Raw genomic sequence first — 115,085 nt, 5'->3', positions numbered from 1 at the left:
CCCGGCGCCCTCTACCGGCAGTCGGCCGTGCAAGCCACCAAGCGTCGCCTCGAAAGCATTGGCGTGTTCTCGTTCACCAACTTCACGCCGCAGTTTGACGCCGCTGTGGCCCCCGACAGCGCGACGCTCCCGGCGTTGCCCCTGCGCATCGACGCGCGCACGCTGGCACGGCATCAGCTGCGGGCCGAAATGTTTGCCCTGCAGCGCGAAACGGTCACCGACATTGAGAACGAGCTGGGCATTGGGCTGGGCGTAACCTACGAAAACCTGAACGCCCTGGGCGCCGGTGAGGCATTTCAGGTTGGCACCTCGGCCTCTATTGGGACGAGCGTCGAGTCGATCACGCGGCTGACCTCGGCGCAGCTCGAAGTGAACAGCTCCCTCACGCTGCCCTACCTCGTGCGTCCGTTTGGGGCGCTCGACAGCCTGTTCGCCCTGCAGACGGCGCGGACGCGCATTGCGCTGGGCTTCCTGCGCGCGCGGCGCGACGAGTTTCGGCTGCGCATTCGGGCACGGGCCAACGCGCGCCTCAGCTTAGAACTTAACCACAGTGCCACGCGCCAATCGTTCATCGATGTGGTCGACCTAAGCCTGAGCAATCCGGATACGCTGCGCGGGTTTGAGCGGACGTTCCTGCGCCGCGTCATTGGAACGGGCGACAGCGTGGCGGTTCTCGATCCGGTGCAGCGCCGGCAAATCATTGAGGATTACACCCAGCCGCAGATCAATAGCGCGCTGCGGTATACGCTGCGGTCCACCACCACCGACCTGCTTCGGCGCAGCAGCGGCCACATCTACGAGGGCACGGCCGAGGTGGGCAACCTGCTGCCGATGGCACTGGATCGTTTTCTGTTTACACCGGGGCGCGTTGAGTACAGCCTGCCGGGGCGCCGCCTAGCCCCCACCGATTACCCGGCGACGCGGCTCGCGTCGCTCGACACCACCGCAGCGCGCCCCCTCTCAGGCAATCAACTGATCTACCGGCCGTACGTGCGCTTCACCGCCGATGTGCGCCGCTACCTGCCGCTGTCCAGCGAAACCGTCTTGGCGCTTAAGGGCATCGCGGGCTGGGCCCATCCCATTGCCGGACCCGACGTGGTGCCGTTCGACCGGCGCTTCTTTAGCGGCGGCGCCACGAGCGTGCGCGGGTGGCGGCTGCACGAGCTGGGGCCGGGCGGCGCCAACCTGTTTCAGTCGTCTACCGGCGGCGGCAACGCCAACGTGCTGGGTGGCGACATCAAGCTGGAGGCGAGCGTGGAGCTGCGCACCGAGGTTTTCCAAAACTTCCTGACCTCTCGCTGGCTGGGCGTGGCCTTCGTGGATGCCGGCAACGTGTGGTTTGGCCCGCGCAACCCGGGCCTTCGCACGGCGGAGGGTGGACGGGCCGAGGGGCGCTTTCAGGTGCCCTCGTTCCTTACCGAAGTGGGCGTCGGGGGCGGCATCGGGGTTCGGCTGGCGTGGGAATACCTGATCGCGCGGTTCGACCTTGCCTACCGCCTGCACGATCCGTCGCAACGCAACAACGACGTGTTTGGCCGGGGGCTGGAGCGTCCCCTCCTCCACTTTGGCATCGGCCACACGTTTTGATCCTTCGCGGCGCGCGCCCTATCCTGTAGCGTGTCCTGTTTCCCAACCGCTTGCGTTTATGCCCTCCCTTGTAGGCCGGCTGCGTCGCCTGTACCGCCGCCTCACCGCTTCGTCATCCACCAACGAGTGGCAGCCCATCATGGATGCGCTGCACGCGGTGGGGCCTTTTCACGACTGTAGCCTGCGCACGCTTCGCCATGTGGCGCAGATGGGCCACCCGCGGCGGTACCGGCGCGGCGAGGCGCTCTACTACGAGGGCGATCCGGGCCTGGGCCTCTACGTGGTGCAAGAGGGCCGGGTGCGGCTCAGCGCCGAAGATGAACCCGGCCACGTGCAGGAGCTTGCGCAGGTGGGCCCCGCTACGCTGCTGGGCGGCGCGTCCCTCGTGGGCGACTTCCGCCGGATGGAAACGGCCGAGGCCGTGACGGAGGCCGTCGTCTTTGGCTTCTTTAAGCCCGACCTGAAGGGACTGATGCGGCGCCACCCCACCGCGGCGGCCGAGTTTTTGCGCGCCCTGGCGGCCTGGGGGACGGCGCAGCATGTGGCCCTCGTCGAGCAGTTTGCCGCCCAGGAGGGCGCGGGCGCCGCGCTGCGGGTCTACATCGACGCGATGCAGCGCGCCAGCACATCCAACGAGTAGAAGCGGGGTGGCAAGTCCTTGGGGCGGTGCGCGCGGCCGGTGCGCGCAGATTCCGGGCAATCTTGCCCTATTTTCACCGGGCGCGGCGCGCGGCGCGTTGCATCGCAGGCCGCGCATGGGTACGTTTGAGGCTGTCCATCCCTCTTCTTGTCGACTTTTTGACTCCCGATGAGCGACCTCTTTGACACGATCGTTTCGCTGTGCAAGCAGCGCGGCTTCATCTTTCAGTCGTCCGAGATTTACGGCGGCCTGGGCGCTACGTACGACTACGGTCCGCTGGGGGTGGAGCTGAAGCGCAACGTGAAAGAGCGCTGGTGGGCGCACATGGTGCACGGCCACGACGACATTGTGGGCCTCGATGCGGCCATTCTCATGCACCCCAAGACGTGGGACGCTTCGGGGCATACCGAGGCCTTCAACGATCCGCTCATCGACGACAAGGCCAGCGGCAACCGCTACCGCGCCGATGAGCTCATCGAGGATTACATCCGTGGGCTGCGTACGGCGGGCGAGGCCGCACAGGCCGATGCCGTGCACGAGCGGCTGGTGGCTGCGCTGAACGCGGGCGACGACATGCCCGAGGCGCTGCACGCCATCATCATGGACGAAGAGATTCATGCGCCCGACTCCGGCGCGTTCGACTGGACGGAGGTGCGCCAGTTTAACCTCATGTTTGACACCCACATGGGGCCGCTAAAAGATGAGGGCTCGCGCCTTTTCCTGCGCCCCGAGACTGCGCAGGGCATCTTCGTCAACTTCCACAACGTGCGCGAGCCGGCGCGGCAGCACGTGCCCTTTGGCATTGCGCAAATTGGCAAAGCCTTTCGAAATGAGATCGTCGCGCGTCAGTTCGTCTTCCGGATGCGCGAGTTTGAGCAGATGGAGATGCAGTACTTTGTGAAGCCCGGCACGCAGGGCGAGGCGTTTGAGGCGTGGAAGGACAAGCGCATGGCCTGGCATCAGGCGCTGGGCATCAGTCCCGCGAAGCTGCGATTTCACGAACACGAACAGCTCTCGCACTACGCCGACGCGGCAGTCGACATCCAGTACGAGTTCCCGATGGGATGGAAGGAGCTGGAGGGCGTCCACAGCCGCACCGACTATGACCTGAAGCGCCATCAGGAGTACTCGGGCAAGAAAATGACGTACTACGATCCGTTCGAGCAGGAGCGCTACATTCCCTACGTCGTGGAAACGTCCGTGGGCCTCGACCGCACCATCCTGATGCTGCTTACCGATGCGTACTACGAGGAGGAGGTGCGCGGCGATACGCGCTCGGTGTTGCAGCTGCACCCCGAGCTAGCGCCCATCCGCGCGGCGGTCTTTCCCCTGTCCAAAAAGAAGGAACTGCCCGATATTGCGCACCGCATCACCGATGATCTGCAGGCGCACTTTAACGTGATGTATGACGAGCGGGGCTCGATGGGCAAGCGCTACCGCCGCATGGACGAGGCCGGTACGCCGTTCTGCGTGACGGTCGACTTTGACACGCTCGACGATCAGCAGGTGACGGTGCGCGACCGCGACAGCATGACGCAAGACCGCATCGCCATCGACCGCGTGGCTGCGTACATCAAGGAGAAGAGCAGCGGGTGGACGCCTTCACATGCGTAGGGCGCGCCATGGCAGGCGGCACAGCGACTTGTAACGAAGTGCTTCACTTCGGCCCTCAACGGGAAAATCCGGCGCATGCGTAGGTTGTACCCTGATGCGTACGCCGTATTCCATAACCGCCGGTTGCATGCCCGCCCCAACGCTCGTCTGGTTTCGTCACGACCTTCGCCTTGCCGATCATGCCGCCCTTCATGCGGCGGCCGACGACGGCCCGGTGGTGCCGGTGTTTGTGTGGAATCCAGACGCGGAGGGCACCGCTGCGCCGGGCGGCGCGGCCCGCTGGTGGCTGCATCATGCCCTTGCGGCGCTCGATGCCTCGCTGCGTGATCGTGGCGGCGCGCTCGTGCTGCGCCAGGGCGATGCAGCAACGGCCCTTACCGACGCGGCCCGCGCGGTGGGCGCCACGCGCGTGGTGTGGAACCGCCGCTACGCCCCGCCGCTCGCGGCGCAGGCCAACCGCGTGGCCGATGCCCTGCGCGACGAGGGACTAACCGTTGACCACCACTTCACCGGACGCCTGATGCACGATCCCGAGGGCGTCGAAACCACCAGCGGCGGGCCCTACCACGTCTACACGCCGTTCTGGAAGAAGGTGACGGGCCACGACCTGCTCGACACGCGGCCCCCGCTGGACGCCCCGGCGCTCGCCTTCCCCGACGCCCTTCCGGCTTCGGAGCCGCTTGAGGCACTGCAGCTGCTCCCCGAGGCCCGCGATGGCGTCGACTGGGCCGGCGGCCTCCGCGAGGCCTGGACGCCCGGCGAAGACGCGGCCCACGAGCGGTTGCAGGAAACGCTGGATCGCATCGTGGCCGACTACGAAACGATGCGCAACCGCCCCGACAAAGACGGCACCTCGCGCCTCTCCCCACACCTGCACCACGGCGCGCTGAGTCCGCGGCAGGTGTGGCACGCGGTGACCGCCTGGGCAGAAACGCACGACGCACGCGCGGCCGCCGAGCCGTTTCTGCAAGAGCTGGTGTGGCGCGAGTTCTCGTACCACTGGCTCTACCACTACCCCAACACGCCCACCGAAACGTACCGCGACAAGTTCAAGGATTTTGCGTGGGTCGACGATGCCGACGCGCTCACGCGTTGGCAGAACGGCCGCACCGGCTTTCCCATCGTGGATGCGGGCATGCGCCAGTTGTACGAAACCGGCTGGATGCACAACCGCGTGCGCATGATCGTGGCCTCGTTCCTTACCAAAGATCTGCTGATTCACTGGCGGCACGGCGCCCGGTGGTTTTGGGACACGCTGGTGGATGGGGACTTGGCAAGCAACACCATGGGCTGGCAATGGTCGGCCGGGAGCGGCGTCGATGCGCAGCCGTTCTTTCGCATCTTCAACCCCGTGTCGCAAAGCGAGCGCTACGATCCCAATGGCGACTACATCCGCCGCTTCGTGCCCGAGCTGTCGGATGTGCCCACCGAGCACCTGCATGCCCCGTGGGAGGCGCCGTCCGATGTGCTGACCAATGCGGGCGTAACGCTGGGCGACACGTACCCCGATCCGATGGTGGATCACAGCGTGGCCCGCGAGAACGCCCTCGACGCGTACGACGACATCCGATAATGCACCCCCTGGCCTATGCCTTCGCTTACCTTCCGATCTTCGCTCGATGCCCCGGCCGACGCGGTATTCAACTGGCACGCCCGCCCCGGCGCCTTCCAGCGGCTCACGCCCCCTTGGGCGCCCGTACGGCTGGAGTCGTTGGAGGGCATTCGCGACGGCGACCGTGCCGTAATTCGCCTGGGCCCCGGCAAGCTGAGTCTGAAGTGGGTGGCGGAGCATTTTGGATACGAGGAGGGCCGGCAGTTTTGCGATGCGCAGGTGGAGGGGCCGTTTCGGTCGTGGGAGCACACCCACCGCATGACCCCGGACGGGCCCGAGCGCTGCACGCTCATCGATCACATCGACTACGAGTTGCCGCTGGGCGACATAGGCAGCGCCCTGAATGAGCACTTTGGCGCGCCCGAGCTGAAACGGCAGTTTGCGTACCGCCACCGCATAACGGCGCGCGACCTGGCGCTGCACCGGCGCTACAACCCCGAAGGCCGCGCGCTCTCCATCGCCGTAAGCGGCACAAGCGGCCTGGTGGGCACGCAGCTCGTGGCGTTTTTGCGCAGCGGCGGGCACACGGTGCACCCGCTGGTGCGGCACGCGCCCGCCGGGCCCGGCGAGATTCTGTGGGACCCCGCGGCCGGCGCGGTGGAGGCCGAGAAGCTCAACGGCGTGGATGCGGTGATTCACCTGGCCGGCGAAAACGTATTTGCGCTGCGGTGGACCGAAGACAAAAAGCGCCGCATCTACAACAGCCGGGCACAGGGCACGCGCCTGCTCGCGGAAGCCATTGCCGGGTGCGACGATCCGCCGCGCGTGCTGCTCTCCTCCTCGGCCATCGGCTACTACGGCGATCACGGCGCCGAGCCCATCACCGAGGAGACCCCGCCCCGCGATGCAGGATTTCTGGGCGAGGTGTGCGCTGCCTGGGAGGCCGCCACGCAGCCCGCCGCCGACGCCGGCGTGCGCACAGCGCAGCTACGCACCGGCGTGGTGCTATCGCCCGCGGGTGGGGCCTTGCAACTGATGCTTCCGGCCTTTCAGATCGGCCTCGGCGGCCGCATTGGGCCGCGCGACATGTACTTCTCCTGGATCACGCTCGATGACGTCATCGGCGGGTTCTACCATGCGCTGATGCGCGAGACGGTGCACGGGCCGGTCAACCTGACGGCGCCGCAGCCCGTGCGCATGCAAACCTATGCCGAGACGCTCGCGGGCGTGCTGGGCCGTCCGGCGCTCCTGAATGTGCCCGCGTTCGCGGTGCGGGCGGCGTTTGGAGAAATGGCCGACGAGTTCTTGTTGCAAAGCGCACGTGTGCTGCCCGAAAAGCTAGAAACAACCGGCTACGACTTTGGCTACGCAGGGTTGCGGGATGCGCTCCAGCACGTCCTGGGGCGCACCTTACGGCCGCACGCGCCGGCTTCTGCGGCTGCGTAGCGCCGCGCGCGCCGATCGCATGACATGAACAAGCAGCACCCCTTCATGGAAGGCCAAATTCCCCAGTGGGGATGGTACGTGTTTAGCGCTGCCGTCTTCGTTCTTTTTCTCATCGACATGTGGTCGCATCGCCACACGCACGGCGAGGGGCCCGAGGCGCGCCGCAACGCCATCTGGTGGAGCGTCATTTGGGTGAGCGCCGGGTTGGGCTTTGGCTTCTTCATTTGGGAGATGTTCAGCCACCAGGCGGCGCAGGAGTACCTGGCAGCGTACCTGATTGAGAAGAGCCTGAGCCTCGACAACCTGTTCGTCTTCCTCATCATCTTCAAGACGCTGGGCATCCCCAAAAAGCGGCAGCACCGCGTGCTCTTTTGGGGCATCTTTGGCGCGCTCGTCTTCCGCGGGCTGTTTATTTACCTCGGCGCGGCGGCCCTTCGCGAGTTTACCTGGATCTCGTACGTCTTCGGCGTCATATTGCTCTTTGCCGCGTGGCACACCTTCCGCGAGGATCCTTCAGAAAAAGAGGGCAGCGGATTGGCCGAGTGGCTGGAGACGCATCTACCGGTCACCAGTACGCTCCACGGGAAGAAGTTTTGGGTTGTGGAAAATGGCGCGCGCGTGCTGACGCCCCTGGCCGTGGCCCTCGTGGCCATCGAACTGAGCGACATCATGTTCGCCATCGACTCGGTGCCCGCGGCCCTTGCCATGACCAAGAATGTCTTCATCGTGTACAGCTCCAACGTGTTTGCCATCTTGGGCCTGCGCGCGCTGTATCTGGTGCTTGCCCACACCATCGCCGAGCTAAAGTACCTCCACTACGGGCTGGCCGCTGTGCTGGGCTTTGCCGGCATCAAAATCATCTTGAGCACGTCCAACACGCACTTTCCGCCGATGCTATCGGTGGGCATCATCGCGGTGTGCATTGGCGCCTCGGTGGTGGCAAGCCTGTGGGCGCGTGATGATGCGCCGCCTCCGGAGGAGCTCCTGCCAGAGGAAGAACGTGAACCTGTCAACACATAATCGCATCTGATATGGCTTCTTCGGTTGATGTTTTGGTCATTGGCGCCGGACTGGCCGGGCTGACGTGTGCCCGGCACGTGCACCAACAGGGCGCTACGGTGGAGGTCATTGAGGCGCGTGATGCGGTGGGCGGCCGCATGCGCACCGATGTGGTGGACGGCTTTCGGCTCGACCGCGGCTTTCAGGTGATGCTGACGGCCTATCCCGAGGCGCGCCGCGAGCTGGATTACGAGGCGCTCAACTTCCAGTCGTTTTACGACGGCGCGCTGGTGCGCACGCAGGGCCGCCTCCATCGCATCGCGGATCCCTTCCGGCAGCCGTGGGACGTGCCGCGTACGTTTTTTGCGCCCGTGGGTACGCTCACCGACAAATTGCGCGTGGCCCGCTTGCGGCAGGCCCTGGTGAACACGCCGGTGGGCCACCTGATGGCGCGTGAGGAATGCTCGACCGAGGAGGCGTTGCGCTCGCGCTGGGGGTTTTCGTCGCTCATGATCGAGCGGTTCTTCCGTCCGTTTTACGGCGGCATCTTCTTCGATCGCTCCCTGGCGACGTCCAGCCGGATGTTCGAGTTCTTGTTCAAGATGTTTGCCGAAGGCGCAGCCGCCGTGCCGGCAGAGGGCATGCAGGCCATCCCGGAACAAATCGCCGCGTCGTTGCCGGCCGATGCCGTGCGTTTGAACACACGCGCGACGGGCGTGCAAGGCCAAACGGTAACGCTGGCCTCGGGCGAGACGCGCACCGCCGAAGCTGTGGTGGTGGCCACGGACGCCCCGGCGGCCCAACAGCTCATTGGGGGCGTCGAGCGGGTAGATGGGCGCTCGACCCTGTGCTTCTACTACGCCGCCCACAAGCCGCCGGTCGACGAGCCGATTTTGGTGCTTAACGGCGACGGCACCGGCCTCATCAACAACATCGCGGTGATGTCGGAAGTGGCGCCGTCGTACAGCCCCGACGACCGCGCGCTGCTCTCGGTGGTCGTGGTAAACCCGCCGGACGAAGACGCTGCGGTGCTGGAGCGCGAGGTGCGACAGCAACTCATCGACTGGTTCGGTCTGCAAGCCGGCGGGTGGACGCACCTGCGCAGCTACCACATTCCGTACGCGCTGCCCGATCAGCGGCCGCCGGGTGTTGCATCGCCGGAGCGCTCGCCCCGCCGCCGCAAGGGCCTGTACTGCTGCGGCGATCACCTGCGCACCGGATCAATCAACGGGGCCATTGCGGCAGGCCGGGCGGCGGCGCACGCCGTCGTGGCCGATCAACGCGCCATTGCAGCATAAGCTTGTTTGTACCGATGGAGACGATCTACCTGGATTACAACGCCACCACGCCGGTCGACCCGCGCGTGATGGCACGCATGCAGCCGTACTTTACTGAGCACTTTGGCAATGCCTCTAGCGGGCACACCATGGGCTGGCGCGCGTCGGAGGCGGTTACGATGGCCCGCGAGCAGGTGGGCGCGCTCATGGGCGCGCCGCCGGATACGCTCACCTTTACCAGCGGGGCTACAGAGGCGCTAAACCATGCCCTGAAGGGCGTGATGCGTGCCTACCGCACGAAAGGCCGGCATCTTGTGACCGTAGCCACGGAGCATAAGGCCGTGCTGGATACCTGCAAGACGCTGGCGCGAGAGGGCGTTGAGGTGACGACGCTCCCGGTGGCCCGCGACGGACGGCTCGACCCGTCTGTTTTTGCGGATGCGCTGCGCGACGACACGGTGCTCGCGGTGGTGATGTGGGCAAACAACGAGACGGGCGTGCTGCAGGATATTCCGGCCCTCGCGGCGGCCGCGCATGACCGCGGCGTGCTGTTTTGCACCGACGCCACGCAGGCCCTGGGCAAGGTGCCGGTGGATGTAGACGCGGTGGATCTGCTGGCGGGCTCGGCACACAAGCTGTACGGCCCGAAGGGCGTGGGCGTGCTGTACGCGCAGCCACGCCTCCGCTTTCCGGCGCTCATCGATGGCGGCGGGCAGCAGGACGGGCACCGGGGCGGTACGCTCAACACGCCGGGCATCGTGGGGTTTGGGGCGGCGGCCGCGCTGGCCCGCGAGGCGCTCGACGAAGAGGCCCAGCGCCTGAAGGCTCTGCGCGACCGATTGGGCGCGGCCCTCGTCGAGGCGCTTCCCGGCGCGTTCATCAACGGCGCCGATGCGCCACGGCTGCCTAACACCGTTAGCTGCACGGTGCCGGGGCTGCGTGCCGATCAGATCGTGCGCGAGCTGCGCGGCGTGGCGTGCGCCACCGGCAGCGCCTGCTCGACGGCCGATCCCCGGCCCAGCCACGTGCTTACGGCCATGGGCCATGCCCCCGATGAAGCGCGGGCGACGGTTCGGTTGAGCCTCGGCCGCCCCACGACGGCAGACGCCATCGACCGCGCCATCGACTACCTGACCGAGCGCCTCCGCGCTGCGGCGTCCGCGCCTGCGACGTAGCCAGTCCCCGGTCCTGTCTGTCGCGTACCATCCCTAAAAAGCGCCGCCCGGCCATGTAGTGGCGGGGCGGCGCAGGCGTGTTCATTGAAGCGCAGCGCACCGTTCGCGTGCGCCGCCGCTCCGGGAGCACTTAAAGCAGCCCGGTATTGCGGAGAAGCTCAAGCGTGGCGTCGAGGTCGCTCAGCTTCTGGAAGTCGAACGTAGGGCTCAGCTCCAGGGCCTGGTCGACCGGCGTCATGTAGGCCGGCACCTGTACGCCAGACACCACGGGGTACTCATTCACAGACGTCGCGGCGAAGCGCTGGGCCTGCTCCGAGAGCAGAAAGCGGAGGAAGTCGGCAGCGGCAGCCGGCTGGTCGCTCGTTTGCAGCCGGGCCGCACCGGTTACAAGCGCGAGGTTGCCCACGTCGCCCGCGGCAAAGTGGTACGTACCGACCGGGGCGTTGGGGCGCGTGGTTTCTTCGGCCTCATGGCCTTCGCCTTCCTCGTGCCCTTCGTACTCGCCTTCGCCACCGCCGTGCTTAAGGCGCAGCACGTAGTAGTGGTTGGTGAGCGCGATGTCGATCTCGCCCGCCGCCAGCGCCTTAATCATGGGCGTGTTGGAGGTGTAGGCCTTCGGGTTGAGGTCTTGCATGGCGTTGAGCCACGTGCGCGTCGTGTCGGCGCCGTGCATCACGCGCATCGCCGTTACGAAGTCCTGGAAGCTGGAGTAGGCGGGGGTCCAGCCCACGCGGCCCTCAAACTGCGTGAGCGACGGGAGGTCGAGCACCGACGCCGGCAGGTTCTCGGGAGTAACCGTATCGGAGTTGTACGCCAGCACGCGGAAGCGGGTGGTAACGGGCAGCCACTGACCGCTGGAGGGCACAAACCGCGCCGGACGATTCAGCAGCGAGTCGGGCAGCTGCGTGAGGAGGGTGCTGGTTTGGGCCTGCGTGAGGGCGCCGGTGGTGTTCGCCCAAAAAACATCGGCCGGACTCTGGCTTCCCTCTTCGTTGAGGGCGGCCAAAAGCTGCGCGTCCGAGCCGTACTTCACGCTTACGGGCGTGCCGGTTTGCTGGCGATACACTTCCACCAGCGAATCTACAAGCGCCATGCTACGCCCCGAGTAGATCACGAGCTCTTTTTGATCGGACGACGACTGGCAGGCGCTGAGCACCAGGAGGCAAGCAAGCAGAGCAAATGCTCCGAGGGAGCGACGTATCATGGCGGTTTCGGCAGTTTGGGATGGATTAGTTTAGATGCATTCTAAAGAGTGACGATGAAAAGTGCAGGGGACGGGGGGCATCTTGCCCAAAATTGCATATGCAACCGGCATAAGCCTGCGGTTACAGCGCGATGCGCAGGCGGACCAGGGCCGGTGGTGGGGCGGCGGGCTGCCAGCGTGCGGGCGTTAGCGCCCCGCGCAGCAGGTGAACGGCGGTGGCCACGCCGACGCCGAGGACGAACCCCGAGAGAACATCGGACGGGTAGTGCACGCCGAGCCATATGCGGCTCAGGCCAACGCTAAGTGCCCAGAGTGCCACGGGCGCCGTTACGTACCAGCGCGGGTACGACCAGCTGATGGAGGTGGCCAGGGCGGCGGACATGGCCGCGTGTCCCGAGGGCCAGGCGGTGTAATCGGCGGCGTCGACGGGCCGTTGGTAGTCGGCACTGCGGGAGGTGAGCGCGGCAAGGCGTACGAAGGGGCGCGGGCGCCGGGTGAGGTGCTTGAGCGCGAGCACAAGGCCGTACGTGCCGGCGGCGGTAACCGTGAGGCGATACGCCGTTGCCGCCGCAGCGCGCGCGTCGGTTGCAAGGGCCGTGCCCCAGGCCACCGGCAGCGCGCTATAGAACACAGGGTAGGCCGAGGCATGCGCGCCCCGAAAGGTCGTCTGCAGCGCCTCCGAGGGCGTACAGTACACCGCACGAAGCCCGCGCACATCGAGCGTGCCGGTATGCGGGGCGTGGCAGAACGATTGCCCAAGCGCTACAGGCCCGCTCCACCATCCAAACAGCCCAATGAGCACTAGGGCAACAGCCGTACGCATGCGAGCAGCCGGTACAGGCATCTAAGCAGGGCGTCTAATCACTGAACTTGTAGCCGATGCCGTACACCGTTTCGATGTACGTAGGATCGGACGGGTCTTGCTCGATCTTTTTGCGGAGCGAAGCCACGTGGCGATCGATGGTTCGCGTCGTAATCTCTCCACTAATGCCCCACACGTCGCGCAGCAACTGCTTGCGGCTTACGGTGCGCCCGCGGTGCTCAATGAAGTACTCCAGAATGTCAAACTCCAGGGCCGTAAACTCCACCGTTTCCTGGTCGCGGTGCGCCGTCTGCGAGTCGAAGTCGACCACCACCTCGCCAAACCGGTACGAGTGGCCGGTATCCTCGGAGGCCTCCTCCGAGCGATTCAGGACCGCCCGCACGCGGGCCGCGAGCTCCTCGGCGTCAAAGGGCTTCGTCACGTAGTCGTCGGCGCCCAGCTCAAAGCCGCGCAGCTTGTGTTTGTCGTCGCCCTTCACCGTAAGCATGATGACGGGCGAGTCGACGCTGGCCTTGCGGGCCTCGCGCAGCACATCGAAGCCGTCGCGCTCGGGAAGCATCACGTCGAGCAAGATCACGTCGTACGGGGGCAGCTGCGTGATCTCGCGCAGGGCAGCGTTGCCGTCTGTTGCGCGGGTCACCGTGTACCCTTTGATCGAGAAAAAATCTTCAAGTCCTGCCCCAACCTCTGGGTCGTCTTCCACAATGAGGAGCCGAGGGGCTTGCGATGAGGACGGGTTGTGCATAAAAGAACAGGCGGCCTGAAACTAAAGCGATAAGGAACTAACAGGCGGTACGAAACGGCAGCCCCACACCCAAGCGCGCGCGGCGGCTACCGACCGCAGAAAAACGTAACGACCTAGATACATCAATGGATCCGCGCCGACATCGTGCTATGGAGCCTCCATCGTTTTCTAATGGGGAAGCAACCGGTGCGCCAAGGCTTGCTGCGCTGCGGGAACGTCGCTGTAGGTGATGCACCGCGGCGCACGCTCGGGGGCCCACTGCAGGGCATGCGGGGCGCCAAGGGCGGCGTACACCACGTGGGGCATGCGGGCGGTGCGCGTCCAGCGACGGAGTGCCGCTGTTTGGGCCTTCGAGAGCCCAAACCGGTGCCAGGCTGCAGGCCCCACGGCGCAGGCCACCAGCAGATGGGAAGCCGTCTGGGTGGCCCGGTCAAACGCCGCTTTGTCTTCGGCGGTCGGGGTTTCGGGGAGCGTGTAGCAGGAGACCGTGCCGCCGCCCCGCCGCAGGCCGCGCACCAGCGGATCGGGCGACGCTGCGCGCCCGGCGCCCGCGTAGAGCACGCACCAGTCGGTGCTTTGCGGAAGCGATGCCGGGGCCTGCAGGGCGCGTGCGGCCAGCTCATCGGCGGCTTCTTGATGGGCGGCGGTGCCAAACGCGTGATCGGGCGCGGGCCGCCACGCCGTGCGGGCTGCCACCTGGGCTTTCAGGCGCCAGACGCGCCGGCACGCGGCGTCGACCAACGACACGGGAAGGGCGCCGTCGCGTACGGCCTGCACGAGGCCCTCGACCACGGCCGCGGGATCGTCGGGGTCAAGGAGCACATCGACGCCGGCACGGATGAGACGGGCCGCGTGCGTGCCAACGTCGGCGGTCGCCCGGATGCCTTCCATCAGGAGGCTATCGGAGAACACGACGCCCGAGAAGCCCCAGCCGTCGCGCAGCAGGTCGCGCAGCAGAGCCGGAGAGGCCGTCGCCGGGCGCTGCGGTGCGTACGCGGGTTCGAGGGCGGGATAGGCCACGTGGGCCGTCATGAGCCCGGCCACGCCGGCGTCGCAGGCCGCACGAAAGGGCGGCGCCTCGTCGCGCATCCAGTCCGCGGTTGTGGCGTCCACCACAGGCAACGTGGCGTGCGAGTCGGTGGTGGTGCGCCCGTGGCCCGGAAAGTGCTTGGCCACCGTCAGCAGTCCGTGCTGCTGCGCGGTGCGCACATAGGCTTGCACGCACGGTGTTACGCGGGCGGGGGTGGTGCCAAACGCGCGGGTGTCGATGATGGGGTTCGCGTCCGTCAGGTTCACGTCGGCCACCGGAGCGAACGCGAGGTGGATGCCGCAGGCGCGCGCCTCGTGGGCCGTGATGCGGGCCAGGGTGGCGGCCCCGTCGGCGCCCGCGCGTGCTACGGCCCGTGCATGCGGAAAGTGCGTGCCGCCCTGCACCTGCTGACCGACGCCGCGCTCTACGTCGCTTGCGATGAGCAAGGGGAACGAGGCAGCGCGTTGGAGGCGCGTGAGCGTTGCGGGGAGCGCGGGCCACGCGCCGTTAAAGACCAGCAGCCCGCCGAGGGGCACCTCGTCCAGAAGCGCCGCGACGCGGTCGGCATCGTCGGGGGCGCTGCGTCCCGGCGGCAGGTTCGAGCCGAGGCGCGCCATAACCAGTTGACCGCAGCGCGCCCGCAGCGACGCCGGCAGCGGCCCCAGATCAGTCGCCGGCATATAAGTCGTGGCTGGTGATGTATTGCTGCACCGCATCGGGCACCAGAAAGCGAATCGAGCGTCCTGCCCGTCGCCGCGCGCGCACTTCCGTGCTGGAGAGCTCCAAGACGGGGGCCGCGGCGTAGCGTACCCGGTTGGCAAAGCGCCGCTCCGCCACCGCGTTCAGCCCGCCCGGACGCTTGTACACAATGAGCGGCACCCGCTCGACAATTTCATCCGGCGCCCGCCAGGACGCGAACGTGTCGAGGCTGTCGCTGCCAATGATGAGGTGAAAGTCGTGCTGCGGATGGCGCGCTTGCAGGCGCCGCAGCGTATCGACGGTGTACGAGGGCCCGTCGCGTTCCATCTCAACGGTACACAGCCGAAATGGCGCGTGCGCGTCGGTCACCCGCTGCACCATCGCCTTGCGATGCGCTGCAGACGCCAGGGTGCGGTCCGTTTTGTGCGGCGGCGTGCCGTTCGGGATCCACCAGATCTCATCCAGTTCAAACTGGTCGCGCACCACCTCGGCAATAATGCAATGCGCCACGTGCGGCGGATTGAACGAACCACCGAATAAGCCGATCGTCATGCCCGCCGCTATTTGCGCTGAGGGAGACCCGAGGTGTCGGCCAGCGATTGCTTCTTGGCCTCCTGTTGCTGTGCTTGCACCGCTTGCAGCTTGCGTTGCGCTTCCTGGTAGAGCGCTTCAGCCTCGTCAAGGAGCGGGCTGTCGGGAAAGAGCTGCGTGAGGCGGCGGTACTGGTCCAGGGCCGCCTGATACCGCTCGGCCTGCTTCTGCTGAATGCTGTTGTCGCTGTACTGAATGTACGCATTGATGGAGGCCAGCAGTGCGTCATCGGCCCAGGGCGTGTCCGGGTATTCGTCAAACACGCTTTTGTACGCGTGCACAGCGGCCGGCCACAGCTCGCGTTCTTCATACAGGGCGCCGGCAGCGTACTGCTTGTGGGCAAGCTTGGTGCGCAGCTCAAAGATTTTGTCTTCGGCCTTGGGCGCAAGCTCGTGGTTGGGATACCGCGAGAGGAATAGCTGGAAGTACGAAATGGCCTGGTAACTATCCGACTGGCCCAGGTGGAAATTGGGCGAGCGCTCGTAGTAGGCCAGCGCCCGCTGATACTCCGCATGCGGCGCCCGCTGGTTGGTGGGGTAGAGCTGCAAAAACCGCCCGTACTCGGTGGCCGCCATCAGGTAACGGCTTTGCTCGCGGTAGGAGCTGGCCAAGAAGTACTGGGCGTCGTCGGCCCACTCGTTGCCGCGGCCGTACTGAAAGACGGCCCGAAAGAAGCGGATGGCATCCTCGTAGTCGCCAGCCTGGTATTGCGCGTAGCCCTTTTGGTAGGCATCTTTCGCCGACGAGTACCGGAGCCTATTGCTTCCAGAGCAGGCGGTGCCCACCACGAGCAGGCCGAGGACGAGCAGGAGCGAGCGAAGACGCATGAAACAGCAAGCGTTGATCAGGAGATCGGAACGAAGTCCCGGGGCAGGGCCGAGTGTGCTGCGGGCGTAACATGGGGCCGGGAACATCTGTTCCGTAAACGGCACCAGCGCCCGTATTATTGCCGGGCGCTTGATAGGAGAACCCATCCGTCAATAGCCCGGCGTGCCCGAGGGGCGCAATGTATCATTGTCGTGTCGCGTGGACCTTGCCTGCGGGCTGTCGGATTATACGCCGTAGCTTTTTTGCTCACTCAACCAATTCCAGCGTTCTATGACCGATCTTACCGGAGCTACAGCTATCGTAACCGGCGCATCGAGCGGCATTGGCGAGGCCACGGCCCGCATGCTCGCCCGCGAGGGGGCCGCGGTGGTCTTGGCCGCACGCCGCGCCGAGCGCCTGGAGGCGTTGCAGCAAGAGATTACAGACGACGGCGGAGACGCCCTGGTGGTGCCAACCGACGTCACCGAGCGCAGCCAAGTGCAGGAGCTCGTGGACGCAGCCGTTGAGGCGTTTGGTCCGGTGGACGTGCTCATAAACAATGCGGGCATCATGCCGCTCTCGCTCATGGAAAACCTGCACGAGGACGAGTGGGAGCAGATGGTGGACGTGAACGTGAAGGGCGTCCTGTACGGCATTGGCGCGGTCTTGCCGTCGATGCTGGAGCGCGGCCAGGGGCACATCGTCAACGTCTCGTCGGTGGCCGGGCGGCGGGTGTTTCCGGGAAGCGCGGTGTACTCGGGCACCAAGTTTTTCGTGCGGGCGCTCTCCGAGGGCATGCGCAACGAGCTCGGACCGGCGCACAACATCCGCGTCACCAGCATTGAGCCCGGCGCGGTAGCCACGGAGCTGACGAACACCATCACCGACGAGGACATCCTGCAACAGATTTCGTCGGGCAACCAGGGCTGGAAGCTGATGGAGTCGGGCGACATTGCCGCTGCCATCCGCTACGCGCTCACCGCGCCGCCGCATGTGGACGTCGAGGAGCTGATGGTGATGCCCACCGAACAGCGTGAATAGCGAGCCGCCGGCTTAGCGGACCAGCTCAATCTGCCCGTTGCGGTAGCGGTGGATGAACATGGCGCCGTTCACGTTGCTGTCGGGCGCAAAGTCGATGCGCATGCCCAGCCCTTCGTAGCGCGCGGCGTTGCGGAGGGTCGCGGGCGCCGGCCGCGTGAGGCCGGGCGTTAACGTTTGCATCAGAAAGGTTGCCACGTCGTACCCGGTGTACGCCAGGCGGCGCTCGGCCACCGAGCCCGCACTCGGCGGCGCACCGGTGAGCAGGCGATAGCTGCGGATGAAGTCCTGCACCGCCGGCCGCGCGGGATCCACGTAAAAGTCGTTGGTGTAGGTGGCCAAAAATCGGCTCGCCATCTTCTCGATGGCCAGGTCGTGCCACTCGGCATTGCCCAGCACCCGCGGCTGCCCGCTCAGCCGATCGAGGCCAATGAGGGCTTCCTGAATGCGCCCGGTGGCGTTGCGGCCCGAAATGGGCAGGTAGACCACCTCAGCCGAGGCCCGCATGGAATCCGTTACGGTTGAGTCGGTGGCAAACGCCTCGGGCAGGCGCGACCAGCTGCGCGCATTGGGCAGGCGGAGCTCGTACGCCACATTGACGCCCGCCACACGGCTTTGCGCGATGAAGCCGCGCGCCATCTGCGCCCCCAACGTGTTGTCCGCTTCGTAGATGATGCCGGCCGTGTTGGTCATGAGGCCGTCGCGCACAAACTGCGCCATCACGCGCCCACGCATGGGCATGGTGGGGTTGGTTTGGAAGACGTGCTGCCGCCCGATAGAAACGCTGGCATCGGTGGCCAGGGGCGCCACGAGAATGACGCCGGCCGCCTCGGCCACCGCGCCCGCGGCCCGCGCGGTACGGCTGTACAGCGGGCCCACGATGAGGTCCACGCGGTCAATGCGGATGAGTGAATCCACCGCGGCCCGCGCCGATTGGGGCGTCGTGCCCGAGGCGCGAAAGTACAGCTTCGCCACCCAGGCGGGCGTGCGCACCTGCTCGGTCACCACCTGCATCGAATCGAGGCGTACCGTGTCGCGCCCCGCCACGAGGGTCAGACGGCCTTCGGCGGCGGCGAGGCTGTCGCTGTCTAGGGCGGCAGTGTCGTACACCCGCACGCTGTCGCGGGCGCGCTGCTGCAGGCCCGGGGGCAAGATGAAGCGCCGCCGTACGCCGTTGTGCTGCTCGGCCGCTAGCCGGAGGCCATTGAACAGCGCCTGCGACAGGCTCACCTGCTGATCGCCCATGGGCAGTGCCACGCCAATGCGCAGCGTGTCGGGGCGCGCGCCGTACTGCTGCAGCCCTTGGTCTACAAACCGCAGCACCCGCTCGGCCTCGTCGCGGTAGGACGTGGACGGGTATTGCCGCAGCAGGCGGTTGAGCCACGTCTGCGCCTGACGGTACTTCCCCTGACGGTACAGCGCCCGCCCGGCCATCAGCAGGGCAGCGGTGGTTCGTTGGTTCACGGGGTACTCCGCCACCAGCCGAAAGCGTTCAAACGCGTCCTGGTAGTTGCCCGCCTCAAAGGCCGCCACGCCCTGATCAAACATCAGTTCGGCATCGGCATTGCGCGTTACCGGTTGCTGCGCCTGTGCGTGCGGGGCCCAGCCGCTAAGGCCCGCCAAGCTGAGCAGTACGCAGAGGACCACACGACGTATCATAGGAAAAGCCAGTTAGCCGATAAAAAATAGGGACGGTGCGCAATGCAGCGTACCAAACGTTTGGCACAATCGCCACCGGTGCAGGCACAAGCCGCCATAAAAGCGCACGGCGTTACTCCCACTCGATGGTTGCCGGCGGCTTGGAGGTGATGTCGTACACGGCGCGGTTGATGCCGCGCACTTCGTTGACGATACGGTTGGCCACATGGCCCAGAAAGTCGTGCGGCAGCTGCGCCCAGTCGGCCGTCATGCCGTCAACGCTCGTCACCGCGCGCAGGGCCACGACGTGCTCGTAGGTTCGCTCGTCGCCCATCACGCCCACGGTTTGCACAGGGAGAAGCACCGCAAAGGCCTGCCAGGTTTCGTTGTATAGGTCGTTGGCGCGCAGCTCGTCGATGAAGATGGCATCCGCCGCCCGCAAGAGGGTGAGGCGCTCCGGCGTGACGGCGCCCAAGATGCGAATCGCGAGCCCCGGTCCGGGAAACGGATGGCGCGACACGATCGCTTCGGGCACGTTGAGCAGGCGTCCGATAGCGCGCACCTCGTCCTTAAACAGCTCGCGGAACGGCTCAATCAGCGCAAACCCGAGCTCCTCGGGCAGCCCGCCCACGTTGTGGTGCGTTTTGATCGTGACCGACGGGCCCTTGAAGGATACGCTCTCAATGACATCCGGGTAGAGCGTGCCTTGGGCCAGGAAGGTGGGCCGCTGGCCGAGGGCGTTAGCGATGCGTTCGGTTTCTTCCTCGAACACGTCGATGAACGTGTTGCCGATGATGTGGCGCTTCTCCTCCGGATCGGTAACGCCTGCAAGCGCCGCCAGGAAGGTGTCGGTCGCGTCCACAGCGTGCAGGTCCATGGCAAAGTGCCCGCGAAACGTTTCCTGCACCTGCGTCCACTCGCCCTTGCGCAGCACGCCGTTGTTTACAAAGATGCAGTGCAGCTGATCGCCAATGGCGCGGTGGAGCAAGGCCGCCGCGACGGAAGAATCTACGCCGCCAGACAGGCCCAAAATGACGTGGCGGTCGCCCACCTCATCGCGGATGGCATCCACCTTTTCCTCCACGAACGACGCGGGCGTCCAGTCGCCGGCGCAGCCGCAAATCTCATGCGCAAAGTTTTCCAGGATCTGCGTGCCGTAGGCGGTGTGCACCACCTCGGGATGAAACTGCACGCCGTAGTGGGGCGCCTCGGTATGGCGCACTGCAGCCACGGGCGCGTTGTCGGTGCGCGCGATCACCGTGTAGCCGTCGGGCAGTTCGGTGAGGTGGTCGCCGTGGCTCATCCACACCGTTGAGCCATCAGGCACGTGGGCAAACAGTCCGTCGGTCGGGGCATCGGCAGGAACGGAGATGTGGGCCCGGCCAAACTCGCGGCGTTCGGCGCGTTCCACCTGCCCGCCCTGTTGGTGGGCCATAACCTGCAGGCCGTAACAGATGCCCAGCACCGGCACGGCCGAACCGTCGGCGCGGGTCAGTTGCAGTAGGGCCGGATCGAGGCGTGGCGCATGATCGTCGTACACCGAGCAGGGCCCGCCCGACAGGATAAGGCCCTGGGGCTGCAGGGCCGCAATCTCGTCGGTGGGCGTGGTGCACGGATAGATCTCGGAGTAGACGCCGGCCTCGCGAACGCGCCGCGCGATGAGCTGCGTGTACTGCGAGCCAAAGTCGAGGATGATGATGCGGTCGTGCATGGACGGCGGGGCAAGCAGGCAAGGAGGCGGGCGCGACCTACGCGATTTGCTCGTAGGCCTCGGCGTTCATGAGGTCGTCGAGGTCATCCATGTTTTCCAGCTCAATCCGAACCATCCAGCCGTCGCCGTACGGATCGTCGTTCACCGTCTCGGGCGCATCTTCCAGCGCGGTATTTACATCTACGATGGTACCGCTGGCCGGCATGAACAGCTCAGAGACGGTTTTGACGGCCTCAATGGTGCCAAACACGTCGCCCTTTTGCAGGGACGTTCCTTCTGGGTCAAGCTCCACAAACACGATGTCGCCCAGCTCCTGCTGTGCAAAGTTGGTGACACCAATGGTGGCCGTGCCGTCGTCTTCCGTGCGCAGCCATTCGTGGTCGTCCGTGTAGTAAAGGTCTTCGGGGTAACTCATGAATCGGGGTATCGGGGTGAACGAAACGTGAGGGGCGGCCTGCGGTGGGGCATGCCGTTACGCGGTGGGAGAAACAATGTCGAAGTCGTCCAGGAAGCGCGTGTCGAAGTCGCCGGCCTGGAAGCGCTCGTTCTCCATTAGCTGCTGGTGAAAGGGGATGGTGGTATGGATGCCTTCGATGACGAACTCGTCGAGCGCGCGTTTCATCTTGCGGATGGCCTGGTCGCGGGTTTTGCCGCGCACGATGAGCTTCGCGATCATCGAGTCGTAGTGGGGCGGAATCATGTAGTCGGCGTAGGCGTGCGTGTCGACGCGAACGCCGTGGCCACCGGGCTGATGGAAGGCTTTGATGACGCCCGGCGAGGGCGCAAAGTTTTTGAACGGATTCTCGGCGTTGATGCGGCACTCAATGGCGTGGCCTTCGAGCGGAATGGAGCCCGTCTGGATGGTCTCGCCCATGGCCACGCGAATCTGCTGCTCGATGAGGTCCCAGTCGGTCACCTCTTCCGTCACGGGATGCTCCACCTGGATGCGGGTGTTCATCTCCATGAAGTAGAAGTTGTGCTCGGCGTCCACGAGAAACTCGACCGTGCCGGCGCCGCTGTAGTTCACGGCCTGTGCGCCGGAGATGGCTGCCTCGCCCATGCGCTCGCGCAGATCCTCCGAGACGATGGGGGAGGGGGCTTCTTCGAGCAGCTTTTGGTGGCGGCGCTGAATGGAGCATTCGCGTTCGCCAAAGTGCAAGACGTTGCCCTGGCCGTCGCCCAGCAGTTGAATTTCGACGTGGCGCGGCTTCTCGACGAACTTTTCGATGTACACATCGGGGTTGCCGAAGGCGTTTTGGGCCTCGGAGCGCGCGCCCTCAAAGAGGCGGGCAAAGTCGTCCGGGTCGCGCACGAGGCGCATGCCGCGCCCCCCGCCGCCCGCACTGGCCTTCACCATCACGGGAAAGCCGATGTCCTCGGCCACGGCGCGGCCCTCGGCCATGGAGCCTACAATGCCGTCGGAGCCGGGCACGGTGGGCACGCCCGCGTCGGCCATGGTCTCTTTGGCCAGCGACTTTTCGCCCATGAGGCGGATGGTCTCGGGCTTGGGGCCAATAAAAATGACGTTGTTGTCGCGGCAGATCTGGCTAAACTCGGCGTTTTCGGACAGAAAGCCGTAGCCGGGATGGATGGCGTCGGCGCCGGTGACCTCGGCCGCAGCGATGAGGCGGTCGGGGCGCAAGTAGCTCTGCGCCGAAGACGGCGGGCCGATGCACACGGCCTCGTCGGCAAAGCGCACGTGCAGGGCGTCGCGGTCGGCCGTGGAGTAGACGGCCACCGTTTGCAGGCCCATCTCGTGGCACGTCCGAATGATGCGGAGGGCGATCTCTCCACGGTTGGCAATCAGTACTTTGTTGATGTCAGGCACCGGAGACAGTTGGCGATGAGCAGGAGGCGAGCACAAAAAAGCGGCCGCCGGGGCCGCTGCGCGTTATTTTGCTTCGACAATGAAGAGCGGCTGATCGAACTCGACCGGCTCGGCATCCTCGACGAGGATCTCTTTCACGGTGCCGCTCACCGGCGACTCGATCTCGTTCATGATCTTCATGGCCTCGATGATGCACAGCACGTCGCCCGTCTCCACCGTGTCGCCCACCGAAACGAACGGATCGGCATCGGGGCTGGGCTGACGATAGAACGTGCCCACGAGCTCCGCGGTGACGGTCTGGTCGTTGGCGCTGGATGAAGAGGTGTCGTCGGTGTCGCCTGAAGATTCGGGCGCGCCGTTGGTGGCCGAAGCGGCGTTGGCCGTCGCGTTGGCGTCGGGCGCCGGGGGGGCGGCTTGCGGCTGCGGCTGTGGCTGTGCCGTGGGGGCCGCCTGCGGTGGGGCCGCGTACGGCTGCTGCATCGGGTACGACGGCGCCGCGGGTTGCATCATCACCGTAGGCGACTGCTGGCGGATCGTCAGCTTAAAGTCGTCGTCCTCGTACTCAATTTCGGCAACGCCACTGTCGGCAACAATTTTAAGCAGATCCTGAATCTTCGAGAGCTTCATGCGGGCAACGGAAACTAGGGAACTAGAATGAACAGGGCGGGCGCGCTTACGCCGTCGAGACGCGCGTCTCGTAGGCCCCGGTGTCGGTGTTTACGCGCACCACGTCGCCTTCGTTAATGAAGAGCGGGACGTCGACGGTGGCGCCGCTTTCGAGCGTGGCCGGCTTGGATCCGCCTTGGGCGGTGTCGCCGCGTAGCCCCGGGGTGGTATCGGCCACTTCAAGGTCTACCTTCTGCGGCAGGCGCGTTTTGAGTGGCTCTTCGGTGTCGGCGCGAAACAGAATATCCACAGTGGCGCCTTCTTTCAAGTATTCGCGGCCTTCCACCTGCTCCGGCGGCAGCGCAAACTGCGCGTAGGTGTCCATGTTCATGAAATGAAGGCCGTAGTCGTCTTCGTACAGAAACTGATGCTCTCGCTTCTCTACGCGAATCTCCTCGACCTTCTCGCCGGCCCGAAAGGTGTTGTCGAGCTCGCGCCCGTCGCGCACATTTTTAAGCGTCGTGCGCACGAAGGCACCGCCCTTGCCGGGCTTAACGTGGAGGAAGTCAACAATCTGCCAGAGATCATCCTTCCAGATGAACGTGAGTCCGTTGCGGAAGTCGCTGGTGCTTACGGTGGTGGCCATGCAGAAATAAAAGCGTGTCGGGCAAAGGAGGAAAACAAAGCGCCGCGCAGGGGCGGCGGGGCGTAGCAAAGAACGTTACCTCAACGGGTGTCAATCCTTCGAGACGCGGAATGTTGCGATCGGCTGACGGAAAAAGGCTGGAGCGTCATCAACAATTCACGCATCGGCGGGCGAGGCCTCGGGGTCGGGCGGGGCGGCAGGGGCCTCGGGCCGCGGCGCGTCAAGGATCCAGCGGTTGTAGGCCGTGGCGCCCGCAAAGAGCACCACGTTGAGCACCTTGCCTAGCACCGCAAACACCATGAGCATGCTCGCGATGTCCGCGGTGGCCAGCGCCATCTCTTGCCCCATCTGGATGCCCACGGCCATGAACACGAGGTCGCGGTTGGGCAAAAACGGGATGCGCGAAATCATGAGGTTGGCTGCGGCATACGTGAACCACACATCGAGCGATACGCCGGGCAGGGCGGCGTCCCACATGCCGATTTGCAAGAGCTGCCCCGCCGACAGGCGCACCCACTGAATGAGCAGGATGGTGCCGGCCGTCTTCCAGGCCATCGAGAAGAGGTGCCGCCGAAAGCGGACCAGGATGGGAATGAGCAACGCAGCAACCAGCCCGCCGCCCACGAGATACACGGTCTTTGGCGTTTCAAACAGGTCGTTGAGGCGAATCTCGCCGTACTGCAGAAAAACGAGCAGCAGCACAGCCGCCAAGGTGGTGGAGGCGACCGACGAGATGATGTTGTTGTCCCGGATGGTCTCGGCGATGGCCCGGTCGGGGAGGTCGACGTGGCTGCGCGCCCAGGCAAAAAAGTAGACCTCACCGGAGTAGCCCAGCACATCTTTGTTGTAGATGCGCTTCTTGAGGAAGGCCCACACGCTGCTCCACAGGTCGTACGTCCACGTAACCCGGTAGATGAAAATCTCGGTGAACGGCAGCGAGAAGTAAATCAGCAAAAAGAACAGGTAGAACAGCGGCGCCGTGGGCAGCGACGTCCATATTTCGGTCCAGCCGATGGTGGTCAGCTCATACACCAGGTAAGCCACCACGCCGCCCGTAAAGAGCCAGCGCAGCCCCCTAAGCACCCACTGCCCGGTTTGGGAGGCAGCAAAGCGTTTCCACCGGTCGTTAAGCTGAGCGAGCGTCATAGCGGCGCGTGTTGCGTTACAGAGGAGCCGCCCACACCAATGAGCGATGGGCTGCGCAGATCCGCTATGGCGCGTAGAATCGCGGGTTTTTTGCGCAATGTCGCTGCGCTGCTTGCCAGTATCTTCCCTGGCGCGGGGCATCCATCCGGTGGGGCGCACACGTGCAGCTTGGCGTCCATGCTGCGGGGCATCGCACCCGCTGCTTATCCTCATCTTTCAGAAGGTTAGAGGCGCGGCCTTCTTCGTCACGCACTGTATCTCTGCCCCCTGCAACGAGGAACCTCCCGTTCATACCGGCGATTCATGCGGCAGCGTTTTTTGCCGACGATTGCCCGCCCTGTTGTATGCGCCTTCTGCTTGTCAGCCAGGACTTCCCGCCAGCCGTTGGAGGTATTCAGACGTATGCTGTGGAGCTGGCGGAGCGCCTGCAGGCGCATGGGGTTGACGTTACCGTGGTGGCGCCAACGGCTCCGAAGGCGGCGGCCATCGACGCGGCGTTGTCGTGTACCGTGCGTCGGCTTCCGGTGCGGCCCGATTTGTTGGTGGCCCCGCTGTTGCATCGGCTGCCGCGGTGGATGCGCGCTGATCCACACGACGTGGTGCTGCATGCGCAGTGGCAAACGGTGCCCGCGTCGCTCGTGGCCCGCCGGTTCACCGGCGCCCCCTCCACCATCTTGTGCGCGGGGCATGGGCGCGAGCTCCTCTACAACCCGTACGCCCAGGTGCCGCTGCTTGGACGCCTGTACGATGCGGCGCGCCGGGCACTGGTGCAGCGCGTCGATCATGCGTTTCCAGTCAGCCGCTACAACGCCCGACTGATGGAGCGGCTGGGTGTGCCCCGTGAGCGCCTCACGGTGCTCCACAACGGAACCGACCCGGCGCTTTTTGCGCCAACGTCCACGGCAGCCGTGCGCGAGCGCCTGGGCCTTTCCGCGGATCAGCCCGTCGTGTTTACGGCGTGTCGGTTGGTGGAGCGCAAGGGCGTGGCCACGGTACTGCGCGCGCTGCCGGCAGTGGCAGCGCAGCACCCGTCCGTTCAATACCTCGTCGCGGGCGATGGCCCCGACCGCAAGCGGCTGCAGCGCCTTGTGCACACGCTGGAGGTTGACCGCCACGTGGAGTTTCTGGGCAACATCGACTACGACCAACTTCCGGCCTACTACAGCGCGAGCAACGTCTTCGTCATGACGCCGCACGAGGCCCCGCCCCAGGTCGAGGGCTTCGGGATCGTCTTTTTGGAGGCGAATGCGTGCGAGGTGCCGGTGGTTGGGTCGCAGGCCGGCGGCATCCCCGACGCAGTGCAGGACGGCAAGACGGGGCTTTTGGTGCCCCCGGAGGCCCCCGAGCCGCTGGCCGAAGCCGTCAACGGGTTGCTTGCGAATCCGGCGCGCGCCCGGCAGATGGGCCGTTACGGACGACAGCGCGTGGTGGACGAGCTGTCTTGGGATGCGGTGGCGGGCCGTATGCATGCCACCATTACGCGGGTCGCCGAGCGCTCGTAGCTACGAGGTTGTGGCAAAGGGGCTGGCGCAGACTTCCGAGGGCGCAAACAGCCCTAGTGCTACCGAGTCCTCCAGGTACTGCACAAACGCAGCGCGCGCTTCGGGATACAGCTGAAAGCGCGGGTGCCCGAACAGATCGCCCCGTACAAACCGGTGCCAGGCATACAGCAAAAAGTCGCGTGGGGTGTTGCGCATCCGCGTCAGGAAGTGGGTCTTCTCCCACGTGTTGTCGCCGTGGTAGCATCGAATAAACAGATGCGACGCCTCGCGCGGCAACTGCACGCGCCGCGTCTCCGGCCACGCCTTTAAGAAGACCGAGTCCTCGGCCCGTGCGAGCTCCGGGTACCGGATAGAAGCGTTGCGACGGTGCATGATGGTGCCGGGCACGCCGTCGGGCAGGTAGCCAATGTACGGGTGCTGCATCATGCGCGGCGAGGCCACGTGCATGAGCGCGCCGTGCAGGCAACACGCGTCGTATCCATCGTGCAGGGCCGCCACCTGGTGGGCGACGCGCTCGCGGTGATACCAATCGTCGTCATCCCACTGTGTCAAAAGGTCGCCACGGGCGGCCTCCAGCGAAAGGTTACGCAAGGCGCCCAGGGATAGGTCGCGGTCCGGATTCACGTGCCGGTGCACCAGCTCGCCGGCCGGCACATCGGCCAGCACGGGCGCAAGATCCGTCGTGCTGTCTTCCACCACCACCAGCTCGCGGTTGGGGTACGTCTGCCGGTTGTAGCAACGAATGGCGCGCCGACACAGCGCGGGCCGGTCGGCCGTGACCATCAGGCAGCTTACCAGCGGCATGTGGGCAGGCGAGGTAGCCATCTAATGGGTGGCGAGACAGCGGATGCAGTGAAAGGACCACAACACTATGCACGACCGATGGCGCACATAGTTGCTTTTGACGCCACACCGGTTGCATAGGCAGATACTGGACGCTATGTTGTTGTCCCTTCATTAAAAATAAAAAACGCAGGTATGCGACACCCCCTGTTCTGGCCGCGCGTAAACCGTACGATCCGGCATGCGTTGCGGCCCATCGGATCGCAGCTTCCCGTCGACTGGCAGCCGCGCATTACCGGCACGTTCGAGGTGTCGTTGGATTGCTGGCATACGATCCAGCTCGCGTGCAATCCCACCAGTTTTGCGGCGAAGCGGCTGTTCTTTGAGGGCGTGGAGGGCTATGAGCCCGAGACGTTTCATGCCGTGCGCGCTCTCGCGCCTCATGCCGATGTTTTCTTTGACATAGGCGCCAATTTGGGATATTACACGCTCGTGGCCGCGGCCTACCACCCCACCCTGCACATCCGGAGCTTTGAACCCCTCTCGGGCGCGTACCATTTCCTTCAGCGGAATGTACGCCTCAACGCGTTGCAACAGGTTACATGTGTGCCATGCGCCCTTTCCTCGGGGTGTGGGCACGATACATTCCACTACACGGTTGATCCGACGTTTGCCTACCTGGAGCATCACCTCACGGCGACCGGAAGTCTTGATGACGACGCATCGCAGCAGTACGCCGATCAGCGGTCGTGCACGGTGGCGCTCGATACGGTCGACCATTACAAGGAGGCGGAAGGCCTCGCCACGGTCGACCTGATGAAGCTAGACACCGAAGCCACGGAGCATCTGGTGCTGGAGGGGGCCGAGAAGACACTGGCAAACGATCGCCCGGTCATCATCTGCGAGGTGCTGCCCGATGCTTCGGGGCAGGCGGTCCAAGAGATTTTGAAGCGGCATGATTACACGTTTCATCAGCTACAGCGCACGGGGGGGCGCCGGCGCGATACGATTGAGCCCTCAGACACGACGGAACGGAATTACCTGATGGTGCCCCGTGAAGATGAGACCTCGACCGCGCTCGTGCAGCACGCGCTGGCGCACGTCCAATAAAAAACGCCCGACGGGTTGTGGCCGCCGGGCGTGCGTTGCAAAAGGCTTCAGGCAGTGCTTAGAAGCGGTGCGCGAGGCCAAGGCCCAGAAAGTAGTACTCCGCGTAGTCATCCACTTGCAATCCCGCGTTGATGTCGAGCTGCGTGTTGGGCGACGTCAGGAACGTGAGCCCACCCTCCACAAAGTTCTGGTTGAGGCCTTCCGTGTAAAATCCGGCATAGCCGGCGTACACGCCCACTTGGTCGTTGATGCTGGTGGACAGCGTGGGGATGAACGACCATTGCCCGGCTCGGTCATCGAAGCGGCCGGCATCCCAAAAGAAGCTGTACCCTGCATTGACGGTAAGGCCCAGATTGCTGCCGAGTGCGCCATCGAAGAGCAGTGACAGGTTTTGGCGCGCCCGGTCGTTGGGCGTTTCAAAATCGCCGCTGGCCGTTGAGGGGAAGTCGACCGAGGCAAGGGCCGAGAGGCGGGCCACGTCGGTTTCGGCCAACCGTGCTTTGGCGCCAATCGATGCACCCAAGTAGCCGCTCGCTTCCTCACCAAACGACCCCGATGTGAAGCCGAGGCTTCCCACCCCGCCGCGCAGCTCAATGCGATCGCTTACGCCGTAGCGCAGGAGCAACTGCCCGACGTTGTGTAGCGTGACGACATCGAAGTCATCCAGCTGATAGCCCAGCTCGGCCTGAAAGATCCCCTGGTTGACGACGGCGCTACCGTTGCCCAGGCCGGGCCGATCGCTGCTGATCGGTGCCTGTTGGGCGTGGAGGGTACCCGTTGCGGTGAAGCATAGGAAGGCAACAAGAGAGAGAAACCGCGTTGCAATGATGCGTGACATGGTATGATTCGCATTTGTAGATATATCGCGTACGAACAGGAGACCTGCTCAGGGAGGAAGGCCGAACGGCGAAGACAGAAGGTAACGTTCCAAGCCGACAGACAATGTTACGTATGCTAGGAACAGGCGAAGCCGCGCCGGATCATCAAAAACAGATCGCTATTTGAACGACGCAGCGGGACCTCTTCCCGCGGCGCGCATTGAGATGTGCAGGTGCGTGCTTCGGCGCATCGGCGATGGCTTGCAGAGCGAACAGATACACGACGATGGATTATTTTCACTACGATGTGATTGTGGTCGGCGGCGGCCACTCGGGCAGCGAGGCGGCCGCTGCCGCTGCAACCATGGGCGCACGCACGCTCCTCATCACCCTCAAGCTGGATGCCATCGGGCAGATGTCGTGCAACCCGGCCATCGGGGGAATTGGCAAGGGGCACATTGCCCGCGAAATCGACGCCCTCGGCGGCCTCATGGGGCGCGTCATCGACGCGGCGGGCATTCAGTTTCGGATGCTCAACAAAAGCAAAGGGCCCGCCGTGTGGGGGCCGCGGGCGCAGGCCGACCGGTCCGCGTATGCCGCCGGCGTGCGCGAAGCGCTGGAGTCCATCGACAACCTGCACCTGCGGGCCGACATGGTGACCGGCGTGGCTACCGGCGCGGCGGGCACCCGCGTGACGGGCGTGCACACGAGCCTCGGGCAAACCTTTCACGCGCCTTGCGTGGTGCTTACCACCGGCACCTTCGCCAACGGCGTGATTCATGTGGGCGAACAGAACTTTGGCGGCGGCCGCATGGGCGAGCGGGCCTCGCATGGCATCACCGGGTGCTTGCACGACCTGGGCTTCGAGAGCGGACGTCTGAAGACGGGCACGCCGCCGCGCGTTGATGGCCGCTCCATCGACTACAGCGCGCTACAGGAACAGCCCGGCGACCCCGACGCCACTGCGTTTTCGTTCCTGACCGACGCCCTCCCCCCGGTCGAGGCGCAGCTGCCGTGCTGGCTCACGCAAACCACGCCCGAGACCCATGCGCTCTTGCGTACCGGGTTCGACCGCAGTCCTATGTTTGCCGGCCGCATTCAGGCCAAGGGGCCGCGCTACTGCCCGTCGATCGAGGATAAAATCGACCGGTTCAGCGAGCAGGAGCACCATCAGATCTTTATCGAGCCGGAGGGGCGCCGCGTGCAGGAGGTGTACGTAAACGGTTTTTCAACGAGCCTGCCCGAGGACGTGCAGTTTGAGGCGCTGCGCACCATCCCCGGACTCGAAAATGCGCACATGCTGCGTCCGGGCTACGCGATTGAATACGATTTCTTCCCGCCGTACCAGATCCGCTATAGCCTGGAGACGAAGCGCGTGAGCGGGCTGTTCTTTGCGGGGCAAATCAACGGCACCACGGGCTACGAAGAAGCAGCCGCGCAGGGCCTGATGGCCGGCATCAACGCGGTGCAGAAGCTGCGCGGCGCCGATCCCATCGTGTTGAAGCGCTCCGAGGCGTACATCGGCGTGCTCATCGACGACCTGGTGGCCAAGGGCACCGATGAGCCGTACCGGATGTTTACGAGCCGGGCCGAGCATCGCATCTTGCTTCGCCAGGACAATGCCGATCAGCGGCTGACGGCGCTGGGCTACAAGCTGGGCCTGGCCTCGGAAGCGCGCTACCGGCGCATGCAGCAGAAAAAAGACGCCGTGGACCGCACGCGGGCCGCGCTGGAGACGACCAGTGTGCAGCCGGCGCAGGTCAATGATTACCTCACGGCGCAGGGCACCACACCTATCGACCAGGCCGGGCCGGTGCTGCAGATTTGCAAGCGTCCGCAGGTTGATACCGAAGCGCTCTTGCGGCATGCAGGCATCTACGACGCGGTGGTGACGGAGGCGCCCGGTATGCTGAGCGCGCCGCGGTTGGTGGAAATTGACCTGAAGTACGAAGGCTACCTCAACCGGCAGCGCCAGATGGTGGAGCAGATGGAGGAAAAAGAGCGCTGGCCGTTGCCGGAAGACATGGACTACCAAGCGCTCGATACCATCTCGAAAGAGGCGCGCGAGAAGCTCGATCGCATCCGCCCCACCAACCTGGGGCAGGCCTCTCGCATCAGCGGGGTGCGTGCGGCCGACGTTTCGGTGCTCATGGTGTGGCTTAAAGAGCAAGGCGTTGAACCACTCGACAAAGCGCGCACCGTAGAACGTCTGGAGCCGGCGTAGGGCCACGTTGCACTGCGGGGATGCCGTTGCAGCAGATCATTACAAAACGATCAATTGTCTGCGTGCAGCAGTCTTTATGCGGAGGTTTTGGAAACAAAAGGTAAAAAGCCGTTTAGGGATAGCGGTACGTAGGCCATTGGGCCTGCACAAACGTGTTGTCCGCAATCTCTTATGAAGGAGCCAGTGTGCAGCTGGCGGAGGAAATCCCCCTTCAGTATTTCGCTTCATTCCTGCATGGTCGCACTGCGCGCTCAGCCTGTCCATAGGTGTGTGGCAGGGGAGGTCTCACCATGACCGGCCATGTGCTTGTGCTCAATCAGGATTACAGCGCGCTTACGGTGTGCAGCGTCGAGCGGGCCGTGGTGCTCGTTCATCTGCAAAAGGTTCATGTCGTGGAGTCGGTGCCGGGGCAGTACATCCGGTCGCCGTCTACGCACCTGCCGTGGCCCAGCATTGTGCGTCTCAAGTCGTACGCCCGCGTGCCATTCAAGCGCGTGATGCTGTCGCGCCGCAATATCCTCAAGCGCGACCGGCACACCTGCCAGTACTGTGGGGCGAAGGATCGCCTCACCATCGATCACGTCTTGCCGAAGTCGCGCGGGGGCCGCGACACGTGGGAGAATCTTGCCGCCGCCTGCGTGGCCTGCAACAACCGAAAGGGCGACCGCACGCCCGAGGAGGCCAACATGACGCTGGCGCGCGAGCCGTTCCGGCCCAGCTACGTCATGTTTTTGCGCGACTTTGCCGGCGCGGTAAAAGACACCTGGAAGCCGTACCTCTTCCTTGGCTGACGCGACAGCCGCGGACTGCGTTGTAGGGAACGGCCCGGCGCGCGAGGGCGTGCATAGCCCGCAGCCCGCAACAGCATCGCCCCGTAGCGCAGGCAGCGCGCGGTGCACACGCTGTGTGGTGCTGTCCGGTGCATCGCAGCCTCGTTCGTTGTTTCCCAGCGCATTGCGTCCCATGAGCCAACCATCTGCTTCTTCGTCGACCGCTAAGGAATCGGCACCCACCCCGCGGCCCGAGGCCACCTCAGAAGGCACCGCGCCGTCATCGGAGGGGACGAGCTACGGTCTTGCGCTTGCCGTGGTGCTCATCACGGTGATTTCCTTTAGCGTTACCGTGTACCTCGTCATTCAGGCGGCGCCGTGAGCCGCCATCCATCAATCTACACCGCTATGATTCAACGCCGTACCGTAGGATTTGTGGGCGCCGGGCATGTGGGCACGGCCGGTGCCTACGCGCTCTTTAACCAGGGCCTGGCCAGCGAAATTATTCTGGTCGATAAAGACGCGGCCCGCGCTGAAGGCGAGGCCATGGACCTCATGCACGGGCAGCTGCTCGTCGGCCGCACCACGGTGCGCGCGGGCGACTATGCCGACCTCGCCGAGGCCCAGGTCATCGTGCTCTCGGCCGGCGCGAGCCAAATGGGCCCCGACGAGACGCGCCTCGATCTGCTGCGCCGCAACGCGCGCATCTTCGAGCAGATCATCGCCGAACTCGATACGCATGCGCCCAACGCCATCCTGGTGGTGGCGACCAATCCGGTCGACGTGCTCACGTACATCAGCCAGGAGCTGAGTACCCGCCCCGCGGGGCGCATCCTGGGTACCGGCACCCTGCTCGATACGGCCCGCTTTCGGGCGCTCCTTGGGCAGTACTACAGCGTCGATCCGCGCTCGGTGCACGCCTACATCCTGGGCGAGCATGGCGACTCGGAGGTGCCGATCTGGAGCAACGCCACCATCGCGGGGCAGCCCATTGCGGGACAAACCGTGCTGGGGCGTGCGTTCGACCGGGCGGCCATGGACGACCTGTTCGCCGAGGCCCGCGATGCCGCCTACCAGATCATTGACCGCAAGGGCTACACGAACACCGCCATCGGTGTCGTCATTGCACGCATCGTGCGCGCCATCCTCAGCGATCAGCGCTCGGTGCAGCCGGTGAGCGTACGGCCGGGCGGCGCGTACGGCCTGCCCGACGTGTGCCTGAGCCTGCCGGCCGTGTTGGGCCTGGGCGGCGTGGAAACGCTTGTGGAGCCGGATGTGTCTGATGCAGAGGCCGAGGCCTTGCGTGCCTCGGGCCAGACCCTTGCGAACGCGCTCGACGCCCTCTCCTGATTCTCGCCCTGCTGCATGCCTACCGCCGCCGATGCCTCGTCGCGATCACCTATCATCCGATGGATCGGACTGGGAGCTGGCGCACTCGCGTTTGCGGTGATGCTCATGGTTGCACCGCCAAGCGGGCTGCGGCCTGAAGCCTGGGCAACCGCCGCGGCCGGGGTGCTCATGGCGGTGTGGTGGATCACCGAGGCGCTGCCCCTGCCGGCCACGGCCCTCGTGCCGGTGGTGGCGTTTCCCTTTCTTGGCATTGCCGACTTCGAGACGGCGGCGATGCCGTACGCCGATCCGCTCATCTTTCTCTTTCTGGGCGGCTTCATCATTGCGCGTGGCATGCAGCGCTGGGAGTTGCACCGGCGCATGGCCCTGCACATCATTCGGTGGGTGGGCACGGAGCCATCGTCTATCATTCTGGGCTTTATGCTGGCTTCGGCGTTTCTGAGCATGTGGGTGAGCAATACGGCGACGGCCATGATGATGCTGCCCATTGGGCTCTCGGTAATCCAGCTGGTGCCCGACGATCAGGGGTCGGCTGCGGGGCGGCAGGCGTTTTCGGTGGCGTTGCTGCTGGGCATCGCCTACGCGTGCAGCGTGGGCGGGCTGGGCACGCTCATTGGCACGCCGCCCAATGCGCTCCTGGCCGGCTACATGCAGCAAACGTACGGCGTGCAGATCGGCTTTGCGCGGTGGATGATGGTGGGCGTGCCGGTGGCTGCTGTGGGGCTGGTCGTGGTGTACGGCGTCCTCACGCGGCTCGCCTTCCCCCAAACCTTGTCGCAACTCGCCGCCTCGGATGCGGTGATCGATGACGCGCTGGATGCGCTGGGTTCCATGCAGCGCCCCGAAAAGATGGTGGCGGCGGTGTTTGCGACCGTGGCCGTGCTGTGGATGGCGCGGCCCGCGCTGGGGGCGTACGCCGGCGGCCTCACCGACGGCGGCATTGCCATGGCCGGGGCGCTGGCGCTCTTTGTTCTGCCGGTCGACCGCAAGGGGACGTTTGTGCTCGACTGGTCGACCGCGGCCGATCTGCCCTGGGGCGTGCTCCTGCTGTTTGGCGGCGGATTGGCACTGGCCACCTCCATCGACCAGACGGGCCTCGCGCGGTGGCTGGGGCAGCGGTTTATCGGGCTAGAGGCGTGGCCTACGGTGCTTGTGGTGCTCGTGGTTGTGGCCGCCCTCATTCTGCTGACCGAGCTGACGAGCAACACCGCCACGGCGGCGGTCTTCATTCCGCTGCTTGGGTCGGTGGCGGTGGGAATTGGCGAGAACCCGCTGGTGCTGGCCGTGCCGGTGGCGCTGGCCGCGAGCTGTGCGTTTATGCTGCCGGTGGCTACGCCGCCCAACGCCATTGTGTACGGCAGCAACCGGCTCGACGTGCGCGACATGATGCGCGCCGGGGCATGGCTCAACGCCCTCTTCGTCCTGCTGATCACCCTCGTGGTGTTTGCCGTGCTGCCGTGGGCCCTCAATGTGCGCTTAGGCACCGTGCCCTCCTGGGCCTTTTAGACCCTGTTTCCGTGCACGCCTCCGGGCTCCACATCGCCCCCGGTTGTGGCCGGTAGTTCTGCTAAGAACCGCGCCCGCGGGTCGAGATTCGTGTCGTCATTGCTCGCGCGCGGCCCTCTGATGCAAAATCAAACAGGCTCCTAGCGGGCCGTGCCCGTCGCACGTAAGGCCGAGTAGGGCTCCGGGTCAGCTCCCGAAGTCTACGGCAGGCGGCTGGGCAGCGCCGGGATCGGCCTCAAACGGTGCCCGCGGCTCGAAGCCCGTCAGGTTTGCAACGATGTTGGCGGGAAAGCGCCGGATCTGCGTGTTGTAGCGCTGCACCGCGGCATTGTAATCGCGGCGGGCCACGTTAATTCGGTTTTCGGTCCCCTCAAGCTGCGCCTGCAAGTCGCGGAAGGCGCCGGTGGCCTGCAACTGCGGGTACCGCTCGGAAACGGCCAGGAGCCGTCCCAGCGATTGCCCGAGGGCTTGCTGCGCGGCCTGGTACTGCTGCAATTTCTGCGGATCGTTCAGGTCGTCGGCGCTGATCTGTATGGAGGTGGCCTTCGAGCGGGCTTCAATGACACGTTGCAAGGTCTCTTGCTCGAAGTTGGCCGCTCCCTGCACCGTGTTTACGAGGTTGGGAATTAAGTCGGCCCGCCGCTGGTAGTTCGATTCGACATTGGCCCATGCCTGTTTCACGTTCTCCTGGGCCGCAATCATGTCGTTATAAGTGCTTACGCCGGCACATCCGCCGAGCCCCAACAGTGCCACAAGTGCAACAAGCACCAACGTTCCTTTGCTTCGCATAACCCTGTGCGATAGATGGTAGAAAGTATAACCGCTGGGTAACGATACGCGCAGCCCACGTGGCTTGTTACCGAGCGTCTGTGTTGTCAAACGCCACAACCATTACAACGGGCGAGGGATCATCGAGGGCCGCGAGGGGGGTGGCGTCGTCAAGAGCAAGCACCACCGGGCCGGTAAACGCCGTCACGCGCTGAAAGAAGTACTCGGCGGTCGACGGCATGGCCTCGTTCGTTTGGTGCGGCGAATCGTCGTGCGACCACGTGAAGATGACGTCGGCCGCTTCAAAGAACAGCAGCGCGTCTTCTTCCGCGGCATGGTCGAACGCCTTGCGGAGCGCGCTTTGGGTTTGCATCCGGCGCTCGCCCAGCAGGTTGCCCAGCGTAAACTGATGGATCGTATCGGTAGTGCGCTCCATGATGGCGGGTAGCGTTTGTTGGTGCGCGACCCGCGAGCCGCCCCAGAAAATAATGCACGCGCCTTCGTTGTGCTGATAGGCGGTAGCAACGGCGCTGAGGCGCTCGGCGAAGGCCGCAGCGTTAGGCTGCACCACGTGCGGAAGGTTCGAGGAGGCAGCAGGGGTCGACATGACAGCGGGCAGTCGGGGGAAGGGGGATCGACGAGCCGATGGATCAAAATTCAAGAACCGACGCGCGGCACGGGTTCCACGCCTCAGCCGGTGCTCTGCATCGCCGCGGCTACGCCGTTGATGCTCAAAAAGAGCGGTTCGCGCAGGGCTGCTTGTGCATCGTCGTCGCCGGCACGGTAGCGCTTGAGGAGTTCAATCTGTAGCAGGTTGAGCACGTCGGTGTACGGATTGCGCAGGCGGATTGACTTTTTCAGTACGGGGCTGTTGTCAAACAAATCGTCTTGGCCGGTAAGCGCGCAAATGGCGTCGCGGGCGGCTTCGTAGTCGGCGGTGATGGCATCGTGCACGGCGTCGCCGGTGTCGCTGAGGGCATCGTAGCGCTGTGCGATGGGCAGGCGGGCCCGGGCCATCTCCCGCTGCGCGCTATCGAGCACGGCGGTAAAGAAGGGCCACGTGCGGTAGGCCTCCTGCAGGCGCTCGCGGGTGGCGTCGTCCGCCACCGCCTCCGCCAGGGCCGCGCCCGATCCAAACCAGCCCGGCACGATGTAGCGCGTTTGCGTCCAGGCAAACACCCACGGAATGGCGCGCAGGTCGTCGAACGATTGCTCGCCGCTGCCGCGGGAGACGGGCCGCGAGGCAATCGGCAGGCGGCTGATGTGCTCGATGGGCGTGGCCTGCGTGTACCAGGTCCAGCGCTCAGGCGCGTCGATGAGGGCCCGGTAGGCGTCCATGCCGCGTTGGGCCAGCGCGTCCATCGCAGCCGCAAGCGGTCCGTCGGCGTCTACGGTGGCTTGCGTGTCGCGCCCGGCGGTGGCGGTAACGGTCGCGCTAACGAGCTGCTCTACGTGCCGCCGCGCCAGCGCCGGCAGCCCGTAGCGAAACGAGATGATCTCGCCCTGCTCGGTAAACCGGATGCGGCCGTTGTGCACCGACGGCGGCAGCGCGCGAATGGCTTGATAGGTGTGGCCGCCGCCGCGCCCCACGGTGCCGCCGCGCCCGTGAAAGAGGCGGAGGTCTACGTCGTGCGCCGCGCACACCTGTCCCAGCCGGTCGATGGAGCGGTGCAGCGCCCAGTTGGCCATCCAGTAGCCGCCGTCTTTGTTGCTGTCGGAATAGCCCAGCATAATTTCCTGAAAGTGGTTGCGATGGGCCAGCTGCGCCCGGTACGCCTCGTGCGTGAACAGCGCGGCCATGCGCTCGTCGGCGGCGTCGAGGTCATCAATCGTTTCAAAGAGCGGCACCACATCTACCGGACACTGAAACCCGTCGTCGCTGATGCGGCCGAGCCCCACCTCCTTAAAGAGCAGCAGCGGCTCCAGAATGTCGCTCACCGAGTGGGTCATGCTCACGATGTAGCTGCCCACGGCGTCGGCATCGAGGCGGTGGATGGCGCGCAGGCTGCGGAAGGCGGCCAGGAGCTCGCGGGCCGCGTCGGGCAGCTCGGCATCTACCGGAACGAGGGGGCGCGGGTTCGACAGTTCGCGGGTGAGCACGGCCTGCTTGTCGGCTTCGTCGAGGGCCGCGTAGTCGTCCGTCACACCGGCGTGGCGAAGCAGCGCCGCGACGGCCCGCTCATGCACGCCGCTGTGCTGGCGCACATCGAGCGCGGCAAGGTGAAACCCGAAGGTATCAACCAGCACCTGCACCCGGTGCAAGCGCCCCAGGTAACCGGCGTCGGCCAGCCCGTGGGCCCTGAGGCTCGCAGCGAGGGCGGAGAGCTCGTCGCGGAGGTCGGCCGGCGTGTACGCCGCATCGAGGTCCGCCAGCTGCGCCTGACTCGGCGTGCCGGGCGGCAGCGCCTGCACCAAGGCGTCCAATTTCTGATCGATGAAGGCAAGCTTCCGGCGGTAGGGTTCGTGCCGGTAGGCGCGGGCCTGCGCATCGGGAAGCGTGTGGGCCTCCGCGTCGTCGCTCAGCGAGGTGCGGAGTGCGTCCGAGACCGGCACCTGCCGGTCGGAGAGGCTCAGTTCGTCCCGCAGCGCGCGGATCTCTTCCTGGAGGTGTTCGATGGTTTCGCGGCGCTGCTTTACAAACGTCCACCGCGTCACGTCGGCCGTTACGTTCGGGTTGCCGTCGCGGTCACTGCCGATCCATGAGCGGTATTTGAGGAAGGCCGGCACGTCGGCCGAGGCGCCGTAGTGGCGCCGGAGGGCCTGCTGCACGTCGCGATGAATCTGCGGGACGGTGTCCCAGATGGTGCGGTGCATGAAGTAGTGCCCCTGCTCGACTTCTTCGCGCACGGTGGGCCGCTCGGCCCGCACCTCGTCGGTGCTTAGGAGCAGCGCGATTTGGGTGTAGAGGGCGTCGAGGGCTTCGGTTTGCTCGTCGGGCGTGGCGCCGGGATCGTTGAGGGTGGCCAGCAGGCGGGCCACGGTGTGCTGTTTTTGGAGCACGGTGCGGCGGCGGGCCTCGGAGGGGTGCGCGGTGAGCGTGGGCTGTACGTCGGTGCGGGCAAAGAGGGCTTGCACCTCGTCCAGCGAGTGCCCATCGGCTTTCAGATCGGCGATGGCCGCGTCAATAGAGCCGGGACGGTGCGGCGCCGCCGGATCGGCATTGCCGCCGGGTGGCCACGGCGACGGTCCGGCAGCGCGGGCCCGGTCGCGGTTGATCCGAATGATTTCTTGCTTCTCGGCCTGGTTGACCAGGTGAAAGAAAGTCGTGAAGACGTGCAGCAGGTCCGTAAGGTCGTCGCGCGACAGGCCCGCGATTTCCTCGGCAGCTTCGTCGCGGCGCGCGGGTGCATCGTCGTGCGCGGCCTGCTTGCACAGCAGCCGCAGACGCTCGACGCGTTCCAGCATCTCCGGACCCATCTGCTCAGCGGTTACCTGCCCCAGCATGGCCCCCAACAGGTTTACCTGGCGGCTGAGCGGCTTCGAGATGCCGGTGCCTTCGGCTTCAATGTCTAATCCTTCCCAACGGCTCATAGCGAAAAGCAGCAATGTGTGAAGATGCGCACCTGTAACATACCGCGCGGGCCGCGGAAGTGCACACCGGCAACGCAACATGTTCGTAGCGATCCGTCCGCCCGCGGGGCGTTAGTGGATTGCGGCACTGGTGCGCGTGGATTTGGCGGATTAGGGGCCGCATGGGGGAACGCGCCGCCGGCTGATCCGCTCTAACGATGCGTTACCGCCCAACCGAACCCGCGCCATGGCCGATACCGCCCTTCGCTACCTCGACCCGTCCGTCATTGCGCAGCTCGGCAGCATGGAGCTGCGTGCGCGCCTCATCGTGGAGGGGTTCATCACGGGCCTGCACCGCAGCCCCTACCACGGCTTTTCGGTCGAGTTTGCCGAGCACCGGCCGTACAACCCGGGCGACGAGCTGCGGCACATCGACTGGACGGTGTACGCCAAAACCGACCGGTACTACATCAAGCAGTACGAGGAGGAGACGAACCTGCGGAGCTACGTGGTGCTTGACACGTCGCCGTCGATGCACTACCAGGGGCAGGGGCCAGTGTCGAAGCTCGAATACGGCGCGTACCTGTCGGGCGCGCTGCACCACCTCATGCTCAAGCAGCGCGACGCCAGCGGACTGATGGCGTTCGACGAGTCGGTGCATACGGTGCATCCGCCCAAGGCCACGCCGGGCTATGAGCGCCGGCTGCTGGTGGCGCTCGATGGACTGGTGCAGCGCGATGCCCAGGGCACGCGCACCAGCGCGGCGGCCGCGCTCAGTGAAGTGGCCGAGCGCATCACGCGGCGGTCGCTCGTCATCGTCATCACCGACTTGTTTGAGACCGTGGCGGCCCACGAAGATCTGCTGCGCGCCTTGCGCCACCTACGCCACCGCAAGCACGAGGTGATCGTCTTTCACGTGCTGGAAGCCGAAACCGAGCGCCGCCTGCAATTCCCCGATCGGCCCATGCGCTTTCGCGACGTGGAAACCGGCGACGAGGTCACACTGCAGCCCGCTCAGATCCGGTCGCACTACGCCGAGGCCGTGCAGCACTTTGCCGATCGGTTTCGGCGCGAGTGCCTGGCGCACGGCATCGACTTTCATGAGCTGGACACCAACGCGCCGTTTGATACGGCGCTGCTGCAATACCTCAACAAGCGCCGCCGGTTGGCCTGATGGCCGGATGCGCTGGCGCTACGCACGGTATTCCTTCTCCAGCGCCCGCAGCCGCTCCTCTATCGAGCGCTCCGGTTCCTTCGGCATCACGTAGGCCATGGCGATGTAGCCAATGACAAACGGCACGCCAGAGGACAGCACCGTGCCAATGACGAAGGCGATGCGCACCAGCGTAGGGTCGAGGCCAAAGCGCTTGGCCAGGCCGCCGCATACGCCAAACAGCTTCTTTTCGTAGCGCGCCCGCATCAGCCGCTCGCGGGCCGGGTCGTTGCGTGGCGCCTCGTCGGTGTCCACATCGGGTAGCGGCGGGGCGTGCTGGGGCGCAGCGTCATCCTTCGAGCGCCACGACAGCAGTCCGAAGCCCATAAGGATGACGAGGATGCCGCCGATGATGGGCAGCGCCTGCCACAGCCCGCTAAAGTCGGGGCCGCTCCACAGGCCCAGTTCGGCCAGCAGGTACACGATGCCCACCAGGATGAGCGAGAGGCCAGCGGCAGAGGTCCAGTTGAGAAAGCCACCTGAGGTTTCGGCCTCATCCTCCTCAAAAAAGAGGGCATCGAGGTCATCATCGCTGATGTCGTGCACGTCGAGGGTGGTCTTGCCGCTGTCGAAGGCTTCGTCGACAGGCGGGCGGCGGGACGATCGGTCGCGCGTAGTCATGGGCGGAGGGCGGATAAATGAAACAGCCAAACGGTTAAGCCGCCGGACGGAAAATCGAGGACTCCGTTACAATCACATCAAGCGGTACATCGTGCGGGGCGGGCGGCAGGTAGCTCACCACACAGGCATCGTAGGTTAGGCCCACCTTGGGCGCCGGCACGTCGTGCAAGAACGCGTCGTAGAACCCGGCGCCGTGGCCGATGCGGTGGCCATTGCGCCCGAGGCCCAGCGCCGGCACAATCACCGCGTCGAGCGCCTCGGGGGGCACCGGATCGCCGGCGAGGGGTTCGGGAATGCCCCAGCGGTTGGGGGTGAGTGCGCCGCGGCCCGCGAAGGTTCGGTGGGCCATGGTGGGCGGGTCGGGCGGATACCCCGTTACCACCGGCAGCACGACGCGCGTGCCAGCCGCTTGCAATTTCTCGATGAGCGGGCGCGTGTCAATCTCGCCACGCTCTACCATCGGCCAGTACGTGTGCACCGTGGCGGCCTGCTGCACTTCCGGAAGCCCAAGCACCTGGCGCACAATCACGGCGCTGGCCGCATCGCGTGCCGAAGCGCTCAAGGACGTGCGGTACGAGCGGAAGCGCTCGCGCAGCGTTGTTTTGGCATGTTCGACGGGGTTTTTCGCGTCCGTCGCGGCATCAGCAGGCATAAGCATGCACACATGAGGGAACGTCAGCCGGCGCATGGGCTTCGTTGCGTAGGTCGTACCACGCACCACCGCATAGAACGAACGATGCCCGTGCGTTGTTACGCCGCATGGCTCGGCATTCTGCACGCAACCTTCGGCGAATAATCCATGAACCAACCCGACCCCACGGATCGTTTGGACGCGTTCAACGCGTATAGAGACCGAATGAACCGCCGCATCCTCGAAGACGACGATCATCTGGGGATCAAGCGGTTTTTTAATTTGGATACGGCGGCGTATCGTGACGGTGCGCTCGACGGGCGCACCAAGGAGCTGTTGGGCCTGGTGGCCTCGATGGTGCTGCGCTGTAACGACTGCATCGACTATCACCTGCAGCAGTGTGTGGCCGCCGGGTGGAGCGACGACGAACTCAACGATGCCATGAACGTGGCGCTCGTCGTGGGCGGCTCCATTGTCATTCCGCACCTGCGGCATGCCGTTGAAACCATCGATATGCTGCGGGCACGCGCCGGCGACGACACGTGAGCGACGGCGCACGGCCCGGCCGCACGATCTGCTTGTTTGAACGCACCCCTGGCGTCCTGCTATGTTTGAGAACTTATCCGAAAAGCTCGAAAGCGCCCTTCAGTCCGTTACCGGGCAGGGCCGCATCAACGAGGTGAACATCGCCGAGACGATGCGCGAGATCCGGCGCGCACTCCTCAACGCCGATGTCAACTACCAGGTGGCGAAGGACTTCACCAACCGCGTGAAGGAAGCGGCCACCGGCGAGGACGTGCTCACATCGGTGACGCCGGGGCAGCAGCTCACCAAGATTGTGTACGATGAGCTGACGGCCATCCTGGGCGGTGAGTTCAAGGACATCAACATGGCGGAAAAGCCGCCCACGGTGATTCTTATCGCGGGCCTGCAGGGCTCGGGCAAAACAACCTTCTCGGCCAAGCTCGCGCGGCACCTCCGCAAGAAAGGCCACGCGCCGCTCTTGGCCGCTGCCGATGTGTACCGCCCGGCCGCCGTCGATCAGCTCGGCAAGCTGGCCGGCGAGGTGGGCGTGCCCGTGTACTCGGTGGCCGACGACGACGGCACGATCGTGCAAGATGCCGTACGCGTGGCCCGCGAGGCCGTAGACCACGCCCGCGAGAAGGCCCGCGACGTGGTCATCATCGACACGGCCGGCCGCATGCACGTCGACGAGCAGATGATGGAGGAGGTGGCCGACATCAAAGCGGCCGTCGACCCGAACGAAATTCTGTTCGTGGTCGATAGCATGACCGGCCAAGACGCCGTAAACACCGCCAAGGAGTTCAACGAGCAGCTCGATTACGACGGCGTTGTGCTCACCAAGCTCGACGGCGACACGCGCGGCGGCGCGGCGCTCTCCATTCGCGATGTGGTGCACAAGCCCATCAAGTTTGCCTCCACCGGCGAGACGCTCGACGCCCTCACGCCGTTCTACCCCGACCGCATGGCGCAGCGCATCCTGGGCATGGGCGACGTGGTGTCGTTCGTGGAGCGCGCGCAGGAACAGTACGACGAGCAGCAGGCCGAAAAGCTCCAGCGTAAAATCCGGTCGCAGGATTTTGACCTGCAGGACTTCTACGAGCAGCTGCAGCGCATCAAAAACATGGGGTCGATCAAAGACCTCATGGGCATGATTCCCGGCGTGGGCCGCCAGATTAAGGACCTCGACGTTGACGACGACGCGTTTACGCACATCGAAGCCATCATCCTGTCGATGACGCCCGAGGAGCGCGCGCACCCCGAGATTATCAACGGCACGCGCCGCCGTCGCATCGCCAAGGGCAGCGGCACCAAGGTGCGCGACATCAACCAGCTGCTCAAGCAGTTTCGCGACATGAAGAAGATGATGAAGACCGTCTCGAAGCTGACCGGAAAAGGACGCTCCGTGAATTTGCAGAAACTCATGAATCGCTTTGGGGGCGGTGGCGGTTTCCCCTAATCTGCAGTTTTGCTACGCCTCGTTGCGTGGCGCCCCACACGATCCTCGCGCGCTCCCCGCGGCTGAACGGACGGAGCGCATGCTGCACCCTGCACTGTTACGTACTCTTTGAACGAACCACCTAAACCCGACGTGGCTGTCAAACTACGCCTGCGCCGTATGGGGCGCAAGAAAATCCCCGTCTATTCGATTGTGGCAACCGACTCGCGCAATGCACGCGACGGACGATACATTGAGGATCTGGGCCGCTACTACCCGCTCGAGCAACCGGCGGAGGTCACCCTAAAGGACGAACGCGTGCTGTATTGGCTCGACAAAGGCGCCAAGCCCAGCAACACCGTCCGCTCGCTGCTGAGCAAGCGCGGCCTGATGATGACGCACGCCATGCGCCAGCGCGGGGCCAGCGAAGAAGAAATCGCCGAGGCCGTGGATGCTCACATCGAGCACCTGGAGGAGAAGGGCGAAGAAATCAAGATGACCGCCCAGATGCGCCGCCAGAAGGCCCTGGAGGCAGAAGAGCAGCGCGCCCGCGAACTGGAAGAAGAGGCCCGAAAGAAGGCCGAGGCCGAGCGCAAAGCCAAAGAAGAAGCCGAGCGCAAGGCGAAGGAAGAAGCGGAAGCTGCAGAAGCGGAAGCTGCAGAATCTGATGCGGCAGACGAAGCCGACGAGGCGTCTGACGCAGCCGAGGACGATGCCGCAAGCGACACCGCCGCGGCCGGCGCCGACGACGCGGACGCTGCAGACGAAGCTGATGACACCGACGACGAAACCAAGGACGCGTAGCGCGTGGCGCTACCGGATACGGGCATGACCGACGCTGCATCACCACCGGCCGACGCGCTGGTACGTATCGGGTATGTGTTTCGCCCGCACGGGGTGCGCGGCGAGCTGAAGGTGGCGCCGGAGGCCGAGAGCGCCCGCGCGTTTGCCGACCTTGCCACGGTGTATGTGGGCGCCGCGCCAGAGCGCGCGCGTCCGTACGACGTGACGGGTGTGCGTACGCAAGAGACGAAGCGTGGCCTCACGGTCCTGCTTACGCTCCGCGACGTAGACGACCGGACGGCCGCCGAGGCCCTTGCCAAACGCACGGTGTATGCCGCGGCCGACGACTTGGCCCTGGACGAGGAGGAGCTCTTCGTGCACGACCTCATCGGCGCGCGCGTGGTTACCGACACGGGCACGCCGGTGGGTACCGTGGCCGACCTGATGCCGCTTCCGGGCCCCGACGTGCTCGTCATCGAGCGTCCGGGCCGGCCCGATGCCCTCGTGCCGTGGGTGGAAGCCCTCGTGCCAACGGTAGACCTTGACGCGGGCTGCATCACCATTGCGCCCATCGACGGATTGCTGGACTAACCGCGCAACGCTATTGCTCATGCGCATCGACATCGTAACGGCTTTGCCGGACATTGTGGAGGAGCCGCTGCGCCATAGCATCGTGGGCCGCGCCCAATCGAAGGGCGCCCTGGCGGTGCATGTGCACGATGTGCGCGACTACGCCACCGACAAGCATCGTCAGATTGACGACTACCCGTTTGGCGGCGGCGCAGGCATGGTGCTCAAGCCCGAGCCGCTGGTGCGCTGCGTGGAAGCGATCACGGCCGCGGCCGGCGCGCCCGACGCCGTCATTTACCTGACGCCCGACGGCGAGCGCTTGCAGCAGCCCCGCGTAAACCACCTGTCGACCCACGAGCATCTGATTTTGCTGTGCGGCCACTACAAGGGCATCGACCAACGCGTGCGCGACACCGTCGTCACGCTGGAGGTGTCCATTGGCGATTACGTGCTTAGCGGCGGCGAGCTGCCGGCCCTGGTGCTGGTGGATGCCGTGGCGCGCCTGCAGCCGGGCGTGCTGGGCGACGCCTCCTCGGCCCTCACCGATTCGTTTCAGGACGGCCTGCTGGATGCGCCCGCTTACACGCGGCCCGCGTCCTTTCGGGGCCACGACGTGCCCGCGGTGCTGCGCTCGGGCGACCACGCGCGCATCGACGCCTGGCGCGATGCCCAACGGCTCGAAAAGACACGCGCCCGCCGGCCCGACCTCCTCGACGACTGACCGCATGTTTTCCGCGTAGCGCCTTGCGCTGCGCCTTCACCTTTTGAATGAACCAGTAGACCTATGGCGACCGATCTTCTTAGCCTCATCGAAGGCACCCAAACCACAACCGAACGCCCCGAGTTTGCCTCGGGCGACACCGTAAACGTGCATCTGCGCGTGGTGGAAGGCGACAAAGAACGCATCCAGCAGTACGAGGGTGTGGTGCTCAGCCGGCGCGGCAGTGGCCCCAACGAAACGTTTACCGTACGGAAGGTATCCGGCGGCATTGGCGTAGAGCGTATATTTCCGCTGCACTCGCCGCGCATTGCCAAAATTGAAGTGCGCCGCCGCGGTCGCGTACGCCGCTCGAAGCTCTTCTACCTCCGCGATCGCTCCGGCAAGGCGGCCCGCATTAAGGAACGCCGCTCGTAGCACGCCTGCGCAGGGCACACGGCGGCGCGGCGGTCTTTTCCATCGAGCAGCAACCAACCCATGGAACTTGCCATCTGGAATACGCCGCCCGCGGAATACCTCGTGTCGGGGTTTACCTCCGGCGCTGTGGACGGCCCGTTTACGATTCAGCGCTATCGCCCCGAGGTGTGCGCAGCGCGCCTGATTGAGGGCACGTCGGACGTGGCGCTGTTGCCTACCTCGATGGCCCTGCAAGCCAGCGAGGCCATCGACGTGGTACCCAGCGTGGGCCTTGTGGCTTGGCGCTACCCCTACGCCCGCTTGGTGTGGAACGGCGGCCTGCATGACTTTCCGGCGACCATTGCGTACGACCGGCGGGCCGCGCAGGAGCGCTTGCTCACGCGCATCCTCATGCAAGAGCATTACGGCAAAGAGCCCGCCTTCGTGCCGCTCGATGCGCCGTCGCTCGATGCGTTGCGCGCGGCCGACGCGGACGCCTCGCTCCTTGTGGGCCCCGCGGTGCCGACGCTGGAGGTTGATGCCTTCTCGATGGACCTGGGCCGCGAGTGGTACGAGCTCGTCAACTATCCGATGGTGTGGGGGCTGTTCGTCACCCAGCGCGGCCGCACCGATGCCGCCATCACCGAGCCGCTCATTGCATCGGCCAAAGCCGCCGATGAGAACCGGGACGTATGGGCAGCCTCGCACGAGACCACGCCGCTGCTGGCTGCCTTCTACCGCGAGCACCTGCGCACCGGGCTCGACCGCCTGGCCATCGCCAGCCTCACCGAACTCCGTAAGTTCTTGTTCTATTACAACGTGACGGAGGACGTCCCCGACGTGCCCTTCGTCTCGATCGACGAAGACGACGAGGACAACGCCACCGCCGACGATTCTTCCGCACCAACCCCCAACGACGCATGAGCACGGGCATCAAAACCGTGGAGCGCAATAAAAAGGCGCGCTACGAGTATGCGATTGAGGATACCGTGGAAGCGGGCATCGTGCTGAAGGGCTCCGAGGTGAAGTCGGTGCGCGCAGGCAAAGTGAGCCTCGATGGGGCCTATTGCGCGGTAGATCGCTACGGCGAGATGCTGCTGCACGATGCGTACATCAAGCCGTACGAACAAGCCGGGCACTTCAACCACGACGCCCGCCGCACACGAAAGCTCCTGCTGCACAGCCGCGAAATTGAGCGCTGGGCCGAGGCCGCCAATCGCAAAGGCTACACCATCGTGCCGCTCGAGCTGTACCTGCGCGACGGCTGGGTGAAGCTCAAAATTGGCCTTGGCAAGGGCAAAAAACAGCACGACAAGCGGCAAACCATCAAAGAGCGCGAGAGCACGCGCCGCCTCGAAGAACAGCGCCGCGCCTACAACTTGTAGCCACGCCCCATCCTTTCTCGACCGAACCGCACAACCATTCGTATGGATTTTCCACCCGTCGACGACCAACTCGCCGTGCTACGCCGCGGCGTCGAAGAGATTCTGCCGGAGGAGGAGCTCCGCAAGAAGCTGGAACGCGCCCGCCAAACGGGCCAGCCGCTTACCGTAAAGCTGGGCTGCGACCCCAGCCGCCCCGACCTGCACCTGGGCCACACCGTCGTCCTGCGCAAGCTCCGCCAGTTTCAGGACCTCGGCCACCACGCCATCCTCATTGTGGGCGACTTTACCGGGATGATTGGCGACCCCACGGGCCGCTCCAAGACGCGCGCGGCGCTCACGCTCGCGGAGACCCGCGAACATGGCGAAACCTACTACGAGCAGGCCACCCGCGTCCTCGATCCGGAAAAGACCGAGATCCGCTACAACTCCGAATGGCTCGACGCCCTCTCGTTTAGCGACGTCATTGAGCTGGCCGGGTCGTACACCGTTGCACAAATGCTGGAGCGCGAGGACTTCAAAACGCGCTACAACGCCGGCAAGCCCATCAGCATCCACGAGTTTTTGTACCCGCTCGCTCAGGGGCAGGACTCGGTGGAAATTAAAGCGGACGTCGAGCTGGGCGGCACCGATCAGCGCTTCAACCTGCTGGTGGGCCGTCACCTGCAGCAGGTGCGCGGGCAAGACCCGCAGGTGTGCATGATGCTTCCGCTCCTGGAAGGCACCGACGGCACGCAGAAAATGTCGAAGTCGCTGGATAACGCCATCGGCATCGCCGAATCGCCGGAAGACATGTACGGCAAGACGATGTCGGTGCCCGACGACCTGATCTACCGGTACGCCGAGCTGGTCTCCGACATTCCCACGGACGACCTGCCGAAGGTGAAGGCGTTTGCCGAAGCCAATCCGCGCGAAGCCAAAGCGCAGCTGGCCCACACCATCGTGCGGATGTACCACGACGAAGCGGCGGCCGACGCGGCCCGCGATCATTTCGAGCAGACGGTGGTGCAGGGCGGCGTGCCCGACGACATTCCGACGTATACCCCAGACGCTGATGCGGGCGAACAGGTGGGCCTCCTCAACCTGATGCGTGGCGCAGGCCTCACCGACTCCAACAGCGAAGGGCGCCGCCTCATCAAGCAAGGCGCGGTGTCCATCGACGGAGAAACCGTGGAAGATACCGGATTGTACGTAACCGTCTCTGAACAAGCGCCGTTTACGTTGCAGGTGGGCAAGCGCCGCTTTGCACGCATCGTACACGAGGCCTAGCCTCTGGCGCGCGCGATGGATGGGCCAAGCGCTGGCGGCATGATGAGGCATGATGAGGACCGTGCCATGTTGAATCCCGATTGGCTGAACGCCCCCGGCACCGTGCTGCTCGATGCAGCCCGCCCCGATCCGGCGCAGCCCCATCCGTTGCTGTTTCGGGCGCCACGCCGCGTGATTGTGGCGCGGGAGCTGGCGGCGGTGCGTCCGGCGCTCCGCGCCATGGATGCCGCCCTTGCGGCCGGTTCGTACGTCGCGGGCTACGTGGCCTACGAGGCCGGCTACGCCTTCGAGCCTGTGGCAACCGGCCCCCTGCCCGACGCGCCGCTCCTGTGGCTGGGCGTGTACGACGCGCCCATGGCCCTCACGTCCGCAGCGGTCGCCGATGGGCTCGACCGGGTGGCGGGCCCCGAGGCGCCGGTCACCGACGTCCGCCTGGCGGTGGATCGCGCGCGCTACGAGGAGGCGCTGCGCACCATCAAGGCGCACATCCAGGCCGGCGACGTCTATCAGATCAACTACACGGCGCCCCTGCATGTCCGATACGACGGCGATCCGCGGGTGCTGTACCGGCGGCTCCGGCGGCGTCAGCGCGTCGCGTTCGGCGGATTTCTGCACCTGGGGCCCCGGCAGCTGTTGTGCGCTTCGCCCGAGCTGTTCTTCCACCGCGACGGCCCGCGCCTCACCACGCGTCCCATGAAAGGCACCGTGCATCGCGGCCCCACAACGGCGGCCGACGACGCCCTGGCCGCCTGGCTCACCGCCGATACCAAAAGCCGGGCCGAAAACCTGATGATTGTCGATCTGCTGCGCAACGACCTCTCGCGGGTGTGCCGTCCGGGCAGCGTGCAGGTGCCGCACCTGTTTGCCACCGAGCGCTACGAAACGGTCACCCAGATGACCTCCACCGTCACGGGGCGGCTGCGGCCGGGCATCGGCTATCACGACCTGTTTGCGGCGCTCTTTCCCTGCGGCTCCATCACGGGCGCGCCCAAGCGCCGCGCCATGTCCATCATCCACGCGCTGGAGGCAACGCCCCGGGGCGCGTACTGCGGGGCCATCGGGTACGCCGCGCCCAACGGCCGCGCAACGTTTAACGTCGCCATCCGCACGGTGGAGCTGCGCGACGGGCAGGGGCGCATGGGTACCGGAAGTGGAGTGGTGTGGGATTCCGATCCCGCGGCGGAGTACGACGAGTGCAGGCTCAAAACGCAGTTCCTAACGGCCGATCCTGCGCCGCCGCTGCAACTCATCGAGACGATGCGCGCGGAGGCGGGCGCCGTGCCGCTGCTCGCGTACCACCTCGACCGCCTCATGGCCTCGGCGCGCTACTTCGATTGCCCGGCCGACCGGCGGCAGCTCCGCTCGCGCATTGAAGCGACGGCCGCCGCCCTTCCCCCAAGCCCCCACAAGGTGCGCCTCACCGTTGATGGCGAGGGCCGCGTGGCCCTGACGACGGCGCCGGTATCGCCCGATGCGTCGCCCTGGACGGTGGTGTGCACCGACGTTACGGTCGACGCGTCCAACCCGCACCGCTTCCACAAAACGAACCGCCGCGGCCCCTACGAGGCCGCCTACGCCCAGGCGATGGCCCGAGGGGCCGACGAGGGGTTGTTGCGCACGGCCGACGGTGCCGTGACCGAAGGCAGCCGCACGAATCTGTTTGCCCGGTTCGGCGCGCAGCTGGTAACGCCCCCGCTGTCTGACGGCGTGCTGGGCGGCGTGTACCGGCGGCACGTGCTGGCGACGCATCCGCACGCCACGGAGGGCCGCCTTACCCCGCAGGATCTGGCGCGCGCCGATGCGCTGTACTGCTGCAACGCCCTGCGGGGGTGGAAGGAGGCCCGGCTTGCGGCTGCAACTCAACCGACGGCGATAACCCGCGTAGCCGAATAGCGGCACGGGGACATTTCTGATCTTTTCGCTGTGCTATTACACTTTCGTTTCATTCGTGGCTGGTTGTTGTAGGGGGGGCAACGTGTCCTCGGGGCGCGTAATCAACCATTACTCCTGACAACACAAGCAGCCCTATGTACGCTCCGATGCGTTCAACACCCCCTCACAGGAAAGGAACGACGACAACAAGCCGCTGGCTTCGCATGCTACTCGGATTGCTTGCGCTTGTGATAGTAGCAAGCGGATGCGATGACGATGGCGGCGGCCCCGGAGGCATGACCGAGCCCACCATCACCGACCTTGCCACCGATACGGACAACCTTAGCACGTTGGTTGCAGCACTTCAGGCCACGGGCCTCGCCGGTACGCTCGATGACGAATCCGCGACGTTTACCGTCTTTGCCCCTTCCAATAGCGCGTTCTCGGCCTACGATGTGAATGCGCTACTGCAGAGCAATCCAGCGCTCTTGGAAGAGGTGTTGGGCTTTCACGTTGTCGCAGGGGCCGAGGTCACCGCAGATGAGCTGAGCAACGGTGATACCTTTACCACCGTGCAGGGCGACCAAATTGAAGTGACCCTCGAAGGCGGCAATGTTTTTGTTGAAGGCGCACAAGTCACCACACCCGATGTACAGGCCTCTAATGGGGTTGTGCACATCATAGACGACGTGCTGCTGTCCAATCGCACGGCCGGTCAGCGCCTTCTCGTGACCTCCGCTACGGAAGCACTCTACACAGCGATAAGCGACGCAGGGCTGGTAGACGCCTTCAATAACCCACAAAACGTGTGGACCACCTTTGCTCCTACGAATGCGGCGTTCCAGAATGCCGATCTGAGTGGATTTACCGCTGCCGAAGTGCAGGAAATCCTGCAGTATCACACGTTGGATGGCATCACGACCTCTACGCAGCTCGTGCAGCTTTTGGACAATAATGGTGGAGAGGTGCAGGTCCCTACCAATCAGGGAGAGGACATCACCGTCCGGCAGTTGTCCGATGGTACCATTACACTTAACGGCGATCAGGCAACCCTCAACGTAAACAATCTGGACTTGCGTGCAAGCAACGGTATCATCCACCTAATTGACGGTGTGCTTGTGCCTCCCAGTCTTGGCGAAATGCCTACGCCTAGCATCGCCGATATTGTCGCCAATACCGATGCATTTTCCACGCTAAAGACGGCGCTGGAGTCGGCAGGGCTTGTAGCTCCGCTCGCTGACGAGACCAAGACATACACGGTGTTTGCGCCGAACAATGACGCGTTTGGCCCCATCAACACCAACGAACTTCTTGGGCAGGCCGATGCCCTTTCGGCTGTGCTGAAGTACCACGTGGTGCCCGGACAGGCGCTGGCTCTGGCTGACCTGCAGGAAGGCGAAAACACGGTCACGACGCTTGATGGCGCTGAGCTGACGGTTGTGCGCAACGGCAACAGCGTGTTTGTGGAGGGGTCGGAAGTTGTGCAGGCCGATGTGCAAGCGGCTAACGGCATCATTCACGTTATCGACCGCACGTTGCTGGGCAACCAGAACCTAGCCAGCACCGCACGCTTTGTAGCGCCTACCTTTGAGCTCTACCAGACGGTGGTGGATGCCGGGTTGGGCAGCGCGTTCGTAAACGCGGACGGTTGGACGGTCTTCGGGCCAAACAACGCCACCTTCCAGAACGCTGACCTAAGCGGCTTCAGCGCTTCGGAGATTCAGGAGGTTCTGCAGTACCACGTCTTGCCATCGCAGGTAACCGACAGCGAAGCGCTGCTAGCGGCCCTCGACCAAAACGGCGGCCAGATTACAGTGACAACCCTGCAAGGCGAGGATCTGACAATCGCCAAGGACGGTGATCAGGTCGTGTTTAACGGCGGCCAAGCCACGCTCGACCTCAGTAATCTCGATTATGTGGCGTCGAACGGCATCTTGCATGTCATTGACGGTCTGCTCATTCCGCCGAGCTTGCAGCAGAAGTCGATTGCCGAGATTGTGGCTGACAACGGGCAGTTTGCTACGCTGAAGACAGCTTTGCAAACCGTTGGGCTCGATGGCACGCTCGGAGACGAGACGAAAACCTTCACGGTGTTTGCGCCCAATGATGCCTCGTTCGCGCCCTATAACGTTAATTACTTGGTCAACAATCCAGGGCTGTTGGAAGAGGTGTTGGGCTTTCATGTGGTGCAAGGCGCCGCTGTTCAGTCGGGCGACCTGTCGGACGGTGATACCTTTACTACCGTACAGGGCGACCAGATCGAGATTTCGATCCAGAACGGCACGATTTCCGTTGAGGGTGCAGAGGTCATCACCGCGGATATTGAAGCCTCCAACGGCGTCATTCACGTGGTGGACAACGTGCTCCTAACCAACCGCAACGCCGTGGAGCGTGCAACCGTTACCAAGAACTTCAGCATCCTAGCTGACCTGGTAGGAGAAGCCAACCTGGCGAGTGCCTTGAGCGGCGTAGGCCCTGACGGTCAGGATGGGCTGACGGTGTTTGCGCCGACCAACGAGGCTTTCCTTGCGGCGTTGGATAACAACGGCAATGGGACGATTGATGGGAACGAGGTTCCTTCCAATCTGGCAGAAATCCTACAGTACCACGTACTCGACGACGTATTTTTCGCGGCCGACGTGCCCACGTCTGAAACCGCGGTGCCCACGCTTCAAGGGACGGACGTCACCGTGGTGCGTAGTGGTTCGAGCGTCACGATCAATCCGAGCGACGAAGACGCAAGCGTCATTGCGCCGGATGTAGACGTGTCGAACGGTGTCATTCACGGCATCGACACGGTGCTCATTCCGTAGCAACGTATCAGGTCGATGCGAACGGTTCCGGGAGCCTTTCCGATGGGAAAGGCTCCCGGCATGCCGTTGCACGCATAGGCATCATTGGTACGGCCGGTGGCCTCTGCGGTCGGGCCCTCCGATGATACAGCGCTGTCCCTCCATTGCTTTCGGTATCAATGCCTAACCTACCGGACGCTCAACGGTCCTCCGATGCCGCTGGTGCTTCGCTCAATGTGCTATGCACCCAGGTTGCAAAGGGCAACCGCCACGCATTTGAGCGCATCTTCCGCCGCACTTCGGAGCGGGTGTTTCGTTATGCCGCGTACATGACCGGATCCGACACTGAAGCCTTCGATATCGTGCAAGATGCGTTTATGGCCTTGTGGGAGCGGCGCGATCAGCTTGGTGATATTGAAGCGCTCATTCCCTACATTTTGCAGATGGTGCGCCATCGTGTATACAACAAGCAGCGAGGCGCGCGAACACGCCGGCGCAATGAGGAGCAGCTACCGCGCGATGTGTTAAGGGCCGCCCCTCCGTTGCCAGATGAACAGGTGAATGCCGACCAGTTGCATTCGTTGATGGACCAGTGGATTGAGGCCCTGCCGCCACGACAGCGTGAAGCCCTAACGCTCCGACGCATCGACGGGCTTTCCCACGATGATATAGCTGAAGTTATGGATATATCGCCGCACACCGTCAATAATCACATTGTACGAGCCATGGATACGCTGCGCGAACGCCTGCGCACGCACCGTCCCGATCTGTTGGCATAGATCCTCCCCATGTCTCGCGCTGCCACTTGCTGCTTTACACGAATAGCCACGGGCTCATGGATAGCGAATCGCAACCGCAACACAAGAATACGCCCGATCTGCCGCCCGAGCTGGAACGGCAGGCAACAGATAAGGCCACAAGCGATGACTACGCGATCCTCTGGGCCTTGCTGAAAGAACAGGACGCAACGACCGATCGTAGCTTCCCGACCGATGACGCATGGGCAGCACTCGAGGCTCGGTTGTCGTCTGCATCGGATGATTCCCCTCGAGCGCGGATGCCAGAACGAGCGTCAAGGCGAGCCGCCCGCCCGAAAGGACGCACGCGGGCTCGCTGGGCCGTCGTTGCTGCAATGTTTGTTTGCATTGGCTTCGCTGTGCTGATTTCCAGGCCTCAAACGACGGTCCACAAAACAGCGGTCGCGGAACAGACCACCGTAACACTGCCCGACGGCTCCACGGTAACGCTCAACGCAGCGTCGCGTCTTTCGTATCCCTCAGGTTTTAGCACATGGTTCCGGGGAGAGAATCGTGCGCGTACGGTTACGCTTGAGGGGGAAGCCTTTTTTGCGATTCGCCATCGCAAACGACCTTTTCGGGTACATACGCCAAATGCTACGATAGAAGTGCTGGGCACCCGGTTTAACGTACGGGCGCGTTCCGTCAACGCTCAGCCCATTACGCGCGTGGCATTGCAGTCTGGCCGCGTGAAGGTGTGGGCCACGGAGGAGGGAGCTGAAGACAGCGTACTGCTAGAAGCGTCGGGGGCAAGCAGTCGTGTCGTAGGCTCGTCTGCACCTACCCAACCCGTGGCGATTGCTGAACCGGGCATTGCGGCTTGGCGAAACGGCGGGCTGGCCGTTTATAATGCGCCGCTTTTGCGGGTGCTCAAAGAGCTTGAACGGCGCTATGGTACCACGATTCGGCTCAAGATTTCTGCGAAAGAAGCGGCTGAACCCCTCACGCTCCATTATGGGCAGCCGGTTACGCTAGAAGATATCCTTCGGGACATTTCAGTCATGAAAGGCCTTCAGTTTCGTAAAGTGAGAGAGGGGTATGTTGTCATTCCGTAAGATGTTTTGCCTGCACCCAAGACACGGGCGCTGGCGGATTGTGTGTCTGCTTGTGATGTTCTGCAGCGTGGCAACGCCTGTATCGGTTTGGGCGCAGCCGTCCTCGGCGTCCTTGCACACCGCCTCGTGGCGTAATGTGCCGCTAGATGCAGCCCTGCAGCAGCTCATTGACCGCACGGGGATTAGTCTGGCATACTCTAATACGTTAGTGCGTGACCGCCGGGTGTACTGCCAGGCCCAAGATGTTACTTCCGAGGTGTTGCTGCGCTGCGTACTAAGCGGCACAAGCATTGATTATGTGCAAACCTCCGGCGGAACGTATGTGCTGGTTCCGGCCCTACGTGCACCCAAGGTGTACGGCACGCTCGTGGGTACGGTTGTAGACGCTGTGACGGGCGAGCCGCTGCCTGATGCGCATGTGCTGCTTGCCGATGCCGGGGCCGGGGCCACAACCAACCCGGCCGGCCGGTTCGCCTTTCCTGAGGTGCTGACGGGGCAACACCGAGTAATCGTGAGCTATGTGGGGTATCAATCGGTCGTCGACAGCGTACGGGTGAGGAAGCGGGGAGTCCAATCGTTGCGTGTTGCCTTGCCGCCGCAACCCATCCGTACGCCCCCACTTATCGTTGACGGTTTGCAGCGACGCAGGCCCTCAACACGGTTTGGGCGCGGCCAACAATCGGCCGAGGCGCTAGCGCGCTTGCGAAGCAGCGGGACGCCGGACGTGCTCCGGACGGTCGGCCAGCAGGCAGGCGTTGCTACAGCACGCGTTAACGTAGACGTAAGCATTCAAGGAGAACGCCCGGGGAGCTACCTGACGCTTCTTGACGGCGTGCCGGTGCGTCAGCCGGTTGTTCTCGGCGGGCTCCTCTCCGCCTTTAGTCCCCTGTCGCTAGAGCGCGTCACAACGCACAAGGCAGGCTTTCCGGCGCGCTACGGCAGCCACAGTGCCGGTGTGCTAGCGGCGACGCACGACCTGAACCGCCCCGATCTTTCGCACGCATCGGTGAGCATCGATCCAGTGAGTGCGAACATGCGCGCCGAGGCGAGGTGGGGGCCAACTGCCCGGCGGGCGGGTGCTGCCGCCGTTGCTGCTCGTACCAGTGTGTGGCCGGTGTACGAAGCGCCGGCGTTGCAGCAGCGCTTGGAATCGTGGACGGCGCCGGATCCGTTGCTCGCTGCGCAATGGATGCCTGGAGGCAGCGCCGGTGAAGGGTCGTTTACGCATCAAGAGACCTCTGCTCTCTCCTTCTGGGACGTCCACGGCGCGGTGCGCCAAGCACTCACACCATTTCAGACGCTTGAGGCATCCGTCTATGCCGGTGTCAATGCTTTAGAGACGCATACCGCCGCATTGCGCACGGGGGCGCCGGATCGGGTGCTTGCCGGCGCGGGACGTACCGACTGGTCGAATCGCTTGGTGCAGATGCGGCATCTGTGGGCCGTTAATGCGCGGACTACGCTTGCGACGCAAGCATACATCAGCGAGGGCCACTCGCAGATGCAGGTTGGCATGCTCGATGTCACCATGCAGCCCACGATCCTTGAAGATGGAGTGCGCGTTGTCTCTCCTCCCCTCGAGGCTATGGATCATGCGACGCAGCGCAACGGCCTGCGCACGTGGGGCGGAAGCGCCACGGTAGACGTGAGCCTGACGCCGCACTACCAACTCACGGCGGCGCTTGAACCCAAGGCATACAGCGCCAGCGTACGGCTCCGCAACCGATTTTTGGGAGCGCTAGCTTATGATGTAAATACGTGGCACATGGCCAGCTTTGCCGAGGTGAAAGCGTCGTGGCCAACGGGCATCTCTGCCACGATGGGTAGCCGCTTTACGTATCTTCCAGCCCGCCAAACTGTTTATGCAGAGCCGCGTGCGCTTGTGCGCTATGATGCCAGCGCCGCATGGGGCACCATTGCCCTCCGGGGAGCAGCAGGGCTGTACCGGATGTTTGTTATGCAGTCTGAGGTTAGCAATACGGGGCCCATGGCTGCAGTGCCCACGATGCAATTCTGGCTCCCGCTGGACGCGTCGCTTGCCCCACCGCGCGCTTACCACACCGCATTCGACGTACTTTGGGAACCTACAAGCCACTGGACACTGCGTCTTGAAACCTACGCTAAGTGGCAATCGCGCAGCCTTACCATTGATTACCCTGCACTGGTGCGCGCTACGCCCTTTGCCGATGCGCGTGCGGCTCCGCTCCAATCGGTGGGGCAGGCGTCTGCATTCATGACGGCTGCTCGCGGTCGTTCGTTTGGGGCGTCCGTAACCGTAGAACGAGCCCAGGAAGCCTTTGCAGGCGGCATGACGCTTGCGCTGCAGCGCGTAAGGCAGCGTTATCCCGGGCGCTTTGGCGGGCGGTGGGTGCCTGCTCCTTGGGAGAAGCCGGTGCAGCTCGATGCGTACGTGTCGCGCAGCGTAGGCTGGGGCGTGCGTGCGGGAGCGCGTTGGCGGGGCAGCTGGGGACAGACGTGGGCGTTGCGCCAATCGTATTATGACTACCTAGCGCTTACCGAAACGTCTGTGCTGCCCGAGCCATTAAATCTCCGGGCTCCGGGACGCCAGCAGCTCGCGCCATACCGGCGGCTAGATCTCACGGTCCGTGGGACATGGCGCCTTGGCACTACAAACGTTTACGTTGAGGCTGGTGTCCTCAACGTACTGAACCGAGAGAATCCCTTCGACTGGAGCGCGTACCCTGCAGCCTCGGGGTATGCGTTTCAGAAACGCGTTTTGCCCGGCCGACGGCTCAGCGCGTTGGTGCGTCTTCAGTACTGATTGGTGCCTGCATCAGGGAGGCAAGGAGGCCCGTCCGGTAGCTAGATCTGCCGAGGTAAAGCAGCCATCTGCTATCAAACAACGTTTGGGCCGGGCCTCCTTACGCGCGGCGCCCGCCTCAGGACTGCACCGTTGCAGGAACCGACGTACCGTCGCCCGTCTCGCCGCGGGCCGCGATGAACTCCGGATAGGCGCGGACGTCGTGTTCGTGCAAATCGAGGCCCACATCTTCGAGCGAGCCGTTGATGCGCAGGCCCAGCGTGCGGTCCAGCGTCCAAAACAGCCCATAGCTGAGCGGGAACGTCCACAGAAAAGCAGCGAGCGCGCCCAGCGCCTGCACACCCACCTGCGCGAGGGAGAACCCGCTGCTTGCAAAGAGGCCGGCGGCGAGCGTGCCCCACACGCCGCAGACGCCGTGTACGGCCACCGCGCCCACCGGGTCGTCGATAATGCGGCGGAGGGCCTGCGTTGCGATAACCACCAGGACGCCCGCAACGGCGCCGCTGAGCAGCGCAAACGCGGGCGCAAGGGCTGCGCAGCCCGCGGTAATTCCCACGAGGCCCGCCAGTACGCCGTTCAGCGTCATGGGGGCATCGGGCGTGCCATGCACGATCCAGGTGTAGGCCATGGCCCCGACCGCGCCCGCGCCCGCCGCGAGGAATGTGTTCAGCGCAATGAGGGCAATGCTCGTGGTGCCCGCCGTGGTGGAGCCGGCGTTGAAGCCGAACCAGCCAAACCACAAGATGAACACGCCCAGCGCGGCCAGGGGCAAGCTATGGCCCGGGATGTCGCGCGGCCGACCGGCGGCGTCGTACGCACCAGCGCGTGGGCCCAGGACCAATGCACCCGCCAGCGCGGCCCATCCGCCCACCGAGTGCACGACCGTGGATCCGGCGAAGTCGATAAAGCCCAGGCCCTCCAGCCAGCCGCCACCCGCCAGGAGTCCGCCCCACGCCCACGATCCAACAACCGGATAGATGACGGCCGTGATGGCAATCGAAAACACGAGGTAGCCGCTAAACTTGATGCGCTCGGCCACCGCCCCCGAAACGATCGTGGCCGCCGTGGCCGCAAACACCGCCTGAAAGAAAAAGAAAGCGTAGGTCCAGGACGTAGACGCTGCGTCGGCAAGCCCCTGAAGCGCAAACCCCGTCGTTCCTACGAGGCCGCCCCACGACGAACCGAACATCAGCCCGAAGCCCACCAGAAAGAAGGCGATGACGCCGGCGCCAGCATCCATCACGTTCTTCATGATGATGTTGACGGCGTTCTTGGCCCGTGTGAAGCCCGTTTCCAACAAGGCAAAGCCGGCCTGCATCAAGAAGACCATGCACGCCGCCAGAATGGTCCACACGTAGTTCAGGTGCAACTGCACAGCAGCGGCCTCCGGCGCTTCTTGGGGCGCGCCGTGCGCCGCTAGTGGCACGAACAGCAGTACCGCACAGCAAAGGACGAAACGCATCATACCAGCATTATTTTGGCGTATGAGACGAACAGGCGAAAGAAAAACGTCTAATTGATCACGTTACGAAATATATTCTATGTGATAGGGACTTGTAGTGCAAGTTGTTAGGGCATAAAAGCGCTTACACCGTATTTTGTAGCGCCAATCGATAAATCGCCCAAAATATTTAGTCTCGCGTGGTCCTGTCGCGTGCTGCGGTGTAAAAATTAAGCTGTGTTTGAAAAACCGACGTGAGCGCGCGCCCGTGATGGAGGGGCGGCTCTTTCCGCGGCGCTCGGAACCGCTTGCGGTCGAAGGGGCGTACCTCAAGCGTGTAAGTTCGCGTACACCCTCGGTTCAAGTGTGGGCAGGACATATGGCTAACGTCGCTACAGGGCCGCGTCCGCCGTCGCAGCGTTTGATGCAGCGAGAGCGCCCATTTACGGTAGAGGAATACCATGCCCTCGCTGCAGCTGGCATCCTAACAGAAGATAGCCGCGTCGAACTGCTAGACGGCCGCATCGTCGCCATGTCTCCGATCGGATCGAAGCATCTGCACTGCGTCAACCGCCTCAACGAACTGTTCGCCCGGCGCCTTTATCACTCGGGTGCACCGCTAGCGCGAATTAGCGTGCAGAACCCCGTGCGCCTGACCCCACACAGCGAGCCGGAGCCCGATCTGGTGCTGCTGCGCCCCGATGCGCCGCAAGACCGCACGCCCATCCCCGACGACGTGCTGCTGCTCATTGAAGTGGCCGACACAAGTGCGGACTTTGACCGCACGGAGAAGCGGCCGCGCTACGCGGCCGCCGGCATCCCCGAGTACTGGCTCGTCGACCTAGCAGCCGAGACGGTGGAAGTGGCCCGCGGGCCCGAGGCGGGGCGCTACACCACGATCACGCGTGCAACGCGCGGCGATACGCTTGCGGTGGAGGCGCTGCCAACCCTTGAGGCCTTGCCGGTTCAGGAGATCCTGCAGAAGCAGACGTAGCGCCTGGGGTTACAACGTGACCTATGGTCTGCAGCCCCCGCGACCACCACGCACCCAATCTGGCGCCTCACAGACGTTCGAGAAACTCCACGAATGGCCCAAAGCCCTGTGGACATTGCTCAACGATGTCCTCGTACCGGGCCCTCGACAGAATAAGTGGCGCATCAATGGCGCCGCGGTAGCGAGTGCCGTGCGCTTCGAAAAGCTCTTCCACAATGCGCTTGGGCGGTTTATCATGATTTTGGTCTTCGACAGGTGTCTGCCAAGAGACAGGGAGCGAGTCGGTGCCAAGTCGTGCACCGAGTGAATTCTCAGCAGCAAGGACAAGAGCCTCCAGATCGTGCTTGAAACAGAACGCCTCGAAGCGCTGCCCCAGACGGGCGTCCTGAAGGCCTTTTTCCTGCACGTGGGCACGAAACGTTTCCTGCATTCCTTCACGAAGCTCCTCTACAGTTTCATGGGGAAAACCTGCATTTGGGGGATACAGGTCAGGCAAGGCTACCACACGTGCTTTCGGCCTGTTGCGCAGGATGTTTACCGCCCGGACGGGCACCTTGAGAAGAACCGATTTCTTCTTATGTCCTGTTGGGGCCCCAAAGAATTTGATATGTATCCCCCGCCGCAATTTTTCTTTTATGAGAGGGGCTAGCAACGCTTCCATGGCATTAGCATCCGACGGGCCCTCCACATACACGATAACGTTCATGCCAAACGCTCCAATTCATCGCTCCGATGCATGGCTTCCAGCTCTTCCGTGCCGAACTCTTCGAGGTTGTACATGAGCACCTTCGAATTCTTCGGTTTCAGGAATTGTGCCCCCCCATCCTCCTTTCGCATAACAGCGATCTGATCAATATCGAACTGCTTTAAAAAGTACGAATTGTGCGTGGCCAAGAGGACCTGCGTGCGTTCTGCCACTTTCTGAAAGAGACCGGCCAGGATCGGAAGGGTGCGTGGGTGTACGCCTTGCCCCGGTTCGTCAATGCAAATGAGCGTTGGAGGGCTGGGGTGAACCGACAGAGTGATCCAGCAGATAAGTCGGAGAATTCCGTCCGAGAGATCAGCTAGGCTAAGCTCTTCATCGACGCTCCCTTCCTGCCAAAAGGCGATCACCTCTCCAGGCCCGCCGCGTGCCTTCACGTTGAGCCCTTTAAAGCCGGGCACCGCCATGCGCAAGTGATGCTGCAGTTCGTCGAATGCTGTGCGGTGTTCGGTCATCAGATAATGCAGGACCGAACTCAAATTGCCTGCGTCCTCATGCAAGACCGGTTCTTGCTCAATGGGCACCGAACGCCGGATCGCCTGGTTGTTGATATTGAAGGCGTTGTAGAACCGCCATCCGCGAATGTATTCTCGAAGTTTGTAAAGCGTATCGAGTGCCGGATTCGTCATAGCGCTCAAAGCGAGCTGATTGGGTCGCTTGAGCGAAATATCTTGCTTGTTTAAATCGCCCGCTTCGTTGACGACCCCTTCGCGCTCCCGAATGTCCATGAAAATATACGGCTCGTCATGGGTTTGCCCTAGTGGTTCGGCGGTCTTCACTGATTCACTTGCTACATGTGTTTTGCCTACCGGCCCCAGTAGTTCTCCTTCATAGTGAAGCGGAACGGGATGCCCTGTATCTATCTCCACCGTCCATCGAAATCGGTCGGGCCCTGCGACATGAAAGATGCGCTGGCCGATTGAGCCTTCCACAATCTCCGGTGGAATATCGCTGTAAATCGAGTTTCGAAGGAATCGCAGAAACTCAAATAAACTCGACTTGCCAGATCCGTTAGCTCCTGCGATAACTTCCAGATTATCCAGTTGAGCGCTAAGATCTCTAAAGGGCCGGTAGCCTTGAAGTTGAAGCGAAAGTATACGGGAGCTCATGCGTTCGACCCACTTTATTGACGCAGGATACGTTGGAAAATCTAAAGAGAACGGTCTCTAACTTAAAGGATCTCGCGCAGATGGCGTCCCGTGTGGCTGGTGGGATGCGCCGCGACCGTTTCCGGCGTTCCGGCCACGACAACCTCGCCCCCCGCATCGCCACCCTCGGGCCCCAGGTCAATGACGTAGTCGGCGTAGGCAATCACGTCCAGGTTGTGCTCCACAATGACGACCGAGTGGCCGTGCGCTACGAGCTGATCGAAGGCGTGCAGCAGCTTCTTGATGTCGTTGAAGTGGAGGCCGGTGGTGGGTTCGTCGAAAATGTACAGGCGGCGGTCGGTGTGGCGGCCGCTGAGGTGGCTGGCCAGTTTGATGCGCTGCGCTTCGCCGCCCGAGAGCGTAGTGGACGGCTGCCCGAGCGTCAGGTAGCCCAAGCCAATGTCTTGCAGCACCTCCAGCTTGTTGGTGACCGACCGCTCGCCCGCAAAGAACGCTGCGGCCTCGTCGACGGTCATCTCTAGCACATCGGCGATGTTTTTGCCGTTATACGTCACGCTTAGCACTTCCTGCTTGTAGCGCTGGCCGTTGCAGGCTTCGCACTCCAGGTACAGGTCGGCCAGGAACTGCATCTCCACCTTCACGACGCCCTCTCCCTTACAGGCCTCACAGCGCCCCCCGGCCACGTTGAAGCTAAAGAACCCGGGCGCGTAGCCGTGAATCTGCGACTGGCGCGTCTCGGAAAAGAGCTTGCGGATGCCGTCGAAGGCACCGGTGTAGGTGGCCGGGTTGGAGCGCGGCGTCCGGCCAATGGGTTGCTGATCGACCAATTCCACCGCGTCGATGCGATGGTGGCCGCGAATGGCATCGTGGGCGCCCACTTTGTTGTCGCCGCTGCCGCCCTTCAGCCGGTCGAGCCCCTCGTACAGGGTTTGGTTGGTGAGGGTCGATTTGCCCGATCCGCTGACGCCGGTGACGCACGTAATCATGTCGAGCGGAAAGCGCACGTCGAGGTGCTTCAGGTTGTGCTGGCGGGCGTTTTCCACGATGATGCAGCGCTCGTCATTCACCGCGCGGCGCTCTGCGGGCGTGCCGATGGCCTCGCGCCCGCTCAGGTACCGCCCGGTAAGCGAGTCCTCGGCCTCCAGGATGTCCTCGTACGTCCCCTGAAACGTGACCTCACCGCCGAAGGCGCCCGAGCGCGGGCCCATGTCAATGAGCTGATCCGCGGCCCGCATGGTGGCCGGGTCGTGCTCAACCACAAGCACCGAGTTGCCAAGGTCGCGCAGGCGCCGCAGGATGTCGAGCAGGCGGTCGTTGTCGCGCGGATGCAGGCCAATCGTGGGTTCGTCGAGCACGTACAGCGATCCGACAAGCGAGGAGCCCAGCGACGTCGACAGGTTGATGCGCTGCGTTTCGCCGCCCGAGAGCGTTTGGGCCAGGCGGTCGAGGGTGAGGTACGTGAGGCCCACGTCCACCAGGTACCGGCTGCGTTTGCGGAGCTCCTCCATCACCCGGCCGGCCACTTCCTCTTCGTGAGCAGACAAGCGGAGCCCTTCGAAGAAGTCGCGCGCCGCTACGGTGGTCATGGCGCACACCTCGCCGATGTGCTTGCCGTTGATCTTCACGCAGCGCGCGTCCTCGTTCACGCGGTAGCCCTGGCAATCGGGACAGGTGGAGTAGCCGCGAAAGCGGGCCCGGAAGATGCGGTAATGGGTTTTGTAGGAGCGCTTATTCAGAAACTCGAAGAAGCCGTGCAGGCCAATGTAGTCGCCCTTGCCGTCCCAGATGAGGGTGCGCTCCCAGTCGTCCAGCTCGCGGTAGGGGCAGTCGATGTTGAGACCTTCCTCCGAGGCCACCGCGATGAGCTTCTTGAAGTGCTTCTGCCATTTGTCGGTGCGGAAGGGCGCGAGCGCGCCTTCGCGGATGGACAGCTCCTTGTTGGGAACGACCAGGTCGGGGTCGATGCCCGGCACGCGCCCAAAGCCCTGGCACGTGGGGCACGCGCCCACCGGGCTGTTAAAGCTGAACATGAGCGGCGTGGGCTCCTCGAAGCGGCGGCCGTCGCGTTCAAAAAACTTGCTGAAGCGAAGCGGCGCGGGCGTGGGGCCGTCGCGGCGCACCGGCTGAATCATGCACACGCCGGGCCCCTCGGTAAAGGCTTGCTCGGCCGACGCTGCGATGCGCGAGCGGGTGTCTTCGTCGCCCGCCTTCACCTTCAGACGGTCAACCAGTACGAGCAGCCGGTCGCGCCCATAGTTGTTCACCGTAGAAGGCGGCGTTTCGTTGAGGTCAAACACCTCGGGCTGCGCGCCATCGGCGGCTTGCTTTTCGGTGGGACGCAGCACGATGCGGTAAAAGCCCTGTTCGCGCAGGCTCTTGAGCTCGTCGCGCAGGGCAATGTCGCGGTGTTCGGGGACGGGGAAGCACAGGTAAAAGCGCGTCCCGTCCTCCAGGCGCTCCTCCAACGCTAGCGCCAGGCTGCGGGGCGTATCTTTGGTAACGGGCTCCCCACTGATCGGCGAGATGGTGGTGCCAATGCGGGCAAAGAGAAGCCGCAGGTGGTCGTAAATCTCGGTCTGGGTGGCCACCGTCGAGCGCGGATTTTTCCCCGCGGCTTTTTGCTCGATGGCGATGGCGGGGGCGAGGCCGGTGATAAGATCCGCGTCGGGCTTGTCCATCCGCTCCAGGAACTGGCGGGCGTACGCGCTGAGGCTCTCCACGTAGCGGCGCTGGCCCTCGGCGTAGATGGTGTCGAAGCAGAGGCTGGACTTGCCCGAGCCCGAGGGGCCGGTAAACACCACGAGGCGGTTGCGCGGGATGTCGAGCGAGATGTCTTTGAGGTTGTGTTGCCGGGCGCCCCGCACCACGATATGGTCGCGGGCTTTGGCGCGGGCCTCGGGGGAGGCGTTGGCAATCACCGGATCTTGCGTAGGGGCGGCGTCGAGGGTCTGCGTCATGGGCCGTACAGCAAACGGAACGGAGCGAGCATAGAGCAAAAGCGCTAGGAGTGCTCTACGACGTATCGCCCCGCGCGTGCCGCGGGCGGCGTGAAAAGATCGGCAGAGAATACCGCAGGCGCGCTGTGCGGCGTCAGGGCGGGCCTTACGACCTTCAGCGCAGTGCTCGTTTCGGACGCATTCGCACCGCTACGCGCCCGGGTCGGGGGCTGGCTCGTCGATCACAATCACCACACGGCGGTTTTGCTGGCGCCCGGTCGGCGTCTCGTTGCTGGCTACCGGTTGCTGCGGACCGTAGGCGCCAATTTCCAGCGTAGGGGTCTGGATGTTGTGCGCTTTGTCGAGGTAGTGCGCCACTGCCGCCGCGCGCTGCGCCGAGAGATACCAGTTGCTGGGGTAGGTGTCTTTCAGCGCTTCGCCGATTGGCATGCTGTCGGTATAGCCTTTGATGCGGAAGTCGCGATTCGGGTACTGCGACTTGATCTGTTGCGCAATCTGGTCGAGCGCGTCACGCCCGCGGTCCGTCAGCCAGGCGCTGCCCGACGGAAAGTAGATGGCCGGTTCGAGCTGGATGCTGCTGGGCGAGGCCGCCGCTGGCTCCGCCTGCAGCCGGCTGACCTGACTTCGCAGTTGCTGCACGGTTGCTTGCAACTGCGCGTTGGCCGCCTGGAGCGAGTCGGCGCGCGCTTGCACGTCTGCTACGTTTCCGCGTTGGCAGCCCATGCTAGCGACGAGGAGAGCTAAAAGCAGTATGAGACGCATCGTATGGAGGACCCTGTTGAGCAGAAAAGGTGATGGCTGCTTAATGAAAAAGATAACTGAATGTTTAAGATGCAACCCGTACGCCAAGATAGGGAGAGCAATACGCGTGGCTACGTGTGCGAGGGGGCGACGCGCTCGGTGGGCAGCAGCAGGCGCACGGCCGCGGTAGAAGCGTTTGCGGTGGGCCACAGCTGCGCTTCGTGGTCGTCCAGCACGTCCTGCACCGTCAGCTCTACGAGCGTATCGCCGGTGGGAAGCGGGCTGCCGTGCCAGCGCTGCAGGCGGGCCGTGGTGATGGCGGGCCCCGTCCAGCGAAGGTCAAGCGCGACAGTCGCCTCGCGCGGAACGATGTGCAAGGTTACCTTCGGGCATTGCGTTGCGTGCCGCACGCGGCGCACAAGAAACGAGACGAGCGGCGGAAAGGTCGAAGGGTGCACCGCAACCACAACGCGTGCATCGTCGGCCCGATGGATGGCGTGGGGCGCGGGAGCTCCGGCCGACGCGACGAGGTCGGCCAGGGCCTGCAGGTTCATGGGCTGGAGGTACGTGCTGGCGCGATAGTGCGCGGCGTAGGCCGACACCGCGGCCTCCAGTTGGTCGCTGAGCCGCACCGTTTGCTCCTCGATAATCTGCAGAAATTGGGTGGCGGCGGCCGTGTCAATCGACGGGAAGTGGGTCATCGTCTCCACGGCAGCGCGCACGCTAGCCAGCGGCTCGCGCATGGCTTCGATAAGGTCGCGCAGCACGCGCGAGGTGCGGGGCGGCGCGGCCTCCGGGGCGGCGCTCAGCAGCACATAAGGCGGCGCGGGCTGCACAACAAGCGCCCCAAGATCATCGGCCGATGCGTCGGACAGCGCAACAACCGTTGGAGGAGCATCGGGCGCAGCGTGCAGCGCCTGGCGCAGGGCGTCGCTCGGCCAGTCATCGAGCACGTTGGCACCCGGCGGCCCGGCGGCATTCGTTCCCGCCAAGAGGCGCTTGGCCCCGGCATTGCACGCTACGACGTCGCCGGCCGGCGTGCACAACAGCGCGGGCCTCGGCACGGCCGAAAGCAGCGCATCGATAAGGGCATCGTTTGTGGCAGACACGGGCATACGTCGGCTAGGCAGCGCGGAGCTGTTCCTGTACGGTGGCTACGACGGTTTCCACGCTGAATGGTTTGGTGATGTAGGCGTCTGCGCCCAGGGCCCGTCCCTTTTCGCGGTCGGCAGCGCGGCTTTTGACGGTGAGCATGACAATCTTTAGGTCGTCCCAGGCCGCGCGCGCTCGGATGGCCTCGCACAACGCGTAGCCGTCCTGGTTGGGCAGCATCACGTCCAGCAGCACCAGGTCGGGCAGGCGTTCCTCAAGGGCCGGAAGCACCGCTGCGCCGTCGGCAAGCACGTGCGTCTCGTGGCCGTGCTGTTGCATCAGGTATTCCAGCGGCAAAACAATGCTGGGCTCGTCGTCAACGATGAGAACGTACGCCATGGGTCAAGCAGGGCTTGGGGAGGCAGAAGACGGGGCGCGGTGCGACGCGGCTTGGGGGAGGCGTACCACAAACGTAGCGCCGTGGCCGGGCGTGCTTTCCACCCATACGTCGCCGGTGTGGCGGTGCACAATCTGGCGGGTGATAGCCAGCCCCAGCCCGCTGCCCGCGTGGGTGCCGGCGCGACGCTCCACCTGACGGAATTTCTGGAAGATCGCGTCCTGGTCGTCGGGGTGCAAGCCGGGGCCATTATCGGTAACGGCGAGTTGGATGTGCTCGCCCGTCGCGCGAAGGTGGAGGGCCACGTGCGGTGCGGTGTCGTCGGCAAACTTGGCAGCGTTCGAGAGGAGGTTGAGCACCACCTGCGTCAGCTGGTCGGCATCGCCGGTGACGGGCGTAGGCTGCACGGGGCGCGTCACCTCACACGCAATGTTGCGCCGTGCAAACGTTTCGCGCATCGCGTCGAGCGCGTCGGCGGTTATTTCGTTCAGGTCCACAACCGTAGCCGGCAGGGGCGCGTCGGCATCCAGGCGTTGCAGGTCGAGCACCTGGTTTACGAGCCGCGTCAGGCGTTCTGTTTCGCGGAGGATGGTGTGGGCAAACTGCTGCCGCTGCGCAGGGGCAAGCGTCTCGGCCGTGTGCATAATTTCGCTGATGGCGCGGATGGCCGTGAGCGGGGTGCGCAGCTCATGCGTGACGGTGGCCACAAAGTCATCCTTGAGGCGGTCGATGGCGCGCAGCTCGGCGTTGGCTTCTTGCAACTTCCGCGTGGCCTGCTCCAGGGCGTGGCGCTTTTGCTGCAGCTCGCGGTTGTACGCCACCATCTGCTGGGCTTCGTCGAGCAGGTCGATCACCTCCTCCATGCGGAGGGGCTGTTCGCGCACCACCGAGGCAATGACCACGCGGGCCGAGGAGGCCCCCAGCACGCCAGCCAGCACGCGCTCGGCAAAGTGGACGAGGGCCTCGTCGGCTTCGTCGAGGTCACGAAGCGCCAGGCCGTGCCGGTCGGCATACTCGTGCAGCACGCGGTCGGCCTCGCGCCAGCCCAGGTAGCGCCGGAGCAGCCGCCGCAGCTCGGCGACGGCAGCGGTGCCCCGCCACGCCGCGCGCCCCGCATCGGAGGCATAGTCGAACACATGCACGAAGCGTTCGGCTTGGGTGCGCTCCATCACCGAGGGCCGCGTGGCAATCGACACGCTCACGTACAGCAGCGCGTTGAGGCCGAGGCTCCAGAACAGCGCGTGCGGCACGTGACCCATCGTATCGAGGCCGAGCAGCGCGTACGGCTTGAGGAGCGCAACGCCCCAGGGGCCGTCCGTAATAAACGAGAGGGGGAGCCAGCCCGCCTCAGCCAGTGTGGGCAGCGGCAGGGTGTAACCCCACAGCCCAAAGCCCACCGCGAGGCCCGCCAAGGCCCCGTAGCGCGTGCCGCCGGTCCAAAACAATCCGCCCAGCATCGCGGGCGCCAGCTGCGCCACCGCAGCAAACGAGATGAGGCCAATCGACACGAGCGCGTACGTGCCCACCACCGAGCGGACGTACAGGTAGCCCAGCAGCAACACCGCCAGGATGGCCACGCGCCGGATGCCCAGAATGACGCCGGTGAGGCGCCGCCGCCGCGCCATCTGAAACGCCGGCACGCGCAGCAGCAGCGGCAGCACCAAGTCGTTGCAGATCATGGTGCTAAGGGCCGTAGCCTCCACGATGACCATGCCCGTAGCCGCCGAGAGGCCGCCAATAAAAGCCAGCAAGGCCAGGGCCGTTTGGCCTTCGGCCAGCGGAAGCGTAAGCACGAACATATCGGCATTGGCACCCGGCCCGAACGCCAACTGGCCCGCCACCGCAATAGGCAGCACAAACAGGTTAATGACCAGCAGGTACAGCGGAAAGCCCCAGGCAGCGGTGCGCACGTGGTCGGCGTCGGTGTTTTCGACCACGGTCACCTGAAACTGGCGCGGCAGCAGCAACACCGCAAGCAACGCCAGACCGGTAAGCCAAAACCAGTCGCCGTAGGTCGTTTCGGCACCCATGGTGTAGAGGGCCCGGATGGAGGGCACCGCGGCGCCCGCTTCAAAGAGGGCCCCGAAGCCGTCGTACAGCCCAAACGTCACGAACACGCCGACGGCCACAAACGCCACCAGCTTTACAACCGACTCGAAGGCGATAGCAGCCACCAAGCCCTCGTGGCGCTCGGTGACATCCAGGTGGCGGGTGCCAAACAAGATGGTGAAAGCCGCAAGCGCCAGCGCGCAGTAAAACGCCGTGTCGAAGTAAAAGGGCTCGTTGGGGGCTGCCGGGGGCGTGTGGGGAAATTGGGTGAGGGCCGCATAGCCGGCCGCTACCGCTTTCAGCTGAAGGGCGATGTAGGGCACCACGCCCACCACCGCCACCACGGTAGCCAGGCTGGCGAGGCGGGCGCTCTTGCCGTAGCGCGCGCCCAGAAAGTCGGCGATCGAGGTGAGGCGTTGGTGGGTGCTGATGCGAATCATTTTGCGCCAGATCACCCAGCCGCCCACCGCGAGGAGGGTGGGGCCGAGGTAGATGGTGAGAAACTCGACCCCGCCGGAGGCCGCGCGGCCCACGCTGCCGAAGAAAGTCCACCCGGTGCAGTACACGGCCATCGAAAGCGTATACACCGCGGGATGACTGACCACGCTGCGCCCGGAGCGCGCGCGGCGGTCGGCGCCGTAGGCCACTGCAAACAGCAGCCCCACGTAGCCCACAGCCAGACCGATGACAAGAGCAGGCGTCACGGCGAGGGCGGCGGCCGATGAGAACGAGCGGGCGGCGTGTCGTCGCGCGACGGCGGGGGCTTGCGCAGCAGGTAGGCGGTGCCGCCAATGAGTGCCGCCCAGATGACAAAGAGGGCAACGTACAGCAGTGGCACACCGCCTACGTACAGCGGGCGGTTAACGAGTGAAAGCAACGGGTAGTTGAGCAGCAGTGCGCCGCTTAGCGCAAGCACCCCAAGGGCCGCGCGCGTTCGGGCGTCGGCGGTACGCATGGCATCAGGAAGGTGTGGGCGATACGTTGGCGTCGGTTTCCTGCCGCAGTTGGTTGGTCACTAGCACGCAAAGGCCCGGCAGGCTGGGGTCATCCAGCGAGTAAAACGCCTGCACCCCCTCTTTCCGGCGGGCCACGAGGCCTTCGCGCATCATGATGCCCAGGTGCTTGCTCACATTCGCCTGCCGGTGGCCGGAGGCATCCACAAGCGCCTGTACGCTCAGCTCGCCATGCACGCGCAGCAGGTTCAGCAGCTCCAGGCGCACCGGCTCCCCAATAATTTTGAGGCGCTGCGCAACACGCGGAAGCAGATGATCGGGAATGAGGGGTGGGTGCTCAGGCATGGCGGGGACGGTTCGGCAGAAAAACGTACGTGGCTCGGTAGGAAAGCATCCGCGCGGGCCGGCCAGCCGGCAGCGTGTTCACACGGCTAGTTTTTCAGACAGAGCCTACAAAACTTAGGCGTTGCGGAGAGGGCTGTCAACCACGGCGGGCTCGTTCCGTAACGGACGGCTGGAAGCCCTTCCAAAGATTAAAAGCGCTTCCAAACGCGTAGGACTTGTGTTTCGTCTGTATTATGTGTAGGGTGAAGCCACCTACCGTGTTATGCTTGTGTTCCGAAGGCTTCTGTGCGCAATTTGCATGGGCCTCCGAACACTCCAGTTCACCGCGGGGGCCCGTGTGTTTAACGACTTTCGATACGTTTCCATGAGACGAGCGATACTCCTTTTACCCCTCTTCTTCCTTTGCACCCTGCCGGCGTTGGCTCAGGAGCGCGATCGCACGGTACGCGGAACGGTAACCGACGGCGAGAACGGGCGCCCACTAGCTGGCGCCACCGTCGTGGTAGCCGGAACGCAAATTGGCACGGCCACGAGCGCCCGCGGCACCTACAGCCTACGCGTACCAAGCAGCGCCGATTCGTTGCGGTTCTCCTTCGTCGGGTATCAAACGCAAACGGTGGCCCTGGGCAACAAGCGGGTGATCAATGTGACGCTGCAGCCCGACTTCCGCGAGCTCGATCAGATCGTGAAGGTGGGGTACGGCGAGCAGGAGCAGCGCTCCATCACCGGAAGTATTGCGCAGGTGTCGGCGCAAGACATCCAGAACCAGCCGGTAAACAGTTTTGAGGAAGCGCTGCAGGGCCAAGTGGCTGGCGTTACGATTACCAACGGGAATGGCAAGCTGGGGCAAGGCATTCAGGTGCGTATCCGCGGCGCTTCGTCAATTTCGGCAAGCAACGAGCCGTTGTACGTGGTGGACGGCATTCCGCTGACGACGCCAAACCTGTCGGGTAACGATGCGCCCACCAACCCGCTGGCGCAGCTAAACGTGAGCGACATCAAGTCGATCGAGATTCTGAAAGACGCGTCGGCTGCGGCCATCTACGGCGCGCGCGCTTCCAACGGCGTGGTGCTCATCACCACCAAGAGTGGCGTGGCCGGGGGCGGCTCGGAGGTAACGGTCAACATCCAGCGCACGGTAAGCAGCCCCACCAACACGGTGGACATGATGAACGCGCAGGAGTACGTCAGTTTCTACCAGGAAGCGGCGATCAACCGGGCCGAAGATGAGTTCGCGGCCGGTGCCTTCGCAAGCCGGGAGGCGGCCATTGCCTACTGGAAAGATTTTGTGCTGGAGACCTTTTACTTCGATTTTTTTGCACGGGGCACCAACTGGCGGGAGCAGCAGGTGGATGCCAACTGGCAAGACCAGGCGTTCCGCGACGATGCTGGCGGCTTTCAGGCCGACATCAGCGCGCGCGGCGGCGATGCGGACACGCGCTTTTACCTGTCGGGGACGTACAACATCCAAGACGGCATCCTCATCCGCGATAACTACGACAAAATCGCGGGCCGCGTGAATGTCGATCACACGTTCAACGATCGGTTTAACGTGGGCGGTAAGCTCAGCCTGACCCGCGTGAAGCACACGCGCTTGCCGGATGATAATCAGTTCTCGACGCCCATGCAGTTGATCGCGCAGATGCCGATCTCGCCGATCTATCAGCCGCAGACCGAAGGCATTGCCACCGGGCCCAACGGCTACCTGCAGCAGTACGTGCCCACCGACGACCTGAACACCGAGACCCTGTACTTCAACAACCTCTTGTATCAGGGCAATGTGCGGTACGACACGCGCATCTTTCGCAGCATTGGTAGCGCGTTTGCCGAGTATTCGTTCTTGCCCACGCTGAAGCTGCGTGGACAATTTGGCATCGATGTGCTGGATCAGAACGAAGATCAGTACTTCAACAGCCAAGTGGCCGACAATACCGGCGCGGCCCGCGGGTTGGGGGTTAACGCGTGGGATCGTGTGGTGAACTACAACGCCAATGCATTCTTGACGTACGATCGGGCGTTCAATGGCGTCCACGACGTGAAGGGCACGGTAGGAACGAGCATACAGGCCGTGCAGCAAGACGGGTCGTTTGTGCAGGGCGAGCAGTTCCCCAACGACAGCTTCGGTCAGGTGAACAGCGCGGCCGAGATCACGGGCGGCGGGGCGTACGAGACGGGCTACAGCTTCCTGGCCTACTTTGCGCGCGCCAACTACGGCTACGACGATCGGTACTTTCTCACGCTTAGTGGGCGCTACGAGGGCTCCTCGCGCTTTGGCGCCAACAACCGCTTTGGGTTCTTTCCGGCGGTTTCCGGCGGATGGGTGGTGAGCCAAGAGTCGTTCTTCGACGTGGGGGCGATCAATTACCTGAAGCTGCGCGCGAGCTATGGCCTTACGGGGAACGCGAGCATCGGTAACTTCCTCACGCAGGCGTTGTGGGGCGGCTTGGGCTACAGCGGGATTCCCGGCACGCAGCCCGTGCAAACCCCGAACCCCGATCTAAAATGGGAGCAAACCGCCCAGCTCAACACTGGCATCAACCTGGGGCTGTTTAACGACCGCATCACGCTAGAGGCAGACTACTACCGCAAGGAAACCCGCGACCTGCTGCTGGGCGTGAACGTACCCGGCACATCGGGCTTTCTGTCGCGCACGGTGAACCTCGGAAACCTGCAAAACTGGGGCATCGAAGCGCTCGTCGAAACGCAAAACGTGCAAAGCAGCAGCTTCAACTGGACCTCGTCGATCAACTTTGCGCTGAACCGCAATAAGATCACCGACATCAACGGACAGGTGATTGAGGGCGGCTTTGTGAACCGCGCCGTTGAGGGCGAGCCGATTGGCGTGTTTTACACGTATGAGTACGCCGGCGTCGACCCGCAAACGGGCGATGCGCTCTACTACGTCAATGAGCGCAATGCCAACGGCGACATCGTCAATCCGGAGGCCACCACCACCAATCCCAACGAAGCGAACCGTGTGGTGGTCGGCAGCCCGCACCCCGACTTTACGGGCGGCGTGGGCAACGAGCTGTCGTACAAGGGCTTCAGCCTCAGCTTCCTGTTCCAGTTTGAATACGGAAAGCAGGTGTTCGATGGGGGCGGCACGTTCAAAACCTCGAATGCGCGGTTCCTGGACAACCAGCTCGCCACCCAGCTCGATGCGTGGCAAGAGCCAGGCGACCAAACGGACGTACCCGAGGCCCGCTTGTTCGTGAACAACGGCGGCACCGAATCGAGCCGCTTCTTGTACGACGCCTCGTACCTGCGCCTCAAAAACGTGACGTTCGCCTACAACGTCCCCTCCCGGTTTCTGGAATCGGTGGGGCTGAGCCGGGCGCGCGTCTACGTAACAGGCATCAATCTGCTCACCTTTACCAAGTACCCGTGGTGGGACCCCGAGGTTAACGCCGACTTTGCAGCGGGCAATATCGGCCTCGGCAACGAGTTTTACTCCGCCCCGCAGGCCCGCTCCATCAGCGGCGGATTGCAGTTTAGCTTCTAACGCTGCACCCAGCCTGCGCAACCGTCCCACCTACTTTCTGCTACCGACCTTATGTCTATTCCATCCTTCCTTACTGCACGAACAGCCCTCTTGCTCACGGGCGCTCTCCTGGTGCTCAGCGCCTGCGACAGCTTCCTGGAGCGCACGCCCAAACAATCGATTCCCTCAGAAACGGCGCTCGCTACGCCGCAAAACGTTGAGGCGGCGCTGGTAGGCGCCTACAACGCCCTTGGCGATGCCGACTTGTACGGCGGGCAGTACATGATGTCGCCCGACCTGCTGGCTGACAACGGCGATGTGCAATGGACCGGCACCTTCGAGCAGCCGGCGGCCATCTGGAACAAAAATATCCTCGTGAGCAACAGCTTCATTGAGGCCCAGTGGACCGACGCCTACGAGACGATCAACATTGCCAACAACGTGCTCAGCGCGGTGGACGTCTTTGACGACGCTGCCACGGCCGAGCGCGTGCGCGGTGAGGCGCTCTTCATTCGGGGCATGCTGTACTTCGAGCTCGTGCGCCTCTTTGGCCCGCCGTGGAGCGCTGGCAATCCGGACCAAGCGCCGGGCGTGCCGCTGGTGCTGGAGCCCACCCGCGAGATTGGCGAAAACCTGAACGTGCCCCGCGCAAGCGTTGCGGCGGTTTATCAACAGGCGATCGACGATCTGACCACCGCGGCGAGCCTGCTTCCGGAGAGCAACGGCTTCTTTGCCGATACCTACGCGGCGAGCGCCATCCTCTCACGCGTCTACCTGATGCAGGGGCGCTACCAACTGGCAGCGGAAGCGGCCAATCGCGTGATCGAGTCGGACCTGTATCAGCTCGCGCCCACGTTTGCGCAGGCGTTCAACAACGTGAGTGACATTCCGGAGTACATCTTCGCGATACAGGTTACGGCGCAGGATGGCACCAACGACCTGAACACGTTTTACGGGTCGCAGGAGAACGGCGGCCGCGGCGACATCGACATCCAGCAGCAACACCTGAACCGCTACGCTGCCGGCGACGCACGCGGCGCGTTCTTCTACGTCGACGGCGAAAGCGTGGTGCGCACCGCAAAGTGGCGCGACGATGAGGCCGATCAGGCCAACATCCCGGTGGTGCGCCTTGCCGAGCTGTACCTGACGCGCGCCGAGGGAAATCTGCGGTCGGGCGCGGGCGTGGGGCCCAACACGCCCGCCGAAGATGTGAGCATCGTGCGCCAGCGGGCGGGGCTCAGCGCGGTGAGCAGCGTGACGGTGTCCGACATTTTGCGCGAGCGGCGGTTGGAGCTCTCCTTCGAGGGCAACCTCCTGCACGACCTGAAGCGCACGCAGCGCAGCGTAGGCTCCATCCCGTACGACTCGGGCCAGATTCTCTACCCGATCCCGCAGCGCGAGATCGACGCCAATCCGGCGCTGGAGCAGAATCCGTATTACAGCGGGGCGTGAGCCAAGCGGGCAAGGCGGCAAACGGGCATGGAGGGGATCGTCGCAGGGCGGCGATTCCCTCTTTGCGTGCGGGCTGCCACGCGCTCACCTGCTGACCTGCTGACGTTCCAGCCAGCGCTTTGTTTGCTACCGTCCGGTGCCTTCCTGGCCGTCCTGCAGCGAGTACAAGATGTTGCAGTAGCTCTCGTAGCGCATCGGGTGGATGGCGCCCGCGTCTACGGCGTCCTTCACCGCGCAGCCCGGCTCATGGTCGTGCGTGCAGTCGGGAAAGCGGCAGTCGTCCAGGTAGGGGATGAACTCCACGAAGAAGTGGCACAGGTCGGCCGGGTGCATGTCCAGCAGCCCAAACTCGCGGATGCCCGGCGTATCCACGATGTAGCCGCCAAAGGAAAGCGGGTGCAGCGTGGCGTAGGTGGTGGTGTGCGTGCCCTTGCGCGTCTTCTGGCTCACCGCGCCGGTGGCTACGTCCAGCGTATCCTCAACGGCGTTAAGCAAGCTCGACTTGCCCGTGCCCGAGGGCCCCGTCACGACGCTCACTTCATCGTGTAGGGCCTCGCGCAGCAGGTCGATGTTGGCCGGCGCGGTGGCGCTGGTTGGCAGCACCGGGTAGCCCAGGTCGTTGTACAGCGTGCAGAAGTCGTCCACCGCAGCGGCGTGTTCGGACGAGATGTCGTCCATGAGGTCGATCTTGTTGAGGATGATGCCCGCGGGCAGATCGAACACCTCGGCCATGACCAGAAAGCGGTCCACGAAGCCCGGATTGAAGCGCGGCAGATCGACCGCCTGCACGGCCCAGGCCCGGTCCACATTTGCCACGATTACGTGCTCCTCGCCGGCCCGCCGGCCCGCCGCGCGGCGGCTGAGCTTGGTCGTACGCTCGTGAATGTCCACGATAAGGCCCGTATCGTCCTGCTCGTTCATCCGCAGCGTCACCCGGTCGCCCACGGCCACGGGATTGGTCACGTCGTTATCGGCCAGACGAAACTTGCCACGCACCCGGGCGGGCACCGTCGTGCCGTCGTCGGTGCGTACGTCATACCAGCTGCCGGTGGAGCGGGTCACGATGCCTTCGCGGTGGGCGGTCTCGGCCATAGGCAGAAGCAATCAACAGGAGCGCAGGCGCGCTCGGCGGCGTGGGGCGAAAGCCAACGCTACGCCATCTGCGCCTTTTTGCGCTTGTGCGGGTCCAGGTAGAGCTTGCGCAGGCGAAAGCGCTTGGGCGTAATCTCGATGAGCTCGTCCGAGCGGATAAACTCGATGGCTTCTTCCAGCGACAGGTCGCGGGGCGGGGGCAGGCGCTCGAGCTCTTCGCCGGCGGCCGCGCGCATGTTCGTGAGCTTCTTCTCCTTCGTGATGTTGACGTCCAGATCTTGCGGGCGGTTGTTTTCGCCCACGATCATGCCTTCGTATACGGCATCGCCCGGCGCCACGAAGAAGGTGCCGCGGTCTTGCAGGTTCAGCAGCGCGTAGCCGGTGGCCTTGCCCTGGCGGTCCGCGACGAGGGCGCCGGTGGTGCGGTGCGGAATCTCGCCGGCCCACGGCCCAAAGTCCTCAAAGCGGTGCGTGAGCAGACCGGTTCCCTTGGTGTCGGTCAGAAACTTCGAGCGGTAGCCAATGAGCCCGCGGCTGGGCACGCGAAAGGTGAGGCGCACGCGGCCCGTGCCGTTGTTCACCATGTGCTGCATGGTGCCCTTGCGTTCGCCAAGGCGCTCCATCACGACGCCCATGTGCGTTTCGGGAATGTCGACCTCGGCAATTTCGTAGGGCTCCATCTGCTGGCCATCGATGGTTTTGGTGATGACCTGCGGCATGCCCACGCAAAACTCGTAGCCCTCGCGGCGCATCTGTTCGATGAGGATGGCCATTTGCAGCTCGCCGCGGCCGTACACGAGCAGCGTGTCGGCGGCGTCGGTGTCTTCAACGCGGATCGCGAGGTTGTTGCGGGCCTCGTCGAAGAGGCGGTCGCGCAGCTGGCGCGACGTGACGTAGTCGCCCTCGCGGCCGCTCAGCGGTCCGTTGTTTACGCGGAAAGCCATCGAGAGGGTGGGCTCGTCGACGTGCACGGGATCGAGCGGCGCGGGCGTTTCGGGATGCGAGAGGCTCTCGCCCAGCCCGATGCCCTCCACCCCGGCCACGGCCACGATGTCGCCCGGACCGGCCGTGTCGGCCTCCACGCGCTGCAGGCCCTCGTAGGTAAAGAGGGCCGTCACCTCGGCGGTTTCTTGCGAGCCGTCGCGGTGGCACAGGCTCACGCGCTGGCGGTTGCTGAGCGTGCCTTGCTCGACGCGGCCCACGGCCACCGGGCCGAGGTAGTTGTCGCGCTGCACGCTGGTGACGAGCACTTGCAGCGTGGCGCTGGGGTCGCCCGCGGGCGGCGGTACGGTCTCCAGAATTTGGTCGAGGAGCGGATGCAGGTCCGTCCAGGCGTCGTCATCGTCGAGGTTGGTGGTGCAGCGGCCCTCGGTGGCGATGGTGTACAGCACCGGAAACTCGATCTGCTCGGCATCGGCGCCCAGGTCGATGAACAAGTCGTAGATGGCGTCCAGCGTCTCGTCGGGGCGCGCGTCCTTCCGGTCGATCTTGTTGAGCACCACGATGGCAGGCAGCTCCAGCTCTAGGGCCTTCTGCACCACAAAGCGGGTTTGCGGCAGCGGCCCCTCGGCGGCATCCACAAGCAGCATGATGCCATCCACCATGCGCAGGGTGCGCTCCACCTCGCCGCCAAAATCGGCGTGGCCCGGCGTATCGACGATGTTGATCTTGTGTTCGCCGTAGCGCACCGCCGTATTCTTGGCCATGATGGTGATGCCCTTTTCGCGCTCCAGGTCCATCGAGTCCATCACGCGCTCCTGCACGTCCTCGTTGTCCCGAAACGTGCCGCTTTGCCACAGCATGGCATCGACGAGGGTGGTTTTGCCGTGGTCGACGTGCGCCACAATGGCGATGTCGCGGAGGTTGGTCTGCTGCATGGAAGGAGCGTATTGGCCGAGTAGAAGGATCGTAGCGGAAACGGGCGACCCGGCTGAAGTTTCCGCGGTCTAACGCCGAGGCGGGAGCGCAGCGCGCGTCCACGACACAATTCAACCATGCTTCGCGGGGCGCGCGGGCGGCGAAGCCGTAACATCTTTGTGTAGCGCCTTGCGCAGGAGGAACGGCCCGTGGTATGCTACACGTGCACACCGTCCACTGATTGTTGAAACGTCCGCCCAGCCCCATGATGCGCTCCGTCCCGGTTCTTCTCCTTTGTGCCTTTGTACTGGCCGCATGCGGCGGCTCCTCGTCCGATGCGCCGGCCGACGCTTCGTATGCCGACAGCATGGCGCAGCAGCATCAGGGGGATACGCCCGAGGCCACGGCGGCCGTGCGCGAGCCTCACATTCCGGTAAACGCGGCCACCGTGTCGTACCACACCACCGATGCCGGCGAGGCGGTGACGGGCTACATGGCGGAGCCGATGAATGCCGATTCGGTGCTTGCGCAGCGCGGCCTTACCCCCGACAGCACCCAGCTGCCGGGCGTGGTGCTCATCCATGAATGGTGGGGCCTCAACGACAACATTCGGGCCTATGCGCGCCGCGTGGCGGGCGAGGGCTACCGCGTGCTGGCTGTGGACCTCTACAACGGCATGACGGCGGAAACGCCCGAAGGCGCTCGCGACTTGATGTCGACCGCGATGCAGAACGAGGACCAGCTGCTGGCCAACCTTGCGGCGGCGCAAACCTTCCTGCGTACCGAGAGCGGCGCGCCCGAGGTGGCCGTAATGGGCTTTTGCTTTGGCGGCGGCATGGCCCTGCAGGCAGCGGTCAATCAGCCGAAGGCGTGGAACGGCGCCGTGGTGTACTACGGTCGCGTGGAAGGCGTTGAGCCGAGCGACGTGCGCCCCATCGCCTTTCCCATCGTAGGATTTTACGGCGGCCAGGATGGCAGCATTCCGGTGGAAGGGGTGACGGACTTCGAGGAGATGCTGGAGCAGGCCGGCGTAACGGCCAACATCTACATCTATGAGGATGCCGGCCACGCATTTGCAAACCCCTCGGGCACCAGCTTCAGCCCGAAGGCCGCGGCCGATGCGTGGGACAAGGCCACGCAGTTTCTCCGCAAATACCTGTACGATGGCCCGCCCGCTGCGGAACCCGCTTCGTAACCAGCGGTCGGCTTATGGCCATGCGCCCGGTGGCTTTCCAACGAGCTGCCGGGCGTTCGCTTGTCTGCTCTGATTGGACCCGTTGTTATGCCTTCGTTTCCGCCCCTGCAAAACGACTTGATCCTCCGCGCGGCCCGCGGGGCGCCCACCGCCCGCACGCCGGTGTGGATGATGCGCCAGGCCGGACGCTACCTGCCGGAGTACCAGGCGGTGCGCGCCAAGCATTCCTTTTTTGAGGTGGTGGGCACGCCCGAGCTGGCCGCCGAGGTGACGCTGCAGCCCATCGAGCGCTTTCCGCTGGATGCGGCGATCATCTTTTCGGACATCCTCGTCATCCCGCAGGCGCTGGGGCTCACGGTAGAGATGGTGCCGGGCAAGGGCCCGCACTTTCCCGAGCCGCTGGATGGGCCCGCGGCCCTCGATCGGCTCGTCACGCCCGACCTAGACGCGGCCCTCGGGCACGTGTTTGAGGCCCTTACGCTCACGCGCCATCGCCTCGACGGCCGGGTGCCGCTCATCGGCTTTGCCGGGGCGCCGTGGACGCTCATGGCCTACATGATTGAGGGGGGCGGCAGCAAGACCTACAAACAAGCGCGGGCCTGGCTGTACCGCCATCCCGACGCGGCGCACGCGCTCCTCGAACGCCTCGCTACCCTCATCGGCGACTACCTCGTGCGGCAGATCGACGCCGGCGCGCAGCTCGTGCAGGTGTTCGACTCGTGGGCGGGCCTGCTTGGCCCGTCTACGTTTCAGACGTTCGGCCTGCCGTACCTCACGGCAATTGCCGAGCGCGTGAAAGCAGCCCATCCCGACACCCCGGCCATTGTGTTTGCCAAGGGCGCGCCCTACGCGCTGGATGCCCTGGCCGACACGCCGTACGACGTCATCAGCCTCGACTGGACCATGGACCCCGCCGCGGCACGGCAGACGGTAGGCGCGCGGGCGGTGCTGCAGGGCAACCTCGACCCCTGCGCGCTCTATGCCGCCCCGGCCGACATCCGGCGGCACGTCCACGACATGCTCGCGGGCTTCGGGCCGCAGCCGCACATCGCCAACCTCGGCCACGGCATGCACCCCACCCACGACCCCGAGCACGCGCGCGCCTTCATCGAAGCCGTGCACGACGTCTCCGAGCAGATGCACGGCGGCTAGCACGCGTGCCGCGACGCCACGTATCAACCGGACGAATGCGCACGCTGCTGGTAGCGCGTTGCACCCGGCCGTGTCGATCCCTATGTTGAGGGTCCGTTCGGTTTGTGCCTGCTGGCTTGCGTGCTGCCTCCCTTATGCCTGATGCCTCCTCATCGTCCTCACGCCCGACGGCCGCTGCTCACGGAGCGTCCGAGGAGACGTCTGCGGCGGCGTTGCCCTCAGCGCGTGGCGACGGACAGGCCCAACCGTCCCCCGCTGAGGCGCGCCAAAAACAGCGCTCGCCGCTCGCGGACTTCGATCCGCTGGCGCCGTACCGGGGCGCGCTGCGGCGCTTCTTTACGGTGTATCGCCACGTGGTGGGGCTCCTCATGGGCGGGCACCTGGCGTACGTCCGCTCGCTGCCCGATGTGCAAACGCGCGGCCTGCGGTCGCCGGGCAAGCGGCTGCTGGCCGTTCTGCTGCGCCCCCTGGTGCAACGCGACCTGCGCACGCTGCCGTTTCCGGTACAACTGCGCAAGCGCCTCGAAATCTTAGGCCCCACCTTTACCAAACTCGGCCAAATCCTGGCCATCCGCGAGGACCTCTTGCCGCCGGTCATCACGAAGGAGCTGGAGCGGCTGATGGATCACCTGCCGCCGATTCCGTTCGTGCAGGTGCAGGACATCTTGAGGGAGGAGCTGGGCGGCGCGGTCGCGGATCATTTCCAGTGGGTCGACGAGGAGCCGCTGGGCTCGGCCTCCATCGCCCAGGCGCACCGCGCGCGCACCCTTTCCGGCGACGACGTGGTCGTGAAGGTGATTAAGCCCGGCAGCCGCGATGTGGTGACCTCCGACTTGAAGCTGCTGGAGTTTTTTGGGGTGTTCTTGCAATGGATCATCCCGCAGTACCAGCCGCAGCAAATCATTGACGAGTTTAGCGCCTACACGCTGCGTGAGGTCGATTACACCTTCGAGGCCGACCATGCCGAGGTGTTTGCAGCCAACTTCCAGGAGGAACCCGGCATTGTCTTTCCGTCCATTTACCGGCACCTGAGCACCGAAAATGTGCTTACCATGTCGTTCATTGACGGGCTGCGGCCGGGGGCAGCGGCGGCACGGCAGCTTTCGCCCGAGGAGCGTGCACGGGTGATCGATCTGGGCGCAACGGCCATCATTCGCATGCTGTACCAGGACGGCTTCTTCCACGCCGATTTGCACGCCGGAAATTTGAAGATCATCCCGGGCGACACGCCACAGGACCTGAAGGTAGGCTTTATCGACTTGGGGATGGTGGGGCGGTTTGGGCCGCGCGTGCGGCAGCGGATGCTCTATTATTTTTACGCGCTGGTGCGGGGCGATGTGGAGAATGCGGCGCGGTATCTGCTGGAAATGGCGCGGGTGGGCGAGGGCGGCGATCCGCAGGGCTTTCGGCGCGCCGTGACCGACCTGGTGCGGCACTTTTCCGCGGGCCGCGGGCGGGCGCCCAGTATTGCCCACATGATTTTGGAGTCGCTGAGTTTAGGCGCGCGCTATCGCGTGTTTTTTCCGGTGGAGATGACGCTGATGGTGAAGGCGTTGGTGACGTTTGAGGGCGTTGGGCGCACGCTCGATCCGTCGCTCGACGTGATGGAAGTGTCGCGTGCACACGTGCGCTCCATCTTTCGGGAACGGTTCGATCCGCGACGGCTAAGCCGCGAGCTGATCAGCGGGATGCCCGAGGTGCTCGACCTGATGGTGCAGCTGCCCGAGCTGCTCTCCTCCGGGGCGCACGCGCTTGAGGGGCGGCTGAGCAACCGCGCGCCTGAGGGCAATCCGCTGGCCGATCTGCGCAGCGGCATCATTGCGGGGGCCTGCATCATCGCGGGCGTCCTGGCCGCGGTGCAGGGGGCGGCAGTGTGGCTGTGGGCCGGGCTGTTGGCCCTGGGCGCGGGGCTCGCGCTGTTTGGACGCTGAGCATGGCATACAACGGGCGCGCATCTCGATGGCAGTGCTGACGCCGCTTGCTCCTTCAATGCCATGAATGGTTGGTTTGGATGAGCAGGTAGACGCCTGCGTTAAGACCAACGGTTGACGACGAGCGCTGTGATACCTATGCTGTAGGGGCATTTCTGCAAACGGGATGCGCCCAAGAAGTACTCTTCCTTACCTACTCCACGACGTATGGCCTCCTCATCATGGAATCCCCTATCATCTTCTGAGGAGCAGGAGGTAGTGCCAGGGAAGCAAGGCGGCCTGGGTACGTTTGGCGGGGTGTTTACCCCATCGATCCTGACGATCCTCGGGGTCATTATGTACCTTCGGTACGGATGGGTCGTGGGGAACGTTGGGCTGCTGGGTGCACTGCTCGTCGTGACGCTGTCGACGGGCATCACGCTGCTCACCGCCTTTTCCATCGCTTCCATTGCGACGGACCAGCGCGTGCGGATCGGCGGGGCGTACTACATGATCAGCCGCTCGCTGGGGCTGGAAACGGGCGGCGCCGTGGGCATTCCGCTCTTTTTTGCGCTGGCCCTCTCGGTTGCGCTCTACACGGTGGGGTTTGCCGAGAGCGTCGTCAGCGTCTTTCCCGGCTTGAATCAGCGCGTGGTCGGCCTCGTCACGACCCTGGGTGTGGCGGCCATTGCACTCGTCTCCGCTAAGGCCGCTATCCGCGCACAGTACGTCATTATGGCGGCCATTGGGGTGTCCCTGATATCGCTCTACTTCGGGAGCCCGGTCGAGCCGAGTGACATCGAGATGTGGGGGGCTCGCGATCGCCTCTCTGAGCCATTCTGGGTCGTTTTTGCTGTCTTTTTTCCGGCCGTTACGGGCATCATGGCGGGCGTGAACTTGTCCGGAGATCTGAAGGATCCGGGAAAATCGATTCCAACGGGTACGTTTGCAGCTGTAGGGGTGGGCTACCTGATCTACATGACGTTGCCTCTCGTGCTGGCCACGCGGGCCGATGCCGCGACGCTGATCGAAGACCCACTCATCATGCGACGGATCGCTTTCTGGGGCGATGCCATCCTGCTGGGGGTCTGGGGCGCGACCCTTTCTAGCGCTGTGGGCAGTATTTTGGGCGCGCCGCGTGTGATGCAGGCCCTGGCGCGCGATGGCGTGCTGCCGCGCTGGCTTCGGTGGCTGGGCCATGGCAGCGGCGAGGAGGACACGCCGCGCTATGGGACGCTACTCACGATGGGCATTGCACTGTTGGCCGTCGGGCTTGGCGACCTGAATGCCATTGCGCCGGTGCTTACGATGTTCTTCCTGACAACCTACTGCGTGTTGAACGTCGCCGCCGGCATCGAAACAGCCCTAAACAGTCCGTCGTTTCGTCCGACCTTCAAGGTGCACTGGAGCTTTTCGCTGCTGGGCGCTGCCGGCTGCCTGGCGGTCATGTTTCTCATTAACGCGACAGCCACCGTGATTGCCATGGTCGCTGTGAGTGCGATCTTCGCATGGCTCAAACGGCGTGGGCTACAGGCTGCCTGGGGCGACGTCCGGCAAGGCCTCTGGATGGCGGCCGTCCGGGCCGGCCTGATGCGGTACAGCGGGCGGCCCGATCCTAAAAACTGGCGCCCGCACATTCTCGTGCTCACCGGGGCGCCCACGAGCCGGTGGCATCTTATTGACCTGGCCTCGTCGTGGACCCACAACCGGGCGCTCATGACTGTGGCTACCGTGCTGCCCGACGAGGGCTTCTCGCTCGAGCGCCAGCAGAACATGCAGAATCTCATTAAGGAGTATCTCGCAGAGCGCGGGGTGCAAAGCCTCGTGCGTACGATTCGTGCCGAGAACCCCTTCGAGGGGTCCGAGCGCCTGGTCGAAGCGTACGGGCTAGGCGAGTTGGCTCCGAACACGGTTCTCCTGGGTGACACGCGCGATCCGGCACATCACGAGCGGTACTGCGCCATGATTCGTCGCCTGTACCACGCCGGGCGAAACGTCATCATTGTGCAGCAAGAGGAGGATCAGGACCTTGGCTCGCGTAAGCGCATCGACGTCTGGTGGGGCGGCCTGAAAGGAAACGGTGGCTTGATGAAGATCATGGCGTATCTCCTTCAGACAAGCCTCCGCTGGCAAGAGGCCCAGGTGGTGCTCAAGATGATGGTGGAGACTGAGGCGGCTGCCGAGGATGCCTACTCCAACATTAACCCCATTCTTCAACGCATGCGCACAGGAGCCGAACTGGACGTGATTGTCAGCCGCGGGCGCTCCTTCGAAGAGGTCCTCCATACTTCATCTCGCGACGCTAACCTGATCTTTATGGGCTTGGCTGCGCCGGACGAGACAGACCATTTTACGGCCTATTACGAAGCGCTTCGAGCGAAGACGGAGGACCTTCCGCCGACGGTTTTCTTCCTTGCAGCAGAGCCTATGGCGTTCGAAGAAATGCTGATCGATTGAAAGCTTTGAGCTTCCAAAAGGCCCCATCACATACCGACGGAGCACCCGCGCCGTTGCGCGCTGTAGTCGGACGACGCAACGAGTCGGTCAGGTAGCTGCAAGCCGGGCGTTGAAGCTGTCGATTTGGTCCGCCATGTCTGCGAGTGTTGCATGCGTGAACAACGTTTCGAGGCGGCTGCGCTCGGTGGTCCATCGGTCGTGCAGCGGGCAGGGGGCCTCATCGCTGCAGCCGGGCAAGCCCAGCACGCACGTCTCAAAGAGATCGGACCCATCGATGGCTACCACAATCTCGCGCAGCGTAATCTCATCCGCGGGTCGCGTAAAACGCACGCCGCCCTTGGGCCCCCGCATCGATTCCACCAGCGAAGCCGCCTTTAGCTGCTGGAAGATCTTGGTTAAGAACGGAAACGAGATATCAAGCTCATCGCTAATCGTGCGAATTGACACGTACCCGGCGCGGTCCAGGTGCGCCAGGTAAAGCGCAGCGCGAAGTCCGTATTCACAACTGTTGGAAAGCATACAATCGATCGAAGCAAGAAGGTCTCACGAGCTGCCCCTCAACAGAAGCAGCGTGCCATGCAGGCAGGTCATGCCGCAGCGGCTCACCTTGGAAGGCGAAAGGCCAGGGAGGTCTGTGCCGGGGGACTCCTCGTAGATGCTGGCGCATCCGCGTCAAGGAAATCAGTAGCCGTCAGGTCTGTCGAGGAGTGCGGCGCGGTGGGATAATTGGCGTACCGGGACAGCCGGCGTGTGTCGTGATGAATAAGGTCCGGATTGATACGAATGACGAAGACAGGCGGTACACGGACACGCGAGTTACTGCATGTATATGCCCTGCGCAGGGGATTTCGTCCCGGCCTCGGGGCGATCTGTTGCGAATACACCGCAAAGAATAGTATTTTGTATTTTTTGAGCCAAGCACTATTTGAAGCGCCAGCACATGCGGCGGCATTGTGGGGTTTTCGCCGGCCACGCTACTCGATAGTTGCAGGAAACGACGGCGCCAACGCAGAAGACGACTGTTCGCCATCGGCCGTGTAGAAGCGCAGGCGGCCCTCGGGGTCGCAGATCCAGACCTCCGTCGCCCCTTCCTCGAAGTACAGCTGTCGCTTGGCCGCCATCTCCGTGTCGGTGTTGCTTTCGGAGCGCACCTCGACGCAGAGTTCGGGCATCACCGGGCTCGCCTCTGCGTTCCCAGGAATTTGCTGGATTCGTTCCTCAGACATCCACACCACATCGGGCACTCTGATGCCTTTCGGAGTGTCGAGGGCAAATTCAACGGCGGGCTCGCCTGGCGTCTGTATGTGCTGAACCAGCTGGGTAAGGATGCGTGACTGCAAAAAGCTGTGCTGTGGTTTATGCGGACTCAAAACGAGGTGGCCGTGCGCATTGGTCTCAATCTTGAACGGTAGGTCTTGCAGCTGCGGATCGTGCAGCGCGCGGTGCCAGAGCGAAGCAGTAGCCGGTTCCATGGGGCCCCCTGTGACGTGTGCCGGGCAATGGTGTGACAGGGAATCGTACCCGAGCGGGCGCCGGGCGATCCGCGGAAGTTAGTGAGACGGATAACACCGATCCGGAAGCAAATTGCCGAGTGCCTGCGCCATGTCGACGATCCCGAGCTTGGAATCAGCATGGTCGACCTGGGGGTCATCGAATCTTAGCGAAACTACAGTCCCTTTATCTATCGTATGAGCAATTGCTCACTTGAACAAATCAAAATCTGATGCGCCTCTCTCTGCTGAACATACGAAGCCGTCTGAAGCCGCTCGTGTGGCTTCTGCTTGTGACCGTGCTTCCGTCGTTCAGCCCGCATCTGGCGCAGGGAATGGTGCTCTGCATCAGCGAGAGTCACGTCGCTGTGGAGTCGGCCCGCGCCGATCATCATGACGAAAGCAGGGCGCAGGCAAGCACGCTGTCGTCGCATTCGTTGCCCATGGTGGCGACCTTTGGGGACGCTCAGCCCACTGCCGTAGACGACGTCTCTTGCACGGACGTGCCGATTCGGATGACGCGCGCAGACGATGTGTGCCATCCGGTTATACAGGTGGACACGTCGGGCGCGGACAAGCACTCCGTAGACCGGGTCGTTGCTTGGCTTGACCGGGACCGGCCCACCCGCTCCCCACATTCTATTCTTTCATCGGACGAGTCCACCGGCTTTTCTTCTCGTCCGCACAGCACCGTCGTGCTGCTGATATAGTCGCTCTCTGATCAGTCGCCTATCCCTGGCGACACCCTGCCTTCTGCTGTCAATCCACCGGCAGACTGTATCTGCACGGCGCTTCTCACGCCTGTGCAAGTGCCACCATTCTGGCTGCCTCCTCCAATCCTGATCAGAGCACCACTTATGAACCCGTGGTATATCTCCATCCTACCCGTTTTTCTTGCTGCCGGGCTCCTCGCCGGTTGTGCAACCACGCACGATGCTGCCTGGCCGGACTCCCGGCCTTTGGGGCCAGACACGGCGGCGTATCGCCCCCCGATCGACGTAGACCGGGCTGCGGACCGTGCCGCAATAGACGCTGAAGGCCGCATGCTCACGCTCGATGACACGCTCTCCTTGCCCGAGGCGCTCGCGCTGGCGCTCCAGGAAAACCCGCGGCTGCGATCGTTTGCCTGGGAGGTGCGCGCTCGCGAGGCACAGGTCCTTCAGGCTGGGCTCTATCCCAACCCCACGCTCTCTGCAGAAGCGGAGAGTCTACCGACAGATGCCCCCTTTGATGGGTTCTCGGGAGCCGAGCAATCCGTGCGCCTGGGCGTGCCCTTGGAGCTCTGGGGACGACCCTGGAAGCGGCGCGATGTGGCCGAGGCTACGCGCGACCTGGCTGGGTGGACCTACGAAGCCGTTCGCCTCGACGTGACGACGCAGGTGACGCAGGCGTTCATCGGCGTGCTGGCGGCGCAAGAGCGCGTGCGCCTCGCCGAAGCCCTCGTCGGCCTCTCCAAGGAGGTCTACCAGACGGTACGCCGGCAGGTTGAAGCCGGCAAGGTAAGCCCGGTGGAGCAGACCCGCGCTCGCGTGCCGCTCTCTGAGGCGCGCATCCAGCTCAGCCGCGCCCGACAATCCCTTGCCGCCGCCCGCAATACACTAGCCGGCACATGGGGGCGTCTGGAGAGGCCGCCCTTCGAGGCCGTTACGGGAACGTTTGGTCCCGTGCACAAGCCCCCCTCACTGCGTGCCTTGCAGCCGCTGGCCGCGCGCAACCCCCGCATTGCACGCCAGCAAACCAACATCCGGCAGGCCGAGGCACGGCTTGCGCTGGAGAAGGCAAGCCGCTTCCCGATCCCCAAGCTCACGGCGGGCTGGCAACGCTTTGGTGGGCTGGGCACGGAGGCCTTCACCGCAGGCATCGCCCTGCCGCTCCCGCTGTTCGACCGCAACCAGGGGGCTACGCAGCGCGCCCGCTACCGCGTGCAACGCGCCCAGGCGCAACGGGAGGACGCCCGGGTGCAGGTCGACACGGCCCTGACGCGGGCCTACCACCGCCTCGCCGCGTCCTACAACGAAGTACGGACGCTCCGCAGCGAGACGCTTCCCGCCGCCCGATCGGCCTTCAAGGCCATCCGCCAGGGCTACCGCGCGGGGAAATTCAGCTCCCTCGACGTGCTCGACGCCCAGCGCACGCTCTTTGACGTGCGACGCCAGGAGGTGCGCGCCCTGAGTGACTATTACCAGCGCCGCGCCACCGTTGAGCGGCTCATCGCCACGCCCCTGGCAGCAGTGACCAATGAATAATTCTCCTTTGAGCGCTCCCCAGGAGCCACCCACGCCCCACCGTCCCTTCCCCGCTAAGTATCCAATGATGATCCGAGTTATGAAGACGATCACACGTTTCCTTCCGTCGCTCTCGCTGCCGTCTGCTGTGCGGCCTCTCTTCTCCATTGCACTGCTGGTGCTGGCCACGCTGATGCTAGCGGGCTGTGGGGGCTCGGAGGCGACGCCCCAGCACGCTGGACAGCATCAAGACGAGAAAGCTGCGGGTGAGCATGCCCAGCATTCGGAGGGCGCGCCACGCGGTGTGGCCATGACGCCGGCGCAAGCAAAAGCCATCGGCATTCGCCTCGACACGCTGCAGGCTGGCAGCGCCACCTCGGTGCTGAGCCGCCCCGCCGCGGTGCACTTCGACATGGACCGCACGGCGAACGTTGGACCGCGCATTGAAGGCAAGGTGCGACGCGTGACGGCCGACCTCGGGGAACGGGTAGAAGTCGGCGAGACGCTGGCCATCATGAGCAGCGTGGAGCTGGGCAAAGCCAAAGCGCAGTACCTGACGGCCAAGGCGCGCCTCAACACCCAAAAACGCGCCTACGAACGGGAGCAGACCCTCTATGCCGATAGCATCTCCAGCGAGGCGGCCCTTCTCGAAGCGCGCGCGGCCTTTGAAGAAGCACAGGCGGAGCTGAAGGCAGTGCACGAGACGCTGCGGCTCTATGGGCTTTCCGAGGCCGAAGTCGAAACAGAGCAGTCCCACGGTGAGCCGCTCTCGCACTTTCACGTAACCAGCCCGATCGCGGGCACGCTGCAACAACGCGACGCCGCGCCCGGCGAGACGATCGGTGCGCAGGAAACGCCGTTCCATGTGGCTAACCCCTCGCGCATGTGGGTCATGATTGACGCCTACGAGCGTGACGTACCCGTCCTGCGAACGGGTCAGCGCGTGTCGCTCTCCGTGCGTAGCCTGCCGGAATCCTCCTTCGAGGGCACCATCGATTTCGTTTCGCAGACGCTCGATCCTGAGACGCGTACGTTGCGGGTCCGTGCAATCGTCGACAACAACCGCCGCCTCCTGCGCGACGGGATGTACGGGCAGGCGCGCATCTATACCGATACGCACGTCACCAGCGCCCTCGTGTCCACCGATGCCGTGCAGACCATCGATGGCCAGTCGGTTGTGTTTGTACCGGGCGACGAGGTGGGGCACTTTCGTGCTGTCCCTGTGCGCACGGGCGACGAGTCGCAGGACGGAATGATAGAAATTGTGGGCGGCTTGCAGCCGGGCGACGTGGCCGTCACGCGCGGCGCCTTCGAACTCAAATCAGCGCTTACAGCATCCACACGTAGTGCGGCACACGGCCACTAAGTACGCACATCGCTTATTATCGCCGCGCTTTGCTGACCCCAATCCTTCTTTTTTTATGATTGAACGTATTATCGACGCCTCGCTCCGCAACCGCCTGATGGTGCTAATCCTCATTATGGGGATCGCGGGGGCGGGCTACTGGGCGTTTACCGAAGTGCCTGCCGATTCGTACCCTGACGTTTCACCAACCCTCGTACAGGTGTTCACCGTGAGTCCGGGCCTCTCGCCCGTCGACGTCGAGAAGCAGATCAGCTACCCGATCGAGATTTCGATGTACGGCATTCCGAAGCTCAAGCGCGTGCAAAGTACGTCGATCTTTGGCCTCTCCCGGGTGAACGTCTATTTTGAAAATGGGACCGATATCTACTTTGCGCGCCGCCTGGTGATGGAGCGCCTGGCCAAAGCCCGCGACCGGATCCCCCCCGGTCTGGGCAACCCGCAGTTGGGTCCCATCACTACAGGCCTTGGCACCATCATGATGTACGAGGTCCGCAACGAACGGGGAGCCAACCACTCGCTCACCGAACTGCGCACGGCCCAAGATTGGATCGTGAAGCCGCGGCTGCGTACGGTCCAGGGCGTCACCGGCGTGCTCTCCATCGGCGGTTATGTGAAGCAGTACCAGGTCAACCTCGACATGAACGAGCTCCTGGCGCGCGGCCTCACCGTGGCGGATGTAGAGAAAGCCCTGGGTGCTAACAATCGCAACGTCGGCGGCTCGTTCATCGAGCGGGGCGGCGAGGAATACATCGTGCGCGGCTACGGCTGGATTCGCCCGGGCGAGGACGGGCTGGATGACATCCGCAACATTGTGCTGGGCAGCCACAACGGCACGCCGGTGTACGTAAGCGAGGTCGCCAAGGTCACCTTTGGCCCGGCCATCCGGCGCGGGGCCCTCATGGCCAGCCGGCGCATCAGCGATACGTCGCAGGCTGCGGCGCAGAACGGATCCGTTGTGCAGAACACATCGGCGGCACAGAACACATCAGCGGCGCAAAACGCCTCCGCGGCGCCGGCTTCCGAGGAAACAGTGGGCGGCTTCGTCCAGAAGCTCATCGGCACGAACACGCAGGGCGTGCTGGCCCGCGTCAACGAGCAAATCGCCGCGATCAACGAAGCCCTGCCAGAGGGCATGCGGCTGGTTCCCTTCTACTCGCAGGGCGCGCTCGTCGACAAGGCGATGAGCACTGTCACGAATGCGCTCGTATTTGGCGCAGTGCTCGTTCTGCTGGTCCTCTACCTCTTTATGGGCGACGTGCGTTCGACGCTCATCATCATGACGACGGTGCCCTTGGCCTTCCTCACTGCCTTCATCGGCATGTGGGTCGCCGGGCTCTCGGCCAACCTCATGACGCTCGGCGCGCTCGCCATCTCCATCGGCATGATCGGCGACGGTACCACCGTAGTGGTTGAGAACGTGTATCGCATGCTGGAGGAGCTCGAGGAAACCGAAAACATCTCGATGGTGCGCCTGGTGAGTGAAGCCGCGCGCGAGGTCGGACGGCCGGTGGTGTTTGCCACCAGCATTATCATCATCGTCTTTCTGCCGCTCTTTACGCTCCAGGGCGTGGAAGGCAAAATGTTCTCGCCCATGGCGTATACGATCACCTTCGCGCTGCTGGGCGCGATGTTCTTGGCCGTTACGTTTGCGCCGGTCGTCAGCAGCTATCTGGTGTCGCCACAGCAGATTTCCGGCGGGGAGCCCCGGCTGGTGCGCTGGCTGAAGGCGCGCTTTCGGCCGCTGGCCCATTGGAGCGTAGCGCGCCCCCGGACCGTGTTGGCGACGGTGAGCGCCCTCTTTCTAGGGAGCCTGGTCCTCTTCCCGTTCCTGGGCTCCGAGTTCGCGCCGACGCTCCGGGAGGGCACGTTCGCCGTCCGCGCCGTGCTCCCGCCCAGTGCAAATCTGGAGTCTACCCAGGCGTACACGCGCCGCGTGCAGGCCGTCTTTCAGGAATTTCCGGAAGTGGAATCTGTCTACTCGCGCGTGGGCCGCGCCGAGGTGGGCGGCGACCCCGAACCGGTGAATGTCATTTTCAACGTGGTTGGGCTCAAACCGCTCGACGAATGGTCATCGGGCCGCAGCTACGAGGCGCTGCAAACCGTCATGGCCGAGCGGCTGCAAGAGCAGGTGCCGGGCATTGCTGCCAACTTCTCCCAGCCCATCCAGCTCCGCACCGATGAGCTCCTGAGCGGCGTGCGCGCCCAGGTCGTGGCCAGCCTCTACGGCGAGGACCTGGAGGTGCTCGCCCAGAAGGCGCAGGCCATGAAAGAAGTCATCGAGACGGTGCCGGGCGCTGTCGACGTGCGGGCGCAGCAGCAGGGCGGTAAGCCGCAGGTGCTCGTACGGCCGGATCGGCAGGCGCTGGCCCGGCTGGGCATTTCGGTGGATGCTTTGTTAGCCACCGTGGAAACGGGGATCGGCGGCTCGACGGCCGGACAAGTGTTTGAAGGCATCCGGCGCTACGCCGTCTTTACGCGCTTGCAAGAGGGCGAGCGGAGCCAGATTGAGCAGGTCCGTCAGCTTCCCATCCGCACGGCGAAGGGGGCTATCGTGCCACTGGAGCAGGTCGCGGACGTGGAGGTCTTCACCGGACCGAAGCAGATCTCACGCAACAAGGCCAGCCGCCGCACCTACGTGCAGCTCAACGTGCGCGGGCGCGACATGGGCTCGGTCGTCGAAGAGATCCAGCGGAAGGTGAAAGCGCAGGTCGACCTGCCGCCGGGCTACTTCGTCAAATACGGCGGACAGTTCGAGAATCAACGCCGGGCCATGCAGCGGCTCTACGTCGTCGTGCCCATTACGTTGGCCCTCATCTTTCTGATGCTCTTTTCCACCTTTAGCAGCCTGCGCTACGCCACGCTCATCTTCCTGAACGTGCCGTTCGCTACGATCGGCGGCATCGTGGCACTGTGGCTCGGTGGGCTCTACGTGTCCGTGCCGGCGGCCGTAGGGTTCATCGCGGTCTTCGGCGTGGCCGTCTTGAACGGCGTCGTGCTGGTCAGCTATATCAACCAGCTGCGCGCAGCGGGACGATCCATGCAGGAGGCCACCGTCACTGGCGCGGAGCTGCGTTTGCGGCCGGTGCTCATGACGGCGCTCACCACGTCGTTGGGACTCCTGCCGCTTCTCTTGACCGACGCTATCGGCTCGAACGTGCAGCGCCCGCTGGCGGCGGTCGTCATTGGCGGGCTGGTCACCTCAACTTTGCTAACGCTCTTCGTGCTGCCGAGCATCTACCCGTGGTTTGCTGAAGACGTCGGCGAAGCTGCGATTTAAGCCGTACCCGCAGGCCGGGCTAGCGGTCTTCAGCCCGGCTCTTTGTTTTTACTCACCGAAGGTCAACAACCATGAAAGAAATTAAAGCCTTTGTTCGTCCGAACCAGGCCGATCGGGTCATTGACGCGCTCGAAAACAGCCCCGAGTCGCCGGGCGTCACTGTCAGCGACGTGCGGGGCTACGGCCATCCGAAAGGAGGCGGTCCTGCGCAGCTTACCCAGCGGACAAAACTGGAAATCGTTGTGCCCGACGTGCAGGTTGAATCCGTGTTGGATACCATCATCGAATACGCTCACACCGGGCGGTATGGCGACGGGAAGATCTTCGTTTCCAACGTGACAGGCGCCGTGCGCATCCGCACCGGCGAGCGCGATGAGGCCGCCGTGCGGTTCCCTGACGCAGAATGAATCGGCCAAGCCTTCTTGGGCATTGTGGCTCGTTGCGTTTCACCGTTCCCAAGGGGCGGTAAGTACGCGAGGTGAACCTTCTGGGGGATTGTATGCATAAATTAGCCTATCTGTTTGCCTCCAGAACCTGTGACCTATGCCGGACGACGTTACCACCTCTTGCGGCACCGATACAACCCCAGAGGCGGCTCTCCCGAGTGATGCCGTTACAGCGGTTACCGTTCAGCTCCTGAAAGGGTTTGCCGACGAGACGCGCCTGAAGATCCTGTGCCTCCTTCGCGGGCGCGAGATCTGTGTGCACGAGATCGTCAAGGCCCTTGACGTAAGCCAGTCGGCCGTGAGCCATCAGCTCCGTACGCTGCGTGATGCCCGCCTCGTCGTGCATCGCCGGGAGGGGCGACACGTCTACTATCAACTAGCGGATGCCCATGTGGAAGAGATGCTCGACAATGCGCTCTCGCATGGTGAGGAAGCGGCCTGATCCCTATCTCATCCATTGACGGAATACCGTTCAATTCAAATCGTATGAGCAAATGATCATTCGATAGGCGAGGTTGACGGCGTGCCCCTGTGCACAACGTGTTCGAACGATTCGAATCAAACTGCACTGTCATCCGCTTTCTCGCGCCCCTCGGAATGAGGCAACCTGCGCAGATCCTAAAGCCGCCCGGCTAGGTGCCTGCGTGTAACGCATCCGGAAGCAACCGCACCGACCATCGCGTGCCGTTGATAGAAATGCCGCGATCGAAGCGCCTGTTCGCGGGGGCTTGCGGGCAGATTGGACGGGAGAGGCCATGCGTGCGTGGCCCTTTCCCCACCCGGCGGCACGCGCCACACGTTCTTCAACGCATACTACCGATTCTACTGATGGCTGATCACGCGTACGACTATGTTTTGCTGGGCACCGGGCAGGCCACCGGCACACTCATCGCAGATTTGCTAACGCGCGGCGGCTCCATCGCTGTCATTGAGGGTGGAGACGTCGGCGGTACGTGTGTGAACGTGGGCTGCACGCCTACCAAGACACTCGTAGCCAGCGCTAAGATAGCGCACAAGGCCCGCACAGCTTCTGAATACGGGGTCGAGACGGGGCCGGTGTCGGTTGACTTCGACACGGTGATGGAGCGCATGAATAGCATTCGTCATGGGAGCCGCGACGGACTGCGCGGCTGGCTCACGTCGGAAGAGGCCGTCACGTTTTATCATGACTGGGGCCGCTTCGTTGGCGAGAAAGCGATTGCTGTAGGCGATGCCACCATCACTGCGGAGACGATCTTCGTGAACGTAGGCGCTCGGGCACGCGTCCCGTCCATCGACGGCCTCGACGATGTCGACTGGCTCGATAACCGCCGCATCCTGGAGCTCGACGCGGTGCCGGAGCATCTCGTCATTGTGGGCGGCAGCTACATTGGGCTGGAGTTTGGCCAGGTCTTTCGGCGCTTCGGGGCTGAGGTCACGATCTTGGAGCGTGCCGACCGCCTCATTGGCCGCGAAGATCCCGACGTCTCGGCGGCGGTCCGTGAGATGCTGGAAGACGAAGGCATTAACATCGTGTGCCAGGCCGAAGCCGCCCACGTGACGCAGGCCGATGACGGCACAATCGCGGTAGACCTAGCCGCTAGCGACGGTGAGGCTGCGCGCACGGTCGCTGGTTCGCATCTGCTGATTGGCGCCGGGCGCGTGCCAAACAGCGACCGCATCGACGCCGCGGCCGGGGGACTTGCGCTCAACGATCGCGGCGAGATTGTTGTGAACGACGTGATGCAGACCGGCGTGGAGGGCGTGTATGCGCTGGGCGACGTCAACAGCGCGCCGGGCGCTTTCACGCATACCTCGGTTAACGACACCGAAATTGCGCTCAGCTACCTGTTTGGGGGCGATGTCCCCGGCGGGGTGCGCACCGTCGACGACCGGACCCTGACCTACGCGCTCTTCACCGATCCGCCGCTTGGCCGCGTGGGGCTCACCGAGCAGCAAGCGCTTGACGAGGGCATCAACCTGCTGAAGGCTACCCGCTCCATGGACCGCATCAGCCGGGCGAAGGAGATGGGCGAAACGAAGGGCTTCGTTAAAATCCTGGTGGATGCCGATACGTCGCAGCTTGTGGGCGCTTCGGTGCTTGGTGCAAACGGCGACGAGATCATCAGCTTGTTTGCTACCATCATGCATGCCGAGATGCCGTACGACGAGTTCCGGACCATCGTGCTTGCGCACCCGACGATCTCCGAGCTTATGCCGTGGACGCTCGACAGCTTAGAGGCGGTGACGCCGGCATAGAGCGTGCAGGAACGGGGGCGTGGGATCGGCGCGCAGCCATTTGTCGTGTACTCCACGCACAGGGGACGAATGGTTGAAACCGGTCTGCCCTGCTCGCAGTGTTCTACCACACACGCTCCGCATTCAACATTTTTTGCTGCTTATGGCTACCGATTCTGCGACGACGCTCATCTTGGGAGCCACGGGCACCGTAGGCCGGCGCCTCGTGAGAAAACTGGCATCCGGTTCTGCCCCGATCCGGGCGGCCACCCGCTTGCCCGAGGCGTACGCACCGCCCGGGGCCCGCGCGGAAGCGGTGCGCTTCGACTTCACCGACCCGTCGACCTTCGCCCCGGCGCTAGAGGGCGTAGCCCGCGTTTCTATGCTGGCGCCCTCCGACACGGCCGTCTACCCGCAGCTCGTTCCGTTCATCGACGCGGTGGCGCAGTCGCAGGCCGAGCACGTGGTGTTCATGACGGCGATGGGCGTGGACCAGGCGCCCGACGATGTGCCGCTGCGCCGCGCCGAACTGCATCTGCAGGCGAGCCCCCTGCACGCCACCCTCCTGCGGCCCAACTGGTTCATGCAAAATGTTCTGACGTACTGGCACGACATGATCATGGGCGACGGCGTGCTTCGGCTGCCGGCGGGCGATGCCCAGACGAGCTTCATTGACGCCGGAGACATCGCGGCCGTCGCGGCGGCGGCCCTCACCGATGCGGCACATCGCGGCACCGCGTACACGCTGACCGGTCCCGAGGCCCTCACCTATGCCGAGGCCGCCGACGTGCTGTCGCAGGTTTGGGGCCGCGACATCTCCTACGAGGCGGTCAGCGACGAAGCGGCCCGCGCGATGTTTGCGCAGGCGGGGCTTGACGAGGCGTATGCGCAGATGCTGGTGGGCCTGTTCCAGAACGTGCGCGCCGGCCACGCCGCGCCTGTCACCGAGGCCGTTGAGGAGATTACCGGGCAGCCGCCGCGCTCGTTGCAGCAGTTTGCCCGCGGTGCAGCAACGGCTTTTGCATCGTCGTGAACACCGGCGCGCGCGTCGGGTGGAACGTTGTCCCTCGAATCTTTCTCCAAGCGGTGAACGCCCATGCATATCATCACCACCATCGGACCCGAAAATGCGACGAAAGCCGTCCTGCCCTTCATTGCGGCCAAAGGCGCCATGAGCCAGGGCGAGGCGTCGGCGTTTTTTGCGATGCAAGAAGCCACCTACCTCGCCAGCACGCGCCATGCCGACTTGTCGGAGCTCAAGGCCCCCGGCCTGCCCACGGTACGGGCCGTCGTCGATGCGCTCCTGCAGCAGGACATGATTGAGGCGTTTGTGGTGTGCAAGCCGTGCGCCGAGGCCCGCGGCATCACAGCCGACGACTTGGCCCCGTGGGCGCGGTTTGGCGGGGCGGGCGACATGGCCAAGCAGGCAGCTGCCCACGACACCACCCTCACGTTTTGATGCGGACGCGGCGGTGCTCCTTCCCATAACCGACCGAGGCGTATGACCGACGAAACCACCCACGACCGCCAGTGGGCCTACGCGCTGCTACGCTTCATTCTGGGCATCAACATCTTCCTGCATGGTGCCGTGCGCGTGCCCAAGTGGGCCGCCTTTGCGGAAGGCATCACGCAGGCCTTTGCCGGTACCGTGCTGCCGGCCGTGCTGGTGCGGGCGTTTGCCTACGTGCTGGTGCCCTGGGAAGTGGTGGTAGGCGCCCTGCTCGTGATAGGGTGGAGGACGCGTGAGGCGCTGGTTGCCGGAAGCCTGCTCATGGCCGCGCTCGTGTTTGGCACGGCCCTTCGCGAGCAATGGGACGGCTTGGCCACGCAGATGTTGTACGTGCTTATCTACTTCGTGCTGCTGCATTTCCGCCAGTACAACGCGTGGGCGGTAGACACGTGGCGGGGGTAGCCGGGTCCGGATGCGACAAGGCGTCAGGCACGGGGCCTGGCGCGCATAACAGAGGGCGCGAGGTGCGTGGGGAGGCGCGGCCAAAAACGAGGCGTGTGCAGCTTAGGCCGCCGTGGCGTTGACGGCCTCCACGCGTTTGATTTGTGGGACGGAGCGCTTCAGGGCCTGCTCGATGCCCGCGCGCAGCGTCATGGTGCTCATGGGGCACGAGCCGCAGGCGCCGAGCAGCTCTAGCTCCACCACATGGTCGTCGGTGATGTTAAGCACGCGCACCGAGCCGCCATCGGCCATGAGGTACGGGCGTATGGTGTCGAGCGCCTCTTCAATCTGGTTGCGCAGGGCCGCGTCATTGGCGGGCGTCGCGTCGGGGGCATCGGGCATAGCAAAGCAAGCATCTACAGAATCGGTTGCGCACCATCAGGTACGGGAAGCCCCGGACAGGGTTCGCCGCCCGCTTAAAAATGGACGGCCCCCCGCGGCGCGCTAGCGGTAGAGGATTTCCACCTTTTGGGTCGGGTCTTGTTCGGCGTTGCGCAGGGCCACCTGTTCCACCGTTTGCTCCGCGATCTGGTGGAAGGCCTGGGCCGACGTGCTCTCCGGGTGACCGAGCACCACCGGCGTTCCATCATCGCCGCCTTCGCGCACGTGCTGTTCGATGGGCACTTCGCCCAAAAACGGCACATCGAGGTCTTGCGCGAGGGTACGCGCGCCGCCGCGGCCAAACAGGTAGTACTTGCGATCCGGCTGGTCGGGCGGGCTAAAGTAGGCCATGTTCTCGACGATGCCCACCACCGGTACGTTCACGTTGTCGAACATGGCCACGCCTTTGCGGGCATCGGCCAGCGCAATCTCTTGGGGGGTCGACACGATGAGGGCGCCGGTGAGCGGAATCGTCTGAACGATGGTAAGCTGGATGTCGCCGGTGCCGGGCGGCAGGTCGAGCACCATGTATTCGATATCGCCCCAGTGCACATCCCCCAAAAACTGCTGCACCGCTTTCGTAACCATCGGTCCGCGCCACACCACGGCCTTGTCGGGGTCTACCATGAAGCCCATCGACAAGAGCTTGATGCCGTGCTTTTCGAGCGGTTTGATCTTGCGCTCGTCGGTCATGCGCGGGCGTTCCCCCTCCATCCCCATCATCTTCGGAATCGACGGCCCGTAGATGTCGGTGTCGACGAGGGCGACGTTATAGCCCTGTTCAGAGAGGGCCACGGCGAGGTTGACGGCCACGGTGCTTTTGCCCACGCCGCCCTTGCCGCTGGCCACGGCAATCGTGTTTTGGACGCCGCCCCCGCCGCCCTGCTTTTTCTTGTTGCCGCCTTGGTCGCCCACTTGAATGTCGTCACCCAGCGAAATCATCTCGCTGTCTACTTCCACATCCACAGTTAGGGCGCGGTCTACCTCCTCGTGCAGCACCCGGCGGCACGCCTCGGCCACCTGCTGGGCAAACGGGGTGTCGGGGCGGGGCACCACCACGGTAAACGAAACGGCGTCGTCGCTCACCGTTAGGTTCTTAACCAAGTCGAGGCGCACAATGTCTTTGCGCTGCTCCGGCTCTACAATCTGGCTCAGCGCCTTCAGCACAGCTTCGCGGGTAACGGCCATGGCGATCGGTACATCTTGGGAAAGGGCGGCACACCAAGATGCACCTCCGTCCCCAGCGCTTTGTTTCTGGAGCCGCCCGGTGGCAGCGCGGGCTTTGAGGGGAATCCATGCACGGCCGTTGCAGAACCGCGCGCTGCGCCGTACGTTACGATAAAGATGCGTTTCGACGGCCCGCTTTTTGCGCGGCCGTACCGTAAGACTTGTTTTGTACTGCTGGCATCCTGGGATTTATGAGCCAACCGACTGATCTGCCCGATCGCGCCATTAGCGCCTACGCGGCGTCCAACATTCAGGTGCTGGAGGGCCTAGAGGCGGTGCGTAAGCGCCCCTCCATGTACATCGGCGATGTGGGCCGCCGCGGCCTGCACCACCTGGTGTACGAAGTGCTAGATAACTCCATTGACGAGGCGCTGGCCGGGCACTGCGACCATATCGAGGTTTGCATCCACGATGATGGCTCGGTGTCGGTGCAAGACAACGGACGCGGCATTCCGGTGGACATGCACCCGCAGGAGAACCGCTCGGCGTTGGAAGTGGTGATGACGGTGCTGCACGCCGGCGGGAAGTTCGACAAGGACAGCTACAAGGTATCGGGCGGGCTGCACGGTGTGGGCGTCTCCTGCGTCAATGCGCTGGCCACGCGATTTGTAGCCACGGTGCGGCGCGACGGATCGGTGTGGCGGCAAAGCTACCGGTGCGGCGTGCCCGAGGGCCCCGTCGAGGAGCTGCGTCCCATGCGTCCCGAGGAAGAAACCGGCACGCACATCCGCTTCTGGCCCGATGCCGACATCTTTAAGGAGACTGAGTTTCGCTTCGACACGCTCTCCGATCGCCTGCGGGAGCTCGCCTACCTGAACAAGGGCGTGCGCATCTTGCTGGAAGACGAGCGCGAGGACGACGAGGAGCTGGGCCGCGAAGAATACTACTCGGAGGGCGGGCTGAGAGAGTTTGTAGCGTATCTCGACGAGACCCGCGATCCCATCCACGACGGCATGATTTACATTGCCGAAGAGGACGGCGAGGTGCCGGTGGAGGTGGCCATGCGCTACAACGACAGCTATAACGAGAACGTGCTGTCGTTTGTGAACAACATCAACACGCACGAAGGCGGCACGCACATTTCGGGCTTTCGGCGCGCGCTCACGCGAACGCTGAAGAGCTACGCCAAGCAGAACGGCTTGCTGAAGAAGGTGAACTTCAAGCTCTCCGGCGACGACTTCCGCGAAGGGCTTACGGCCGTTCTTTCGGTGAAGGTGGCCGAACCGCAGTTTGAGGGACAGACCAAGACGAAGCTTGGCAACTCGGAGGTGCAGGGCATCGTGGAGAGCATGGTGGGCACGTACCTGAGCCGCTGGCTGGAGGATCATCCCACGCAGGCTGAGGCCATCATCAACAAAGTGGTGCTGGCTGCGCAGGCGCGTGCGGCCGCCCGAAAGGCCCGCGAGCTGGTGCAGCGCAAAAGCGCCTTCACAAGCGGCGGCTTGCCCGGCAAGCTGGCCGACTGCACCTCGCGCACGCCCGACGAGAGCGAGCTGTACCTCGTAGAGGGCGACTCGGCCGGCGGATCGGCGAAGCAGGCCCGCGACCGCCATTTCCAGGCCATCCTGCCGCTGCGCGGCAAAATCCTGAACGTGGAGAAGGCGCGCCTCGACCGGATCCTCGAAAACAACGAGATCCAAAACATGGTGACGGCCCTGGGCACCGGGCTGACCTCCACCGAGGATGCCTTTAGCCTGGACAACCTGCGCTACCACAAGCTCGTCCTGATGACCGATGCCGACGTGGATGGCGCGCACATCCGCACGCTGCTGCTCACCTTCTTTTATCGCCAGCTGCGCCCGCTCCTGGAGCAGGGCTTCATCTACATTGCGCTGCCGCCGCTCTATCGCATTCAAAACGGCCGCGAGGAAGAGTACCTGTGGACCGACGATGCCATGCAAGAGCGCATGGGCGCGCTGCGGAACGAGGGCAAAAAGCCGACGCTGCAGCGCTACAAGGGCCTCGGCGAAATGAATCCGGAGCAGCTCTGGACAACTACCATGAACCCGGAGACCCGGAAGCTGCAGCAGGTAACCGTAGAAAATGCCGCGGCGGCCGATCATATCTTTAGCACGCTCATGGGCGATTCGGTTGAGCCCCGCCGCAAGTTCATTGAGCGCAATGCCAAGTACGCTACGATCGACGTGTAACAGCCCCCGATACCGACCGATGGAACGCCCTGACGAACAACGCGAATTTCGCTTTACCGATCTGAACTGGCTTGGCAAAACCGTCTTTTTGGGCGGTACAGCCATGCGCCTGACGGCGAACGCGCTGGATGCCACCGCGCGCCGCGCGTCTCAAATTGCATCCGACTCGCGCAAAGCCTTCGCCGAGGGGCGCGATGCCAACATTGAAGAGGCACGAATCATCGAGGAGCGCGCCTCGGATGCGGCGTAAGACGCTCGAACGCTTTCTGCTCACATTTCGCTCCACATGACGGATACTCCCACGCTTTTCGTAACCGGCGGATGCGGCTTCATCGGGTCGGCGGTGGTGCGCCAGCTGATTTCGGAAACCGACGCCCTGGTCGTAAACATCGACAAGCTGACGTACGCCGGCCACCGCTCTACCGTACAGCCGGTGGCCGACAGCGACCGCTACCACTTTGCGCGGGCCGACGTGGCCGATGCCGATGCGATGGCGCGCCTGTTTGATCAGTTTGCGCCGGACGGTGTGTTGCACCTGGCCGCCGAGAGCCACGTCGATCGGTCCATCGATGGGCCGTCGGATTTTATCCGCACCAACATTGTGGGGACGTACACGCTGCTGGAGGCGGCGCGGCAGTACTACCGCACGCTGGGCGGCCCGAAGCGGGAGGGCTTTCGGTTCCTCCATGTATCCACCGATGAGGTGTACGGCACGCTGGGCGATGAGGGGGCCTTTACCGAGACAACGCCGTACGACCCGAGCTCGCCGTATTCTGCCAGCAAGGCTTCGGCCGACCATCTGGCGCGGGCTTGGCATCGCACCTACGGGCTGCCCGTGCTCGTTACCAACTGCTCCAACAACTACGGGCCGTACCAATTCCCCGAAAAGCTCATGCCGGTGGTGATTTTGAAGGCGCTGGTGGGCGACCCCATTCCGGTGTATGGCACGGGCGAAAACGTGCGCGACTGGCTGTACGTGGACGATCATGCGCGGGCGCTGCGCCGGGTGCTACGCCGCGGCACGGTGGGCGAGACGTACAACATTGGCGGGAAAAGCGAAAAACAAAACATTGCGGTGGTGCGCACCATTTGCCGCTTGCTCGATGAGCGGGCCCCGCGGGACGACGGCACGCCCTATGCCGAGCAGATCACCTTTGTGGACGATCGTCCCGGCCACGACTGGCGCTATGCCATCGACTGCTCCAAGATTGAGCAGGACCTGGGATGGACACCGGAGGAGACGTTTGAAAGCGGCGTGGCCCGCACTGTGGACTGGTACCTGGCGCACCGCGAGTGGTGCGAACGGGTGCTGGAAGACCGCTACGCCATGGAGCGCCTGGGCACGGCCTCCTGACATCGCCTGCTGCAATAACTTGCCTAACCCATGCAACGCAAGGGGATCATTTTGGCGGGCGGCGCCGGCACGCGCCTGCATCCCATGACGCGCGGCGTGAGCAAACAGCTCTTGCCGGTGTACGACAAGCCCATGGTGTACTACCCACTGGCCACGCTCATGCTGGCGGGCATTCGTGAGGTGCTCGTCATCTCAACGCCGCGCGACCTGCCCCGCTTTCAGGAGCTATTGGGCGACGGCGCCGACTGGGGCCTCTCGTTGCAATACGCCGTGCAAGACGCCCCGGAAGGCATCGCGCAGGCCTTTGTAATTGGCGCCGACTTTATCGGAGACGATCCGGTGGCGCTCATCCTGGGCGATAACATTTTTTATGGCGAGGGCCTTAGCGGCCAGCTGATGCGCGCGGCACAACGGCCCAGCGGCGGGACGGTGTTTGCGTACTACGTAAACGACCCCGAGCGCTACGGCGTGGTCGACTTCGACGCCTCCGGCCGCGCGGTGTCGATTGAGGAAAAGCCCGACGCGCCGGCCTCCAATTACGCCGTCACCGGATTGTACTTTTACGATGCCACGGTGGTCGACGTGGCCCGCACGCTGACGCCCTCGGCGCGCGGCGAGCTCGAAATTACGGATGTCAACCGCCACTACCTGCGCGAACGCGCGCTGCACGTAGAGCACATGGGCCGGGGCATGGCCTGGATGGATGCCGGCACGCACGATGCGCTGCTGCAGGCGGCTAACTTCGTGCAAACCATTGAAGCCCGGCAGGGTCTGAAGATCAGCTGTCCGGAAGAAATCGCGTGGCGCAAGGGCTGGATTTCGATCGACGATGTCGCCCGCCTGGGGCAGTCGATGGCCAACAACGCCTACGGGCAGTACCTGCTGCGCCTCGTTCGCCGTCACCACGCCGCCTCCCCCGCCACGTCATGACCGTTCACGCCACCGACTTGCCGGGGGTGCAGCTGCTCGTCCCCGACGTGTACCCCGATGCGCGCGGGGCATTTATGGAGCTGTGGCGCGCCGCGCGCTACGCCGACGCCGGTATTGACGCGGCCTTCGTGCAGGACAACCTATCGCGCTCGGTGCGCGGTGTGCTTCGCGGGCTGCACTTCCAGAACCCGAAGCCGCAAGCCAAGCTGGTGCAAGTGCTGGCCGGCGAAGTGTACGACGTGGTGGTTGATGTACGGGCGTCGTCGCCCACGGCCGGGCAGTGGACGGGCCACTACCTCTCGGCCGATAACCACCGGCAGCTGTACGTGCCCGAGGGGTTTGCGCACGGCTTTGTGGTGACGAGCGACGAAGCTTTGTTTTATTACAAGTGCACCGCGCCGTATCACCCGGCCGGCGAGCACAGCGTGCACTGGAACGACCCGGCGCTCGCTATCGACTGGCCCGTGGACGACCCGGTCGTATCGTCGAAAGACGCCGGGGCGCCCCCGCTCGCGGCCCTGCCGGCCGCTGCCCGTACGTTCCATTCAACGCAAGCTGCCGATGGATAAGCCAACCCTTTTGCTGTTGGGGGCCACGGGGCAAGTGGGGCAGTACCTGCACCGTACCCTGCAACCGGTGGGTACCGTCGCGGCCCCCGGGCGCGAGCGGGCCAACCTCGAAGCCCCCGCCACCCTTCGTGCCGTTGTGCGCGACGTGGAGCCGAGCATCATCGTGAATGCTGCGGCCTACACCGCCGTTGACGACGCCGAAGAAGAGGCGGAGCGTGCGCACGCCATCAACGCCGTGGCTCCTGGGGTGCTAGCCGAAGAGGCCCGCCGGCTGGGCGCTTGGCTGGTGCACTACTCCACCGATTACGTCTTCGATGGCACCCACGACCGGCTGTACACCGAGGACGACCCCGTGGCGCCGGTAAACGTCTACGGCGAAACGAAAGCTGCGGGCGAGGCTGCTGTGCAAGCGGCCGGCGGACGGTTCGTGACGCTGCGTACCAGCTGGGTGTACAGCCCCTACCGGTCCAATTTTTTGCGCACCATGCTGCGGCTGGCCGAAACGCATGACACGCTGCGGGTGGTAAACGATCAGTACGGAAGCCCCACGTGGGCCGGTTGGATTGCCGAGGCCACCACGTCGATCGTGCAACAGCTCGCCGCCGACGACCCCACCGAAAAGCGCGGCGTGTACCACCTGTGCAGTCAGGGATGTACCTCGTGGCACGGGTTTGCAGAAGCCATTATGGACGCATTCGACCTGGCCGTGGCCGTACAGCCCATTCCCACCCGCGACTACCCGACGCCCGCGGCGCGCCCCGCGCACACCGCGATGACCTCCGCAAAGGCCAAAGCGCGCTTCGGCTGTTCCATTCCCTCGTGGCGCACGCAGCTCGCGGCCTGCGCAGCAGCGATGCGCGATGCCCCGACAAAGATTTGAGAAACTTGCAACGCCCCTCGGTCCTCCCATTCGCATTTGTTTAGCACCGCACCTTATCAAGGATACAGGTCGGCCACATCTTTTCTGCCGTCGATTGCGCTAACGTGTTGTAACGATACGCCGAATCAAACAAACGCTATGGTACAGCGACTTATCGCCCTGCTCGTGCTCGGATGGGCTGGTTTTTTTATGGCCGGGAACGTGCAGGCGCAGCAGCAGCCGGTGCCGGAAGCGGTGCAGGACGAATTGGAGCGCCGGGGCATGACCGTCCAGGAAGCCCGGCAGCGCGCCCAGGCGCTGGGCATCGACCTCTCAAACCCCCAACAGGCCATCCGGCGGGCCCGGCAACTCGGCATTCCGGAAGCGCGGATACAGGCGCTGCTGCAGGCGGTGCGGCAGTCACAAGCGGCATCCGGGGCGGCAGGCACCAGCGGTGCAGCCATCACAACGCCCCCTCAACCGACGCTCACCGATCGGCCCACCATCACGCCCGATAGCCTCTCGGTAACGCGTTTGCCACAGACGGTACAGGTGGAGGTGTCGCTCCGCTCCGACAGCATCATGCAGCGCGTGCAGCCGTTTTTCTTGACACCGGCGGGCGATACGGCCAACGTGCGGCGCGTGCAGCGCATCGAAGGATCGGTGCTGCGGGGCACCTGGCAGGGCGAGCTGCGCATTCCGCGAGACTCGATGGCTGGTACGTGGACGCTCTTTGTGCGGGCAGCCACGCGCGATACCACCGTTTCGTTGCTTACCGGATCGCGGTTGGTGCTTCTCCCTGAAGATTTTGAGCGCGACGAGGACCGAAGGGCCACGCGCGATTCCCTCCAATACTTCGGCTACGATGTCTTTAACACAATCCCGCAGGCCTTTCAGCCAAGTCCAACCGGACCGGTAGACGATAGCTACGTGGTGGGCCCCAACGATGAGTTGCGGCTGACTGTGTGGGGCGGGGCCGAGTTTCAGTACGACCTGCAAGTCGACCGGCAGGGGCGCATCACCATCCCCAGCGTAGGGCAGTACACCGTAGCGGGCAAATCGCTCGCAGATCTCCGAACAGACTTAAGGCAGTGGCTGGGCCGCTACTACTCGGGGCTCGTCAGCGATCCGCCCACCGTCTTTATGGATCTGATGGTTACGCGCGTGCGGCCCATTCAGGTGTACGTGTTGGGCGCGGTGCCCCAACCCGGCGGCTACACGGTAAGCAGCTACGCTACCGTCTTTAACGCCTTGTACAGCGTAGGCGGCCCGCTCACTAGCGGAAGCCTGCGCAACATTCAGGTGGTGCGCAACGGCGACGTTGTGGATACGGTTGACCTGTACGGCTACCTCGTCGGCGCGCGCGCGCCTAATCCCGTGCATTTGCAAGGCGGCGACTACATCTTTGTGCCGCCACGTGGCGAAACGGTCTCCATTCGCGGCGAGGTGCAGCGGCCCGCCATCTACGAGGTGAAGCCGGAAGAAACCGTGAGCGATTTGCTGCAGTTTGCCGGCGGACTCACGCCTGAGGCCTATGCGCAGCGCTTTCAGATCAGTCGCATTGTGCCGTTTGCCGAGCGCGACAGCACAGGGATTGCCCGTACGGTGCTCGACCGCAGCCTAGCCGCGGTGCGCAGCGATACAGCGCAGGTGCCGCTCGCCGACGGCGACGAGGTACGCATCTTGTCGATTCGGCCAGACAGCGACCGCGTGGCGCGAGCTAACATCCCGAAGGTGGAAGTCACCGGTGCGGTTTACCAGCCCGGCACGTATGCCCTGGGCAGCGGGCTGCGCACGGTGCGCGACCTTGTGCAACGCGCCGATGGACTGACGGGCGACGCCTACAAGCCGCGGGCGCAGCTCTACCGCATTGGTCCCAACCTCGACTTCCAGGTGACGCGCCTTGATCTGCGCGCCGTGATGGACGACGTGCCCACGGCCAACGTCGTGCTCCGCCCGGGCGATAGCCTTCATGTTGCATCTGTGCAGGCCATGCGACAGGAGCGCACGGTGCGTATTTCAGGCAAAGTGCGCAACCCCGGTACGTACGCCTACCGCGACAGCATGACCGTGGGCGACTTGCTGTTTATGGCAGGGGGGCTGTACGACCGGCAGTTCCTAAAGGAGGTCTTTTTGGGCCGTGCCGACTTGTACCGCGAGATGCCGGACGGCAAGACGAAGCGCATTATCCCGTTCGATCTTGCGCGGGCGCTGCGGGGGGGCGGCTTCGCCACGCGCAACCTCCTGCCCGACGACGAGATCCGCATTTATGCCGACAGCCTTCAGGAGCTGAAAGACCGGTTTGTGCGCATCAGCGGGGCCGTTAAAGCGCCGGGACGCTACACCTACTACGACAACATGACGCTGAAGGACATCATTGTGCAGGCGCGGGGCTTCACCGAGGGCGCCTCGCTACGCAGCATAGAGGTTACCCGCATGGTGCGCGACAACGACGTGAAGCGCCGGGCGCGCACCATTATCGTTCCGCTGAACATGCCCGGCGCTACGTCGCAGAATGTCAGCTTTTCGGTCGGCGATACGACGCGGGCCATGCGATCGGCCGACACCTTTGTGCTGGAGCACCGCGATCGTGTGTTTGTGCGCACCTCGCCCAGCTTTCAGCCGCAACGTACGGTGGTTGTGCGCGGTGAGGTTACGTATCCGGGCGAGTACACCCTGCTGCGCAGCGACGAGACCCTTGCCAGCGTCATTCAACGCGCGGGTGGCATCTTGCCCACCGGGTACCCCAAGGGCGGGCGCCTGCGCCGCAACGGCGAGCAAGTCATTGTGGAAATTGGGCGGGCCATCGCGCGGAAGGGCGACGCCAACCTCTCATTGCAAGCGGGCGACGAGATTATAATTCCACCGCAGCCCAACACGGTGGCCGTCCGCGGTAACGTAGCCAACGAAGGGCTCATCAAGCACAATCCAGGCAAACGCGTGGAATACTACCTCGATCGGGCCGGCGGGGCGCAAGACGATACAAAGACCATCTTGCTTACGCAGGCCAACGGCGCCACCTTCCGCATCCAAACCGGCTGGTTCCGCGTAACGCCCGAGGTAGACGACGGCGCAACGATCCGCGTCATCGCCAAAGAGCCCGAGCCCGAAAACCAGGACGACGTGGACGTTGGGCAGGTCATTCAGCAAACCACGGCGGTCCTCTCAAGCGCGCTTACGATCATCGTCCTCGCCACGCGAGCCTTCAACTAATCCATGACCGATCGTACCGCTCCGGAAGACATACGACGTCCTGAAGGTGCTGCGCCGCCCCCGGCGTACGCCGAGGAAGAAGTGTCGCTGCTCGATCTCTTGCTGGTGCTCGCGCGCCATAAGACGCTGATCGTGCGCACCGTCATGGTCTTTGCCGTGCTAGGCGTTACGTATGCGCTGCTTGCACCGGAGGAGTTTACATCGAGCACAAAGGTGGTGCGCGAGACGGGGGAAGATGCGCCGAGCCTGCCGGGCGGGCTCTCGGCCCTTGGCAGCAGCTTTGGGATCAGCCTGGGTGGCCTGTCGGGCGGATTGAGCGCTGAGGCTTATCCGGAGATTTTGGCGAGCCGCGAGGTGCGCCTGGATGTGGCGCGCGACACCTTCTACTTTCCAGACATTGAGCGGCGCATGACGTTCGTCGATTACATCGACCGCCCGCCTGGCGTTGTGGGCGCGCTGCTGAAGTACACCCTCAAGCTCCCGTGGACGTTGAAGGAGGCGGTTACACCTGCCAACCCCCCTCTTCCTGCTGGCCGCGACAGCACGGGTACGCTCATTTACCCCACCGAGGCGGAATCCGAAGCCATCAAGGCCATGGGCGAAATGATCGCGTCGTCGGTGAACGCCGAAAGCGGACTGATGACGATCTCCGTTACGGCCGGCGGCCCCGTGCTCTCGGCGCGTATGGCGCAAGACGTGCTCGATGCGCTGCGAAAGCGCGTACGTGCGCTTCGTACTCAAAAGGTGCGCGAAAACCTCCAGTTCATCCAGCAGCGCTTTGCCGAAGCTCAGCAAGAGCTCAAGGCCGCCGAGAACCGCCTTGCGGAGTTCCTGGCGCGCAACCAACGCATCAACTCGCCGCAGCTCGAATTCCAGCGCGATCGTCTGCAGCGGCAGGTCACCTTCAAGGAGCAGCTTTACAGCAACCTGCAAGCGCAACTGACCCAAACGCGGCTCGACCTGCAGAAGCAACAGCCCGTGATCACCGTGGTAGAGGAGCCGTCGCCGCCACTGGAGCGAAGCGCGCCGAAGCGCACCCTCATTGTGCTGCTCAGCATCATCCTGGGGGGATTTGTGGGCGTGGGCTTTGCGTTTGTGGGGGCCTTCCTCAACAGCCAGGAGGAGAACGAGGAGGAGCAAGAAAAGCTGGAAGAAATCAAAGACGCCTTCGATATGGAGGGCCTCGTCAGCCGCCTGCGGTCGCTCGTGGGGCGCTCGTCGTAACCCCAATAACGTTTAGCCGATCTGTTTATGCATCTCGCCGATCCCGAAGCAAAAATCTATGTGGCCGGCCATCGTGGCATGGTGGGCAGCGCCGTAGTCCGTCGCCTCAAGGCCGCCGGGTACACCAACCTCGTCATGCGCACGAGCAGCGAACTCGACCTGCGCGACGGGCGCGCCACGCAGGCCTTCTTTGAAACCGAGCAACCGGACTTCGTGGTGATGGCGGCGGCGAAGGTGGGTGGCATCTTGGCCAACGATCAGTATCCGGCCGACTTTCTGTACGACAACGTGGCCATCGAGCAGAGCGTGCTACACGCCGCGCACGCCACCGGGGTGCAGCGCACAATCTTTTTGGGCAGCACCTGCATCTACCCGAAGCACGCGCCCCAGCCGATGCCCGAAGATTCGCTTCTCACGGGGCCGCTGGAGCCGACCAATCAGTGGTACGCCATTGCCAAAATTACCGGCCACAAGCTGTGCGAGGCGTTTCATCGTCAGCACGGCGACGACATGCTTACGCTGATGCCCACCAACCTGTACGGCATCAATGACAACTTCGACCTGGAAACGAGCCACGTGCTCCCGGCGCTGCTCCGGAAGTTTCACGAGGCGCACCAGCAGGGCGATGCGCCGGTTACGCTGTGGGGCAGCGGCACGCCCAAGCGCGAGTTTTTGTATGCCGACGACCTGGCCGATGCCGTCCGCTTTGTGCTGGAGCAGCCGGCGTCAGAGATTCGCGATGTGGCGCCCGACGGCATGCTCAACGTGGGCGTGGGCGAAGACCTCTCGATCAACGAACTCGCCACGCTGATTCAAGACGTGGTGGGCCACGAGGGCGCCATCACGCACGACCGCTCGAAGCCCGACGGCACGCCGCGGAAGCTGGTGGACGTGTCGCGCATGAACGCGCTGGGCTGGACGGCCCAGACGGGGCTGCGGGAAGGCATTCAACAAACGTACGACTGGTACCGTGCCCACGAAGGCGAACTGGTGGGGTAGCACGCCGTGCGTCTTACAGCGTTACCGAGAGCCCAAGGTGGATGCGCCCGTTGGCCGGGCTGCTATCGGTGGGGTTCAGGGCATAGCTGACGTCCACCCGCCCGATGCCCGTCTGTGTTCGGATCCCGATGCCATAGCCCGGGTGCCAGCCGGCTGTGGCAGGGCGGCCGCGTAGCTCGGGCCGTCGCACAAAGCCAAGATCCAGAAACGCGTAGGCAAACGAGCGTGGCCCGGCGTAGTAGCGGTACTCGGCCAGCGCCCGCGCCACAATGTGGCCCAGAAAGCGGTCGCTGTCGTAGCCGCGCAAGGTCTGCGTGCCGCCCCAGCGGTAAAGCATATCGGTGGTATAGGCATCGCTGAGCACGAGCTGTGCGTTGCCGCCCACCACCAGGGCCTGCTGACCAAATGTAGGCACCGACAAGCGCCCCGCGGCGTCTGCTTGAAGCTGCCGCAGGCGCCGTCGCGTCGTGGTGGTGTCGCCGTTGAGGACGCGCCGGAATTGTTCGCGCCGAATGCCCTGTCGAATGCCGCCGCTAAACCATCCCGCCAGTGCCGGCCGCACGGTGGCAGACGGCCGTCCGTAGCGGAGCAGGAGCCCATACAGCACCTGGCGGGCCTGCGGTACCACAGAGCGTCCGTCGCGTAGGCGCGCGCCCGCCGGGCCGGGCCGGGTGCGCGTGTAGCGGAGGGTGCCCGAGACGGTGAGGCTGGACGTGGGCGACCAGCCCAACGCGCCGTCGAACGTCTGTGTCAAAAAGGTGGAGTCGCGCTGCTCCCCCGCGAAGCCCGCGCCCAGGCGCAGCGGCCAGCCCAGCACGTACGGCGCTTCGGCCTGTAGGCGCACCGTGCTGGAGCGGCCGGCCGGACGGTTGAGCGCGGCGCTAAGCGTACGCCCACCGCCAAATGGATTGATAAGCGCGAGCTGCCCCGTACCTACAAGTTGTCCGCCCTGGCCCTGCGCGGGCGGCAGGTAGCCCACCACCACGTCAAACGTGCCGGGTGGCGCTTCGGTGAGCGGGACGAACAGCGTAGCACCGCCGGTGCTGTCGATGCGCACCTCGGGCATCCCCACCGAGGCAAACAGTCCGGTGTTTTGCAGCGCCGTTTGGAGGGCCGACCGGTCGATGCGGCGGAGCGGCGCGCCGCGCTGCAGGCCGGCCACATTCCGTACAAACGAGGGATTGGTGCGGGCGTCGTCCGGGAGGGCCACGCGCTCAAGCCGCAGCCGGGGGCCGCGCTGCACGCGAAGGGTAAGCCGCAGCCGCGGGCCGTGGGCGGTTGTATCGAGGCGTAGGCCGGTGATGCGAAGTTCAGCGCGCGGATAGCCGCGGGCCGCGTAGCGATCGAGCACGATGGGCACGCGCTTCGCAAACACCGACGGACGAAAATACTGCATCGTCGGCAGTCGAAGCCAGTGCCGCAGCGTGTCCGCCGGAATGACGCCGTCGGTTTGCAGCTGCACGGTGCCCAGGGCCACGCGCGGGCCGCGCCGAACGTAAAAGCGCCCGGTGGCACCGCTAACGCGCACCGAGTCGACCGTAGCAAAGTAGTAGCCGGCCGTGCGCAGGTGATGCAGCAAGCGCTTTGCAGCGGGCGTAAGCGCATCGTGCGTTGGGCGCGCAACCGTAGCAGGCCACGCAACCGCCCGCGTATCGCCAACTACGCGCCACTTTGTTTCCGCCGATTGGGCCCGTGAAGACCTGGGAAGGGCACCGAGCAGGAGCAACACGAAGACCCCCGGCACGTAGAGCCATCGTCTTCCAACCACTACCCACCAATTGGTCTGACGCATCATGAGGAACCGCCTTGCGGCTTGCGGGCTGCTGCTCTGTGGGGCGCTGCTTGTGGCCTTCGTTGCGGTGGAGGCACGCGCCGTCAAACCGTCGCCGTCAACCGATGTTGCGCGTGCGCTGCTGGTGCGCGATACGCTTCAGCGTTCGGTAGACGCCGGGCGCACGTTGGTCTTGGAGCTTCCGCATACGCTGCAGCGCGGCGCGGTGCGCGGCTATACGATCGACGAGGCGCCGATGATGGCGGGCCTGGCGGGGTTCTCGTTTACGTGGATCACGCGGCCGTCGGACGTCGGTACGCACACCATCCGGCTGCATGCGCACTACCCGAGCGCGCCGGCCGACACGCTCGCTCTCACCGTAACCATCACGCCGTAATCCATGGCCGATGACGCCCTTGCAACGCCTACGGCGGCCCATCGCACGCACATGCGCGATGCCCTGCTGGCTTGGTACGATGACGTAAAGCGCGACCTGCCGTGGCGCCGCACCGACGATCCGTACCGCATTTGGGTTTCGGAAATTATGCTGCAGCAGACGCGGGTCGACCAGGCGGCGCCCTATTACCACCGCTTCGTCACGGCTTTTCCGACGGTTGAGGCGCTGGCCGCGGCCGACCGCGACGATGTGCTGAAGCAGTGGGAGGGCCTGGGCTACTACTCGCGGGCCCGCTACTTGCACGAGGCGGCGCAGCATGTGGTGGACGCCCACGACGGGACGGTGCCGCGCACGTGGGACGCCATCCGCGAATTGAAGGGCATTGGGCCCTACACGGCGGCCGCGGTGCTGTCTATTGCCTACGAAAAGCCGCACGCTGTGCTCGATGGCAACGTCATTCGGGTCCTCACGCGGGTGTTTGCCATCGACGAAGACAGCACGCGCAGCGCCATCAAACGCCGCCTGCGGGCCCTGGCAAACACGCTGATTGACCGCGCGCGCCCCGGCGATTGGAACCAGGCGCTTATGGAGCTTGGGGCCACGGTGTGCACGCCGCGGCAGCCCGCCTGCCCCGAGTGCGTGCTGCAGCCGGTGTGCCAAGCCGTCGCCGACGGCCGCCCCGAGGACTTTCCCGTCACGCCCGAGTCGACGCCCATCCCGCACCACGACATTGCCGTGGGGCTCGTGTTCAACGACGCGGGCGAGCTGCTCATCCAGCGCCGTCCAGACGAAGGGCTGCTGGGCGGGCTGTGGGAGTTTCCGGGCGGAAAGCGCGAGGAGGGCGAGGAGCTTGCGGCGGCGTGCCGGCGCGAGTTGAAGGAGGAGCTTGGCATCACCGTAGCGGTGGGCGATTTGTTCTACACGCTGAAGCATGCCTATTCGCACTTCAAGATTACCCTGCACGCCTTCCGGTGTCGCATCGTGGAGGGTACGCCCACGCCGACGCTCGATCAGCCGTTTCGGTGGGTGGCCATCGATGCGCTCGACGACTACGCCTTTCCGCGAGCCAACACGCGGCTCATTGAGGAGCTGCGCCGGCGCCAAACCGAGCCGTCGCTGTTCGATACGCCCGGCGCGTAGGCCCTCCCGTAACACCCACGTGCGGCTGACCCAGGGGCCGTTTCATTCGTCGGCTGCGGTTCCTATCTTGGCATCACTTCGTTCCGCTTCCTAACCTCGTTTGTTTTATGGTGCGTCGTGTACTGCTTAGCGTTGTTGGACTGTTCTGCCTCACGGGGCTCGTTGCCGCCCAGGCCCCCGACACCCTCAACGGGCCGCCGCTGTACCCCGACGAGCTGTCGGTGACCGAGCATCAGGTGACGGTGGATGGCGAAACGATTCGTTACACCGCGACCGCCGGGTATCTTCCGCTACGCCAAGAAGATGGCACGGTGCAGGCCTACGTGTTCTTTACCGCTTACACGCGCAACGACGCGACGGCCGCGCAGCGACCCATCACCTACGCCTTTAACGGCGGCCCGGGGTCGTCCTCGGTGTGGCTGCACATGGGCGCGCTGGGGCCGAAGCGGGTAGAGGCCGTGACGGGCAAAACGAACGC

General features: G+C 64.3%; 98 protein-coding genes (2 of these 98 only partly in view). 61 read left to right on the top strand and 37 right to left on the bottom strand.

Features of this window, described 5'->3' with window-relative positions; translation table 11 throughout:
• The 8 genes from SALLO_RS16250 to SALLO_RS0108785 form a co-directional block, all read left to right on the top strand.
• On the top strand, positions 1-1,587 hold the 3' portion of the coding sequence (locus SALLO_RS16250) for a BamA/TamA family outer membrane protein (RefSeq protein WP_022835945.1). The gene continues 978 nt to the left of window position 1, outside the view; 1,587 of the gene's 2,565 nt are visible here — the last part of the coding sequence; its start codon lies off the left edge, out of view; its stop codon occupies positions 1,585-1,587.
• A gap of 58 nt (positions 1,588-1,645) precedes the next feature.
• Entirely contained in the window at positions 1,646-2,227 is a 582-nt protein-coding gene (locus tag SALLO_RS16245; protein WP_022835944.1) for a Crp/Fnr family transcriptional regulator, read from the top strand.
• Positions 2,228-2,395: 168 nt separating this feature from the next.
• A complete protein-coding gene (locus SALLO_RS0108810; protein ID WP_022835943.1) occupies positions 2,396-3,841 on the top strand; it encodes a glycine--tRNA ligase in 1,446 nt (481 codons plus the stop codon).
• Between the two features lie 127 nt (positions 3,842-3,968).
• Entirely contained in the window at positions 3,969-5,414 is a 1,446-nt protein-coding gene (locus tag SALLO_RS0108805) for a cryptochrome/photolyase family protein (protein ID WP_022835942.1), read from the top strand.
• Between the two features lie 15 nt (positions 5,415-5,429).
• Entirely contained in the window at positions 5,430-6,839 is a 1,410-nt protein-coding gene (locus tag SALLO_RS0108800) for a TIGR01777 family oxidoreductase (protein WP_022835941.1), read from the top strand.
• 45 nt (positions 6,840-6,884) lie between these two features.
• On the top strand, positions 6,885-7,859 hold the full coding sequence (locus tag SALLO_RS16240) for a TerC/Alx family metal homeostasis membrane protein (RefSeq protein WP_051141431.1): 975 nt from the start codon (positions 6,885-6,887) through the stop codon (positions 7,857-7,859).
• A gap of 11 nt (positions 7,860-7,870) precedes the next feature.
• Positions 7,871-9,136, top strand: coding sequence for an NAD(P)/FAD-dependent oxidoreductase (locus SALLO_RS0108790; RefSeq protein WP_022835939.1), 1,266 nt, complete (start codon positions 7,871-7,873; stop codon positions 9,134-9,136).
• A 14-nt stretch (positions 9,137-9,150) separates the two neighbouring features.
• Positions 9,151-10,290, top strand: a complete 1,140-nt coding sequence (locus SALLO_RS0108785; protein ID WP_022835938.1) for a cysteine desulfurase family protein — start codon at positions 9,151-9,153, stop codon at positions 10,288-10,290.
• Positions 10,291-10,420: 130 nt separating this feature from the next.
• Here SALLO_RS0108785 and SALLO_RS0108780 read toward each other — a convergent pair whose 3' ends face one another.
• The 6 genes from SALLO_RS0108780 to SALLO_RS0108755 form a co-directional block, all read right to left on the bottom strand.
• Positions 10,421-11,494, bottom strand: a complete 1,074-nt coding sequence (locus SALLO_RS0108780) for an iron ABC transporter substrate-binding protein (RefSeq protein ID WP_022835937.1) — start codon at positions 11,492-11,494, stop codon at positions 10,421-10,423.
• 121 nt (positions 11,495-11,615) lie between these two features.
• The gene (locus tag SALLO_RS16235) at positions 11,616-12,317 is read right to left on the bottom strand and encodes a phosphatase PAP2 family protein (RefSeq protein WP_051141348.1); all 702 of its coding nucleotides are present in this window, start codon (positions 12,315-12,317) and stop codon (positions 11,616-11,618) included.
• Between the two features lie 34 nt (positions 12,318-12,351).
• Positions 12,352-13,062 (bottom strand): response regulator transcription factor, encoded by a 711-nt coding sequence (locus SALLO_RS0108770; protein WP_022835935.1) that lies wholly within the window; start codon positions 13,060-13,062, stop codon positions 12,352-12,354.
• A gap of 168 nt (positions 13,063-13,230) precedes the next feature.
• Positions 13,231-14,772, bottom strand: coding sequence for a glycoside hydrolase family 3 N-terminal domain-containing protein (locus SALLO_RS16230; RefSeq protein ID WP_022835934.1), 1,542 nt, complete (start codon positions 14,770-14,772; stop codon positions 13,231-13,233).
• A complete protein-coding gene (gene nadD / locus SALLO_RS0108760) occupies positions 14,759-15,343 on the bottom strand; it encodes a nicotinate-nucleotide adenylyltransferase (protein ID WP_022835933.1) in 585 nt (194 codons plus the stop codon). The genes SALLO_RS16230 and nadD overlap by 14 nt, the downstream gene beginning before the upstream one ends.
• An 8-nt stretch (positions 15,344-15,351) precedes the next feature.
• Complete coding sequence (locus SALLO_RS0108755; protein WP_022835932.1) at positions 15,352-16,209, bottom strand: outer membrane protein assembly factor BamD; 858 nt, start codon at positions 16,207-16,209, stop codon at positions 15,352-15,354.
• A gap of 271 nt (positions 16,210-16,480) precedes the next feature.
• Here SALLO_RS0108755 and SALLO_RS0108750 point away from each other — a divergent pair, with 271 nt between their 5' ends.
• On the top strand, positions 16,481-17,230 hold the full coding sequence (locus SALLO_RS0108750) for an SDR family oxidoreductase (protein WP_022835931.1): 750 nt from the start codon (positions 16,481-16,483) through the stop codon (positions 17,228-17,230).
• A gap of 12 nt (positions 17,231-17,242) precedes the next feature.
• On the opposite strand, the gene SALLO_RS0108745 is transcribed toward SALLO_RS0108750, so the two are convergent.
• The 7 genes from SALLO_RS0108745 to SALLO_RS16225 all read right to left on the bottom strand — a co-directional run bounded on the left by SALLO_RS0108745 (position 17,243) and on the right by SALLO_RS16225 (position 24,802).
• Positions 17,243-18,886 carry an ABC transporter substrate-binding protein gene (locus SALLO_RS0108745; RefSeq protein WP_040605743.1) on the bottom strand — a complete coding sequence of 548 codons (1,644 nt, stop codon included), beginning with the start codon at positions 18,884-18,886 and terminating at the stop codon, positions 17,243-17,245.
• Between the two features lie 112 nt (positions 18,887-18,998).
• On the bottom strand, positions 18,999-20,576 hold the full coding sequence (gene guaA, locus SALLO_RS0108740; protein WP_022835929.1) for a glutamine-hydrolyzing GMP synthase: 1,578 nt from the start codon (positions 20,574-20,576) through the stop codon (positions 18,999-19,001).
• Between the two features lie 37 nt (positions 20,577-20,613).
• The gene (gene gcvH, locus SALLO_RS0108735; protein WP_022835928.1) at positions 20,614-20,991 is read right to left on the bottom strand and encodes a glycine cleavage system protein GcvH; all 378 of its coding nucleotides are present in this window, start codon (positions 20,989-20,991) and stop codon (positions 20,614-20,616) included.
• 57 nt (positions 20,992-21,048) lie between these two features.
• Entirely contained in the window at positions 21,049-22,404 is a 1,356-nt protein-coding gene (gene accC / locus SALLO_RS0108730; RefSeq protein WP_022835927.1) for an acetyl-CoA carboxylase biotin carboxylase subunit, read from the bottom strand.
• Between the two features lie 63 nt (positions 22,405-22,467).
• Positions 22,468-23,031 (bottom strand): acetyl-CoA carboxylase biotin carboxyl carrier protein, encoded by a 564-nt coding sequence (gene accB / locus SALLO_RS0108725; RefSeq protein WP_022835926.1) that lies wholly within the window; start codon positions 23,029-23,031, stop codon positions 22,468-22,470.
• Positions 23,032-23,077: 46 nt separating this feature from the next.
• Positions 23,078-23,656, bottom strand: coding sequence for an elongation factor P (gene efp, locus SALLO_RS0108720; RefSeq protein ID WP_022835925.1), 579 nt, complete (start codon positions 23,654-23,656; stop codon positions 23,078-23,080).
• A gap of 156 nt (positions 23,657-23,812) precedes the next feature.
• Complete coding sequence (locus SALLO_RS16225; protein WP_022835924.1) at positions 23,813-24,802, bottom strand: hypothetical protein; 990 nt, start codon at positions 24,800-24,802, stop codon at positions 23,813-23,815.
• 344 nt (positions 24,803-25,146) lie between these two features.
• Between SALLO_RS16225 and SALLO_RS0108710 the strand changes: the two genes are divergently transcribed.
• The gene (locus SALLO_RS0108710) at positions 25,147-26,304 is read left to right on the top strand and encodes a glycosyltransferase family 4 protein (protein ID WP_022835923.1); all 1,158 of its coding nucleotides are present in this window, start codon (positions 25,147-25,149) and stop codon (positions 26,302-26,304) included.
• Here SALLO_RS0108710 and SALLO_RS0108705 read toward each other — a convergent pair whose 3' ends face one another.
• On the bottom strand, positions 26,305-27,129 hold the full coding sequence (locus SALLO_RS0108705) for a glycosyltransferase family 2 protein (RefSeq protein ID WP_022835922.1): 825 nt from the start codon (positions 27,127-27,129) through the stop codon (positions 26,305-26,307). It abuts the gene before it with no gap.
• Positions 27,130-27,282: 153 nt separating this feature from the next.
• Between SALLO_RS0108705 and SALLO_RS0108700 the strand changes: the two genes are divergently transcribed.
• Positions 27,283-28,197: an FkbM family methyltransferase gene (locus SALLO_RS0108700; protein WP_022835921.1), complete on the top strand. Its 915-nt coding sequence runs from the start codon at positions 27,283-27,285 to the stop codon at positions 28,195-28,197.
• 58 nt (positions 28,198-28,255) lie between these two features.
• Here SALLO_RS0108700 and SALLO_RS16220 read toward each other — a convergent pair whose 3' ends face one another.
• Positions 28,256-29,035 carry a transporter gene (locus tag SALLO_RS16220; RefSeq protein WP_022835920.1) on the bottom strand — a complete coding sequence of 260 codons (780 nt, stop codon included), beginning with the start codon at positions 29,033-29,035 and terminating at the stop codon, positions 28,256-28,258.
• A 266-nt stretch (positions 29,036-29,301) separates the two neighbouring features.
• Between SALLO_RS16220 and mnmG the strand changes: the two genes are divergently transcribed.
• From mnmG to SALLO_RS0108670, 5 genes are all read left to right on the top strand, one after another.
• A complete protein-coding gene (gene mnmG / locus SALLO_RS16215; RefSeq protein WP_022835919.1) occupies positions 29,302-31,239 on the top strand; it encodes a tRNA uridine-5-carboxymethylaminomethyl(34) synthesis enzyme MnmG in 1,938 nt (645 codons plus the stop codon).
• A 290-nt stretch (positions 31,240-31,529) separates the two neighbouring features.
• Positions 31,530-32,030, top strand: a complete 501-nt coding sequence (locus SALLO_RS0108685; RefSeq protein ID WP_022835918.1) for an HNH endonuclease — start codon at positions 31,530-31,532, stop codon at positions 32,028-32,030.
• A 172-nt stretch (positions 32,031-32,202) separates the two neighbouring features.
• On the top strand, positions 32,203-32,391 hold the full coding sequence (locus SALLO_RS0108680; RefSeq protein ID WP_022835917.1) for a hypothetical protein: 189 nt from the start codon (positions 32,203-32,205) through the stop codon (positions 32,389-32,391).
• A 26-nt stretch (positions 32,392-32,417) separates the two neighbouring features.
• Positions 32,418-33,359 (top strand): L-lactate dehydrogenase, encoded by a 942-nt coding sequence (locus tag SALLO_RS0108675; protein ID WP_022835916.1) that lies wholly within the window; start codon positions 32,418-32,420, stop codon positions 33,357-33,359.
• A gap of 15 nt (positions 33,360-33,374) precedes the next feature.
• Positions 33,375-34,865, top strand: coding sequence for an SLC13 family permease (locus SALLO_RS0108670; RefSeq protein WP_022835915.1), 1,491 nt, complete (start codon positions 33,375-33,377; stop codon positions 34,863-34,865).
• Positions 34,866-35,051: 186 nt separating this feature from the next.
• Here the strand turns inward: SALLO_RS0108670 and SALLO_RS0108665 are convergent, their stop codons facing one another.
• The 3 genes from SALLO_RS0108665 to ppc form a co-directional block, all read right to left on the bottom strand.
• Positions 35,052-35,654, bottom strand: coding sequence for a LemA family protein (locus SALLO_RS0108665; RefSeq protein ID WP_022835914.1), 603 nt, complete (start codon positions 35,652-35,654; stop codon positions 35,052-35,054).
• Positions 35,655-35,721: 67 nt separating this feature from the next.
• Complete coding sequence (locus SALLO_RS0108660) at positions 35,722-36,240, bottom strand: hypothetical protein (protein WP_022835913.1); 519 nt, start codon at positions 36,238-36,240, stop codon at positions 35,722-35,724.
• Positions 36,241-36,323: 83 nt separating this feature from the next.
• Complete coding sequence (ppc, locus tag SALLO_RS0108655; RefSeq protein ID WP_022835912.1) at positions 36,324-39,164, bottom strand: phosphoenolpyruvate carboxylase; 2,841 nt, start codon at positions 39,162-39,164, stop codon at positions 36,324-36,326.
• Positions 39,165-39,390: 226 nt separating this feature from the next.
• Here ppc and SALLO_RS0108650 point away from each other — a divergent pair, with 226 nt between their 5' ends.
• Positions 39,391-40,317 carry a DUF58 domain-containing protein gene (locus SALLO_RS0108650; protein WP_022835911.1) on the top strand — a complete coding sequence of 309 codons (927 nt, stop codon included), beginning with the start codon at positions 39,391-39,393 and terminating at the stop codon, positions 40,315-40,317.
• A gap of 18 nt (positions 40,318-40,335) precedes the next feature.
• On the opposite strand, the gene SALLO_RS18685 is transcribed toward SALLO_RS0108650, so the two are convergent.
• Both SALLO_RS18685 and SALLO_RS0108640 read right to left on the bottom strand, forming a co-directional pair.
• Entirely contained in the window at positions 40,336-40,977 is a 642-nt protein-coding gene (locus SALLO_RS18685) for a PspC domain-containing protein (RefSeq protein WP_022835910.1), read from the bottom strand.
• 34 nt (positions 40,978-41,011) lie between these two features.
• Positions 41,012-41,629 carry a 5-formyltetrahydrofolate cyclo-ligase gene (locus SALLO_RS0108640; RefSeq protein WP_022835909.1) on the bottom strand — a complete coding sequence of 206 codons (618 nt, stop codon included), beginning with the start codon at positions 41,627-41,629 and terminating at the stop codon, positions 41,012-41,014.
• A 147-nt stretch (positions 41,630-41,776) separates the two neighbouring features.
• On the opposite strand from SALLO_RS0108640, the gene SALLO_RS0108635 reads away from it, so the two are divergent.
• The 14 genes from SALLO_RS0108635 to SALLO_RS16195 all read left to right on the top strand — a co-directional run bounded on the left by SALLO_RS0108635 (position 41,777) and on the right by SALLO_RS16195 (position 57,984).
• Positions 41,777-42,154, top strand: a complete 378-nt coding sequence (locus tag SALLO_RS0108635) for a carboxymuconolactone decarboxylase family protein (protein ID WP_022835908.1) — start codon at positions 41,777-41,779, stop codon at positions 42,152-42,154.
• Positions 42,155-42,215: 61 nt separating this feature from the next.
• On the top strand, positions 42,216-43,589 hold the full coding sequence (gene ffh, locus SALLO_RS0108630; RefSeq protein ID WP_022835907.1) for a signal recognition particle protein: 1,374 nt from the start codon (positions 42,216-42,218) through the stop codon (positions 43,587-43,589).
• A gap of 132 nt (positions 43,590-43,721) precedes the next feature.
• The gene (gene rpsP, locus SALLO_RS18825) at positions 43,722-44,372 is read left to right on the top strand and encodes a 30S ribosomal protein S16 (protein ID WP_028567066.1); all 651 of its coding nucleotides are present in this window, start codon (positions 43,722-43,724) and stop codon (positions 44,370-44,372) included.
• 3 nt (positions 44,373-44,375) lie between these two features.
• Complete coding sequence (rimM, locus tag SALLO_RS0108620; protein WP_157621352.1) at positions 44,376-44,942, top strand: ribosome maturation factor RimM; 567 nt, start codon at positions 44,376-44,378, stop codon at positions 44,940-44,942.
• A gap of 19 nt (positions 44,943-44,961) precedes the next feature.
• The gene (trmD, locus tag SALLO_RS0108615; protein WP_022835904.1) at positions 44,962-45,642 is read left to right on the top strand and encodes a tRNA (guanosine(37)-N1)-methyltransferase TrmD; all 681 of its coding nucleotides are present in this window, start codon (positions 44,962-44,964) and stop codon (positions 45,640-45,642) included.
• 63 nt (positions 45,643-45,705) lie between these two features.
• Positions 45,706-46,056: a 50S ribosomal protein L19 gene (rplS, locus tag SALLO_RS0108610; protein WP_022835903.1), complete on the top strand. Its 351-nt coding sequence runs from the start codon at positions 45,706-45,708 to the stop codon at positions 46,054-46,056.
• A gap of 60 nt (positions 46,057-46,116) precedes the next feature.
• On the top strand, positions 46,117-46,959 hold the full coding sequence (locus SALLO_RS16205; protein ID WP_022835902.1) for an MqnA/MqnD/SBP family protein: 843 nt from the start codon (positions 46,117-46,119) through the stop codon (positions 46,957-46,959).
• Entirely contained in the window at positions 46,956-47,420 is a 465-nt protein-coding gene (smpB, locus tag SALLO_RS0108600) for an SsrA-binding protein SmpB (protein ID WP_022835901.1), read from the top strand. The genes SALLO_RS16205 and smpB overlap by 4 nt, the downstream gene beginning before the upstream one ends.
• Positions 47,421-47,462: 42 nt before the next feature.
• The gene (tyrS, locus tag SALLO_RS0108595; protein WP_022835900.1) at positions 47,463-48,686 is read left to right on the top strand and encodes a tyrosine--tRNA ligase; all 1,224 of its coding nucleotides are present in this window, start codon (positions 47,463-47,465) and stop codon (positions 48,684-48,686) included.
• 66 nt (positions 48,687-48,752) lie between these two features.
• Complete coding sequence (locus tag SALLO_RS0108590; protein ID WP_022835899.1) at positions 48,753-50,579, top strand: aminodeoxychorismate synthase component I; 1,827 nt, start codon at positions 48,753-48,755, stop codon at positions 50,577-50,579.
• A gap of 203 nt (positions 50,580-50,782) precedes the next feature.
• A complete protein-coding gene (locus tag SALLO_RS0108585) occupies positions 50,783-53,371 on the top strand; it encodes a fasciclin domain-containing protein (protein WP_169577910.1) in 2,589 nt (862 codons plus the stop codon).
• 158 nt (positions 53,372-53,529) lie between these two features.
• Complete coding sequence (locus SALLO_RS0108580) at positions 53,530-54,129, top strand: RNA polymerase sigma factor (RefSeq protein ID WP_022835897.1); 600 nt, start codon at positions 53,530-53,532, stop codon at positions 54,127-54,129.
• A 56-nt stretch (positions 54,130-54,185) separates the two neighbouring features.
• Complete coding sequence (locus SALLO_RS18170; RefSeq protein WP_022835896.1) at positions 54,186-55,202, top strand: FecR family protein; 1,017 nt, start codon at positions 54,186-54,188, stop codon at positions 55,200-55,202.
• 136 nt (positions 55,203-55,338) lie between these two features.
• Positions 55,339-57,984, top strand: coding sequence for a carboxypeptidase regulatory-like domain-containing protein (locus tag SALLO_RS16195; protein ID WP_169577909.1), 2,646 nt, complete (start codon positions 55,339-55,341; stop codon positions 57,982-57,984).
• Between the two features lie 118 nt (positions 57,985-58,102).
• Here the strand turns inward: SALLO_RS16195 and SALLO_RS16190 are convergent, their stop codons facing one another.
• Positions 58,103-59,446: an ammonium transporter gene (locus SALLO_RS16190; protein ID WP_051141429.1), complete on the bottom strand. Its 1,344-nt coding sequence runs from the start codon at positions 59,444-59,446 to the stop codon at positions 58,103-58,105.
• Positions 59,447-59,804: 358 nt separating this feature from the next.
• Here SALLO_RS16190 and SALLO_RS0108560 point away from each other — a divergent pair, with 358 nt between their 5' ends.
• Positions 59,805-60,419: a Uma2 family endonuclease gene (locus SALLO_RS0108560; protein ID WP_169577908.1), complete on the top strand. Its 615-nt coding sequence runs from the start codon at positions 59,805-59,807 to the stop codon at positions 60,417-60,419.
• A 67-nt stretch (positions 60,420-60,486) separates the two neighbouring features.
• Here SALLO_RS0108560 and SALLO_RS0108555 read toward each other — a convergent pair whose 3' ends face one another.
• The 9 genes from SALLO_RS0108555 to SALLO_RS0108515 form a co-directional block, all read right to left on the bottom strand.
• Positions 60,487-61,125 (bottom strand): DUF4276 family protein, encoded by a 639-nt coding sequence (locus tag SALLO_RS0108555; protein ID WP_022835892.1) that lies wholly within the window; start codon positions 61,123-61,125, stop codon positions 60,487-60,489.
• Positions 61,122-62,291 (bottom strand): AAA family ATPase, encoded by a 1,170-nt coding sequence (locus SALLO_RS0108550; protein WP_084696222.1) that lies wholly within the window; start codon positions 62,289-62,291, stop codon positions 61,122-61,124. Before SALLO_RS0108550 ends, SALLO_RS0108555 begins: the two co-directional genes overlap by 4 nt.
• Before the next feature lie 62 nt (positions 62,292-62,353).
• Complete coding sequence (uvrA, locus tag SALLO_RS0108545; protein WP_022835890.1) at positions 62,354-65,248, bottom strand: excinuclease ABC subunit UvrA; 2,895 nt, start codon at positions 65,246-65,248, stop codon at positions 62,354-62,356.
• A gap of 189 nt (positions 65,249-65,437) precedes the next feature.
• A complete protein-coding gene (locus SALLO_RS16185; RefSeq protein ID WP_157621347.1) occupies positions 65,438-65,971 on the bottom strand; it encodes an OmpA family protein in 534 nt (177 codons plus the stop codon).
• Positions 65,972-66,120: 149 nt separating this feature from the next.
• Positions 66,121-67,098 carry a sensor histidine kinase family protein gene (locus SALLO_RS0108535; protein WP_169577907.1) on the bottom strand — a complete coding sequence of 326 codons (978 nt, stop codon included), beginning with the start codon at positions 67,096-67,098 and terminating at the stop codon, positions 66,121-66,123.
• 13 nt (positions 67,099-67,111) lie between these two features.
• Positions 67,112-67,480 carry a response regulator transcription factor gene (locus tag SALLO_RS0108530; RefSeq protein WP_022835887.1) on the bottom strand — a complete coding sequence of 123 codons (369 nt, stop codon included), beginning with the start codon at positions 67,478-67,480 and terminating at the stop codon, positions 67,112-67,114.
• A gap of 3 nt (positions 67,481-67,483) precedes the next feature.
• Positions 67,484-70,231 (bottom strand): sensor histidine kinase, encoded by a 2,748-nt coding sequence (locus SALLO_RS0108525; protein ID WP_022835886.1) that lies wholly within the window; start codon positions 70,229-70,231, stop codon positions 67,484-67,486.
• Entirely contained in the window at positions 70,228-70,482 is a 255-nt protein-coding gene (locus SALLO_RS16180; protein ID WP_022835885.1) for a hypothetical protein, read from the bottom strand. Before SALLO_RS16180 ends, SALLO_RS0108525 begins: the two co-directional genes overlap by 4 nt.
• Before the next feature lie 4 nt (positions 70,483-70,486).
• Positions 70,487-70,825, bottom strand: coding sequence for an ArsR/SmtB family transcription factor (locus tag SALLO_RS0108515; RefSeq protein ID WP_022835884.1), 339 nt, complete (start codon positions 70,823-70,825; stop codon positions 70,487-70,489).
• Positions 70,826-71,189: 364 nt separating this feature from the next.
• Between SALLO_RS0108515 and SALLO_RS0108510 the strand changes: the two genes are divergently transcribed.
• The gene (locus SALLO_RS0108510) at positions 71,190-74,327 is read left to right on the top strand and encodes a SusC/RagA family TonB-linked outer membrane protein (protein ID WP_022835883.1); all 3,138 of its coding nucleotides are present in this window, start codon (positions 71,190-71,192) and stop codon (positions 74,325-74,327) included.
• 51 nt (positions 74,328-74,378) lie between these two features.
• Entirely contained in the window at positions 74,379-75,758 is a 1,380-nt protein-coding gene (locus SALLO_RS0108505) for a RagB/SusD family nutrient uptake outer membrane protein (protein WP_051141344.1), read from the top strand.
• Positions 75,759-75,884: 126 nt separating this feature from the next.
• Here SALLO_RS0108505 and rsgA read toward each other — a convergent pair whose 3' ends face one another.
• Together rsgA and typA are read right to left on the bottom strand one after the other, a co-directional pair.
• The gene (gene rsgA, locus SALLO_RS0108500; protein WP_022835881.1) at positions 75,885-76,850 is read right to left on the bottom strand and encodes a ribosome small subunit-dependent GTPase A; all 966 of its coding nucleotides are present in this window, start codon (positions 76,848-76,850) and stop codon (positions 75,885-75,887) included.
• A gap of 59 nt (positions 76,851-76,909) precedes the next feature.
• Positions 76,910-78,727, bottom strand: coding sequence for a translational GTPase TypA (typA, locus tag SALLO_RS0108495; protein ID WP_022835880.1), 1,818 nt, complete (start codon positions 78,725-78,727; stop codon positions 76,910-76,912).
• A 245-nt stretch (positions 78,728-78,972) separates the two neighbouring features.
• Between typA and SALLO_RS0108490 the strand changes: the two genes are divergently transcribed.
• The 4 genes from SALLO_RS0108490 to SALLO_RS0108475 all read left to right on the top strand — a co-directional run bounded on the left by SALLO_RS0108490 (position 78,973) and on the right by SALLO_RS0108475 (position 85,421).
• Positions 78,973-79,902, top strand: a complete 930-nt coding sequence (locus tag SALLO_RS0108490) for a dienelactone hydrolase family protein (RefSeq protein ID WP_022835879.1) — start codon at positions 78,973-78,975, stop codon at positions 79,900-79,902.
• Between the two features lie 87 nt (positions 79,903-79,989).
• Positions 79,990-81,054 carry a uroporphyrinogen decarboxylase gene (gene hemE / locus SALLO_RS0108485; RefSeq protein ID WP_022835878.1) on the top strand — a complete coding sequence of 355 codons (1,065 nt, stop codon included), beginning with the start codon at positions 79,990-79,992 and terminating at the stop codon, positions 81,052-81,054.
• A gap of 134 nt (positions 81,055-81,188) precedes the next feature.
• On the top strand, positions 81,189-82,985 hold the full coding sequence (locus SALLO_RS16175; protein ID WP_022835877.1) for an ABC1 kinase family protein: 1,797 nt from the start codon (positions 81,189-81,191) through the stop codon (positions 82,983-82,985).
• Positions 82,986-83,192: 207 nt separating this feature from the next.
• Positions 83,193-85,421: an APC family permease gene (locus SALLO_RS0108475; protein WP_028567059.1), complete on the top strand. Its 2,229-nt coding sequence runs from the start codon at positions 83,193-83,195 to the stop codon at positions 85,419-85,421.
• An 87-nt stretch (positions 85,422-85,508) separates the two neighbouring features.
• Here SALLO_RS0108475 and SALLO_RS0108470 read toward each other — a convergent pair whose 3' ends face one another.
• Together SALLO_RS0108470 and SALLO_RS0108465 are read right to left on the bottom strand one after the other, a co-directional pair.
• Positions 85,509-85,940: an RrF2 family transcriptional regulator gene (locus SALLO_RS0108470; protein ID WP_022835875.1), complete on the bottom strand. Its 432-nt coding sequence runs from the start codon at positions 85,938-85,940 to the stop codon at positions 85,509-85,511.
• Between the two features lie 455 nt (positions 85,941-86,395).
• Positions 86,396-86,893, bottom strand: coding sequence for a Uma2 family endonuclease (locus SALLO_RS0108465; protein WP_022835874.1), 498 nt, complete (start codon positions 86,891-86,893; stop codon positions 86,396-86,398).
• Positions 86,894-86,974: 81 nt separating this feature from the next.
• On the opposite strand from SALLO_RS0108465, the gene SALLO_RS18910 reads away from it, so the two are divergent.
• The 11 genes from SALLO_RS18910 (at position 86,975) to SALLO_RS0108415 (ending at position 98,354) form a co-directional block, all read left to right on the top strand.
• Positions 86,975-87,082, top strand: coding sequence for an iron-sulfur cluster assembly protein (locus tag SALLO_RS18910; protein ID WP_169577906.1), 108 nt, complete (start codon positions 86,975-86,977; stop codon positions 87,080-87,082).
• A 62-nt stretch (positions 87,083-87,144) separates the two neighbouring features.
• Positions 87,145-87,621, top strand: coding sequence for a hypothetical protein (locus SALLO_RS0108460; protein WP_022835873.1), 477 nt, complete (start codon positions 87,145-87,147; stop codon positions 87,619-87,621).
• Between the two features lie 333 nt (positions 87,622-87,954).
• Positions 87,955-89,157, top strand: coding sequence for a TolC family protein (locus SALLO_RS16170; protein WP_051141342.1), 1,203 nt, complete (start codon positions 87,955-87,957; stop codon positions 89,155-89,157).
• 79 nt (positions 89,158-89,236) lie between these two features.
• Complete coding sequence (locus SALLO_RS0108450; RefSeq protein WP_022835871.1) at positions 89,237-90,502, top strand: efflux RND transporter periplasmic adaptor subunit; 1,266 nt, start codon at positions 89,237-89,239, stop codon at positions 90,500-90,502.
• A gap of 55 nt (positions 90,503-90,557) precedes the next feature.
• Complete coding sequence (locus SALLO_RS0108445; RefSeq protein ID WP_022835870.1) at positions 90,558-93,779, top strand: efflux RND transporter permease subunit; 3,222 nt, start codon at positions 90,558-90,560, stop codon at positions 93,777-93,779.
• A gap of 71 nt (positions 93,780-93,850) precedes the next feature.
• Positions 93,851-94,186 (top strand): P-II family nitrogen regulator, encoded by a 336-nt coding sequence (locus SALLO_RS0108440; RefSeq protein WP_022835869.1) that lies wholly within the window; start codon positions 93,851-93,853, stop codon positions 94,184-94,186.
• 136 nt (positions 94,187-94,322) lie between these two features.
• Entirely contained in the window at positions 94,323-94,667 is a 345-nt protein-coding gene (locus SALLO_RS0108435; protein ID WP_022835868.1) for an ArsR/SmtB family transcription factor, read from the top strand.
• 386 nt (positions 94,668-95,053) lie between these two features.
• On the top strand, positions 95,054-96,463 hold the full coding sequence (locus SALLO_RS0108430; protein WP_022835867.1) for a mercuric reductase: 1,410 nt from the start codon (positions 95,054-95,056) through the stop codon (positions 96,461-96,463).
• 142 nt (positions 96,464-96,605) lie between these two features.
• The gene (locus SALLO_RS0108425; RefSeq protein WP_022835866.1) at positions 96,606-97,475 is read left to right on the top strand and encodes an NAD(P)H-binding protein; all 870 of its coding nucleotides are present in this window, start codon (positions 96,606-96,608) and stop codon (positions 97,473-97,475) included.
• A gap of 63 nt (positions 97,476-97,538) precedes the next feature.
• Positions 97,539-97,901: a DsrE family protein gene (locus SALLO_RS16165; RefSeq protein WP_022835865.1), complete on the top strand. Its 363-nt coding sequence runs from the start codon at positions 97,539-97,541 to the stop codon at positions 97,899-97,901.
• A gap of 42 nt (positions 97,902-97,943) precedes the next feature.
• Positions 97,944-98,354, top strand: a complete 411-nt coding sequence (locus tag SALLO_RS0108415; protein ID WP_022835864.1) for a MauE/DoxX family redox-associated membrane protein — start codon at positions 97,944-97,946, stop codon at positions 98,352-98,354.
• A 102-nt stretch (positions 98,355-98,456) separates the two neighbouring features.
• Here SALLO_RS0108415 and SALLO_RS0108410 read toward each other — a convergent pair whose 3' ends face one another.
• Entirely contained in the window at positions 98,457-98,735 is a 279-nt protein-coding gene (locus SALLO_RS0108410) for a NifU family protein (RefSeq protein WP_022835863.1), read from the bottom strand.
• Positions 98,736-98,837: 102 nt separating this feature from the next.
• On the bottom strand, positions 98,838-99,962 hold the full coding sequence (locus SALLO_RS0108405) for an Mrp/NBP35 family ATP-binding protein (protein WP_022835862.1): 1,125 nt from the start codon (positions 99,960-99,962) through the stop codon (positions 98,838-98,840).
• A 230-nt stretch (positions 99,963-100,192) separates the two neighbouring features.
• On the opposite strand from SALLO_RS0108405, the gene gyrB reads away from it, so the two are divergent.
• From gyrB to SALLO_RS0108360, 9 genes are all read left to right on the top strand, one after another.
• Positions 100,193-102,151, top strand: a complete 1,959-nt coding sequence (gyrB, locus tag SALLO_RS0108400) for a DNA topoisomerase (ATP-hydrolyzing) subunit B (RefSeq protein ID WP_022835861.1) — start codon at positions 100,193-100,195, stop codon at positions 102,149-102,151.
• A 19-nt stretch (positions 102,152-102,170) separates the two neighbouring features.
• Complete coding sequence (locus SALLO_RS0108395; protein ID WP_022835860.1) at positions 102,171-102,401, top strand: hypothetical protein; 231 nt, start codon at positions 102,171-102,173, stop codon at positions 102,399-102,401.
• Positions 102,402-102,437: 36 nt separating this feature from the next.
• Positions 102,438-103,505 carry a dTDP-glucose 4,6-dehydratase gene (gene rfbB, locus SALLO_RS0108390; protein WP_022835859.1) on the top strand — a complete coding sequence of 356 codons (1,068 nt, stop codon included), beginning with the start codon at positions 102,438-102,440 and terminating at the stop codon, positions 103,503-103,505.
• Positions 103,506-103,535: 30 nt separating this feature from the next.
• Positions 103,536-104,435, top strand: coding sequence for a glucose-1-phosphate thymidylyltransferase RfbA (rfbA, locus tag SALLO_RS0108385; RefSeq protein WP_022835858.1), 900 nt, complete (start codon positions 103,536-103,538; stop codon positions 104,433-104,435).
• The gene (rfbC, locus tag SALLO_RS16160; RefSeq protein ID WP_022835857.1) at positions 104,432-105,004 is read left to right on the top strand and encodes a dTDP-4-dehydrorhamnose 3,5-epimerase; all 573 of its coding nucleotides are present in this window, start codon (positions 104,432-104,434) and stop codon (positions 105,002-105,004) included. Before rfbA ends, rfbC begins: the two co-directional genes overlap by 4 nt.
• Positions 104,997-105,884, top strand: coding sequence for a dTDP-4-dehydrorhamnose reductase (gene rfbD / locus SALLO_RS0108375; protein WP_022835856.1), 888 nt, complete (start codon positions 104,997-104,999; stop codon positions 105,882-105,884). The genes rfbC and rfbD overlap by 8 nt, the downstream gene beginning before the upstream one ends.
• 138 nt (positions 105,885-106,022) lie before the next feature.
• Positions 106,023-109,076, top strand: coding sequence for an SLBB domain-containing protein (locus SALLO_RS0108370; protein WP_022835855.1), 3,054 nt, complete (start codon positions 106,023-106,025; stop codon positions 109,074-109,076).
• Positions 109,077-109,079: 3 nt separating this feature from the next.
• Entirely contained in the window at positions 109,080-110,300 is a 1,221-nt protein-coding gene (locus SALLO_RS0108365; RefSeq protein WP_028567054.1) for a Wzz/FepE/Etk N-terminal domain-containing protein, read from the top strand.
• A gap of 27 nt (positions 110,301-110,327) precedes the next feature.
• Positions 110,328-111,299, top strand: coding sequence for a GDP-L-fucose synthase family protein (locus SALLO_RS0108360; RefSeq protein ID WP_022835854.1), 972 nt, complete (start codon positions 110,328-110,330; stop codon positions 111,297-111,299).
• Between the two features lie 13 nt (positions 111,300-111,312).
• On the opposite strand, the gene SALLO_RS0108355 is transcribed toward SALLO_RS0108360, so the two are convergent.
• Positions 111,313-113,094, bottom strand: a complete 1,782-nt coding sequence (locus SALLO_RS0108355) for a BamA/TamA family outer membrane protein (RefSeq protein WP_022835853.1) — start codon at positions 113,092-113,094, stop codon at positions 111,313-111,315.
• Here SALLO_RS0108355 and SALLO_RS0108350 point away from each other — a divergent pair.
• The 3 genes from SALLO_RS0108350 to SALLO_RS16155 all read left to right on the top strand — a co-directional run.
• On the top strand, positions 113,093-113,467 hold the full coding sequence (locus SALLO_RS0108350) for a hypothetical protein (protein WP_022835852.1): 375 nt from the start codon (positions 113,093-113,095) through the stop codon (positions 113,465-113,467). The genes SALLO_RS0108355 and SALLO_RS0108350 overlap by 2 nt on opposite strands.
• Before the next feature lie 3 nt (positions 113,468-113,470).
• Complete coding sequence (gene mutY / locus SALLO_RS0108345; protein WP_022835851.1) at positions 113,471-114,607, top strand: A/G-specific adenine glycosylase; 1,137 nt, start codon at positions 113,471-113,473, stop codon at positions 114,605-114,607.
• A gap of 107 nt (positions 114,608-114,714) precedes the next feature.
• On the top strand, positions 114,715-115,085 hold the 5' end (the start) of the coding sequence (locus tag SALLO_RS16155; protein ID WP_022835850.1) for a S10 family peptidase. It continues 1,141 nt past the right edge of the window; only the first 371 of its 1,512 coding nucleotides appear in the window; its start codon is at positions 114,715-114,717; its stop codon lies off the right edge, out of view.

This window comes from Salisaeta longa DSM 21114 (assembly GCF_000419585.1).
Lineage (GTDB): Bacteria > Bacteroidota > Rhodothermia > Rhodothermales > Salinibacteraceae > Salisaeta > Salisaeta longa.
This window is presented reverse-complemented; position numbering and strand designations above follow the sequence as displayed.

What these genes read in the sequence shown, in the direction of transcription:
- SALLO_RS16170 (WP_051141342.1), top strand. Translation starts at nt 87,955, where the DNA reads ATGCTCACGCTCGATGACACGCTCTCCTTGCCCGAGGCGCTCGCGCTG.
- SALLO_RS0108365 (WP_028567054.1), top strand. Translation starts at nt 109,080, where the DNA reads ATGACCGATCGTACCGCTCCGGAAGACATACGACGTCCTGAAGGTGCT.
- SALLO_RS0108355 (WP_022835853.1), bottom strand. Translation starts at nt 113,094, where the DNA reads ATGATGCGTCAGACCAATTGGTGGGTAGTGGTTGGAAGACGATGGCTC.
- SALLO_RS0108635 (WP_022835908.1), top strand. Translation starts at nt 41,777, where the DNA reads ATGAACCAACCCGACCCCACGGATCGTTTGGACGCGTTCAACGCGTAT.
- SALLO_RS0108555 (WP_022835892.1), bottom strand. Translation starts at nt 61,125, where the DNA reads ATGAACGTTATCGTGTATGTGGAGGGCCCGTCGGATGCTAATGCCATG.
- SALLO_RS0108415 (WP_022835864.1), top strand. Translation starts at nt 97,944, where the DNA reads ATGACCGACGAAACCACCCACGACCGCCAGTGGGCCTACGCGCTGCTA.
- SALLO_RS0108465 (WP_022835874.1), bottom strand. Translation starts at nt 86,893, where the DNA reads ATGGAACCGGCTACTGCTTCGCTCTGGCACCGCGCGCTGCACGATCCG.
- SALLO_RS16240 (WP_051141431.1), top strand. Translation starts at nt 6,885, where the DNA reads ATGGAAGGCCAAATTCCCCAGTGGGGATGGTACGTGTTTAGCGCTGCC.
- SALLO_RS16180 (WP_022835885.1), bottom strand. Translation starts at nt 70,482, where the DNA reads ATGCGTACCGCCGACGCCCGAACGCGCGCGGCCCTTGGGGTGCTTGCG.
- SALLO_RS0108745 (WP_040605743.1), bottom strand. Translation starts at nt 18,886, where the DNA reads ATGATACGTCGTGTGGTCCTCTGCGTACTGCTCAGCTTGGCGGGCCTT.
- guaA (WP_022835929.1), bottom strand. Translation starts at nt 20,576, where the DNA reads ATGCACGACCGCATCATCATCCTCGACTTTGGCTCGCAGTACACGCAG.
- SALLO_RS0108370 (WP_022835855.1), top strand. Translation starts at nt 106,023, where the DNA reads ATGGTACAGCGACTTATCGCCCTGCTCGTGCTCGGATGGGCTGGTTTT.
- SALLO_RS0108805 (WP_022835942.1), top strand. Translation starts at nt 3,969, where the DNA reads ATGCCCGCCCCAACGCTCGTCTGGTTTCGTCACGACCTTCGCCTTGCC.
- SALLO_RS0108585 (WP_169577910.1), top strand. Translation starts at nt 50,783, where the DNA reads ATGCTACTCGGATTGCTTGCGCTTGTGATAGTAGCAAGCGGATGCGAT.
- SALLO_RS16175 (WP_022835877.1), top strand. Translation starts at nt 81,189, where the DNA reads ATGCCTGATGCCTCCTCATCGTCCTCACGCCCGACGGCCGCTGCTCAC.
- SALLO_RS0108650 (WP_022835911.1), top strand. Translation starts at nt 39,391, where the DNA reads ATGGCCGATACCGCCCTTCGCTACCTCGACCCGTCCGTCATTGCGCAG.
- SALLO_RS0108405 (WP_022835862.1), bottom strand. Translation starts at nt 99,962, where the DNA reads ATGGCCGTTACCCGCGAAGCTGTGCTGAAGGCGCTGAGCCAGATTGTA.
- SALLO_RS0108440 (WP_022835869.1), top strand. Translation starts at nt 93,851, where the DNA reads ATGAAAGAAATTAAAGCCTTTGTTCGTCCGAACCAGGCCGATCGGGTC.
- SALLO_RS0108675 (WP_022835916.1), top strand. Translation starts at nt 32,418, where the DNA reads ATGATTCAACGCCGTACCGTAGGATTTGTGGGCGCCGGGCATGTGGGC.
- rplS (WP_022835903.1), top strand. Translation starts at nt 45,706, where the DNA reads ATGGCGACCGATCTTCTTAGCCTCATCGAAGGCACCCAAACCACAACC.
- SALLO_RS0108360 (WP_022835854.1), top strand. Translation starts at nt 110,328, where the DNA reads ATGCATCTCGCCGATCCCGAAGCAAAAATCTATGTGGCCGGCCATCGT.
- SALLO_RS0108410 (WP_022835863.1), bottom strand. Translation starts at nt 98,735, where the DNA reads ATGCCCGATGCCCCCGACGCGACGCCCGCCAATGACGCGGCCCTGCGC.
- nadD (WP_022835933.1), bottom strand. Translation starts at nt 15,343, where the DNA reads ATGACGATCGGCTTATTCGGTGGTTCGTTCAATCCGCCGCACGTGGCG.
- SALLO_RS0108515 (WP_022835884.1), bottom strand. Translation starts at nt 70,825, where the DNA reads ATGCCTGAGCACCCACCCCTCATTCCCGATCATCTGCTTCCGCGTGTT.
- SALLO_RS0108505 (WP_051141344.1), top strand. Translation starts at nt 74,379, where the DNA reads ATGTCTATTCCATCCTTCCTTACTGCACGAACAGCCCTCTTGCTCACG.
- SALLO_RS0108790 (WP_022835939.1), top strand. Translation starts at nt 7,871, where the DNA reads ATGGCTTCTTCGGTTGATGTTTTGGTCATTGGCGCCGGACTGGCCGGG.
- SALLO_RS0108590 (WP_022835899.1), top strand. Translation starts at nt 48,753, where the DNA reads ATGTTGAATCCCGATTGGCTGAACGCCCCCGGCACCGTGCTGCTCGAT.
- SALLO_RS0108770 (WP_022835935.1), bottom strand. Translation starts at nt 13,062, where the DNA reads ATGCACAACCCGTCCTCATCGCAAGCCCCTCGGCTCCTCATTGTGGAA.
- uvrA (WP_022835890.1), bottom strand. Translation starts at nt 65,248, where the DNA reads ATGACGCAGACCCTCGACGCCGCCCCTACGCAAGATCCGGTGATTGCC.
- rfbD (WP_022835856.1), top strand. Translation starts at nt 104,997, where the DNA reads ATGGATAAGCCAACCCTTTTGCTGTTGGGGGCCACGGGGCAAGTGGGG.
- accB (WP_022835926.1), bottom strand. Translation starts at nt 23,031, where the DNA reads ATGAAGCTCTCGAAGATTCAGGATCTGCTTAAAATTGTTGCCGACAGT.
- SALLO_RS0108395 (WP_022835860.1), top strand. Translation starts at nt 102,171, where the DNA reads ATGGAACGCCCTGACGAACAACGCGAATTTCGCTTTACCGATCTGAAC.
- SALLO_RS16235 (WP_051141348.1), bottom strand. Translation starts at nt 12,317, where the DNA reads ATGCGTACGGCTGTTGCCCTAGTGCTCATTGGGCTGTTTGGATGGTGG.
- ffh (WP_022835907.1), top strand. Translation starts at nt 42,216, where the DNA reads ATGTTTGAGAACTTATCCGAAAAGCTCGAAAGCGCCCTTCAGTCCGTT.
- rfbA (WP_022835858.1), top strand. Translation starts at nt 103,536, where the DNA reads ATGCAACGCAAGGGGATCATTTTGGCGGGCGGCGCCGGCACGCGCCTG.
- rfbC (WP_022835857.1), top strand. Translation starts at nt 104,432, where the DNA reads ATGACCGTTCACGCCACCGACTTGCCGGGGGTGCAGCTGCTCGTCCCC.
- SALLO_RS0108550 (WP_084696222.1), bottom strand. Translation starts at nt 62,291, where the DNA reads ATGAGCTCCCGTATACTTTCGCTTCAACTTCAAGGCTACCGGCCCTTT.
- SALLO_RS0108580 (WP_022835897.1), top strand. Translation starts at nt 53,530, where the DNA reads ATGCCTAACCTACCGGACGCTCAACGGTCCTCCGATGCCGCTGGTGCT.
- SALLO_RS0108430 (WP_022835867.1), top strand. Translation starts at nt 95,054, where the DNA reads ATGGCTGATCACGCGTACGACTATGTTTTGCTGGGCACCGGGCAGGCC.
- typA (WP_022835880.1), bottom strand. Translation starts at nt 78,727, where the DNA reads ATGCAGCAGACCAACCTCCGCGACATCGCCATTGTGGCGCACGTCGAC.
- SALLO_RS0108660 (WP_022835913.1), bottom strand. Translation starts at nt 36,240, where the DNA reads ATGTCGACCCCTGCTGCCTCCTCGAACCTTCCGCACGTGGTGCAGCCT.
- SALLO_RS0108350 (WP_022835852.1), top strand. Translation starts at nt 113,093, where the DNA reads ATGAGGAACCGCCTTGCGGCTTGCGGGCTGCTGCTCTGTGGGGCGCTG.
- SALLO_RS0108510 (WP_022835883.1), top strand. Translation starts at nt 71,190, where the DNA reads ATGAGACGAGCGATACTCCTTTTACCCCTCTTCTTCCTTTGCACCCTG.
- SALLO_RS16245 (WP_022835944.1), top strand. Translation starts at nt 1,646, where the DNA reads ATGCCCTCCCTTGTAGGCCGGCTGCGTCGCCTGTACCGCCGCCTCACC.
- SALLO_RS0108490 (WP_022835879.1), top strand. Translation starts at nt 78,973, where the DNA reads ATGATGCGCTCCGTCCCGGTTCTTCTCCTTTGTGCCTTTGTACTGGCC.
- smpB (WP_022835901.1), top strand. Translation starts at nt 46,956, where the DNA reads ATGAGCACGGGCATCAAAACCGTGGAGCGCAATAAAAAGGCGCGCTAC.
- SALLO_RS16230 (WP_022835934.1), bottom strand. Translation starts at nt 14,772, where the DNA reads ATGCCGGCGACTGATCTGGGGCCGCTGCCGGCGTCGCTGCGGGCGCGC.
- SALLO_RS0108700 (WP_022835921.1), top strand. Translation starts at nt 27,283, where the DNA reads ATGCGACACCCCCTGTTCTGGCCGCGCGTAAACCGTACGATCCGGCAT.
- SALLO_RS0108710 (WP_022835923.1), top strand. Translation starts at nt 25,147, where the DNA reads ATGCGCCTTCTGCTTGTCAGCCAGGACTTCCCGCCAGCCGTTGGAGGT.
- SALLO_RS0108640 (WP_022835909.1), bottom strand. Translation starts at nt 41,629, where the DNA reads ATGCCTGCTGATGCCGCGACGGACGCGAAAAACCCCGTCGAACATGCC.
- SALLO_RS0108705 (WP_022835922.1), bottom strand. Translation starts at nt 27,129, where the DNA reads ATGGCTACCTCGCCTGCCCACATGCCGCTGGTAAGCTGCCTGATGGTC.
- efp (WP_022835925.1), bottom strand. Translation starts at nt 23,656, where the DNA reads ATGGCCACCACCGTAAGCACCAGCGACTTCCGCAACGGACTCACGTTC.
- SALLO_RS0108810 (WP_022835943.1), top strand. Translation starts at nt 2,396, where the DNA reads ATGAGCGACCTCTTTGACACGATCGTTTCGCTGTGCAAGCAGCGCGGC.
- gcvH (WP_022835928.1), bottom strand. Translation starts at nt 20,991, where the DNA reads ATGAGTTACCCCGAAGACCTTTACTACACGGACGACCACGAATGGCTG.
- hemE (WP_022835878.1), top strand. Translation starts at nt 79,990, where the DNA reads ATGCCTTCGTTTCCGCCCCTGCAAAACGACTTGATCCTCCGCGCGGCC.
- SALLO_RS0108560 (WP_169577908.1), top strand. Translation starts at nt 59,805, where the DNA reads ATGGCTAACGTCGCTACAGGGCCGCGTCCGCCGTCGCAGCGTTTGATG.
- SALLO_RS16220 (WP_022835920.1), bottom strand. Translation starts at nt 29,035, where the DNA reads ATGTCACGCATCATTGCAACGCGGTTTCTCTCTCTTGTTGCCTTCCTA.
- rsgA (WP_022835881.1), bottom strand. Translation starts at nt 76,850, where the DNA reads ATGGCCGAGACCGCCCACCGCGAAGGCATCGTGACCCGCTCCACCGGC.
- SALLO_RS16190 (WP_051141429.1), bottom strand. Translation starts at nt 59,446, where the DNA reads ATGCGTTTCGTCCTTTGCTGTGCGGTACTGCTGTTCGTGCCACTAGCG.
- SALLO_RS18685 (WP_022835910.1), bottom strand. Translation starts at nt 40,977, where the DNA reads ATGACTACGCGCGACCGATCGTCCCGCCGCCCGCCTGTCGACGAAGCC.
- SALLO_RS18170 (WP_022835896.1), top strand. Translation starts at nt 54,186, where the DNA reads ATGGATAGCGAATCGCAACCGCAACACAAGAATACGCCCGATCTGCCG.
- SALLO_RS0108750 (WP_022835931.1), top strand. Translation starts at nt 16,481, where the DNA reads ATGACCGATCTTACCGGAGCTACAGCTATCGTAACCGGCGCATCGAGC.
- trmD (WP_022835904.1), top strand. Translation starts at nt 44,962, where the DNA reads ATGCGCATCGACATCGTAACGGCTTTGCCGGACATTGTGGAGGAGCCG.
- SALLO_RS0108445 (WP_022835870.1), top strand. Translation starts at nt 90,558, where the DNA reads ATGATTGAACGTATTATCGACGCCTCGCTCCGCAACCGCCTGATGGTG.
- SALLO_RS0108435 (WP_022835868.1), top strand. Translation starts at nt 94,323, where the DNA reads ATGCCGGACGACGTTACCACCTCTTGCGGCACCGATACAACCCCAGAG.
- gyrB (WP_022835861.1), top strand. Translation starts at nt 100,193, where the DNA reads ATGAGCCAACCGACTGATCTGCCCGATCGCGCCATTAGCGCCTACGCG.
- SALLO_RS0108785 (WP_022835938.1), top strand. Translation starts at nt 9,151, where the DNA reads ATGGAGACGATCTACCTGGATTACAACGCCACCACGCCGGTCGACCCG.
- SALLO_RS0108475 (WP_028567059.1), top strand. Translation starts at nt 83,193, where the DNA reads ATGGCCTCCTCATCATGGAATCCCCTATCATCTTCTGAGGAGCAGGAG.
- SALLO_RS0108685 (WP_022835918.1), top strand. Translation starts at nt 31,530, where the DNA reads ATGACCGGCCATGTGCTTGTGCTCAATCAGGATTACAGCGCGCTTACG.
- SALLO_RS0108665 (WP_022835914.1), bottom strand. Translation starts at nt 35,654, where the DNA reads ATGCGAAGCAAAGGAACGTTGGTGCTTGTTGCACTTGTGGCACTGTTG.
- tyrS (WP_022835900.1), top strand. Translation starts at nt 47,463, where the DNA reads ATGGATTTTCCACCCGTCGACGACCAACTCGCCGTGCTACGCCGCGGC.
- SALLO_RS0108425 (WP_022835866.1), top strand. Translation starts at nt 96,606, where the DNA reads ATGGCTACCGATTCTGCGACGACGCTCATCTTGGGAGCCACGGGCACC.
- mutY (WP_022835851.1), top strand. Translation starts at nt 113,471, where the DNA reads ATGGCCGATGACGCCCTTGCAACGCCTACGGCGGCCCATCGCACGCAC.
- SALLO_RS0108680 (WP_022835917.1), top strand. Translation starts at nt 32,203, where the DNA reads ATGAGCCAACCATCTGCTTCTTCGTCGACCGCTAAGGAATCGGCACCC.
- SALLO_RS0108755 (WP_022835932.1), bottom strand. Translation starts at nt 16,209, where the DNA reads ATGCGTCTTCGCTCGCTCCTGCTCGTCCTCGGCCTGCTCGTGGTGGGC.
- SALLO_RS0108780 (WP_022835937.1), bottom strand. Translation starts at nt 11,494, where the DNA reads ATGATACGTCGCTCCCTCGGAGCATTTGCTCTGCTTGCTTGCCTCCTG.
- SALLO_RS16185 (WP_157621347.1), bottom strand. Translation starts at nt 65,971, where the DNA reads ATGGGCTGCCAACGCGGAAACGTAGCAGACGTGCAAGCGCGCGCCGAC.
- SALLO_RS16205 (WP_022835902.1), top strand. Translation starts at nt 46,117, where the DNA reads ATGGAACTTGCCATCTGGAATACGCCGCCCGCGGAATACCTCGTGTCG.
- ppc (WP_022835912.1), bottom strand. Translation starts at nt 39,164, where the DNA reads ATGAGCCGTTGGGAAGGATTAGACATTGAAGCCGAAGGCACCGGCATC.
- SALLO_RS0108800 (WP_022835941.1), top strand. Translation starts at nt 5,430, where the DNA reads ATGCCTTCGCTTACCTTCCGATCTTCGCTCGATGCCCCGGCCGACGCG.
- SALLO_RS0108470 (WP_022835875.1), bottom strand. Translation starts at nt 85,940, where the DNA reads ATGCTTTCCAACAGTTGTGAATACGGACTTCGCGCTGCGCTTTACCTG.
- SALLO_RS0108530 (WP_022835887.1), bottom strand. Translation starts at nt 67,480, where the DNA reads ATGGCGTACGTTCTCATCGTTGACGACGAGCCCAGCATTGTTTTGCCG.
- mnmG (WP_022835919.1), top strand. Translation starts at nt 29,302, where the DNA reads ATGGATTATTTTCACTACGATGTGATTGTGGTCGGCGGCGGCCACTCG.
- SALLO_RS0108450 (WP_022835871.1), top strand. Translation starts at nt 89,237, where the DNA reads ATGAAGACGATCACACGTTTCCTTCCGTCGCTCTCGCTGCCGTCTGCT.
- SALLO_RS0108670 (WP_022835915.1), top strand. Translation starts at nt 33,375, where the DNA reads ATGCCTACCGCCGCCGATGCCTCGTCGCGATCACCTATCATCCGATGG.
- SALLO_RS16225 (WP_022835924.1), bottom strand. Translation starts at nt 24,802, where the DNA reads ATGACGCTCGCTCAGCTTAACGACCGGTGGAAACGCTTTGCTGCCTCC.
- rfbB (WP_022835859.1), top strand. Translation starts at nt 102,438, where the DNA reads ATGACGGATACTCCCACGCTTTTCGTAACCGGCGGATGCGGCTTCATC.
- SALLO_RS16165 (WP_022835865.1), top strand. Translation starts at nt 97,539, where the DNA reads ATGCATATCATCACCACCATCGGACCCGAAAATGCGACGAAAGCCGTC.
- SALLO_RS0108460 (WP_022835873.1), top strand. Translation starts at nt 87,145, where the DNA reads ATGCGCCTCTCTCTGCTGAACATACGAAGCCGTCTGAAGCCGCTCGTG.